Origin of the sequence: Nostoc sp. JL34 (genome assembly GCF_017114945.1) — a bacterium.
Lineage (GTDB): Bacteria > Cyanobacteriota > Cyanobacteriia > Cyanobacteriales > Nostocaceae > Nostoc.
In genome coordinates this window covers 1-115,343 of record NZ_JABXKQ010000056.1, presented here as the reverse complement: position 1 = coordinate 115,343, position 115,343 = coordinate 1, and the positions used below count along the sequence as shown (strand labels likewise).

90 protein-coding genes, 1 tRNA gene, 2 pseudogenes and 1 other annotated feature (1 of these 94 running past the window's edge) are annotated in these 115,343 nt (G+C 42.7%); of the genes and pseudogenes, 43 read left to right on the top strand and 50 right to left on the bottom strand.

What is annotated here, in order from left to right:
• Nucleotides 1-900 carry the 3' portion of an aminotransferase class I/II-fold pyridoxal phosphate-dependent enzyme gene (locus HWQ44_RS11715; protein WP_292718622.1) on the top strand. 288 nt of this gene lie to the left of the window's left edge, so the window shows 900 of its 1,188 coding nt (coding positions 289-1,188); its start codon lies beyond the left edge, outside the window; the stop codon is at nucleotides 898-900.
• A gap of 80 nt (nucleotides 901-980) precedes the next feature.
• The gene (locus HWQ44_RS11710) at nucleotides 981-3,170 is read left to right on the top strand and encodes a polysaccharide biosynthesis tyrosine autokinase (protein WP_292718620.1); all 2,190 of its coding nucleotides are present in this window, start codon (nucleotides 981-983) and stop codon (nucleotides 3,168-3,170) included.
• 124 nt (nucleotides 3,171-3,294) lie between these two features.
• Here HWQ44_RS11710 and HWQ44_RS11705 read toward each other — a convergent pair.
• From HWQ44_RS11705 to rplS, 9 genes and pseudogenes are all read right to left on the bottom strand, one after another.
• A pseudogene (locus HWQ44_RS11705) lies at nucleotides 3,295-4,770 on the bottom strand (IS5 family transposase).
• A 420-nt stretch (nucleotides 4,771-5,190) separates the two neighbouring features.
• Nucleotides 5,191-5,580 carry a 50S ribosomal protein L7/L12 gene (rplL, locus tag HWQ44_RS11700; protein ID WP_292718618.1) on the bottom strand — a complete coding sequence of 130 codons (390 nt, stop codon included), beginning with the start codon at nucleotides 5,578-5,580 and terminating at the stop codon, nucleotides 5,191-5,193.
• A gap of 93 nt (nucleotides 5,581-5,673) precedes the next feature.
• Entirely contained in the window at nucleotides 5,674-6,288 is a 615-nt protein-coding gene (rplJ, locus tag HWQ44_RS11695; protein ID WP_292718615.1) for a 50S ribosomal protein L10, read from the bottom strand.
• A gap of 63 nt (nucleotides 6,289-6,351) precedes the next feature.
• Nucleotides 6,352-6,519 (bottom strand) — a sequence feature (ribosomal protein L10 leader region).
• 110 nt (nucleotides 6,520-6,629) lie between these two features.
• Nucleotides 6,630-7,343 (bottom strand): 50S ribosomal protein L1, encoded by a 714-nt coding sequence (gene rplA, locus HWQ44_RS11690; protein WP_292718613.1) that lies wholly within the window; start codon nucleotides 7,341-7,343, stop codon nucleotides 6,630-6,632.
• Between the two features lie 142 nt (nucleotides 7,344-7,485).
• Entirely contained in the window at nucleotides 7,486-7,911 is a 426-nt protein-coding gene (gene rplK, locus HWQ44_RS11685; RefSeq protein WP_094348918.1) for a 50S ribosomal protein L11, read from the bottom strand.
• 6 nt (nucleotides 7,912-7,917) lie between these two features.
• Nucleotides 7,918-8,568 carry a transcription termination/antitermination protein NusG gene (nusG, locus tag HWQ44_RS11680; protein WP_094348919.1) on the bottom strand — a complete coding sequence of 217 codons (651 nt, stop codon included), beginning with the start codon at nucleotides 8,566-8,568 and terminating at the stop codon, nucleotides 7,918-7,920.
• Entirely contained in the window at nucleotides 8,568-8,789 is a 222-nt protein-coding gene (secE, locus tag HWQ44_RS11675) for a preprotein translocase subunit SecE (RefSeq protein WP_099102704.1), read from the bottom strand. The genes nusG and secE overlap by 1 nt, the downstream gene beginning before the upstream one ends.
• Nucleotides 8,790-8,977: 188 nt before the next feature.
• Nucleotides 8,978-9,050: transfer RNA gene (locus tag HWQ44_RS11670), tRNA-Trp, on the bottom strand.
• Between the two features lie 152 nt (nucleotides 9,051-9,202).
• Nucleotides 9,203-9,565: a 50S ribosomal protein L19 gene (gene rplS, locus HWQ44_RS11665; protein ID WP_196527330.1), complete on the bottom strand. Its 363-nt coding sequence runs from the start codon at nucleotides 9,563-9,565 to the stop codon at nucleotides 9,203-9,205.
• A 153-nt stretch (nucleotides 9,566-9,718) separates the two neighbouring features.
• Here rplS and HWQ44_RS11660 point away from each other — a divergent pair, with 153 nt between their 5' ends.
• Nucleotides 9,719-10,663 carry a glycosyltransferase family 2 protein gene (locus HWQ44_RS11660; protein WP_292718606.1) on the top strand — a complete coding sequence of 315 codons (945 nt, stop codon included), beginning with the start codon at nucleotides 9,719-9,721 and terminating at the stop codon, nucleotides 10,661-10,663.
• Between the two features lie 111 nt (nucleotides 10,664-10,774).
• Here the strand turns inward: HWQ44_RS11660 and HWQ44_RS11655 are convergent, their stop codons facing one another.
• Entirely contained in the window at nucleotides 10,775-15,007 is a 4,233-nt protein-coding gene (locus HWQ44_RS11655; protein WP_292718604.1) for a DUF4347 domain-containing protein, read from the bottom strand.
• 618 nt (nucleotides 15,008-15,625) lie between these two features.
• On the opposite strand from HWQ44_RS11655, the gene HWQ44_RS11650 reads away from it, so the two are divergent.
• Complete coding sequence (locus HWQ44_RS11650; protein WP_292718602.1) at nucleotides 15,626-16,684, top strand: glycosyltransferase family 4 protein; 1,059 nt, start codon at nucleotides 15,626-15,628, stop codon at nucleotides 16,682-16,684.
• Nucleotides 16,685-16,893: 209 nt separating this feature from the next.
• On the opposite strand, the gene HWQ44_RS11645 is transcribed toward HWQ44_RS11650, so the two are convergent.
• Entirely contained in the window at nucleotides 16,894-17,550 is a 657-nt protein-coding gene (locus HWQ44_RS11645; RefSeq protein WP_292718600.1) for a hypothetical protein, read from the bottom strand.
• Nucleotides 17,551-18,034: 484 nt separating this feature from the next.
• Nucleotides 18,035-18,756: pseudogene (locus HWQ44_RS11640) on the bottom strand (hypothetical protein).
• A 175-nt stretch (nucleotides 18,757-18,931) separates the two neighbouring features.
• On the opposite strand from HWQ44_RS11640, the gene HWQ44_RS11635 reads away from it, so the two are divergent.
• Both HWQ44_RS11635 and HWQ44_RS11630 read left to right on the top strand, forming a co-directional pair.
• Complete coding sequence (locus HWQ44_RS11635; RefSeq protein ID WP_292718596.1) at nucleotides 18,932-19,645, top strand: rhomboid family intramembrane serine protease; 714 nt, start codon at nucleotides 18,932-18,934, stop codon at nucleotides 19,643-19,645.
• Nucleotides 19,646-19,777: 132 nt separating this feature from the next.
• Complete coding sequence (locus tag HWQ44_RS11630; RefSeq protein WP_292718594.1) at nucleotides 19,778-20,449, top strand: rhomboid family intramembrane serine protease; 672 nt, start codon at nucleotides 19,778-19,780, stop codon at nucleotides 20,447-20,449.
• A gap of 142 nt (nucleotides 20,450-20,591) precedes the next feature.
• Here HWQ44_RS11630 and HWQ44_RS11625 read toward each other — a convergent pair whose 3' ends face one another.
• From HWQ44_RS11625 to HWQ44_RS11605, 5 genes are all read right to left on the bottom strand, one after another.
• The gene (locus tag HWQ44_RS11625; RefSeq protein ID WP_292718592.1) at nucleotides 20,592-22,781 is read right to left on the bottom strand and encodes a tyrosine-protein kinase domain-containing protein; all 2,190 of its coding nucleotides are present in this window, start codon (nucleotides 22,779-22,781) and stop codon (nucleotides 20,592-20,594) included.
• A 249-nt stretch (nucleotides 22,782-23,030) separates the two neighbouring features.
• Nucleotides 23,031-24,389 carry a polysaccharide biosynthesis/export family protein gene (locus HWQ44_RS11620; RefSeq protein WP_292718590.1) on the bottom strand — a complete coding sequence of 453 codons (1,359 nt, stop codon included), beginning with the start codon at nucleotides 24,387-24,389 and terminating at the stop codon, nucleotides 23,031-23,033.
• 219 nt (nucleotides 24,390-24,608) lie between these two features.
• The gene (locus tag HWQ44_RS11615; RefSeq protein ID WP_292718588.1) at nucleotides 24,609-25,343 is read right to left on the bottom strand and encodes a cyanoexosortase B system-associated protein; all 735 of its coding nucleotides are present in this window, start codon (nucleotides 25,341-25,343) and stop codon (nucleotides 24,609-24,611) included.
• A 180-nt stretch (nucleotides 25,344-25,523) separates the two neighbouring features.
• On the bottom strand, nucleotides 25,524-26,417 hold the full coding sequence (crtB, locus tag HWQ44_RS11610; RefSeq protein ID WP_292718586.1) for a cyanoexosortase B: 894 nt from the start codon (nucleotides 26,415-26,417) through the stop codon (nucleotides 25,524-25,526).
• Nucleotides 26,418-26,552: 135 nt separating this feature from the next.
• Nucleotides 26,553-27,746 (bottom strand): DegT/DnrJ/EryC1/StrS aminotransferase family protein, encoded by a 1,194-nt coding sequence (locus tag HWQ44_RS11605; RefSeq protein WP_292718584.1) that lies wholly within the window; start codon nucleotides 27,744-27,746, stop codon nucleotides 26,553-26,555.
• Nucleotides 27,747-28,489: 743 nt separating this feature from the next.
• Between HWQ44_RS11605 and HWQ44_RS11600 the strand changes: the two genes are divergently transcribed.
• Nucleotides 28,490-30,043, top strand: coding sequence for a GAF domain-containing sensor histidine kinase (locus tag HWQ44_RS11600; RefSeq protein ID WP_292718582.1), 1,554 nt, complete (start codon nucleotides 28,490-28,492; stop codon nucleotides 30,041-30,043).
• 310 nt (nucleotides 30,044-30,353) lie between these two features.
• Entirely contained in the window at nucleotides 30,354-31,772 is a 1,419-nt protein-coding gene (locus tag HWQ44_RS11595; RefSeq protein ID WP_292718580.1) for an IctB family putative bicarbonate transporter, read from the top strand.
• Between the two features lie 76 nt (nucleotides 31,773-31,848).
• Here the strand turns inward: HWQ44_RS11595 and HWQ44_RS11590 are convergent, their stop codons facing one another.
• Nucleotides 31,849-32,127 (bottom strand): WGxxGxxG family protein, encoded by a 279-nt coding sequence (locus HWQ44_RS11590; RefSeq protein WP_292718578.1) that lies wholly within the window; start codon nucleotides 32,125-32,127, stop codon nucleotides 31,849-31,851.
• 181 nt (nucleotides 32,128-32,308) lie between these two features.
• On the bottom strand, nucleotides 32,309-32,776 hold the full coding sequence (smpB, locus tag HWQ44_RS11585) for an SsrA-binding protein SmpB (RefSeq protein WP_292718576.1): 468 nt from the start codon (nucleotides 32,774-32,776) through the stop codon (nucleotides 32,309-32,311).
• Between the two features lie 610 nt (nucleotides 32,777-33,386).
• Here smpB and HWQ44_RS11580 point away from each other — a divergent pair.
• Complete coding sequence (locus tag HWQ44_RS11580) at nucleotides 33,387-34,070, top strand: response regulator transcription factor (RefSeq protein ID WP_292718573.1); 684 nt, start codon at nucleotides 33,387-33,389, stop codon at nucleotides 34,068-34,070.
• A gap of 89 nt (nucleotides 34,071-34,159) precedes the next feature.
• Here the strand turns inward: HWQ44_RS11580 and HWQ44_RS11575 are convergent, their stop codons facing one another.
• From HWQ44_RS11575 to murC, 4 genes are all read right to left on the bottom strand, one after another.
• A complete protein-coding gene (locus HWQ44_RS11575) occupies nucleotides 34,160-34,669 on the bottom strand; it encodes a low molecular weight protein-tyrosine-phosphatase (RefSeq protein WP_292718571.1) in 510 nt (169 codons plus the stop codon).
• Nucleotides 34,670-34,731: 62 nt separating this feature from the next.
• Nucleotides 34,732-35,079, bottom strand: a complete 348-nt coding sequence (locus HWQ44_RS11570; protein ID WP_099100025.1) for a YbaB/EbfC family nucleoid-associated protein — start codon at nucleotides 35,077-35,079, stop codon at nucleotides 34,732-34,734.
• A gap of 190 nt (nucleotides 35,080-35,269) precedes the next feature.
• On the bottom strand, nucleotides 35,270-36,268 hold the full coding sequence (gene murB, locus HWQ44_RS11565; RefSeq protein ID WP_292718568.1) for a UDP-N-acetylmuramate dehydrogenase: 999 nt from the start codon (nucleotides 36,266-36,268) through the stop codon (nucleotides 35,270-35,272).
• A 122-nt stretch (nucleotides 36,269-36,390) separates the two neighbouring features.
• Nucleotides 36,391-37,854 (bottom strand): UDP-N-acetylmuramate--L-alanine ligase, encoded by a 1,464-nt coding sequence (gene murC, locus HWQ44_RS11560; RefSeq protein WP_292718566.1) that lies wholly within the window; start codon nucleotides 37,852-37,854, stop codon nucleotides 36,391-36,393.
• 403 nt (nucleotides 37,855-38,257) lie between these two features.
• Between murC and nadD the strand changes: the two genes are divergently transcribed.
• Together nadD and HWQ44_RS11550 are read left to right on the top strand one after the other, a co-directional pair.
• The gene (gene nadD, locus HWQ44_RS11555; protein WP_292718564.1) at nucleotides 38,258-38,884 is read left to right on the top strand and encodes a nicotinate (nicotinamide) nucleotide adenylyltransferase; all 627 of its coding nucleotides are present in this window, start codon (nucleotides 38,258-38,260) and stop codon (nucleotides 38,882-38,884) included.
• Nucleotides 38,885-39,000: 116 nt separating this feature from the next.
• On the top strand, nucleotides 39,001-40,014 hold the full coding sequence (locus tag HWQ44_RS11550) for a type I glyceraldehyde-3-phosphate dehydrogenase (protein ID WP_292718562.1): 1,014 nt from the start codon (nucleotides 39,001-39,003) through the stop codon (nucleotides 40,012-40,014).
• Nucleotides 40,015-40,061: 47 nt separating this feature from the next.
• On the opposite strand, the gene thiL is transcribed toward HWQ44_RS11550, so the two are convergent.
• Nucleotides 40,062-41,084 carry a thiamine-phosphate kinase gene (thiL, locus tag HWQ44_RS11545; protein WP_292718560.1) on the bottom strand — a complete coding sequence of 341 codons (1,023 nt, stop codon included), beginning with the start codon at nucleotides 41,082-41,084 and terminating at the stop codon, nucleotides 40,062-40,064.
• 90 nt (nucleotides 41,085-41,174) lie between these two features.
• Between thiL and HWQ44_RS11540 the strand changes: the two genes are divergently transcribed.
• Nucleotides 41,175-41,762, top strand: coding sequence for a Uma2 family endonuclease (locus HWQ44_RS11540; protein WP_292718558.1), 588 nt, complete (start codon nucleotides 41,175-41,177; stop codon nucleotides 41,760-41,762).
• 39 nt (nucleotides 41,763-41,801) lie between these two features.
• On the opposite strand, the gene HWQ44_RS11535 is transcribed toward HWQ44_RS11540, so the two are convergent.
• On the bottom strand, nucleotides 41,802-42,908 hold the full coding sequence (locus HWQ44_RS11535) for a peptidylprolyl isomerase (RefSeq protein WP_292718556.1): 1,107 nt from the start codon (nucleotides 42,906-42,908) through the stop codon (nucleotides 41,802-41,804).
• Nucleotides 42,909-43,095: 187 nt separating this feature from the next.
• Here HWQ44_RS11535 and efp point away from each other — a divergent pair, with 187 nt between their 5' ends.
• The 3 genes from efp (at nucleotide 43,096) to HWQ44_RS11520 (ending at nucleotide 44,733) form a co-directional block, all read left to right on the top strand.
• Nucleotides 43,096-43,653: an elongation factor P gene (efp, locus tag HWQ44_RS11530; RefSeq protein WP_292718554.1), complete on the top strand. Its 558-nt coding sequence runs from the start codon at nucleotides 43,096-43,098 to the stop codon at nucleotides 43,651-43,653.
• Between the two features lie 109 nt (nucleotides 43,654-43,762).
• Complete coding sequence (gene accB, locus HWQ44_RS11525; RefSeq protein WP_292718552.1) at nucleotides 43,763-44,323, top strand: acetyl-CoA carboxylase biotin carboxyl carrier protein; 561 nt, start codon at nucleotides 43,763-43,765, stop codon at nucleotides 44,321-44,323.
• Between the two features lie 62 nt (nucleotides 44,324-44,385).
• Nucleotides 44,386-44,733, top strand: a complete 348-nt coding sequence (locus tag HWQ44_RS11520) for a metalloregulator ArsR/SmtB family transcription factor (RefSeq protein WP_104909018.1) — start codon at nucleotides 44,386-44,388, stop codon at nucleotides 44,731-44,733.
• A gap of 78 nt (nucleotides 44,734-44,811) precedes the next feature.
• On the opposite strand, the gene HWQ44_RS11515 is transcribed toward HWQ44_RS11520, so the two are convergent.
• Together HWQ44_RS11515 and HWQ44_RS11510 are read right to left on the bottom strand one after the other, a co-directional pair.
• A complete protein-coding gene (locus HWQ44_RS11515; protein ID WP_292718548.1) occupies nucleotides 44,812-45,423 on the bottom strand; it encodes a GerMN domain-containing protein in 612 nt (203 codons plus the stop codon).
• A gap of 346 nt (nucleotides 45,424-45,769) precedes the next feature.
• On the bottom strand, nucleotides 45,770-47,803 hold the full coding sequence (locus HWQ44_RS11510; RefSeq protein WP_292718546.1) for a proline--tRNA ligase: 2,034 nt from the start codon (nucleotides 47,801-47,803) through the stop codon (nucleotides 45,770-45,772).
• A 150-nt stretch (nucleotides 47,804-47,953) separates the two neighbouring features.
• Here HWQ44_RS11510 and HWQ44_RS11505 point away from each other — a divergent pair, with 150 nt between their 5' ends.
• From HWQ44_RS11505 to HWQ44_RS11490, 4 genes are all read left to right on the top strand, one after another.
• Nucleotides 47,954-49,336, top strand: coding sequence for a 1-acyl-sn-glycerol-3-phosphate acyltransferase (locus tag HWQ44_RS11505; protein WP_292718544.1), 1,383 nt, complete (start codon nucleotides 47,954-47,956; stop codon nucleotides 49,334-49,336).
• Nucleotides 49,337-49,577: 241 nt separating this feature from the next.
• On the top strand, nucleotides 49,578-50,174 hold the full coding sequence (locus HWQ44_RS11500) for a peroxiredoxin-like family protein (RefSeq protein ID WP_292718542.1): 597 nt from the start codon (nucleotides 49,578-49,580) through the stop codon (nucleotides 50,172-50,174).
• A 381-nt stretch (nucleotides 50,175-50,555) separates the two neighbouring features.
• Nucleotides 50,556-51,356: an RMD1 family protein gene (locus tag HWQ44_RS11495; RefSeq protein WP_292718540.1), complete on the top strand. Its 801-nt coding sequence runs from the start codon at nucleotides 50,556-50,558 to the stop codon at nucleotides 51,354-51,356.
• Nucleotides 51,357-51,541: 185 nt separating this feature from the next.
• Nucleotides 51,542-51,991, top strand: coding sequence for an antibiotic biosynthesis monooxygenase (locus tag HWQ44_RS11490; RefSeq protein WP_292718538.1), 450 nt, complete (start codon nucleotides 51,542-51,544; stop codon nucleotides 51,989-51,991).
• A gap of 79 nt (nucleotides 51,992-52,070) precedes the next feature.
• On the opposite strand, the gene HWQ44_RS11485 is transcribed toward HWQ44_RS11490, so the two are convergent.
• On the bottom strand, nucleotides 52,071-52,934 hold the full coding sequence (locus HWQ44_RS11485) for a class I SAM-dependent methyltransferase (RefSeq protein ID WP_292718536.1): 864 nt from the start codon (nucleotides 52,932-52,934) through the stop codon (nucleotides 52,071-52,073).
• 135 nt (nucleotides 52,935-53,069) lie between these two features.
• Entirely contained in the window at nucleotides 53,070-53,447 is a 378-nt protein-coding gene (locus HWQ44_RS11480; RefSeq protein ID WP_292718534.1) for a hypothetical protein, read from the bottom strand.
• A 127-nt stretch (nucleotides 53,448-53,574) separates the two neighbouring features.
• Here HWQ44_RS11480 and HWQ44_RS11475 point away from each other — a divergent pair, with 127 nt between their 5' ends.
• The gene (locus HWQ44_RS11475) at nucleotides 53,575-53,763 is read left to right on the top strand and encodes a hypothetical protein (protein WP_094353117.1); all 189 of its coding nucleotides are present in this window, start codon (nucleotides 53,575-53,577) and stop codon (nucleotides 53,761-53,763) included.
• A gap of 7 nt (nucleotides 53,764-53,770) precedes the next feature.
• On the opposite strand, the gene HWQ44_RS11470 is transcribed toward HWQ44_RS11475, so the two are convergent.
• The 6 genes from HWQ44_RS11470 to HWQ44_RS11445 all read right to left on the bottom strand — a co-directional run bounded on the left by HWQ44_RS11470 (nucleotide 53,771) and on the right by HWQ44_RS11445 (nucleotide 59,924).
• On the bottom strand, nucleotides 53,771-54,313 hold the full coding sequence (locus HWQ44_RS11470) for a hypothetical protein (RefSeq protein WP_292718531.1): 543 nt from the start codon (nucleotides 54,311-54,313) through the stop codon (nucleotides 53,771-53,773).
• Between the two features lie 92 nt (nucleotides 54,314-54,405).
• On the bottom strand, nucleotides 54,406-55,041 hold the full coding sequence (gene tmk, locus HWQ44_RS11465) for a dTMP kinase (protein WP_292718529.1): 636 nt from the start codon (nucleotides 55,039-55,041) through the stop codon (nucleotides 54,406-54,408).
• A gap of 182 nt (nucleotides 55,042-55,223) precedes the next feature.
• Entirely contained in the window at nucleotides 55,224-56,507 is a 1,284-nt protein-coding gene (locus HWQ44_RS11460) for a lactate racemase domain-containing protein (protein WP_292718527.1), read from the bottom strand.
• A gap of 2 nt (nucleotides 56,508-56,509) precedes the next feature.
• Entirely contained in the window at nucleotides 56,510-57,337 is an 828-nt protein-coding gene (locus tag HWQ44_RS11455; protein ID WP_292718525.1) for an SDR family oxidoreductase, read from the bottom strand.
• 101 nt (nucleotides 57,338-57,438) lie between these two features.
• Complete coding sequence (gene uxaC, locus HWQ44_RS11450) at nucleotides 57,439-58,866, bottom strand: glucuronate isomerase (protein ID WP_292718524.1); 1,428 nt, start codon at nucleotides 58,864-58,866, stop codon at nucleotides 57,439-57,441.
• 26 nt (nucleotides 58,867-58,892) lie between these two features.
• Nucleotides 58,893-59,924, bottom strand: a complete 1,032-nt coding sequence (locus HWQ44_RS11445; RefSeq protein ID WP_292718523.1) for a LacI family DNA-binding transcriptional regulator — start codon at nucleotides 59,922-59,924, stop codon at nucleotides 58,893-58,895.
• Nucleotides 59,925-60,129: 205 nt separating this feature from the next.
• On the opposite strand from HWQ44_RS11445, the gene HWQ44_RS11440 reads away from it, so the two are divergent.
• The 10 genes from HWQ44_RS11440 (at nucleotide 60,130) to HWQ44_RS11395 (ending at nucleotide 72,806) form a co-directional block, all read left to right on the top strand.
• Nucleotides 60,130-60,615 (top strand): gluconokinase, encoded by a 486-nt coding sequence (locus HWQ44_RS11440; RefSeq protein WP_292718522.1) that lies wholly within the window; start codon nucleotides 60,130-60,132, stop codon nucleotides 60,613-60,615.
• Between the two features lie 137 nt (nucleotides 60,616-60,752).
• Nucleotides 60,753-61,076 (top strand): DUF1815 family protein, encoded by a 324-nt coding sequence (locus HWQ44_RS11435; RefSeq protein WP_292718521.1) that lies wholly within the window; start codon nucleotides 60,753-60,755, stop codon nucleotides 61,074-61,076.
• A gap of 329 nt (nucleotides 61,077-61,405) precedes the next feature.
• Nucleotides 61,406-62,302, top strand: coding sequence for an inositol oxygenase family protein (locus HWQ44_RS11430; RefSeq protein ID WP_292718520.1), 897 nt, complete (start codon nucleotides 61,406-61,408; stop codon nucleotides 62,300-62,302).
• Nucleotides 62,303-63,073: 771 nt separating this feature from the next.
• Complete coding sequence (locus HWQ44_RS11425; RefSeq protein ID WP_292718519.1) at nucleotides 63,074-64,075, top strand: substrate-binding domain-containing protein; 1,002 nt, start codon at nucleotides 63,074-63,076, stop codon at nucleotides 64,073-64,075.
• A gap of 125 nt (nucleotides 64,076-64,200) precedes the next feature.
• Nucleotides 64,201-65,229: an ABC transporter substrate-binding protein gene (locus tag HWQ44_RS11420; RefSeq protein WP_292718517.1), complete on the top strand. Its 1,029-nt coding sequence runs from the start codon at nucleotides 64,201-64,203 to the stop codon at nucleotides 65,227-65,229.
• 434 nt (nucleotides 65,230-65,663) lie between these two features.
• The gene (locus tag HWQ44_RS11415; RefSeq protein ID WP_292718516.1) at nucleotides 65,664-67,220 is read left to right on the top strand and encodes a sugar ABC transporter ATP-binding protein; all 1,557 of its coding nucleotides are present in this window, start codon (nucleotides 65,664-65,666) and stop codon (nucleotides 67,218-67,220) included.
• Complete coding sequence (locus tag HWQ44_RS11410) at nucleotides 67,217-68,215, top strand: ribose ABC transporter permease (RefSeq protein ID WP_292718514.1); 999 nt, start codon at nucleotides 67,217-67,219, stop codon at nucleotides 68,213-68,215. The genes HWQ44_RS11415 and HWQ44_RS11410 overlap by 4 nt, the downstream gene beginning before the upstream one ends.
• Before the next feature lie 205 nt (nucleotides 68,216-68,420).
• On the top strand, nucleotides 68,421-69,821 hold the full coding sequence (locus HWQ44_RS11405; protein ID WP_292718512.1) for a sugar porter family MFS transporter: 1,401 nt from the start codon (nucleotides 68,421-68,423) through the stop codon (nucleotides 69,819-69,821).
• A 183-nt stretch (nucleotides 69,822-70,004) separates the two neighbouring features.
• Nucleotides 70,005-71,051, top strand: coding sequence for a Gfo/Idh/MocA family oxidoreductase (locus tag HWQ44_RS11400; protein ID WP_292718510.1), 1,047 nt, complete (start codon nucleotides 70,005-70,007; stop codon nucleotides 71,049-71,051).
• A gap of 117 nt (nucleotides 71,052-71,168) precedes the next feature.
• Entirely contained in the window at nucleotides 71,169-72,806 is a 1,638-nt protein-coding gene (locus HWQ44_RS11395; RefSeq protein ID WP_292718508.1) for an iron uptake porin, read from the top strand.
• A gap of 429 nt (nucleotides 72,807-73,235) precedes the next feature.
• Here the strand turns inward: HWQ44_RS11395 and HWQ44_RS11390 are convergent, their stop codons facing one another.
• From HWQ44_RS11390 to HWQ44_RS11380, 4 genes are all read right to left on the bottom strand, one after another.
• Nucleotides 73,236-75,128, bottom strand: coding sequence for a pentapeptide repeat-containing protein (locus HWQ44_RS11390; protein ID WP_292718506.1), 1,893 nt, complete (start codon nucleotides 75,126-75,128; stop codon nucleotides 73,236-73,238).
• Between the two features lie 75 nt (nucleotides 75,129-75,203).
• Nucleotides 75,204-75,428, bottom strand: coding sequence for a hypothetical protein (locus HWQ44_RS11385; RefSeq protein WP_292718504.1), 225 nt, complete (start codon nucleotides 75,426-75,428; stop codon nucleotides 75,204-75,206).
• A 28-nt stretch (nucleotides 75,429-75,456) separates the two neighbouring features.
• The gene (locus HWQ44_RS33540) at nucleotides 75,457-75,615 is read right to left on the bottom strand and encodes a PIN domain-containing protein (protein ID WP_334846406.1); all 159 of its coding nucleotides are present in this window, start codon (nucleotides 75,613-75,615) and stop codon (nucleotides 75,457-75,459) included.
• 106 nt (nucleotides 75,616-75,721) lie between these two features.
• On the bottom strand, nucleotides 75,722-75,919 hold the full coding sequence (locus tag HWQ44_RS11380) for a hypothetical protein (protein WP_292718502.1): 198 nt from the start codon (nucleotides 75,917-75,919) through the stop codon (nucleotides 75,722-75,724).
• Nucleotides 75,920-75,985: 66 nt separating this feature from the next.
• On the opposite strand from HWQ44_RS11380, the gene HWQ44_RS11375 reads away from it, so the two are divergent.
• Complete coding sequence (locus HWQ44_RS11375; RefSeq protein WP_292718500.1) at nucleotides 75,986-76,261, top strand: hypothetical protein; 276 nt, start codon at nucleotides 75,986-75,988, stop codon at nucleotides 76,259-76,261.
• On the opposite strand, the gene HWQ44_RS11370 is transcribed toward HWQ44_RS11375, so the two are convergent.
• The gene (locus HWQ44_RS11370) at nucleotides 76,203-76,412 is read right to left on the bottom strand and encodes a hypothetical protein (protein WP_292718498.1); all 210 of its coding nucleotides are present in this window, start codon (nucleotides 76,410-76,412) and stop codon (nucleotides 76,203-76,205) included. The two genes, HWQ44_RS11375 and HWQ44_RS11370, sit on opposite strands and share 59 nt — an antisense overlap.
• A 139-nt stretch (nucleotides 76,413-76,551) precedes the next feature.
• Between HWQ44_RS11370 and HWQ44_RS11365 the strand changes: the two genes are divergently transcribed.
• The 5 genes from HWQ44_RS11365 to HWQ44_RS11345 all read left to right on the top strand — a co-directional run bounded on the left by HWQ44_RS11365 (nucleotide 76,552) and on the right by HWQ44_RS11345 (nucleotide 82,782).
• Nucleotides 76,552-76,737: a hypothetical protein gene (locus HWQ44_RS11365; protein ID WP_292718496.1), complete on the top strand. Its 186-nt coding sequence runs from the start codon at nucleotides 76,552-76,554 to the stop codon at nucleotides 76,735-76,737.
• A gap of 368 nt (nucleotides 76,738-77,105) precedes the next feature.
• Nucleotides 77,106-78,983 carry an NAD(P)H-quinone oxidoreductase subunit F gene (locus HWQ44_RS11360; RefSeq protein WP_292718494.1) on the top strand — a complete coding sequence of 626 codons (1,878 nt, stop codon included), beginning with the start codon at nucleotides 77,106-77,108 and terminating at the stop codon, nucleotides 78,981-78,983.
• Between the two features lie 51 nt (nucleotides 78,984-79,034).
• Nucleotides 79,035-79,748, top strand: a complete 714-nt coding sequence (locus HWQ44_RS11355; RefSeq protein ID WP_292718492.1) for a carbonic anhydrase — start codon at nucleotides 79,035-79,037, stop codon at nucleotides 79,746-79,748.
• A 95-nt stretch (nucleotides 79,749-79,843) separates the two neighbouring features.
• Nucleotides 79,844-81,340 carry an NADH-quinone oxidoreductase subunit M gene (locus tag HWQ44_RS11350; protein ID WP_292718490.1) on the top strand — a complete coding sequence of 499 codons (1,497 nt, stop codon included), beginning with the start codon at nucleotides 79,844-79,846 and terminating at the stop codon, nucleotides 81,338-81,340.
• Between the two features lie 134 nt (nucleotides 81,341-81,474).
• Nucleotides 81,475-82,782: a CO2 hydration protein gene (locus HWQ44_RS11345; RefSeq protein ID WP_292718488.1), complete on the top strand. Its 1,308-nt coding sequence runs from the start codon at nucleotides 81,475-81,477 to the stop codon at nucleotides 82,780-82,782.
• 116 nt (nucleotides 82,783-82,898) lie between these two features.
• Here HWQ44_RS11345 and HWQ44_RS11340 read toward each other — a convergent pair whose 3' ends face one another.
• Nucleotides 82,899-88,658: a PAS domain S-box protein gene (locus tag HWQ44_RS11340; protein WP_292718736.1), complete on the bottom strand. Its 5,760-nt coding sequence runs from the start codon at nucleotides 88,656-88,658 to the stop codon at nucleotides 82,899-82,901.
• A gap of 503 nt (nucleotides 88,659-89,161) precedes the next feature.
• Between HWQ44_RS11340 and HWQ44_RS11335 the strand changes: the two genes are divergently transcribed.
• Nucleotides 89,162-89,707 carry an Hsp20/alpha crystallin family protein gene (locus HWQ44_RS11335; RefSeq protein ID WP_292718487.1) on the top strand — a complete coding sequence of 182 codons (546 nt, stop codon included), beginning with the start codon at nucleotides 89,162-89,164 and terminating at the stop codon, nucleotides 89,705-89,707.
• A gap of 142 nt (nucleotides 89,708-89,849) precedes the next feature.
• Here HWQ44_RS11335 and HWQ44_RS11330 read toward each other — a convergent pair whose 3' ends face one another.
• The gene (locus tag HWQ44_RS11330; protein WP_292718485.1) at nucleotides 89,850-90,209 is read right to left on the bottom strand and encodes a Rieske (2Fe-2S) protein; all 360 of its coding nucleotides are present in this window, start codon (nucleotides 90,207-90,209) and stop codon (nucleotides 89,850-89,852) included.
• 279 nt (nucleotides 90,210-90,488) lie between these two features.
• Between HWQ44_RS11330 and HWQ44_RS11325 the strand changes: the two genes are divergently transcribed.
• From HWQ44_RS11325 to HWQ44_RS11310, 4 genes are all read left to right on the top strand, one after another.
• Complete coding sequence (locus tag HWQ44_RS11325; protein WP_292718483.1) at nucleotides 90,489-92,333, top strand: VWA domain-containing protein; 1,845 nt, start codon at nucleotides 90,489-90,491, stop codon at nucleotides 92,331-92,333.
• 240 nt (nucleotides 92,334-92,573) lie between these two features.
• Nucleotides 92,574-93,617, top strand: a complete 1,044-nt coding sequence (gap, locus tag HWQ44_RS11320) for a type I glyceraldehyde-3-phosphate dehydrogenase (protein WP_292718481.1) — start codon at nucleotides 92,574-92,576, stop codon at nucleotides 93,615-93,617.
• Nucleotides 93,618-93,891: 274 nt separating this feature from the next.
• The gene (gene pyk / locus HWQ44_RS11315; RefSeq protein WP_292718479.1) at nucleotides 93,892-95,322 is read left to right on the top strand and encodes a pyruvate kinase; all 1,431 of its coding nucleotides are present in this window, start codon (nucleotides 93,892-93,894) and stop codon (nucleotides 95,320-95,322) included.
• A 254-nt stretch (nucleotides 95,323-95,576) separates the two neighbouring features.
• A complete protein-coding gene (locus HWQ44_RS11310; RefSeq protein ID WP_292718477.1) occupies nucleotides 95,577-96,581 on the top strand; it encodes a transaldolase in 1,005 nt (334 codons plus the stop codon).
• A 71-nt stretch (nucleotides 96,582-96,652) separates the two neighbouring features.
• On the opposite strand, the gene HWQ44_RS11305 is transcribed toward HWQ44_RS11310, so the two are convergent.
• The 4 genes from HWQ44_RS11305 to HWQ44_RS11290 form a co-directional block, all read right to left on the bottom strand.
• Nucleotides 96,653-97,027 carry a hypothetical protein gene (locus HWQ44_RS11305; protein WP_292718475.1) on the bottom strand — a complete coding sequence of 125 codons (375 nt, stop codon included), beginning with the start codon at nucleotides 97,025-97,027 and terminating at the stop codon, nucleotides 96,653-96,655.
• 1,179 nt (nucleotides 97,028-98,206) lie between these two features.
• Entirely contained in the window at nucleotides 98,207-99,805 is a 1,599-nt protein-coding gene (lnt, locus tag HWQ44_RS11300) for an apolipoprotein N-acyltransferase (RefSeq protein ID WP_292718473.1), read from the bottom strand.
• The gene (gene gyrA / locus HWQ44_RS11295) at nucleotides 99,786-102,401 is read right to left on the bottom strand and encodes a DNA topoisomerase (ATP-hydrolyzing) subunit A (protein ID WP_292718471.1); all 2,616 of its coding nucleotides are present in this window, start codon (nucleotides 102,399-102,401) and stop codon (nucleotides 99,786-99,788) included. The genes lnt and gyrA overlap by 20 nt, the downstream gene beginning before the upstream one ends.
• A gap of 139 nt (nucleotides 102,402-102,540) precedes the next feature.
• Complete coding sequence (locus tag HWQ44_RS11290) at nucleotides 102,541-103,875, bottom strand: chloride channel protein (RefSeq protein WP_292718469.1); 1,335 nt, start codon at nucleotides 103,873-103,875, stop codon at nucleotides 102,541-102,543.
• 268 nt (nucleotides 103,876-104,143) lie between these two features.
• Between HWQ44_RS11290 and HWQ44_RS11285 the strand changes: the two genes are divergently transcribed.
• Nucleotides 104,144-104,341 carry a hypothetical protein gene (locus HWQ44_RS11285; RefSeq protein WP_292718467.1) on the top strand — a complete coding sequence of 66 codons (198 nt, stop codon included), beginning with the start codon at nucleotides 104,144-104,146 and terminating at the stop codon, nucleotides 104,339-104,341.
• 1,017 nt (nucleotides 104,342-105,358) lie between these two features.
• Entirely contained in the window at nucleotides 105,359-110,755 is a 5,397-nt protein-coding gene (locus tag HWQ44_RS11280) for a translocation/assembly module TamB domain-containing protein (protein WP_292718465.1), read from the top strand.
• 77 nt (nucleotides 110,756-110,832) lie between these two features.
• Here HWQ44_RS11280 and HWQ44_RS11275 read toward each other — a convergent pair whose 3' ends face one another.
• From HWQ44_RS11275 to ilvD, 4 genes are all read right to left on the bottom strand, one after another.
• Complete coding sequence (locus HWQ44_RS11275) at nucleotides 110,833-111,354, bottom strand: hypothetical protein (protein ID WP_292718463.1); 522 nt, start codon at nucleotides 111,352-111,354, stop codon at nucleotides 110,833-110,835.
• Nucleotides 111,320-112,252: a polysaccharide deacetylase family protein gene (locus HWQ44_RS11270; protein WP_292718461.1), complete on the bottom strand. Its 933-nt coding sequence runs from the start codon at nucleotides 112,250-112,252 to the stop codon at nucleotides 111,320-111,322. The genes HWQ44_RS11275 and HWQ44_RS11270 overlap by 35 nt, the downstream gene beginning before the upstream one ends.
• A gap of 238 nt (nucleotides 112,253-112,490) precedes the next feature.
• A complete protein-coding gene (locus tag HWQ44_RS11265) occupies nucleotides 112,491-112,742 on the bottom strand; it encodes a hypothetical protein (RefSeq protein ID WP_292718459.1) in 252 nt (83 codons plus the stop codon).
• 385 nt (nucleotides 112,743-113,127) lie between these two features.
• Entirely contained in the window at nucleotides 113,128-114,837 is a 1,710-nt protein-coding gene (gene ilvD / locus HWQ44_RS11260) for a dihydroxy-acid dehydratase (protein ID WP_292718457.1), read from the bottom strand.
• Nucleotides 114,838-115,343 lie beyond the last annotated feature (506 nt).

Below are 115,343 nucleotides of genomic sequence, written 5' to 3'. Positions count from 1 at the left end.
AAACCAGTATTTATTGATAGCGATCGCACTTCTTGGAACATGAATCCAGAACTATTAGCAGAAGCCCTAGATCACCGCGCCCGAAAGGGCAAACTACCCAAAGCTGTTGTAGTTGTACATTTATATGGTCAAAGTGCAGATATTGATCCAATCCTGAAAGCTTGTAATCAGTATGATATCCCCTTAATTGAAGATGCTGCTGAAGCTTTAGGAGCTACTTATAAAGGGCGTTTTTTAGGAACTTTTGGACGGATTGGCATTTACTCATTCAATGGCAATAAAATTATCACTACTTCTGGTGGTGGAATGTTAGTTTCTAATGATTTATACTTAGTAAGTAGAGCCAGTTTTCTAGCAACACAAGCACGCGATCGCGCTCCGCATTACCAACATTCAGAGATTGGTTATAACTATCGCCTAAGTAATATTTTAGCTGGTATTGGTCGCGGTCAGTTGCGTGTTTTAAGTGAGCGAGTTGCAGCTAGACGGCGCAACTTTGAAATTTACTACCAAGGCTTAAAAAATATACCAGGAATAGAATTTATGCCTGAAGCTAATTATGGATGCGCTACTCGCTGGCTCACCTGCTTAACAATAAATACTGAAGCTTTTGGTGCAAATAGAGAACAAATCCGCCTAGCACTTCTTGAACAGCAAATTGAATCTCGTCCTGTATGGAAACCTTTACATCTCCAGCCTATTTTTGCTCAGTGTGAATTTTTTGGTGGTGCAGTAGCAGAAGATTTATTTAACTACGGTCTTTGCTTGCCTTCTGGATCTAATCTCACAGACGAAGATTTAGAAATAGTAATTAATCAAATCAAAGCAGTTCATTATAAAACTCAAAAAAATCAAAATTCTATGTTCATGGTTACTGAAAAAGTTTATCTGACAACTTGATTTTAATTTTCTACACATGCATTCTGAGTAATTCGATATTTGATAATTTTAACACTAATCAAAAAGCTTGCAATCATTTTATGACAATACAAGAATCTTCTGGAACCTTTGATAAATATTTACAAGTCCTGAAGCGCCGTTGGATTCCAACTTTAGGTATTTTTGTTTGTGTATTTATAATTTTACAGGTAGCTACATTATTCAAGAAGCCTTATTACTTAGCAGAAGGAAAATTAAAATTTCAAAGAATAAATACTACTTCTTCATTAACAGGAGTAGGAACAGAAATGGGAAAACTAGAGCCATTAGTTGATGATAAAAATAATCCTCTGAATACAGAGGCAGAAGTTATCCGTTCTGTCCCAGTTGTGAAAAGTACCATAAATAAACTCAATCTCAAAGACAATAAAAGCGTAAATTTAAAAACCAAACAGTTTCTACAAATGCTAACAGTGAAGGAAATTAAGGGAGCTGACGTTCTAAGTATTTCCTATAAAGATAAAAATCCACAATTAGCCGCACAGGTTGTTAATACTCTGATAGATGTCTATTTAGAATACAATATATCTGCTCATAGAACTCAAGCAGCTACTGCTCGCAAGTTTATAGAAAAACAATTACCAAATGCGGAATTAGTTGTTCGGCAAGCAGAAGCAGAACTAGCAGGGTTTAAAGAAAAGTACAAAATTGTTTCTCTGCAAGAAGAAGCGACTAAGGCACTGGAAGTCATTACATCATTACAACAGCAAATTAGTGAAGCTCAATCTAGATTTGCTGATGCTGAAGCACAAATTCAAGGAATTCGTAAACAATTGGGTATGAACTCCCAGCAAGCAGTAGTTATGACTTCCCTTAGCCAAACTTCAGGGGTACAAGATATTCTCAAAGAAATCCAACAGCTAGAATCACAACTGGCAGCTAGGCGGACTGTTTTGCAGGACAACCATCCGCAAATTATCGATTTGCAATACAAATTACAATCTTTAAATGGGCTACTACAACAACGGATAAAAAATGTTGTCGGAACAACCTCATCACAACTAAATAATAACTTTCAATTAGGAGAGTTACAACAGCAACTTTCTGCAAGGCTTGTAGAATTAGAGTCAAACCGTCTGGGTTTAGCAAGCCAAATCACTACTTTATCTGGGTTACAAACTGCTTATAAACAACGCTTGAACAATCTACCAAGATTGGAACAACAACAGCGCCAATTTGAACGGAAAGTACAAGCTGCACAATCTACCTATTCCCTATTACTACAAAAGCTACAAGAAAGTCGAATAGCGGAAAATCAAAATTTAGGGAATGCAAGCATGATATCCGAAGCTGAAGTACCGGAAGAGTCAATTTCATCTCCGATATTTTTGTATTTGAGTACAGGTTTATTGGCTAGTTTGACAGCTTTAGCAACCGTGTATGTTTTGGAAAAAATAGATAAATCAATTAAGACTACCGAGCAGGCTAAGGAATTGTTAAAATTTACTTTGTTAGGGATTATTCCTAACTTTAATAATTCCAATAAATCTATTATTGGCAATGAAGAAATTGAGGCATATAACAAAAGGCTTGTAGTTCGAGATATGCCGCGATCGCCAATTAATGAAGCCTACCGAATGTTGCGGTCAAATCTGAAGTTTATCAGTGCTGATAAGGAGCTAAAAGTTATAGTTGTTACTAGTTCTGTTCCCAGAGAAGGTAAATCAACAGTAGCTGCTAATTTAGCTGTAACAATGGCTCAGATGGAGCGCAAAGTCTTACTAGTAGATGCAGATATGCGCCGTCCTGTTCAGCATAAAATCTGGGAAGTGATTAATAATGAAGGTCTAAGTAATCTGATTGTTGGACAAGGTGAAATTAGGACGGCTATCAAACAAGTAATGGATAATTTGTATGTCCTTACTTCTGGAGTTACACCTCCTAATCCAGGTTCTCTTCTCGACTCGAAAAAAATGGCTGTATTAATCCAAACTTTGTCTATCTATTACGACTTCGTAATTATTGATGCTCCATCATTAAACGTTGCTGCTGATGCTGTTACTCTCGGTCAAATGGCTGATGGTGTTTTATTTGTAGTTCGTCCAGGGGTAGTTGATTCTGTTAGTGCCAGTATCGCGAAGGAGCTTTTAGAAAAATCTGGTCAGAATGTCCTGGGACAGGTAGTAAATGGAGTTATTTCACAGACTGAACGCTACAATTACTACTACTCGACTGAGGAAAAAAATCTTCAAGAAACTGTTGAAATAGGGAGTAGAGAGCGCTTGGTGTAGTTTAATGAATTCAAAAAGTAGATGATGTATACATTACCTTATAATTAGGGGTTGCTGAAAAAGTCAGAAACCGGCAGGAGAAGGATTGATTAGTTACTCAATAAGGGTTAATCATAACTGTGTCCTATCTGCTTGCTATCAAATTATAAGTATCAATAATATTAGACCGTATACTAGGTCTAATATTGAAAAATGGACACAAAAAAGTACACAAAAGCTGTGACATTTGAGTAGAAAGATTCATGACTAAAAAAGTAATAGCAATTGCAGTAACAGAAGTATGATTTAGTTTCGCCATCACTCTATCCAAGCCAAATCTTCTTATAGCTTGTCCAAACTTACCCTCAATAGAATTACGAATTCCTTCGTCCTCTTTAGCTTGCTTCTTTTTTTCTTGACTCACAGTTTTTGGAGGTCTACCTAACGGAACTCCACTAATTCTAATACCTCGTTCTTTACACCAAGCTCGATTCTCTCTGGTGCGATAAATTTTATCAACATGAACGGATTCTGGATAATACCCAGTATAGTCTTTAAAAGATTCTATTTGTACTTTTAAGTCGGTTGATTCGTTAAAGTTATCCCAACTAATATGGTCTAAAAACACATAGCCATCAAAACAGCTAACCGAAAATTTTGCCCCAAATTCCACGGTTTTACCGGCTTTACCTCGGACAATTGGACGAATATGTGGTTGGCTTAAACTCACAATCCGGTCTTCAATACTCTGCTTTTTATTTTCATACATCCATAGTTGTTGACGATAAACTTCTGTTGCGACAAGCAACATCTTATATTGTCTATGACTTAAATTTACCAAACTGGACTCTAACAACACTAATTGCTCAATATGTGCTAAATTCCTTTTGATATATTGCAGTTGTTTTTTTATAGCTTTGCTTCTATCTTTTTGGGATGCTCGACGTTTTTTTGCTACTTATAGATAATCTTTGCGTGCGACTTCTCGATAGGTTCTTGGCTTTTTACTTAATTGTTCTTTCACCTGTTCATACAGGAAGTCTATAATTTTTTCTGTTTGTTTTCTGGCTTGATTTAATAGCTCTAAATCTGTCGGATAACTGATATCTCCCGGCGCACAAGTCGCATCTAATATTAATTTCCCCCGATTTTTTGGCTCACTTCCTTCTTCTTCTGGTTCTGCTGTTTTTTTGGGAGTTGATTGAGATGAGGTTTTATCTAACATCTTCCTCACCATCTCTTGATTCACTTTGTTAACTAACTCCCCACTTATTCTTTCTCTAAAATGTACTAACATTGATGGGTTAAATGGCATGTCATTACTATATAATGACATCCCCAGAAAATACTGTAGATATGGATTCTCCCTTATTTGTTCTACTGTTTCTCTATCGCTTATCCCTAGCTTTTCTTTGATTATTAATGCCCCCAATGCCATCCGAAAAGATTTTGCTGGCGCTCCCATCTCTGGAGAGAATCCCGAAGAATATTCCGACTCAAATTCTTTCCAGGGTATTAAATCAGCCATAATTACCCAACGGTTATCTGATGATAACTTTCCTTCAAATGGAAGTTCAAAATTTTCTGGTGGAATTGGCGTTGATTCTTCTTTTCGGTACATTGTGACTAATGATACTCTATGTCATTTTTGACCACTGTGATGCAAGGATTTTGCACTATTTTACCCTCAACTCTTGCACCTGAATATATTTTTAGGCTCTAATAATCTAGAGACTGCCACCTTTTCTTTCTTTTTCAGCAAGCCCTAATTAGTTCTACTTTTCCCAACTTGCCCGTTGTTAAAGAAATTCCCCAGTTTGTCGAACAGAGCCAAGCTTTAGGTAGAAGTCCAACACTTAGAGCATTTCGTCAATGGGTAAGAAAGCTAAGCAACCCAACTTAATGTAACCCTTGCCCTTTTAACAACAAATGAGCGTTGTAATACTTAATAGTATTTTTATATCCAACAGAAGACTCTATGATAAAAAAAGGAGCCTAAGTTAGGCTCCTTAATAATAAAAAACTGGTAATAGAATTGTGACTATTTGATAGTTACCTTACCGCCAGCTTCTTCAATCCGCTTCTTAGCATCTTCGGCAGCATCCTTAGCAATACCTTCTTTAACTGCCTTGGGCGCAGCTTCCACCAAGTCTTTAGCTTCTTTCAGACCCAAACCGGTCAATTCCCGGACAATCTTCAGCACGGCAATCTTCTTATCAGCTGGGACTGATTCGAGAATCACTTCAAACTCGGTTTGCTCAACAACTTCCTCAGCAGGAGCAGCACCAACGCCAGGGCCTGCAAACGCTACGCCAACAGGTGCAGCGGCACTCACACCAAAAGCTTCTTCAATTTGCTTGACTAACTCAGAAGCTTCCAGCAAAGACAGGCCTTTTAGTTGTTCTAAAATGTTATCGGTTGCAGCAGACATTGATATAACTCCTGTAATTTTGATTATTTATTTGTCATGGGTCATTGGTCTTTAACTATAGACTTTTGACTTTTGACTGATGAACCACGAAGTCTATTCAGCAGCAGTTTCAGTGCTGCCATCACCTTCAGCAGTACTTTCGGTGCTGCTATCTTGGACAGCAGCAGTTTCGGTGCTACCACCACTTTGCTCTTGGTCGGCCACAGCCTGTAAAGCACGAGCCAGTGAACCAGGAACTTCGTTGATACCCACAGCAATCTTGGTAGCCAAGGCGTTGATAGCCCCAGCAATTTGGGCGATGAGTTGTTCCTTAGATGGCAAGTCTCCTAGTACCTTGACATCAGGTTCTTTGAGTAGGCGACCTTCCAGTACACCACCACGAAGTTCTGTCTTCTTGGTGACCTTTTGGAATTCTTGGTATGCCTTAATTGCCGATGAAAAATCTTCTTTTACCAGCAAAAAGGCGGAAGCACCATTGAGCAATTCCGACAGAGGTTGCCATTTTTCATCATCTTTAATGGCAATACCCATCAGGGTGTTCTTCGTCACTTTACAAACAGTGCCACTAGGACGCAGCCGCCGCCGTAAGTCTGTGATTTCCGAAACTGTTAGCCCCTGATAGTCAATTACCAGTGCCAGAGTTGACTCACTCAAAGTTTCTTTGAGGTCAGCTACTATTTCTTTTTTATTTTCTAGTGTTCTACCCATTCCAATCTCACCTCCTTAAAACAATCGGGGAAGTGCCCTAATTATGCGTTTTTTCTCAACCTGAACCCAAACAACAAACCCCAGCTAATTTAGCCGGGGTTGAGTATTAAGACTCTTGACGCCATAGTTATCACACCTTTATGGGTGGTAATTCTGACTATTAGAGTTTTAACCTCGGCAGGATATTAAGCTATTAGCACCTGCTGTCTCCGGCTTTGCCTATTTAATTTTGTCATTAGTCATTTGTCTACCCTGCGGGAAGCCGCTGGCGCGTCTATGTCCTTTGTCCTTTGCCTTTACAAATGACTAATGACTAATGACTAATGACTAATGACTAAAAATTAACCTGCTTCGCTCAGTTTCAAATCTCGTAGGGCGCTGATATCAACTTTAATCGATGGCCCCATAGTGGCTGACACATAAAATGTGCGCCAATAACGACCTTTAGCTCCTGAAGGACGGTTACGGTCAATCGTCTCCTGCAATGCCTTCAGGTTAACTAACAAATCTTCAGGCGAGAAGGTTGTCTTACCAAACATAACATGGACAATACCAGTTCGGTCAGCCCGGAATTCTAATTTACCAGCTTTGAATTCTGCGATCGCACCAGCTAAATCAAATGTTACGGTTCCACCCTTGGGCGATGGCATCAAACCACGCGGCCCAAGCAACTTACCCAGCTTTGCCACCTGTGGCATCACATCGGGTGTGGCAATCAGCTTGTCAAAATCCATTCTACCTTTCTGGATTTCGTCAATCAGTTCTTCTGAACCGACTATATCAGCACCAGCATTGCTGGCTTCGTTTACCTTTTCACCTCTGGCTATCACCGCCACGCGGACGATTTGTCCTGTACCTTTGGGTAGTGCTACCGTTGTCCGCAACTGTTGGTCTGTATACTTGGGGTCAATTCCCAACCGGATATGGGCTTCAGCAGCTTCGGTAAATTTAGCTGTTGCTGTGTCTTTGAGAAGGGCTAAAGCCTCTAAGGGATGATAGTCTTTCTCTTCTACTTTTGCTTGCAGACCCTGCAAACGACGCGATATTTTTGGCATTTGTTCTCCTGGGGTAATTCCGAAGCCTCGCCTCTCCCCCGATAATTTTTAGTTATTTGTCCTTTGTCATACCCTGCGGGAAGCCGCTGGCGCGTCTATGTCATTTGTCCTTCGTCAGTTACCAATGACTAATGACTAATGACTAATCCGTAACTGTTACACCCATATTTTTAGCCGTTCCTGCCACAATCTTCATTGCCGCGTCGATATCGTTGGCATTGAGGTCGGGGAGTTTGGTTTGGGCTATTTCTTGCAATTGTGCTTTGGTAATTGACCCAACCTTCTTTTTGTTGGGTTCATTCGAGCCTTTTTCAACTTTCGCCGCCTTCCGAATCAGTACTGATGCGGGTGGCGTTTTGAGTACGAATGTAAAACTCCGGTCTTCAAAAACCGAAATTTCTACAGGTATCACCATTCCAGCTTGGTCTGCTGTTTTGGCGTTGTACTCTTTACAAAACATCATGATGTTGACACCATGTTGACCCAAGGCGGGCCCAACTGGCGGTGCTGGGTTGGCTTTTCCAGCATTCAGGGCCAGTTTAATGACCGCCACTACTTTCTTCGCCATTTGTATTTAACTCTGTTTCTCTACCTGATTAAATTCCAATTCTACTGGTGTATCCCTGCCAAAAATTGAGAGCAAGGCTTTAAGTTTACTCCGCTCTGGAGAGACTTCAATCACCTCGCCTTCAAAGTCTTTAAATGGACCAGAAAGCACCATTATCTTATCACCAGTAGCCATGTCAATTTTGACAACAGCTTCTTGTTCGCTGGTTTGTTTGAATATACGTTCAACTTCCGAAGAACTCAGTGGTATGGGGTTGACATGACCGCGACCCTTGCTGCTACCACGTTTTTGTTCTGAGCCGACAAAGTTAATTACATGAGAGGTGTTGCGTACCACCTGCCAAGTATCATCATCCATCATCATCCGCACCAGCACATAGCCAGGGAAAACTTTTTCTTCTGTATGCTGGCGACTGCCATCTTTGCGGATTTTCACCGCTGGCGTCTGCGGAATTTCTACCTGGATAATTTTGTCAGCTACATCAAAAGTTTGAATGCGTTGCTCTAAGTTAGTCTTTACACGCTTTTCACAGCCGGAAGCTACTTGTACTGCATACCAGCGTGCTTCTTTTGACGCTGCTTCTGCTGCTTCTGCTGCTTCTGCTGTTTCTTCTGACTGCAACATTGAGTTGCGTGGTTCATCTGTTGCAAAACTCATTAGAACACCTGTTTTGCTGCCCAAGCAAACAATCCATCGACCAAGTATATCAAAGATGCGGAGAGTGCCACCATTAACAACACAGCGGCGGATTCGCTCACTATCTGTTTCCGACTGGGCCAAACTACTTTTTCAAGTTCTTCTTTGGTTCCCTGTATGAAGTTGCCAAAGCTAAACCCATTTGTGGTTTCTGGCAATTCTGCTTCACTTTTTTTGGCCACGACCGTTTATCCCCCCGTTTCTTATACCAGATCCTGTTTAATTGTCATCTAGCTTTGCAGTTTCGACTCTATTTCACTTACTGGAAGCAAAACAACTGCAAATACAATAAGTTTACCCGAAATTATTAGCGCTAACTGCTATGTTAGCAGCTGCGTAATTATTTCGGGCTTTGTTTTTTGCTCTTGAGCGCGCCCTGGAGGACTTGAACCCCCGACATCAGGTTTTGGAGACCTGCGTTCTACCAACTGAACTAAGAGCGCACAAGCTGTTTTTGATCCAGTGATTGCGCTGAACTAAATTTCAGTTTAACGCAATATGCGATTTATATCATACCTTAGTTTTGCCCTTAAAACAAGTCAGCGGCAGATGCCGCTTGCAGCTTGAGATTTCTCCCATACTTTTAAAGGATGAATCACAAAGGGCGGTCAAACCGTTGCTTGATCCGGGTTGCCTTACCTACGCGATCGCGGAGATAATACAGTTTAGCACGGCGGACTTTACCGCGACGTAATACTTTGATGCTGTCAATTCGGGGAGAATGCAACAGAAATACCCGCTCAACGCCTACGCCTTGAAAAACCTTACGGACTGTAATAGTTTCGTTGATGCCACCATTGCGTTTGGCAATCACTACTCCCTCGTAGGGTTGTACGCGGTATTTTTCGCCTTCTTTGATTTTCACTCCTACTTTTACAGTATCGCCCACATAAATGTCAGGCAAATTCGATTTTATGTGTTCCGCTTCAATGGAGCGGATAATCTCTTGAGCGTTCATAGTCTTTCTGTCTGCTTAAAAAAAACTCACAATCATCAATGATAAATCGATAATCCTATTTCAGTCTACTTGTTAGGATTGATAATTTTACTGATACAACAGCCTAAAGATCAAAGCTATATTGCAGAATGCTGTACCACAGGGGTGAAATTTATGAAATTTAGCGTCGTCATCAGTACCTATAATCGCTTGAATTTGCTACAAAGAGCAATTGATTCGGCTCGTAACCAAACAATCGAGTGTGAGGTGGTTGTTGCCGACGATTGTTCTTCTGATGACACCCAAACATATCTCAAAAGCTTAGGGGACAAGGTTGTTTACCACCGGAATGAAGTGAACCTTGGTCATGCAGCAACGGTGAATGCTGGAGTTGCCAAAGCTAGTGGCGACTGGATTAAGTTCTTAGATGATGATGACTATTTAGCGCCTAACTGCATAGAAGAGATGGCAAAGGCGATCGCACTTTGTCCCGATGCTGTAATCTGTTCTTGTGTGGCGGCTCAGGTGGATGGTAATGAAGTTGAACTTTCTCGCACCCCCCAAGTTGGCCCTGGTTTAGCTTTTTATATCCCACAAGCTGATATTCACTACGGTATGCTTTTAGAGCTTGTACCCTTTGGCACACCTGTACAAGTAGCTTGCCGACGTGATGCTTTCCTGCAAACTGGTGGTTGGGACTCCACACTCGATGCTAACTGTGATGACATCGATTCCTGGATTCGGATTGCCCAGTTTGGCGATGCTATTTTCTTCAACCAGTGTCTTGCTTACCGGACTATCTGGCCGGGTGCGTATAATCAAAAGTTTTCTTTGTCTCGGCGGTTGGCGACAAATATTTTGATGAAGGAAAAAATTTACGCCTTGGTAAATGAGCAACATCGCTCAAAGATTCCTTTGCTTCAAGATATCAAAAATTACCTGAAACTCCATTGGAGTTTAGTAGCACTGAAGCAAAAAAATCTCAAGAGTTTTCTTTCAATGATAGATCCGTCTATACTTTCTCCTCAGTCTTGGAAGTTTTTGCTCACTGCTGCCTCATCACGCCGCTCTCAGGGAAACAATTCTCAGGTTCGCAAACTTGTGTTAATTGAGTCGTAATCTGATGTCCGGCAAAATACCCAGAATAAAAACGCCAGTCGCTAGAATTCAGAATTAAATTCTGTGCGACTGGTAGACTTCGGCGTGAGCGCTCACGTTGAAGTCTGGGCGCTAGACGAGGACGTTACTACCAAGTACCAGATTTGTCGCAGTGAAATTACTCAAAGTCGCCAAGGTGAAAAAGTAAGAACCAATACCATAAGAAGAGTAATTAACTTGGGTAGAAGTACCCGACTGCACAAACTGTAAGTAGCCATCTAAAATGGGATTGCTGCCACTGTAGCCAAGATTCTTAAACGCTTCAGTCAGGACTAACTTATCCTCGCTCTGATTAAAGTCAGTGATGGTATCATCAAGATAACTCAAGGTTTGGTAGATGAACTGGTCATGACCACTACCGCCAGTCAGAGTATCGCGATCTGCACCACCAATTAGGGTATCATCGCCAGCACCACCAATGAGAGTATCGTTATCGTAAATTTCACCACCGCGTAGTAGGTCGTTGCCACTCTTGCCATCAATGCGGTCATTACCCCCCTGACCATTAATGACATCATCTGAGTTGTCAAATCCATCGACATTGTTGTTCAGGTCATTCAGAAAGGTGACTGTGTTTTTATTGAAGATGGTGCTTTGGGTAGAGTTGGCATTAAAAACATCAAAGCTGTCACGAATGTTGCTTTGCTCATCAAACAAGATATTGCCCAGCGTTGATAGGTTGTCTAGGTTTTCCAGGGGAAAGTTTTGTAGGATAACTTTGTCATCAGCCACCCCTTGAAAGCTCAGTTCCAGATTATTAGCATTCTGGGTGATTAGCAGATTTCGGGCTGTCAATCCAGCACCTTGGAATTTTAGCGTATCCAATTCGCTAGCGATCGCTGCCGAGGGATTTGAACCTTTTCCTAACCCGCCGAAATCGGTGATGATATCAACACCATCACCTAAATTGTAAACAAATTTATCTTTGCCACCGCCACCAGTTAAGATGTCGTTGCCTTGATTACCTGTGATGGTATCATTCCCGGCTTGAGCGTTAATTATGTCACCATAATTGTTGCCCATTAGATTATCAGCGTCATTGGTTCCATTCAGCCCGTTGAACTCTAAGGCACCAATATCAACTGTACCCTTAGATATTCTGTCAAATCCAGCGCCGCGTTGGTCTGTGGTAATACCTGCTGGAAGTAGAGCATTATTGCCTGCGTTAATGGCGGGACTATTCCCAATTAAGGCATTAGTAAAGGTTGCACCGCTGTTATCTTGCAGGGGGCTAAGTTTGGGGTCAATGGAGTTGGCGCTGGTGCCGATGAGAATGCTGGTAGTAAAGCCAGTGCTACCAGTGTTATCACCAACTAGGTTGTTGCCAAGGTCGGTAAAGTTTCCTTCAACATCAGGGTTAATGATAGAGCTTCCTCCTTGAACCAAGTTGCCTGCAATGATGGTATTTCCAACGATAATAATGGCATCAGATTCATTGAAAACACCTCCATTCTCAGCTTCAATGTTGTAACTACCTCTTGCCTGGTTATTGGTAATAGTGTCGTTGGTGAGAGTAAGAGTGCCGTTGTTGTTATAAATGCCACCGCCTCTAGAAAATACATTATTGTCAGAGACTGTGCTATTAGTCAGGCTAAAAGTACCATCGTTAAAGACACCACCGCCGTCTCCTGCTCCATTACCAGAGAGAGTGCTTCCTGTTATATCGACAGTGCCAGAGTTATAAATGCCACCACCATAGGATGGGTAGATGTTAGGACTACGGTACGATACACCTTCGGCATATGCTGTATTATTAGAGACAGTGCTTCCCGTTATTTTGAGAGTGCCTGTGTTAAATATGCCGCCACCGTAGGCATTGAATAAATCGTAGAGGTATGCTCTATTCCCAGAGACAGTACTATTAGTCAGACTGAGAGTACCTGTGTTAAATACACCACCACCTAATGTTGATCCCCGATTTCCAGAGACAGTGGTGTTGGTCAAGTTGAGGTTGCCTCTGTTAAAAATGCCTCCTACTGCTCCTTGGTTGTCTGAGATCGTGCTATTAGTCAAGTTGAGGCTGGCATTGCTATCAAGGAAAATACTGCCATATATGACATCATTAGCATTGGCAATCTTCAAGCCATCAATACTGACATCTGTCCCTGTGCCCGTGATTTCCAATACACTGGAGGCATTATTGCCGCTGATGCTCAGTTGAGATGCTCCAGTTCCCACAATGGTTACATCATCAGTAATCGTCAGTTGCCCAGAAGTAAGGGTGATGATATCTGGGGTAGCATCAGTGAACACGCTGCCTGCAAAGGTAATCGTATCCGCCCCAGCAGTCGCGTTGGCATTCAGGAGCGCCTGCCGCAACGATCCTGCTCCAGAATCGTTGGTATTAGTCACTATTGTGTCAGTGTTAACAGGTAGCGGGTTGATGGGAGACTGGACTTCATAAGCACCAATATCAACTGTACCGTTGAAAATTCGGTTAAATCCAACACTTCTTTGGTCAGTAGTGACATTAGTTGCAACTAGGGAATTATTGCCTGCGTTAATGGCGGGACTCTCTGCAAGTAAGGCATGAGTTAAGGTTGCACCACCGTTATTTTGCAGCGGCTCGAGTTTTGGATTAATGGGGTTGGCGCTTGTGCCCACTAAGGTGCTAGTGGTAAAACCAGTACTACCAGTCTGATTACCAATCAGGTTATTGCCCGAATCTCTGAAACTGCTGCCGGACACGTCGGGGTTGATATCGCCAGAGCTAGATTTGTCGAAGTTGCCTGCAATAATGGTGTTGCCCACAACGGTGAGTGGGTTCTGAAGATAAAAATCAGGCTCAAGACTGAAAATACCACCACCATTACCAACACCATCGCCGTTCGAGTCAGCGGTGTTATTGGTAATCGTACTGTTGATGAGGTTAAGGTTGCTAAGATTAGAAATTCCACCCCCATCTTCTAATGCCTTATTGTCAGAGACAGTGCTATTAGTCAGGGTACTTGTACCGAAGCTAAAAAAAGAAGTTCCTCCGTTATTAATACCGGCGCCGTTGTTCGCCGTATTGTTAGAGACAGTGCTATTGGTAAGCTTGAAGTCGCCTTCGCTATAAATGCCGCCACCGCTGGAAGTTGCCGTATTGCCGAAGACGCTGCTTTCGGTTAGGTTGAGGACGCCTTCGCTATAAATGCCGCCACCGCTGGAGGTTGCAGTATTGTCAGAGACGCTGCTTTTAATTAAGTTAAGGACGCCTTGATTAGATATAGCGCCGCCGCTAGAGATTGTCGTATTGCCAGAGACATTAGTATTGGCAAGTTTAAGGGTGCCTTTGTTATTAATACCGCCGCCGCTGGAGGTTGACGTATTATCAGATACATTACTATTGCTTAGGCTAAGGAAGGTATTGGTATCAACCAAAATACCGCTATCATTGCCGTTAGCAATTTTTAAACCATCAATACTGACGTCTCTCCCGAATCCCGATATCTCAAACACCCTAGAGGCATTATTTCCGCTCACGGTGAGCTTTGATGCTCCAGTTCCAAGAATGGTGACATCATCGGTAATTGTCAGTTGCCCAGAGGTGAGAGTGATAATATCTGGCGTGGTATCGCTGAATATACCCCCAAAGGCGATCGCATCATCCCCAGTAGTCGCATTAGCTAAGTTAATTGCCTCGCGGAGTGTTGTGATACCATTGTTTGTATCACCATCATCTGCGTCTTGGGTATTATTTACTGTGAAGGTCGCCAGTACTCCCGCGTAAGCTTTCTGCGTCGTTTCTGCAAACGCTAAACTCACTTCCATATCAGTGGTGCGTACTTCCAGTTCCCAGTTACCTCCTAATGCCGCACTGCCTATGAGCTGACGCGAAGCAGCAATATTCGCTCCTGTAAGTTGATGTAATTTAGCAACAAATTCTGACCCCACATCACCTGCAGCTACATTACAACCATAGATGAGTAAGTTTGCTACAAAATCTGTAGCAAATGGAACTAATCGTTGATCTGTTTTGGACGAGGTGGAAAATATCTTCTGCCATTGTTGCAGTTGCTGGCTATGGTATTCGAGGGTATCGAGTCCCAAGTGAGTATTGCCCAGTTGTAAGCTACCAGGGACACCGTGGCAAACAATATGAATGCTGCTAAGATTCTGGTCAGCATGAGTTGCCAAAATCTCCGTAATTTGCTCAACACCGTTCTGCGTCGGCTCAATAACGAATACTTCGGTGTTGGGGATAACACCATTAATTAAACTCTGATAATCTTCAACTGCCGTGTCGATGAAGACCAGGTTATGCGTATATGAAGTGGGAATTACGGAATTTAATTGGAAGTGTGGAGTATGTAACGTTGCCATTTTATTACCTTAAACTAAGGTTATGAGTTCAACTCAAACAGACTGAAGCTTTGTCATTACAGGGTTTTCACACAATTATTAACAGTAATAATGAATTATTTGTTACTATTAATTTCCTTTGTTTATCATCAGGCAAATTGCTGTTTTTGTAAAGCAGTATTTCAGGAGTGCTGATAAATGAACTGTTGAGTGACTCTGGAAACAAACGAGGAATAGAAACTAGGACGCAATGCTTGGCTTGCTTCAATCTGGAGTAATTAGAACTCAAAAATCAAAAGACTTTTATTCTCTGTTTTGACTGCTGTGTTGAATGATATTTATATCTCTGCTTTGTTGTACTAGAGTTAGATGCCAGGTATTGGGAAATAGGAAATAAGGCTGTAGTGACTTAAAATAGCAGATTCAGTCTTGATAATTTTGAAGTTTTACCCCGATTTATCGAGCCGTTACTGAATAAGTCTTTAAGCTAAGTAACTGGTTAGAAGCGCTCTTAATCAGTAGAAAGTGGTCAATTTTACGCACTACTTACTACTTTTGAGTAGTCACTGAAGACCTCAATAATTATGTTGATTTATACTCAGTTACTTATCTTTATTTTTTATACACATCTCAAAGATTATGCGAATCATACATATTTTGAACCACGTTCAAGAAATAGGTAACGGTATTGTGAATGTGGCTGTGGATCTGGCTTGTCTACAGGCAAAATCTGGTTATGAGGTAGCGGTTGTTTCTGCTGGTGGTGAATATGAGGCTTTACTAGATATTTGTGGTGTCAAACATTACCAACTAGACCAAAGCAGGAAACCGATAAATACGATCAAAGCAGCTATGCGTTACCGAGCGATCGCAGCTGAATTTCAACCGGATATTGTTCATGCCCACATGATGACAGGCATAATATTAGCACGTATTTTTAAGGGACACAAGTATGCTTTAGTTTCTACAGTCCACAACGAATTTCAGCGTGCCAGCCTGCTAATGGGTTTAGCTGACAGGGTAATTGCTGTCAGTAAGGCTGTGCGTGATTCTATGATTAGGCGTGGTATTCCAGAAAACAAGTTGCGGGTAGTATGTAACGGAACTTTGGGCAGTCCCCGCACCCGACAGATACAAGATTATCAACCTTTACCATTACAGCATCCAGCGATCGCCACTGTAGCCGGGATGTATCAACGCAAGGGCATTGCTGAGTTAATTGCTGCCTTTGAACAAATTGCCTCAGATTTTCCCCAAGCCCATCTTTATTTGGTCGGAAATGGCCCTGATAAACAGCTATTTGAGGCACAAGCAGAAGCAACTTCGGTAAAGGAACGCATTCATTTTGAAGGCTTTCAACCAGAACCTCAACGCTATCTGATATCTTGTGACATATTTGTGCTGGCTTCCCACCGTGACCCTTGCCCTTTGGTACTTTCGGAAGCTAGAGAAACTGGAACTGCGATCGTCGGCACTCAGGTAGACGGAATTCCTGAAGCTTTAGACAATGGGCAAGCGGGTCTTTTAGTACCACCAAAAGATAGTAATGCTTTGGCTGTGGTCTTGGTACAATTACTGAGTAATGCCGAGATGCTGCACGAGTGGAAACAACGGGCAAATAAAAACCTACAGCGGCTGAATGTTGCCCGCGTCCATCAGGAAACACTGGCAGTGTATCGTGAATTAATTACAGAATAAGGGGGGCATGGGGCATTGGTGATTATCAGTTATGTTTTACTAGTCCCCAGTCCCCAGTCCCCAGTCCCCAGTCCCCAGTAATATCATGTTCGGGTAAAGCACTTATCATTTAGACCGCAGGGGTGCAGGGAGCAGGGAGAAAGAGATTTTCCTGATTTTTGCACGGATGCGGTAATCATAAGTAATTAACCGGACTTGATATAACAGAATTAACAAAGCGATCGCTTTACTTTTAAAGCTACGCCTAAAGCGCCAAAGACCAGTACACTCAAAACGTTAGTTGATTCAGGAATAGCGGTGTAATAAGCAGCCACTCTGATAGGTCCATCTTTATCCTCTACCTCTGCTGGTATTGGTGGAATAATTCCACCACCTGGCGCTAGATTAGGCAGGGTAGCGAATGGATTGTAAAATAGAGTTCCGTTTGGGATTACGCCACCACTAAAAGTGATAGTACTACCATCAACGGTAATGTCTGTAAAAATATTTTTTAGATCAGGATTAGCAGAGTAACCAATCTTTCCATCTCCATTAACATCTCCCCACTGCACTGGTTCATTATCAAATGGTGGAGTAGAATTCGGATTACTATAGGACAGCGTTTTTAAATCAAAGACCAAGCTATTTATATCGTACCCGGTGGCATTTAGAAAGTTATTAGCTACATCTGGAACACCGTATTCTATTACTTGCCCTGGTAGATAGTCTGTAAGGGTTCTTGGCTTTTTCGTGTCGAGTATGTCTTGATTTTGAGTCGTCACAATGGGTTCTACAAAGATGACGGCTCTTGCTGGTGTCCAAGACAAAAAACTAATTCCTGCTGTTCCTAGAACAGACAAGGCTATTTTTGTTGTAATTCTAGTCATATTTGTGTCCTTTTGATATTGATTAACAGAATGCTATACCGCGTGGGTTAAATCAAACAGCAAAAACCCACTTTGAAACTGCTATCTACCTGCTAGATAAATAGTGGTTAATGTGTGATTGCTAACTGAGTTTATATCTACTCATAGATTGATTTATAAAGCAATTCTTGTAATGCTTTATCACGAGAACTAGTAATTTTACGCAATCTTTATAAAAAATCTAAATTAGAACTTATTGATTGACAGATTAGACAATATGTGTTTAATTTTGGTCAAATACTTATGATTAGGGGTAACGCAAAGATATAGGGACACGGAAACAAGGATTAAAGCAACTTGCAGCAGATTACCAATCGATCGTGATTGTCTCTTTCATCCGTATAGCCGCTCTAAAGCATCAACGCTTACGAAAAGCCTCCTCGTCTAGGGAATATTTTCTACCTTTCCCTTTCCATAACGCTTAATTTATTTACTATTGAGCAAATCAAGACCATCGTCGCAGGGTTTTATGTACGTCTGCCAGATACCACATATAATCATCAATTTTGTAATTATCAGCAGCTTTCACTATATACAGCACTTCCGGCAGCTATGAGGTACATCATTAAAACTGAAAAGTATGCTAAGAAAGGGGCAAGAAAAAAAATGTGCTGCATAATAGCGGGAAGCGCTGTATTCCTGAGCTAAATCAAGATTATTTTCAGCTTCGTAATATAATCCCAAGTAAAGATGACTGTAAAAATTTCCCTTTATCCCTTCGGATTGACCAACAATTAAAACATCATCTGGTGTACAATTTCCTGCATACAAATCATATACGCGCTGCATAATCCGTCGAGGGTCATTTTTTACAGTTAGTAAAGAATTATGTGCTTCTTCAACACCTAACGAACGAGCTATGCAGAGATATCGCCATACTGTTTCTTCTACATCTTGAGCATTCACTGTCAAATCTATTTCAAATTGTTCAGTGCCCTCAGTAAATCTTTCTGCATAATAATACGACAATCCTCGTTGCCAGAGGTAGGGTTTGATACGAGCATCTAATTGCTCTGCCATATCAAAATCTTGAATAGATTCATCAATCTTGGCCAGTTGAAAGTTAACCATGCCTCGGCGAATGTAAGCATTAGGATTTTTCGGCTGATTCCGAATGGTTTCGTTCCACCGTTGGAGTTGATTTTCCAGAGAATTTGAAAAAAACATGAGTTTGTCAGTGGGTTTGGTCAGCTATTGAATTGGAATCAGATGCAGTGAATGGTTTAGGGGTTTGGCTTTCAGTTTTTAAGTCTAAAAGCGAAAGCCATCCACGAGGTAGAAGAAACTACTTACAGAATTCAGTATTGTAGAATTGCTGTCTTAAAATCAGGAAAAAACGCTCGTGGTTCCCATTAGAGATAATAATCCGACAAAAATCACGCCTTATGTAACTTATGGACTGATTGCTGCCAATGTCCTCGCTTTTCTTTATGAAGCAAGTCTTCCCCCACAAGCATTAAATGGATTTTTACACCTTGCGGCAGTAGTTCCACGAGAACTGACTTTAAGCTTTGGAGGCATCTCTGTACATCAACCAGTACCAGAGTGGGCAACTTTGATTACCTCACAATTTTTGCACGGCGGTTTCTTGCATTTAGCTGGCAATATGTTGTTTCTGTGGATTTTTGGTAACAACGTTGAAGATAAGTTAGGTCATGCCAAATATTTGCTGTTTTATTTATCTTGCGGTATTTTGGCATCCTTGACCCAGTGGTTCTTCGCTCAAGATTCTAGCATTCCTTCGTTGGGTGCAAGTGGTGCGATCGCAGGTGTTATGGGTGCATACATTCTCCGTTTTCCCAACGCCGAAGTTCTCGGCGTTGTACCTTTAGGGATTTTCTTCCCAACTTTCCGTGTCCCGGCATATTTCTTTTTAGGATTCTGGTTTCTGGAACAAGCCTTCTACGGTCTTACTAGTCTTGAAGCACGTACTAACATCGGTATGGAAAGCGGTGGTATTGCCTACTGGGCCCATGCCGGTGGGTTTATTTTTGGGGCAATTCTCGGCCCACTATTGGGTTTATTTAGCGATAAATCTCAGGAAGAATCTTGGTAGAAGTAATTCTTCATAGTATCGTCGTACCCCTCAATTATACTGTTTGATTTAATAGGTGAAATTGTCTAACCTTCGCAACTGCTAGCCTTACAAGCTATATTGCAGTTAGTCAATAATTTAGGAAAAACACCTGTGTTTCCCCTCTACGACGAAAATCCGACGCGAATCACCCCGTATTTCACCTACGGGTTAATTGGCATGAATATTTTAGTTTTTATTCACGAGGTGAGTCTGTCACATGGACAATTGAATCAGTTTTTAAGTCAGTATGCGGTAGTGCCTCAAGAGTTAACCACCAATTTGAGTGGAGAGTGGATAACGTTATTTACGTCGCAATTTTTACACGGTGGTTGGTGGCACTTAATTTCAAATATGGTGTTTCTCTGGGTTTTTGGCAACAATATTGAAGATCGATTGGGTCATGCCAAATATCTGATTTTTTATTTGGCGTGTGGTGCTTTAGCTGCCTTGTGCCAATGGTTTATTGGTATGAATTCTGCGATTCCTTCCTTGGGGGCAAGTGGTGCAATTTCTGGGGTTTTGGGTGCGTACATTATCCGCTTTCCCCACGCTAAAGTTATGACCTTAATATTTTTGGGATTTTTCATCACCACAATCAGAGTTCCAGCGCTAGTAATAATTGGACTTTTCATTGTGCAAAATGTGATATCTGGTCTTGCTACCCTGCAAACAGCCGCTAACATGACTGTGGAAACTGGTGGTGTTGCCTACTGGGCCCACATCGGTGGTTTTGTTTTTGGGGTAATTCTCGCTCCCCTATTTGGGTTGTTTAGGCGTGACTAAATACAGTATTTTCTAAACTCGGAGCAAATTCTCTGCGTACCTGTGCGCCCCTGGGCATTAAAATTTCCACCCTCAATTCCCCAAGGTTTTACCCAAAGTTATACAAGTAATTCCAACTTGGCAATTCACTATTGGGAAACTATTAGTTTTTGTTGGCACTTGCTGAAACTTCTTCAGATTCTTCTACAATTTTCGGTTCTACCTCAGATGTAAATGTTGATGATTGTGCAACTTCTTCAGGTACAGAAACGATGATATCAGCACCATTAATAATTGCTCCCAATAACCCTAGTTCAGATTCAACCAATTGATCGATAGCTTCACCTAGCATATTCTCTTGTGTATAGTGTGGCCGCGCCACTAGTACGATCCCATCGCTGTAGGGTTGGATTAACAAAGGATCATTGGATATGCTGAGAGAACTAGTATCTAAAATGACTAAATCGAAACGTTCACGAACATCCTCCATGAGCCGTCGCATTTCGCTAGATTCAAGAATAGCAGCGGATTGCCGCACAGGGCCAGGGCTAGGAACAATGTATAAATTTTCTACATCAGGAACTAAACGAATACATTCACTTAAATTAGCGTAATAACGCAGGGGTTCAATAGTGGCGTCGGGATCAGGAATTACTTTCAAAGATGTACAACGGGAAGGCGATCGCAAATCTGTTTCGATAATCAAGGTTCTTTTCCCAGCACGGGCAGAAGCAACACCCAAGTTATATGCACTTGCGGTTTTACCCTCTAGGCTACTGGTGCTAGTAATCAACACCACCTTTAAGTTTTTACCACCAATTCGGCGCAGATTACTACGGAATTTTTCATAATATTCTAAATAAGGAGAATCCTGGGAAAGTACCACCGGCACAGCTTCTTGATCCAAATCATCAACTGGCATTAAAGGCAATTCTCCCAACACTGCCACTTCTCGTTGCTTGAGACTCTGGCGGATATCCTCCCTGGTTTTGAAAGTCCCTTCCAGTGCTCCTAACAAAAATATTACCCCGCCACCAATCACCACACCTAATAAACCACCCACAGCTAGGGTAATAGGCACACTCTTGGGAGGTTTGAGATCGACAATGACTGTGGGGCGTCTGGCAATGCTGAGGCTGCTAGTAGTTTCTGCCTCTGCGGTTTTAGCATCGGTTAGCTTCACCTGCATTTGGTCATAGATGGCTTTTTTGAGGGCAACCTCCTGTTCTAAACGCGATCGCTCTAATTGCTTATTAGGTATCAGAGAATACTCTCGCCGTAGTTGCGCTTCTTGTTGGATTTCTTGAGTTAGTTGTTGTTGCAGCGTCTCCCGTTGGGTTTGCAAAGACACCATTTGGTTTGCTAATTGCTGGCGGGCTGGATCTAAGCTGCTTTGGGTGCGAATACCTGCAACACTACCCTGAAGCGGAGCCGCCGTCCCATCACCACCTAATACCTCCGCAGCCCGTTGTTGCAGCAATTCCTCAGCAGCTTGTTTCTGACGCAGCAACTGAACCATCGTTGGGTGTTCCGGTCGCAAATCTTTTCTCAGAACGGCGATTTGCGACTCACTTTGATAAATTTGCGCTCGTAAGTTACCAATAATTGGATCGGCACTCAAAGCAGAAGAAATATAAGCTTGTCCGACTGTTAAGCCTAACTTATTTTGTAAACTGCGAACTTGACCATCAACCCCAGAAATAGTTAATTGAATTTGCCGTTGGAGATTTTGGCTGGCAGTAATGGCGCTTAATAAGCTACCATTCTCTGCTGCCAATATTGCCGTTCGCTCTATGCGATCGTACTGTTCCAACTTCTTCTCAGCAATTTGCAATTCTCGTTTAACTTGTGGTGTGCGATCGTTAATTTTTTGAATAATTGCTTGTAATCGCCCAGTATTGATATCACTACTCAACTTGATCATCGCTTGCATCAATTCCGCCAAGACCTGTATAGCTCGTTTGGCGTCACTATCTACATATTTCAGTTCAAAGGTCGTAGACTCTAATTCTCCAGTCCTGGCGTTTTTTTTAGGTAGAGAAAGGACGATACTATCACCGAGCTTTTTCGGTTTGACACCGACTTTTTCTGCCACTGCCCCAATTATCTGGTTTGATAGTAAAACATCCTCATTCAGTTCCTTTCCTTGCTGTTGGATTTGACTACCAGTTGTAGAGAAAGAAACTGGTGGGCCATTATAAGTAAGTGCGGCAGATGCTATATAGCTAGTAGGTGGCTCTGGTTGCATAGCCACTACCGTTGACCCTGCTACAACTAAAACAAAACTAGCTAGTCCAATCCACTTATACTTATCAAAAGCAATAAGATAGCGCTTAACAATTGGTGGGGTCATGGTCGCTTCGCTCCAATTCAAAATTTAAAATGACGCTCGCAGACTCGCTAACGCTGCGCTAACAAAATTCAAAATTAGGAAGCACCAAACTCAAGATAGTGGCTTGGATATAAGGACGCTATCAACTTCCTACTGTATATATCGGTTGATATCTTTAAAATTTTTCCATTAATGAATTCAAACATAAGTTGGAGATGTGGCTTCCTCCACTCCCAACTATTTCCAGATTGTATCCTTCTTTTAAAGTCACTAATTTGAACCACCACCGAAGTTGTCAAAAAATCGCAGAAAGGATTGAACATTGAAGAAAGGTTGGGTAATAGTAGTCAGGAAATTAGTAATTCTACCGATGAGGTTCCGACCAACAACAAGAACATCATTATCTTGAAGTGCTACATTTTGGGACGCATCACCGCCCAGAGCTTTTTTAGCATCAAGTTTCTGGGTAACAGCTTGACCTCGTTCCGGATCAAAGCGAACCAGAGCGATGTCTCGCAGGTTAGCAGTGTCGAGATTTACTCCTCCCAAAGCATCTACAAATGTACTGCCGTTAGGCAGTGCTTGAATGGAAAGACCTCCCGCAGCATAATTTAAAACCCGGACTCTAATCTGTGGTACAGCCAAGGATGAACGTGCTACCAAATTGCGATCATAACCGTCATCAGTACCAACTTCCCGACGGGGTACGAGTATTGCATCTCCGTCTTGTAAGCGTAAATTAGGGATTGAACCACCATTTTGCAGTGCTGCATATAAATCAATAGTTTGTGAAATCACAGAACCATCAATCAACTTCCGCCGTATTTGCACCTGTCGTAGGTCTGCATTCAACGTTGAACCACCAGATATTAGCAAGGCATCAGCAACACGGGGTGTTGATGAATTAATCGGATAAATTCCTGGTCGAAATATTTCCCCGCTAATGGTAACTTGAACTGGTCGCGTCCCTGCCAAAGATACTACCACGATTGAATCTGGGAAAATGCGACTTAAACCCAAGCGAATTTTTTCTTGAGCTTCTTCCAAGGTTAAACCTTGTAATGACACCGTTCCCACTTGCGGCACTACGATGTTGCCTTCTGGACTAATTACAGCTTGAAAACCGAAGTCTTGACGCTGTGTTGCTAAGGCTAAAACTATTACTGGATTAACCACATAACGATTTAAACCCAAGCGAATTTTTTCTTTAGCTTCTTGCAAAGTTAAACCTTGTAAGAAAACTGTTCCCAGTAACGGCACCACAATATTACCTTCTGGGTTGATTAAAGCTTGAAAGCTCAAATCTGGAAAGCGTTGAACCGAAACGCTAATTCCATCTCCTATTCCTAAGCGGTATGGGCCAGGAGGACGCTGAAGTACAACGCCAATTATATCTCCTGGGCCCAAGAGGTAGCGGCTGAGTTGGGGGGAAATTTCGTCATTTGCACCTGGAGGTACAACCTCAGTACCTGGTACAGGCGAGGGGGGTTGCCTTGGTGATTGTCCTTGAGGTGGAAAAGGCTGGGCAACAACAAGTTGGATAGGTGTTGTTAAGAAAACTCCTACTTGAAGACTTACACAACACAGGGCGCTGAATCCACGCATATAATAACTGGGATCTATAAACATCGGTGTAGAAAATACTGATATAGGAATTAGTCGCGCCGAGTGGTTATTTTACTCTAAAAATGTCCTAGATATCTCTTTTATCTGCAAGTATTTACTAAGAGAAAGAGAAGAATTTTGCTAAATTTAATTTCTAGCTTCATATTGTTAACATCTTTTAGCTGAGTTTTAGAGTGAACGCAATTATAGAGATACTTTTGATAAATTTCTGCACAAAGGCATCTATAACAGACTTGACAAAGGGCCTGCCATCAATGCAGCTTGGACTGTTTCCCCAATAGACTGGGCTAAAGACCAAGATGTTTCTACCTGCCCTAAAGGTTCCATTGGAATCAGAATGCTCACGCCCACCCAAGGAGTGCGTTGCTTATGCCACTGTGCCAATTGATCCGCTAAGAACCAGTGTAAAGGTGATGTATTTCCGCCGTCTGGCATAGCGTACCATTGCAAGATAGCAAAGGTTTGCTGTGGTGTGGAGGCGCGAAAAAACCTCGCTTCTACTTTAGTTTCGATACTAGAAGCCAACTTTGCAGGCGGTTTCACAGTAAATTCCGCAGAACGAGATTGAGCAACATCCCACTTTCCCCAGCGTGACCTTCCCCAGCCGTTAACGTCTGTCCACTCTACCTCTGGTTGATCCATAGGCCCATTTTGCGGCAACAAAAGCAAGATTGCCTGGGATTGGGAACCTTCTTTTTTAATTACCTGCAAAGACCATTTGTGTTCACCAATTTGCTGTTCTGCTTGTTCAATGGTTTGCCAACCAGGAAGGGTTAACCCAGTCTTGCGGATCTGTCTTAACTCATTGAGGGTAGTAACAGGGGGCGGCTGTTTCCATTGCCAGTGTCCTGTCAGGTATCCGGGAATCCCTGCAATTGTCAGTAGCAGTAGCAATAACAAAAGCGCTGCTACCTGACTCAATTGGTTTTCCTTGAAAAACTTGGAGAAGGAAATCATCAGTAAAATTTGCAATACTTAGGCAAAATTTTACTTTATAAAATAACACTGTGGGTTCAGTAATATTGACAATCTACCTAATACTTTCCAATCAGAAAGGCCATTCATGTGTGGAAACCTTGATATATATGCATTGGGCATGGGTTATTTTCCTTGTCTCCCAACTCCCCAGTCCCCAGTTCAACTTTCTGCTTCTTGCTCAGTTTCTAGAGATGCTGAAAAATAGCTATTAATCCAATTGAGTAAGGGTACTAATGATACCAGCATACAAGCAGAGTAGAGATCACCACCCCAACCCTCATGCAGCCATTTAAAAGCCGCTTCTTGACCTGTACCGTGAAAGAAAGTCAGTAAGGTATTACGAATGATATTGGCACTAGTACTAACGATCGCAGCAAGAGATAAAAACGATATAGTTGTGCGGCGTGAAGACAAAGCGTCTGTCCAATAAAGCAGCATCAAGCCAACGTAAAGAGTAGTAAACAGCATTTTTAGCCCCGCACAATAGGGCGCAACTTCTACAATCCGTCCTCCCACATAGAGATTTATCTCATCCACGGTTACTTCCATCCCAAATTGATTCAGTATGAAGCCTGCTGTGCCAGCGATGAAGCTTTGGAGAGGCAAGCTATAGGGAGCAATAAGATAGGGTAATGCTGTTGGGGTTGCCAAAAATACTAGTAGCAGGGGAAATCCTTGCAATCGCAAACCTGATATTCCCTTAAACCACAAACATAATCCTACTAATATAACGGGCAAGGAAAGGTTAACCCATTCTGTAACACCGCTAAGATAAAAAATTGCTCCTAATAACAATAAAATAGCGCCCAAAGGATGGATGGTATCTGGCAAACGTTTCCACTTTTTCCGGTTCATCCAGCCCAGATAAGTAGCAAATGGTAAACCAATAATCCCGTGGCTGAAATATTCATGTTCTGTACTGATATTTTTGTGCAGCCAACCATCCAACCAATGTAGCAATATAGGAGCATAAAGTAGCAGCAAAACGCCTAAAATAGCTATATTTAACAAGCCTGATGCGTTGATGTTTTTAACCTGTTGCCGGAGTACCATGATTTTAAGTAATTCAAAAACTTTGGTGATTGATCATTAGTCATTAGTCATTAGTCATTAGCAAAGAAGAAAGAATAAATGACAATCTAACGAAAAAATGTCTAATTTGAGACGCACATTAGGCATGAATTAACTTTAGGCTATTACGCTACTAAGGTCAGCAGGCGAGGGTTCATCTGCCTGAGAAATTGTTGAGACTGCATGAGCGATCGCTGCTACAACTTCTTTAACTTGGCTACTACTCAAACCAGGATACATCGGTAATGATAATATTTGCTTTGACAACTTCTCTGCTTGGGGAAAATCTCCCAGTTGATAGCCTAAGTTGGTAAATGCTGGCTGGAGATGACAAGGAATTGGGTAGTGAATGCCTGTTTGAATTCCCGCCTCTGTGAGTTTTTCCTGGAGTTGCTGGCGTTCTATAGGGCAAGAATCATCAACTTTAATCACATAAAGATGATACACATGTCCTGTATCACTTTGGTTTTCCATAGGGATAATGCCAGCAGTTGCCAAGGGTGCTAGTTCGTTATCATACTGCTGGGCAATAGTCAGGCGATCGCGATTCCACTGTGGTAAATATGGTAGTTTCTGCTGCAAGACAGCTGCTTGCAAAGTATCCAAGCGGCTATTTGTACCTGCTTCAGTATGAAAATACTTTTGCGATGCACCATAATTTCGCAAGCGCACCATTTTCTGGGCTACATCTGAATCTCGTGTCAGCAGCATTCCTCCATCGCCAAATGCGCCCAAATTTTTGCTGGGATAGAAACTAAAAGCTGCTGCTACTCCTACTGAACCAGCGTGATATCCGTCTCTTTGGGCGAGGTGTGCTTGGGCTGCATCTTCAAAAATTAGTAGTCTGTAAGTATCGGCAAAGTTCACTAGATCGCGTGGAGATACCATCTGACCATAAAGATGCACTGGGATAATTGCTTTGGTCTGAGGCGTAATTGCCTTTGCTGCTTCTCTTAAGTCAATTAAAGCTGTTTGGCGATCGCAATCTACCAGAATTGGCTTGGCACCAGCGCGTAGCACACCAATCAATGTTGCGACAAAAGTGTTTGCTGGTAAAATTACTTCATCACCAGCACCAATATTACACGCTTGCAATCCGAGAGCGATCGCATCTGTTCCTGATGCCACACCAACTCCATATTCTGCCCCAGACACTGCCGCAAATGCTGCTTCAAAATCTGAGAGGGCTTGCCCTAAAATAAAATCTCCCTGTTCCAATACAGATTGGATTGCATCTTGTAATTGCGTTTGAATTGGTTCGTGTTGTAACTTTAAATCTACAAAAGGAACTCTAATAGTCATTTTATTCATTACCAGTTGTCCTCAAAAAATTTTTTCTCAGATGGAAAAAATAGAAAGCCTGCACAATTTTCGGCGTGAAATTGTAATAGCTTTAATCTATAAGATGGAGACTTGTATCAACTATCTAGTCCGCTATAGGTAATTCAAAATCACACCCTGTTCAGTTGAGCGCCCGAAGTTACCATCAGACTTCTTTGCAGCTGCCACTGCCAAGTTCTCTCAAAATTCCAAAAGCTGATCAACTAAGCTTTTCACTAATTTTGTAGCTTGCTTACCCATAGGGATATAGTTGGTCTATTTACGTCATCCTGTACTAGATTTGTCATCTCTGGGTGCTAGCTGTTACCAGTAAAAGCGTCCACAAATAATTACACTAATATAGTAGCAATTTAAGTAAATTCACTTTGAATATGCCAATAAAAGTTTTCCCTTATATACATAAAGAATGACAGCCCCTTTGCATTGTATCGTTAGGATTAGGTTACCCTGGCGGAATCAAAATCTAACGCAGTCTAATTGCAAAATCTCAAGCAATAAAGACTACACCAGTGCTAAATAAAGAACATTCAGCATCAGTAACTAGTAACTAGCGGATACCACATCATCGGCTTAATGGAAGGGATAAAAAATTTTTGCCCCAAATTTGTTTGTCAGAGGCAAAATTAGGGAATGCTTAAAAATAGCAATTGATAACCCAGAAATAGGGCTTATATCAATTACAGTATCGAGAAATTATTAAGGTAGCAGTGGCAATGATAGAGCCTGAAAACAAATTATTTGCCCTAAAGGATGGTTGGGATTCTCATGAATCAAGAGAACAACAACGCCTCAAAGCTTTGTCAGATTTAGGTTTGCGGCAACCAGAAACGATTCCGGTTTTTGAAGAAGCCACACAGACTGCTGCCCATTTTTTGGAAGCACCAATTTCTATATTGGGATTTGTGGATCAAGAACGCCACTGGTTCAAGTCGTCGGTGGGCTTATCTAGATTAGGATTAATGAATCATTTGGCACAAAGCCGCCAACTACTACGCCGGGAATCATTTTGCACTCAGGTAGTAGAGAGCCTGCAAGTCTTTGTAATTAATGATACGCACAAATTGACAGATCCAGTACTAGCTAACAGCAAGTTGGTGCAGGATTATGGTATCCGTGCTTACTTAGGAGCGCCACTGATTGATGCTGAGGGACATTGTTTGGGTGCATTGGCGGTGATGGATTTAGTCCCGCGCAATTTTACAACTCGAGACATTGAATTTTTACAAATCATCGCTCGTTGGAGCATGAGTGAATTTGAACGGAACCGACTCCTGCAAGGGAAACTCGAATCAAACACTCCCAAGAGCGCTCCTATATTTTCACTCAATGAGGAACGTAACACTGAGATTAAAATCACGGCAGCCACTAAAGATAGTGACTCTGTTTCTACCAAGCAACTGAAGCTGGAACTTTTGGGTCAGCTAACTCAGGAGTTACGCACGCCCTTAACATCTGTACTCGGTATGGCTAGTGTTTTAGGACGTGAGATTTATGGGCCTTTGACGACTAAGCAGAGAGAATATTTAGAGATTATCCAACACAGTGGTCGGTACTTACTTTCCCTAGTAAACGAAATTACCGAACTAGGAGCAATGGATGAAAACTCAACTGTGCTAAATCTAGCTCCCGTGGATATTGAAATGCTATGCCAACAAGCTATCAATACCCTAGAAGAAGTGGCTAATCGCCGCGAGCAAGATATTCGCCTGTCTATAGAACCGGGACGCAATCGCATTTGGCCTTTAGATAAAGACAAGGTGCGGCAAATCCTCTATCACCTGGTTTTCAGCGTGATTCAACTTTCGGCTACAGGTAGCATTGTTCGGATTCATGTTTCTTACAAGGAAGATACGCTCAACATTACTATTTGGGTTTCCCATCCCTGGCTGGGGGACGGTATAACTGAGGTTGATCCCTACTTCCGTCTCAATTCTTTGTCACTGCTAGAGCTAACAGGTGAGGTAGCAACTTACAATACTCGTGCAGAAAACCAAGAGCAACCAGATACTTCATCAGTAGCAGTGGACAATTCAAAAAACTTGAATGATTCCCACTCAAATTTCTTTGCTACTAGTTCAGGTATAAATTTAGCTAAATCACATGGAAGTCTTTCTCGTGAAAGCTTGGGTCTATTACTAAGTTGTCAACTGGCAGAATTGCATAGCGGACATATTTTGATTCAAGGTTCACCAGAATCAGGATATCGTTATGTGCTTTCTTTACCACTGCAACTAGCGACTCCCTCACAAACAATTAGCGATGTCTAATCTTGGAAACTGGGGATTGGGGATTGGGAAAGACGTATTTTCTATCTATAATTTCATTAATTCGTAGCGAATTCTCTACGTGCTTTTGCGCTGACCTATGCGTTTAAATTTCAACCCTCAATTCGCCACGATTTTACGTAAAGCTGTACTAAGTACATGAAGGACTATCTTAACTTTGTATTGGCTGATGGCTAGGAATAAGAGCGCGATCGCGCGATGTGCAATCTCTGTTATTACCTTTTTATAGCCATAGGCATTATGATCAATTCCAAGTTCTGCGTCGGCAGGCTAATTGATCGCAATGTTTTTTATGAATTCAGTCTGGCAACGATTTACTTTATCATCTTTACCGCTCAAAGAATATTTTGCTACCAGTTATGTACATCGTTCTCTGGTGGGATTGTTAAGTTCTTGGCGGCAAACCAGCGTCTTGCTCCAGTGGGGAGATGCGATCGCAGCTGTTTTACTCAGCTCAATATACGCCCTTGCACCTTTTGCTTCGAGTACGTTGGTGGGTTTTTTGTTGGTGGCTTGTGTCGGATTTTGGCTGTTGTTGACTTTATCTGATGAAGCAACACCAACAAATGTCTCGTCAGTCACTCCCATTCATCTGCTGGTATTGCTCTACTGGGGAGTTGCCGTAGTTGCAACAGCATTATCACCAGTGAAAAAGGCAGCACTTAACGACTTGGGAACGTTGACCTTGTATTTGCTACTATTTGCCCTTTGTGCCAGGGTATTGAGGTCGCCTCGCCTCCGGTCGTGGATTATCATTCTTTACCTGCACGTATCGTTAATTGTCAGTGTATATGGGTTGCGGCAATGGTTTTTTGGAGCCACAGCACTAGCGACTTGGGTTGATCCAGAATCTCCGATGTCTAAGACTACAAGAGTCTATAGTTATTTAGGCAATCCCAACTTATTGGCTGGATACCTCTTACCAGCAGTAATTTTTAGCTTAGTGGCAATTTTTGCATGGCAAGGCTGGCTCAAAAAAGGTCTAGCATTAACAATGCTAATTGTCAATACTTCCTGCCTAATTCTGACTTTTAGTCGTGGCGGTTGGATTGGACTAGTAGTGGCAGTTTTAGCTGTGATGGCATTGCTAGTTTATTGGAAAAGCGTGGAAATGCCTCGTTTTTGGCGTACTTGGTCGCTGCCGATTGTCTTGGGAGGTTTGATTGGCGTATTGCTTCTAGCAGTGATATTTGTAGAGCCAGTGCGCCTGCGAGTTTTCAGTATTTTTGCCGACCGTAAAGATAGCAGTAATAATTTTCGCCGAAATGTGTGGGATGCTGTCTTTGAGATGATTCGCGATCGCCCGATTTTCGGCATTGGCCCTGGTCACAACTCTTTTAATAAAGTTTATCCTCTCTACCAACACCCTCGTTACACTGCCTTGAGTGCTTATTCAATATTGTTTGAAGTGACTGTAGAAACTGGCTTTGTTGGTTTAGCCTTCTTTCTCTGGCTAATAATCGTCACATTTAATACGGCACTGCTGCAAGTGCGACGATTGCGACAAATCAGAAGTGTAGAGGGATTTTGGTTAATTGGAGCGATCGCTATTTTGTTGGGTATGCTAGCTCATGGCACCGTAGATACTGTCTGGTATCGTCCTGAAGTCAATACCCTCTGGTGGCTGATTGTTGCCTTAATTGCCAGCTACTGGACACCTTTAGCTCAAAACCAGATAAATTCATCTAACTCAGAACCAACACTAAACTAACATGAGTAGTTGTCAGTTGTTTTTTTACTAAACAACTGACAACTTTTGAATTTTGAATGAATAAATTATGAATTGTCTAGTCTCTGTAGGTGGTAGCACCTGGGGCATTAGGGTCGCGATAAGCGGTCGGTTCGTTATCACGCTTTTTGCCAGCCAAACCAGCTAAACCTAATAGACCAATTAATCCTAGCCAACCCCAATCAAAATCGTTGCGATCAGAGGTAGTCGTTCTTGGAGCCGTATTCACTCCGGGATCAGTAGTTGTCTGAGCCTGTGCAGATAGAGTTAAGGGTAAAATTCCCATACTCAAGCTGAGAACGCCAGCGCCAACAGCTGTAATGAAATTACTTTTCATAATTGTGAAAATTCCTGATGCCGTCTGAAGTTACTCACCACTGTATAGAGTTTTAACCTTAACAAAATCAATCTGCGGCTATAAACTAGGCATTTTCATAACTCACGCTGTGGATATACAATATGGTTTTCACAGCAATCCGTTTCTCACTCTGGTGTAGTAGTTTGGTTGACACTCACCCCTAATAACTTTTCATTGCCCGTTGAATGTCACGCTGGTCTTGGCGTCGTTTCAGGTCTTCTCGCTTATCGTGGAGCTTTTTACCTTTGCCAAGGGCTATACTCACTTTTACCCAGCCTCGTTTGAGATACATTTTCAAAGGTATTAAAGTTAAACCCTGCTGTTCTACTTTGCCAATTAGCTTACGGAGTTCTTGGCGATGCAGCAGCAGCTTGCGTGTACGCCGTGGTTCATGATTGAAATACTGTCCACTAGCGTTATAAGGCGAGATATGCACATTGATCAACCATGCTTCGCCATTGCGAAGTAAAGCATAGCCATCTTGGAGATTGACTTTCCCCGCACGAATCGACTTCACCTCTGTTCCTGTCAACTCAATTCCAGCTTCGTAAGTTTCGAGAATTTCATACAAATAACGGGCTTGACGGTTGTCGCAAATAACTTTGTAACCTTCGTTCTTGTCGCTCATTGATAATTTTGTGTGCTTTAAATGTACTTAAAAAATTATTTGGATTGACTTGTGAATTATGGGGCGTATCTTAGAATCGCTATAAACGCTGAACTGTATATCACTAATTTAGCTTTTCTAAGTTCACAATTAAGAGTTTTCTGGTAATTCTAATTTACTTGACGCCAATAATCATTAGTGATTGGCTAAGGATTAATGCCAAACAGAGAAGTCTGACTGGAGGAAGCCTCAGTTCAGAACTCTACTAAGAGAGACGCTGCGCTAACGGAGACAAAAAACAAAAGATATTTATACTTACTTACCTTTTGGGAAATTATTGATTAAGTTAATAATTTACACTATGATAAACATTTACTCTACCTTATTGATGAGTTGTTACAAATTACAAAGCTCTCTATTCCTCCTAAGCAGAGGGAGTCAAAGCTGAGTTTAACTTCGTTAACTCATCCTAGAGATTTAAGATTTTCTTTATAAATAAACCCTAAAGGCAGTCATTAGCTGGTAATCCTGTCATAGTATGAGACATAAGAACACTATTATTGTCTGTGTTCACTGATGGAGTACATAGAAGCAAATTTCTGAGTAATAAAATGCTAGGGGTGTATTATCCATGCCCTTGACGATCCTTGTAGTGGATGATGATTTGGGCACTCGTCTGTCTGTTAGCGACTATCTTGAACTGTCTGGCTACTCGGTGATCACGGCTAATGACGGTCAAGAGGCTTTGTTTATGGTGGATGAGTATCATCCTGATTTGATTGTCACGGATATCGTTATGCCACGGATGAATGGCTATGAACTGGTGCGTCGGGTGCGTCAACAACCAGTGTTTCGTTTATTGCCTGTAATTTTATTAACGGCACGCACTAAGACGCAGGAAAGAATTATGGGCTACCAGTCAGGATGCGATTTATATTTACCTAAGCCTTTTGAACTAGAAGAGTTAGCAGCAGCAATCCGTAATCTTTTGGAGCGATCGCAAATTATTCAATCAGAGTATCGCTTCTCTCATAAAGAGAGTTTGAGCATTCCCCCCTCGACAAAAGCGGCGGACGCGCATAATTCTCTGTCCACTCAAATTCACAAATCCCATGTACACTCATCCCTAACTCATCGAGAACAGGAAGTCTTAGAGTTATTAACTCATGGTCTTTCTAATGCTGAAATGGGTCATCAGCTACACCTGAGTCCTCGAACAGTCGAAAAGTATGTTAGCAGTTTATTGAGAAAAACCTCAACCAGCAACCGAGCGGAATTAGTGCGTTTTGCGATGAAGCATGGTTTAGTTGAATAAAAAAATGAGGAGTGAAGAGTGAGGAGTTAATAAGAGAACAGGTAACTCCCAACTCCCAACTCCTAACTCCTAACTCCTAACTCCTAACTTTAAATTATTGCTTGTTGACTGTTAACGTATATAAGCAGACCTTCACAAGCATCGATCAGTAAATCAATAACCTGATTAAATCCCTCTTGACCACCGTAATAGGGATCTGGAACTTCCTTTAGAGTATGTCGAGAGCAAAACTCGCACATCAAACGTACTTTATGTTGATATTGCTTAGTTTGATCAAGAGTGAGGATATTCTCATAATTTTCTTGATCCATCGCCAAAATCAAATCAAAGTCTTGAAAGTCTGACTTTTGAAACTGGCGGGCTCGACCACGCAGTTTAATTCCTAACTTTGTAACAGCCGCAGCACTCATACGTCTGTCAGGTGGGCTACCAATGTGATAACTAGATGTACCAGCAGAGTCACATAAGATGCGATCGCCTTTGGCATCGGCGGAGCCATCGCTCAAGCTAGCCTGCTCAATTAGATGATTCATGATATTTTCTGCCGATGGCGATCGGCAGATGTTACCTAAGCAGACAAACAGCAATTTATAAGCCATACATGTTATTCGTCCTTTGTCAATAGTCATTTGTCCAGTGACTAATGACCAATGACCAATGACTAAAATCCAGGTAACTCCAACCCACTGGTTAATTCTTCCATACGTTCCCGCATAGTTGCTGTGGACTTGTTGTAGGCTTCTTTCATTGCCACTGTCACGAGATCGGAAAGTACTTCTGCACCTTCTGCTAAAGCATCTGGAGAAATTTCTACCCGCTTGGGTTCTTGGTTCCCACTGACAATCACCTTCACCAGACCACCGCCAGATTCTCCTTGAATCTCCATTTGCTCCAATTCTTCTTGGAGTCGCTTTGCGCCTTCTTGAACTTGCTGCGCTTTTTTAAAAGCTTCAGCCAATTCTTTCATTTTTCCTAAGCCAAAGCCGAATCCCTGTCCTTTTCCTGTCATAATTATTTGTACGCGTGTGCGTTGAATAACAAATCAAATTCAATTATAGATGCGGTAAGTAATTTGACTCTTTTTTTACCAATAATTAATGCATCTTAGAATAGGGAGTAGGAAGTAGGGTATCAGTTATTTCTCCCCCTGCCTTCCCTGCTCCCTCATCCCCCACTCCCCATACTCTGAATTGAAAGTTTCAACAAGCACCTTGAAACTCTCCGAGCATTTTGACTTCTGGCTCTAAATTAATAGACCAACGTTCTTGTACTTGATGTTGAATATGGCGAATGAGACAGAAAATGTCACTAGCTTTTGCTCCACCACGGTTAACGATAAAATTAGCATGGAGTAGTGCTACTTGTGCTCCACCAATTTGGTAGCCTTTCAGACCAGTTTGTTCAATTAACCAGCCAGCACTGTAAGGTTTGGGATTGCGGAACACACTGCCACAGCTGGGGAAGTTGTATGGTTGGGTGCTTAACCGATGCTTTTTGTGTTCTTTGGTGATTGCCACAACTTTTGTTGGGTCGGCACCTGGCGCGAGTTGTAAGGTGGCTTGAGTGACTATGCGATCGCCACCTTGCAATAATGAAGTCCGGTAGCTATAACCTAACTGATCGGGGGTAAGAGTTTCCAGCGTACCATCCGGTGAAAGTACCTGGGCACTAACTAACATATCTGCGATACAGCTATTATGTGCCCCTGCATTCATCACCACGGCCCCTCCTGCTGTTCCAGGGATGCCAACAGCCCACTCCAATCCTTGCCACCCTAATTCTGCTGCTGCCCATGCCAAGCTAGGAATTGATTCTCCGGCAGCAACGGTTAATTGACCTTTATCTGGGTCAAAGTGGCTGAAGCGGAGATGACGAGTAGCAATGACTAAGCCTGATATACCACCATCGCTTACCAGCAAGTTAGAACCTGCTCCCAGTGTTGTCACTTTTAAATCACGTTCTTTTGCGTATTTCAGACTTGCTTGCAGTGCTTCTAAGTTTCGGGGAGCAACATACAAATCAGCGGCTCCGCCAACTCTATAGGAAGTAAACGCCGACAAAGAAGCCTGGGACTTAATCGCACAATCAGTACTGGGTAAGTAAATTACTTCACTGTCCACCGAATTAGCTGTTTGGTGTTTCTTTGTATTCAAAGCAGAAACTGTGCAGACGTTTCCAGCTGCCTGGGAAATGGTCATTTTTACTTTGTATTGGTAAAATTTTTACATTTATTTACCGCAAAGATACGGTAATAGTTAACCTATGAAACCATTGCTAGAGGGGCGCTTTGCTCAGAAATAAAACTTCGCAAAGTCTCCACTTAGGATGTGGCTTTAGCAGGCTCACAAAGTGTCGTAATTACTTCAGGAATCACCTGATTCAAGTTTCCAGCCCCCAAAAACAGCGCCAAATCTCCTGGGCGTAGTGTTTGTAGCAAGTACTCACACACTGAGGCTAAAGTTGGTTGATAAACGACAGGAGAATGCTGTTTAGCAATTTCTGCCGCTAGATGTTCACCACTAATTTGTCCTAAATTAGGTTCGCCTGCACTGTAAATATCAGTCAGCACAACCAAATCAGCATGAGTAAAGGATTCGGCAAATTCTTCTAAAAAGGTCAGTGTACGGCTATAGCGATGGGGTTGGAAGATGGCAACCACTCTTTGCCCTGGTCTTGCCTGTAAACGCGCTGCGGCGAGAGTAGCGCGAATCTCGCTGGGATGATGAGCATAGTCATCGATGAATGTAATGCCATTGACTTCACCTCGGAACTCAAAGCGGCGTCTTGCTCCTTCAAAGGTGGCGATGCCTTTAGCAATTGCTCCGAATTCTAAGCCCAAGGCGCGACCAACAGCCACTGCTGCTAAGGCATTGCTGAGATTGTGCCGACTGAGCAGCCGCAACTTCAACACGCCCAAAGCTTTGCCTTTTTCCCAAACTAAAGCTGTGGTGCCATCAGCACGATAATCAATATTGGTGACGGTGTAATCAGCGGCGGTATCTGAGTGTAAGCTGTAGCTGATTGTGGGTTGCAAGCGATCGCGCACTGTAGCACAGTCAATACTACCTATTAACGTTTTACAACCCTTAGCAAATGTCTGGAAGATGTCAATGACTTCTTCTAATGTATCGTAGTGGTCAGGATGATCGAGTTCAATATTGGTAATGATGCCAATCTCTGGAGCGTGTTTTACCAAGGAACCATCAGATTCATCTGCTTCGGCTACTAAATATTGGCTTTGTCCCAGTCGAGCATTCCCTTCCCAAGCATTAACTTCGCCACCTACTAAAATCGTTGGGTCGAGACCTGCTTCCAAAAGCATATAGCCAATCATGCTACTGGTTGTAGTTTTGCCGTGTGTTCCTGCTACAGCAATACTATAGTACTCGGTTATTAAGGCGGCTAGTACATCTGATCGATGTAAAACGGGACAACCTAATTCCAGCGCTGCTTTATATTCTAAATTATTTGTGTTAATTGCTGTTGAACAAATGACTTGAGGCAGTTTGGACTTAGTATCAGCAGGTAATTGTTCTTGTGAATTTAATACTACTGCATTAGCCAATACTTGAGGTTGAAAGAATTCAAGATTGCTTGCCTCTTGTTTACCAAAAATATGAGCACCGATAGATTCCAACTTGTGCGTAATGTGGTTAGGACGAAGATCCGAACCAGATACTGGAAATTGACGCTTTGCGAGAACGTATGCCAAAGCAGACATACCTATGCCACCGATGCCAATAAAATGAAATGGTCTACCACTAAAATCTACAGAATTAGTCATTTATTGCTCCTCTTACACCACACCACACCATAATCACAAATGACACGCGTATCATAACAGGAATTTGATTTTTACCGTAACTACTCCTATATCATGTTCATCTTTGATGCCCAAAAGATGTTTCTGCTCTGGTTTTTCTGGTTCAGAATGATTTTACCTTGGTTGGAGGTTTTTGCTATTCCTGAACTGTTCTTAAGATTATTCTGAAAAATTTGGCCGCATCGGGAAAGAAATTCTTGTAATGTCAAATACATAATTTTGTCTACCTTACTGGAATTGGCTACATAATACATTGTTTAGTGAAACTGATTTGAAATTGCATCAAGTCTAAGCGTGAATTGAGTACAATAGTACATTGGTAATGAAACTATTTTTCAATTGCATAAAACCCAGGCTTAACTGGATGCAGCAACTAGCAATTTTTGGTGGCACATTTGATCCAATTCATTGGGGACACCTGCTCGTAGCCGAGACAGCTTTGCATCAAGTATCCCTTGAAAAGGTAATTTGGGTGCCATCCCTAAATCCTCCTCACAAAGAAGCAGCTTTGTTTGAGCATCGTGTGCAAATGCTGCAATTAGCTACAAAAGATAACCCAGCGTTTACTGTCTCACTAGTGGAGACAAATCGCTCTGGGACTTCTTATGCCATTAATACCCTGATTGACTTATCTGCTTGTTACCCAAATACTCACTGGTACTGGATTGTGGGCTTGGATACTTTCAAAACCTTACCCGGTTGGTACCGTGGACACGAACTAGCACAAATGTGTGATTGGTTAATCGCACCCCGACTGCTAGGTGGTGAGACTATAACTCAAAGCAAATTAATCTGCAAGCAAGTGGAGGAACAACTTCGGGAGCAGTCACAAACCATTCACTGGCAACTCTTGAATATACCTTTAGTAGGAGTTTCGTCAAGTCTAATTCGCAAATTTTGCCGCGAACGCCAGTCAATTCGTTATTTAGTCCCGGAATCGGTCAGATCATATATCACTAACAACAATCTCTACTCTCACAAATCTGAATAAATTATGTGTTTTTTTATTGATCTAACACTTTATGGTTATAAGTGCCCCCCCCCTTTGCGATATGATTGGGGTCAACGATATCAACATATAAGCATAAATACAGAGGGCAAGACACTGTGATTAGAGTTGCAATCAACGGTTTCGGGCGGATTGGACGTAACTTTGCGCGTTGCTGGGTGGGTAGAGAGAATAGTAGGATCGATCTTGTCGCTATTAATGACACATCAGACCCTAGAACCAATGCTCACCTGCTGAAGTACGACTCAATGCTAGGGAAGATCAAGGGTGCTGAGATTAGTGCCGATGATAACTCTATCATCGTTAACGGTAAGACCATTAAGTGCGTATCCGATCGCAACCCAGAAAACTTGCCCTGGAAAGATTGGGGAATTGACCTAATTATCGAAGCAACCGGGGTATTTACTAGCAAAGAAGGAGCGCTCAAGCATGTAAATGCTGGAGCCAAAAAAGTTCTGATTACCGCTCCTGGTAAAAACGAGGATGGCACTTTTGTGGTTGGCGTGAATCATCATGACTATGACCACAACAAACACCACATTATCAGTAACGCTAGCTGTACTACCAACTGCTTGGCACCAATCGCCAAGGTGTTGAATGATAAGTTCGGCATCATCAAAGGCACGATGACCACTACCCACAGCTATACAGGCGATCAGCGCTTGTTAGACGCTTCTCACCGGGATTTGCGACGGGCGAGGGCAGCAGCGATAAACATTGTACCCACCTCCACTGGTGCAGCAAAAGCAGTGGCACTGGTTATCCCAGACCTCAAAGGCAAGCTAAATGGCGTTGCCTTGCGCGTACCAACCCCGAACGTCTCAATGGTAGATTTCGTAGTTCAGGTTGAGAAGCGTACTATTACTGAAGAAGTTAACCAAGCTCTCAAGGATGCTGCCGAAGGCCCACTTAAAGGCATTTTGGACTACAGTGAATTAGAACTGGTATCGTCTGATTATCAAGGTAGTGATGCTTCTTCAATTGTCGATGCCAACTTGACTTTGGTGTTGGGTAATGACTTAGTAAAAGTTATGGCGTGGTATGACAACGAGTGGGGTTACAGCCAACGAGTCTTGGATTTGGCAGAATTGGTAGCTGAGAAGTGGCAATAATTTGTCATTGATCATTAGTCATTGGTCATTAGAAAAATCACAAAAGACTATTGATTAAAATGTTGAAATCCCTGGCTAAGACTCAAAACTTGGTCGGGGAATTTTTTTTGTTCGTCGTGCAATAGTACTGTTGATCCAGATGTAATCTTGCCTACGATCGCAGCACCTTCTCCAAGATGTTGCACTAAGGTTGATGCTAACTTTTGTGGTAAACACAGCACTAATTCAAAGTCTTCGCCACCGTATAGGGCATAAGCTAGCGCTTGTTCTTGTGGTAACCAATGGTTAAAAGTTTTTGGTACGGGAATTTGTCTGCGTTCTAAGATAGCGCCAACGCCACTAGCGCGGCAAATTTGGATAATCGCATCTGCCAAACCATCACTGCTATCCATACCAGCAATGGGTATAGGGCATGAGGATGCAAAGATTTTCTGGAGGATTGGTAAGACATCTAATCGTGGCTGTGGGCGTTGGTGTGCGCGGGTTAGAGCCGTGCGTTCTGCATCTTTGAGGTTTTGTCCTAATTCGGGATGTAAGAGCAGTTCTAAGCCAGCGTGGGAGGCTCCATGAACCCCTGTAACGACGATCGCATCTCCCACAACAGCAGCAGAACGGCGGATAATTTGACTAGGGTTAACTTGGCCAAAAGCGGTAATTGCCAGAGTAGTTACAGGCGATCGCACGACATCACCCCCAACAATTAAAGTATTGTATTTTTGCAGGCATTCTGTCATTCCCTGGTATAGTCGCTCAACCCAACTCACCCTAAGTTCACCAGGTAGTCCCAACCCGACAGTGATTCCCAATGGGGAAGCGCCCATTGCTGCTAAATCTGATAAATTGGCAGCCGCCGCTCGCCAACCAGCATCTTCTGGGGAAGTGGTGAGGTTGCTAAAATGCACGCCATCAACCAGTACATCTGTAGTCACTACCAAAGATTGCCCTGGTAGAGTCTCTAGGACTGCGGCATCATCGCCGATAATTTCTGGTGGGCAGAAGCGCTGTAATCTTTCTAAAAGACCTTGTTCGCCAATGTCTTTTACTTGTTGAGAAGATAACTCACTGTTCACAATCGGTTTTCCGTGTTGCAAAATTACGAAGAAAACTGATGATTTCTTTTACTGTTTTAAGATAAAGGTATCGTCTAGGAGTCAGTTGGAATGGTAACAACACCAGTAACCAGCATCACATTTGAGGAGTACTTAACCTATGATGATGGTAGCGATTTCCATTATGAACTGGTGGATGGGAAGCTAGAGTTAATGAATCCACCTACTATAGAACATTTCTTGATTGCCAAATTTCTTGAGCAATTACTAGATGCAGAAATCAAACGTTGTAACTCTACTTGGCTGTGTTTTCGGGAAAGTGGGGTGAGAACGGGTAGAAATAAATCTAGGTTGACTGATTTGTGTGTAGTAACACTGGAGCAAGCTAGAGAATTGTTGAATGCTTCAGCAGTATTTGAGTCACCACCGTTACTAATTGTCGAGGTGGTCAGTCCAGAGTCGGTAAAACGGGACTATCGTTATAAACGCTCGGAATATGCGGCCTTAGAGGTTCCTGAATATTGGATTGTAGACCCACTGGAAACAAAAATTTCAGTGTTACTACTAGAAGATGGATTTTACGAAGAAACAGTTTTTACACTTAATCAGCAAATTGGATCACGGACTTTTCCAGAATTAGCGATCGTAGTTGATCAAATATTCACCGCCGGGAATCTGAATCAGGGGAGACGCGATTAATCGCGTCTCTACAGGAATTATTCTCCCCCTGCTCTCTTCTTATGCAGCTTGCGGCTGAACCAAATTTTCTATGCCCTGAACCACTTTTGCCGATTCAATTTTGTCACCAGCCTTCAGTTTATCTAAAATTTCTCTGCCTTCGGTGAGATAGCCAAAAACGGCATAGCGACCATCTAATAGATTGCGTCCGGCAGGGGTGAGTTCTGGTTCAAACAAAAAGAAGAAAAATTGTGATGAACCACCATTTACTTCACTTTCAGGACGAGCCATCACTACTGCACCAAATGCAGAAAAAGGTAAAACTGGCATATCAACGTAACGACCAGCTTCTTCTAGAGTAACGCCATAAGTAGGAGCTTTATCGCCTTGGACTAAGACTTCTAAGGGAATGGCGCGATATTTCCCCGTTTTTGGGTCAATAAAACCCACATCTTTCCCAGCCGGATCTCCAGTTTGGAGAAAGTAAGATTCTTCAGAACGGGTAAATTCTAAGCCATTATAAAAACCCCTCTGTACCAAATCTACAAAATTACCAGCAGTGACCGGGGCGCTGTAACCATCTACGACAAGGGTCAAATCACCTTTGTTGGTTTTGATTTCTACAGTAGCATGACCTTTAAGTTGCGGTAGGTTACTGTACTCAGCAGGTACTTCAAAGGGAAATTGTTTCACCATTGACTCTTCTAGCTGAGTAACAAGATTTAGCAGTTTGCCTCTCTCTTGCAGAATTTGTTCTTTATCTTTGCTGTTCGCCAATTCTTGCAATTTACCCACCCCAGATTTTAACTCGGTAATCCAAGCTTCGGCTTGGGGTTGGCGTTCTGCGGGAACGCTTGTTAAGATTTGGGAAGGTTTATCGAGAATGCGGGATGCTTGGCTGATGTCTTTGGAAATAGCACCCCAACGCCGATTTGCCCGCAGTTGGGCAGAAATGTCCTCTAAACTGCCTTGTAGTTGTCGTACAGGTTTGTTATCTATCGGGAGTGCATACCGCAACAAAGCCTTACCGTCGGTAATTGCATTGCCGGCTGGCAGTGCGGCGCTACTGGAGGGAGTCCACCCAGCTGTAGTTATGCCTAAAAATATTGTTACCAGCAGTATTGCCATTAGGCTGTTCTTCAGCCAGGATTTTAATAAGTTAAGCATGGGATAACTCAAATGCAGCATTAAATTGTTGACTGGACGTAACCCATAAATAATCTTCCCACGTTAAGGGCGGAGGATAAATGACAAATGACTAATGACAAATGACAACTAACTAATGACAAATGCCCAATGACGACCCTAGAAGGGTACAATAAATGCCGATTGTCTTCCAAAATTTGAAAGTTTCATGATCTCCAGTAACGACTTTCGACCCGGTGTTTCAATTGTATTAGATGGGTCTGTATGGCGAGTGCTTGAATTCCTACACGTCAAGCCAGGTAAAGGTTCCGCCTTTGTCCGAACTAAGTTAAAAAATGTCCAGAGTGGGAGCGTAATGGAAAAAACGTTCCGAGCAGGGGAAACAGTGCCGCAAGCCACTCTAGAAAAAAGTACGATGCAGCATACCTATAAAGAGGGCGATGAGTTCGTCTTTATGGATATGGAAACCTACGAAGAAGGCAGATTGACCCGCGCACAGATTGGCGATCGCGTCAAATACCTCAAGGAAGGTATGGAAGCCGAGGTGATCCGGTGGGGCGAACAGGTGCTAGGAGTAGAATTGCCTAAGTCTGTGGTTCTGGAAATTGTACAAACAGATCCCGGTTTAAAAGGTGACACTGCCACAGGTGGCTCAAAACCAGCAACTCTGGAAACTGGTGCAGTTGTGATGGTTCCTTTATTTATTTCCCAAGGAGAACGTATCAAAGTTGATACTCAGGAAGATAAATATATCAGCAGGGAATAACTTTCATCTCCACGGAGATGCTTGCTCCCGATTGAAATCCCTACATAGGGATTAATTCCCTGCCACACTTAAGATGCTCATTTACGGATAGGTCGAGGTAATAAAAACTGTGCCATTGGACTTTAACGAAATCCGCCAACTTCTGGCAACTATCGCACAAACAGATATTGCAGAAGTCACGCTCAAAAGCGATGACTTTGAGCTAACAGTCCGTAAGGCTGTGGGCATCAGCAATCAGGTGCTGTGGGGAGGTCAAGGGACTTTAGGAGGCGGTGTGGCAGGTTCGGGCTTGACATCGAGTTCGTCTGGGGGAAACCAGGTGAGCGGAAGTCAGGTAACCGAGGTGTCCACATCTCGTGTATTTGAGAATACTGGAACTAGCACACAAATGCAGTTGTCAGTAAATCCTCCCTCAACTATTGATCAAAGATTAGTAGAAGTGCCTTCCCCAATGGTAGGAACGTTTTATCGCGCTCCTGCGCCTGGGGAAGCAGCATTTGTGGAAGTGGGCGATCGCGTCCGCAAAGGTCAAACAGTCTGTATCATTGAAGCCATGAAGCTGATGAATGAAATCGAAGCCGAAGTCTCTGGCCAGGTGATGGAAATTCTCCTTCAAAATGGCGATGCTGTAGAATATGGTCAACCTTTGATGCGAATTAACCCTGATTAAGTATTAATGTATATATCAAGTGAGTAATTGTTAAAACTTTCAGTCTTTGCGGGTTAACCCTGATGAAACAAACGTTGCCTTTACCACCAGAAGTGGTGCAACAAGTAGCTGAATACTTCAGCCTGTTAAGTGAGCCAATGCGCCTGCGGCTGCTGCACTTATTACGGGATGAAGAAAAATGCGTGCAAGAGTTGGTAGAGGCAACACAGACTTCTCAGGCAAATGTGTCAAAACACCTGAAGGTAATGTGGCAAGCAGGTATTCTTAGCCGCCGCAGTGAAGGAACTTGCGCCTATTACCGGGTGGAAGATCAAATGATTTTTGATTTGTGTAATCGGGTTTGCGATCGCCTCGCTACAAGGTTAGAGCAGCAAGCCCGTAATTTTCGTGTGTTAAATAGCAAACGTTAGGTCAGTTGTCCTTTGTCATTTGTCCTTTGTCATTTGTGAAAAACTAATGACTAATGACTAATGACCAATGACTAATGACTAAAGCGGATAATTTTTCTGAAAGCTTTCACGAGTTAGCGGTTGTTGTAACTCTACACCCTCACCGCCTAAAACATCCAACGGTTTGCCGTTTACGTCAATGTACACCTTAGCTTTTGGATTTAAAGTTGTTGCAGTGTAAACAACTTGTCCTACGCGGCCCATCATTGAGGTGCTACCACCACCACTGGTAAAATCTTCAGATAAATTAACGTGAACCTCGTCATTTTCTGATTTCAGCCCCAACAGCTTGGTTCCTTTAGGGATGGTTGTAGAATCTGTCCCTTCTGTTGGGCCTGCTAATAAACTTTGGAAAGCTGCTTCTAAAGCCTGGTTAGGCAGTACAGAAGCTACTTTAACAGGCTGGGGAACCAAAGCAACATTTTTGTCCTTTGGTCTTAGCCAATAAACATTAGGGGTTTGCTCATTAGCTGGCTGCCTAGTTGATGGCTGTGCTGGTTGAGCGATTTGCCCAGAGGGGTTTGACGGTATGGGAGTATTGCTAGATTGTGAAGTAAACCAAGCTACGCCGCCACCCACCGCTACAACCGCTGCTGAGACGGCTGCAATTACGCCTGAAGAAATACGATTAGATCCTTGTTGGTCTTTCATGTTCAAAACCTTCCTGACTGAGGGCTGATATGGTAGTTATGTGAGGAGCAGCCTGGTTAAAGACGATACTTACAAGTGGAGAGTTTCCCACAACCTGGAGGAGACTTTTTCCCTTTTAATTCTGCAAGTCCCTAATTCAATCTTAGAATTTTTATTTCTAATTCGTCACCTACCAAATTATGTAAATTTTGGGGAGTGGGGAATGAGGAGATGAGGGGGATAAGGGAGAAAGAACTAATGCTCTCATGAGTACTGAGTACTGAGTGCTGTTAGCGGATAGCTAGGGTTTAGCCCGTACCTAGTCGGACATTTTACTTATTTACTCAGGACTCGGAACTGTTTTGCCCTATGCTCTATACCCTATTGCTTCGCTAATCCACTGTTTAAGTGTAGTTGTAACTTCATCAATGACTATTTCTTGAGATTTACGGGTGGCTCTTTCTACAACTTCAACTTTGCCATTAGCGATCGCCCGCCCGGTGACAATTCTATAAGGTATGCCAATCAAGTCAGCATCTTTAAATTTCACTCCAGCACGTTCATCGCGGTCATCTAGTAGGGTTTCAATTCCCGCTTGATTGAGTTCTGTGTAAAGTTTTTGAGCGATTTCGATTTGTTGAGCATCCTTAATGTTAGGAATTGTGACAATCGCGTGATAGGGTGCGATCGCAACTGGCCAAATAATCCCATCTTTATCGTAAGATTGCTCTACGGCAGCTTGTGCTAACCGCGACACGCCTACACCAAAACAACCCATAAATAACGGCTTTTCTTCACCCTGTTCATTGGTATAAGTTGCACCCATCGCTTGGGAATATTTAGTGCCTAATTGGAAAATGTGACCTGCTTCAATTCCACGGGCGCTTGCAAGAGTTTGTTCTGGGTTGTGAATGGCGCGATCGCCTGGTCTTGCCTTCCGCACATCTACTTCATAAAAGTCACTGAGCCTAAATTCCTCACCCCAATTAGCACCGACTACGTGATAACCAGATTCATTTGCACCGGTGACAAAGTTCTTTAAGTCAACTACGGTTTTATCAATATACCGCAGAAATTTAGGAATGGGATACTGTAATTGCAATTTTCTTGTTTTTTCAAGTGCCTTCAACAGGATATTAATTTGAGGAGAATGAGACTTAGGATTAGACTGATTAAATTTTTTCTCAACTGCTTGTCTTACATCCGGCAAACTATACGATGGAGATAATGGTAAATCTTGGAGAATCTCATTAAGTTCATCCAGGTTTAATTCCAGTTTCTCTTGGAGTTCTTGCCTTGTAAATGTCCGAGTAGCAATATAATCATTAGGTAAATCAGGAGCAATATAGCCAATAGGTAAAGGTTTTGTTGCCCAGATATTCTGATCGCTTGTGTCAGAAATAGTTAAAGATAAAACTGTTGAAGTACCAGCATACTGATCTTGTACTTTTGCTAATTCGTTCAGAAGTTTAACTTCATTTATTTCTTGATCGCCACGAATACTCACTAGAACGAGTAAAGCATTATCGTTAGCATAAACGGCCTTATACAGAACGTTTTTGACCAATTGAGTGGGAGAACAGTTGAGGAGTTGACAGACTTTTTCAATCGTTTCTGTTCCAGGTGTATCGCGTTTCTCATAGCTTGTAAACCGTGAAGGTTCGCTGTCAATTGGTAAAGAAACAGCCTTTTCTACGTTAGCAGCGTATTTCCCATCATCAGTGTAGAGAACTTCGTCTTCACCAGCTTCCGCCAAAATCATAAATTCTGTGGAACCAGAACCACCAATTGCACCAGAATCAGCCTCTACTGCCCGAAAAGCTAAACCAGAACGCCGCAGGATATTGCTGTACGCTTTATACATATCCTGGTAAGTTTCTTTGAGGCTGGCTTCATCGGCATGGAAAGAGTAGCCGTCCTTCATGATAAACTCTCGTCCGCGCATTAAACCAAAGCGGGGACGAATTTCATCGCGGAATTTGGTTTGAATTTGGTAGAGGTGTAGGGGTAGCTGGCGATAAGAGCGAATCATATCACGAGCGATCGCTGTGATTACTTCCTCATGAGTTGGCCCTAATCCTAATTGTTGCTCACGGCGGTCAATCAGGGAAAACATGATCCCCTCAGCTTTCGTGTAAGTGTCCCAGCGTCCCGATTCCTTCCATAAATCAGCAGGTTGTAATTGTGGCAAAAGACATTCTTGTGCGCCTGTAGCGTTCATTTCTTCTCGCACAATCTGGGAAGCTTTTTGCAGTACCCGCCACATTAAAGGCAAATAAGCATAAAGACCACTACCGATACGACGAATGTAACCTGCACGGAGTAATAACTTATGGCTGGGAATCTCAGCATCAGCTGGATCGTCTCGGAGTGTAACGAATAACATTTGTGACAGTCGCATCGTTTATAGCCTTTCTTTGATCGCTAATTTCTATGTCAACTAAAGTATGAAGTATTAAGGATGAAGTACAAAGTACACAGCGTTATTTCTTTTTCACTTTTACTTACAACTTTCCGCCTTTTTTTATCGCAACTTTAGGAGAAAACTACCTTGGCAGATGTAATTTATCAAGCACAAGCACCCTTAGAATTTATTCCTCCGGCGTTTAACCCCTTATTTCTACGATTCGTCCATCTGTTGCTACCCAGTTGGATAAACTGGCAAACAGCTATTACCCAAATTGAAGCAGACAACGTAGAGGTTTTAGTGGATCTCTATCGCCAGTTTCAGGAGGGTAAGATCCGTTTTATGCTGGCATTTCGCCATCCGAAAACAGACGATCCACTTTGTTTAGGTTACTTGCTGTCTCAACTCGTACCAAAGGTAGCACGATCGCAAGGTACAACACTACAGCATCCCATTCACGCTCATTTTATCTACGATCGCGGCATTCCTCTCTGGGCAGGTTCCCACGTTGGCTGGATTGCTTCTCATTTAGGTGGTACTCCGATTCAGCGAGGTAAGGCTGACTGGACGGGGTTACGTTCGGCGCGTGACTTGTTCGCCAATGGAAAATTCCCGATGGCGGCTGCGCCTGAAGGTGCTACCAATGGTTTATCAGAGAATATTAGCCCCCTAGAACCTGGTATCGCCCAATTAGGCTTTTGGTGTGCTGAAGATTTGCACAAAGCTGGACGTGACCAACAGGTTCTAATTGTACCAGTTGGGATTAAATATAGTTACACTGATGCTCCTTGGGATGCGATCGCTAATCTTTTAAGTGAATTAGAGGCGGCTAGTGGTTTACCTGCAAATCCACCAGAACATGCATCTGTGGAGTCGCTTTATCCCCGCTTGTTGACTTTGGCAGAACATTTACTTTTACTAATGGAAGAATTTTACACCCGGTTTTATCATCAAAAACTAGCAGATCCCAAGATTGTCGATGGGCAAATTCCTGATAGGAATGAAGCCTTAGCAGTTCGTTTGCAAGCTTTGTTGAATGCAGCGCTGTTAATATCAGAACAATATTTTAATTTACAGTCTAAAGGTAGTTTGAGTGACCGTTGTCGGCGAGTAGAACAAGCAGGTTGGAATTATATATTTAGAGAAGAATTTAAGGATGTCAAAGGAGTATCTGCTGTCGAAAAAGCTTTAGGCGATCGCGTTGCAGAAGAAGCGAATGCACGGATGTGGCACATGCGTTTAGTAGAAAGTTTTGTGGCAGTTTCTGGTAATTATATTCGTGAAAATCCAACTGTAGAAAGGTTTGCTGAAACGACTTTAATTTTATGGCAGATGATAGCTAAAATCAAAGGCAATAAAGTTGTACAGCGTCCACAATTGGGTAAGCAAAAAGTCAAAATTACCATCGGTGAACCCATATCTGTTTCTGAGCGTTACCCCGCGTATCAAGGGAATCGTTTGGCTGCTAGGCAGGCTGTTGCTGATGTAACGAATGATTTACAAAATGCGTTGGAAGGCTTAATTTAATTAGGGGGATTGCAAGCATCTCAATTAATGCAGAAATACATCTCTTCTCTAGTAACAGGAGTAGTAGATGATAATCATCCCTTGGAACTCAAAGCGATTATCCCAGCAATGCAAATCCAAGGGTCTACTTTTATTAAAAAATTGATTTTATTACTTTTCAGTAAATTCACTGCAACAGTATTTCTCTATAAAGCACTAAAAAGGTACATAAAAGTATAGATGAACTTTCAGGGAAATTACGATGAATTTTACAGAGTCTCTCAAAAATGAACTAATTTCTTCAGGAATGATTGACCAAAGTTTAAAGGTAGGAGATATTACTCCGAATTTAATTTTACCTAATGCTTTCGGTCAACTAGTAGAATTACAAAAACTCCTAGTTACTGGCCCTGTAGTTATTTCCTTTTTTCGAGGTTCTTGGTGTCCTTTCTGTAATTTAGAACTAGCAGGACTCCAGCAAGCATTACCTGCAATTAAAACATTAGGTGCATCACTAATTGCTATTTCACCTCAAAATAATCATCATACTATATCAACTGTAGAAAAACATGAATTAACGTATGAAGTTTTGAGCGATCGTAGCAATATAATTGCTCGTCAATTTGGGATTGTGTTTCAAATCCCAGAGCATCTAAGACCTATGTTGCACGAGAAAGGTCATGTGTTACCTAGATACAATGGGGATGAGTCTTTTGAACTACCCATCCCAGCTACATTTGTAGTTTCTCAAGATGGAAAAGTTGTTTATGCTTTTGTTGACGCAGATTATACTAATCGGTTAGACCCAATTGAAATTGTGAGTATTCTACGAAATATTTCTATAGTTAGTAAAAGCTAGAACGTTAATTTTATATTTCCACTATCTTTTTTAATTATTAGAGATTGCTTAGAAGACTCATTTCAAGATATCTATGATTATAAAATACGCTTACAGGGTATCATATATCCAGCCATAATTTGACAATCCCAATGTACTTTGACAGATTGAAATTTTGTTACCAAGATTATGGGTTTTGTCAAATTTATATGAGTGCTTTAGATATGCCGACACTGCCTATTGATACCATAGCAATTGGATATTTTTTGATTTGGAAGTTCCTGGTAGTAGTACTGGATAAATTTATTGGTAAGCTGGGATTGTAGTTATTTCTGACAACAGGCATAAATTACTATCGCTACCAGAGCAGTAAAGCAGGCAGAATATAGCTTCCGGGCAACAATGCAAAAACTCCTTTTTAATGACAAAGATAGATTTAGAGCGCAGGCCCTATTTCTTGGTAAAGGTATTAACTTACAGACGCTGGATAATTACGTTTGCTTGGCGAGTATGCCAGTAATGGTTAAAGCCGGTGAAGAAGGGTACGCAGTACTCTTGGGCTATGGTGCAGTTGTCCTGTTTAATCTTGAGCCTGTAGAAAAGATAGCCTTTTTGACCAAACTATCTTCTCAAATTAGCGGCCCTTTTGGCGACCCGGAAACAGAAGAGGTGGAAGTTCATCTCAATATTATGGAAAGTGAACGAGCTAAAGAAGGAAAAATTTTACTGCATGAATTGAGTATAGAACGCTTGCAGATAGTGGCTGATATTCTCGCTAAGAGTGTTGTGCTGTCTCACTATGAAACCAGCCTAGCAACTGTATTCGATCAAATTGAACCGTTTGCAGCTAGTCTCCAGCGTGAAAACAGGAGTAGACAACAAAGCCGGGAATTACTACGTCAACTTGGGACTACCCTATTAGTTCAACATAAAATTGTGGGTCAAGTAGAGATTATCGATAAGCCGGAGTTACTTTGGGAATCTCCACAGCTAGAAAACTTATATCTGCGCTTGGAAGATGAATATGAAATCCGTGAGCGTCACCATGCCCTGGAACGTAAACTAGAGCTAATTTCCCAAACCGCCCAAACGGTGCTGGAGTTCATGCAGCATAGCAGTAGTCAGCGAGTAGAGTGGTATGTGGTGATCTTGATTGTGGTTGAGGTTTTACTGTCACTGTACGATATCATTTTCAAAGGCTAAAGCTAAATTTGGGGTTGTGATCTGGCGAGGGAGCGATCGCACATAAGGTGGCAAAGCAAATATTCTTACTCGCTCAAATCTACTTTGCCACCATAACCAATATCTTGTATTCTATTTTGTGAGCTTGACAATGTTCTAAAAAAATATCATCGCTAAAATCTGCTAACCCTAGCACAAGATTCGCAATGAGAAGAGAAAAATTTTTCGGCATACTTCTTGGAGCCACACTATTAGTTGGTTCTTTACCTTTTTTAGCAGTTGCACAGACTGAGCCTAACGCTGTTCCATCTAAAATTAATGGCAGCACTACCCAAGCCAAAACAGTAGTTGCACGTATTTGGCATGGTCAAACACTCACGAATAAAGCAGATGAATATTATAAATATTTAACTGAAGCTGGAGTCAAGAAAATTCAATCGATTCCTGGGAATTTAGGAGTGCAAGTATTTCGTCGTACTAATGGCACAACTACAGAGTTTACTGTCATCTCTTATTGGAATTCCAGGGATGCTATTCGTGCCTTTGCTGGCAATGATATAGAAAAAGTACACCCTTTGCCCAAAGATAACCAGTATCTAATTGAACCCGAAACTAAGGTTAAACATTTTGATGTCTTGCTAGATCAGCGTCAATAATTCTCACGCGATCGCTTGAAAGCTGCCATTTGTGCGATTATCAGAAGGCAAGTTGTCTTCCCATTCAATCATCTCCCTGTTACAAGGCTTTGGGTTTGATAAACTTGAGGGTCATGCGATCGCTCTCTCCAATAGTGAGGAAGCGTTCCCTATCTTTTTCACCTTGGCTCAAGGTTGGTGGTAGTGTCCAAACTCCGCCCGGATAGTCTTTGGTATCTTTTGCGTTGGCATTAATCTCTGATTTACCTACTAATTTGAAGCCAGCCTTCTCCACAGCAGCAATTACCCCATCTTCAGACATATAGCCCGTTTTGATACTCTCTTGTAAAGAAGTCCCCCCAAGGGCGCGGTGTTCTTCCACTCCTAAAATGCCCCCTGGCTTCAATGCTTTGTAAGCCGCTGCGTAAACCTGCTCTGCATAGCCAGCTTTCACCCAGTTGTGAATATTGCGGAAGGTAACAACTATGTCCACAGAGTTTTCTGGGGCTAGAGTAAGTTCATTTGGGGGATTGATTTGGGCTACTTTGACTTTACCAAAAATCTCTGGATTCGCTGCCAGTTTCTCTTGCAAAGCCAAAGCGGGTTTACTTGTGCTTGGAGCAAAGTTAGTAACTATCAGTTGTCCCTTGGGCGCTAGAAAGGGGGCTAATATCTCAGTATACCAGCCGCTTCCTGGCCACAATTCAACTACCGTCATATTTGGGCGCAGACCGAAGAATTCGAGAGTCTGGGCTGGGTGGCGGTACTTGTCTCGAAGGCGATTCTGCTCTGAACGATGACTGCTGGTGAGTATAGTTTGGAGTGTGGTTGTGCCGTTGAATGTCGCTTTTTCGCTTTCGTTGGCTAAAACATTGGGGGATATCACAGCTGCCAATACAAGGAAAGCTAGAGTCAGGGCTTTCAGTAAACTTTGACGGAGGATGAGATTTTGTAAAAATTTCATAGCTGTTGTTTGTTTTTATTTTCCCTTTCAGCATAAGGGTTAATAGCGACAGCAAACCCTTTGGGTATATAGGATATAGAAAAGTCCCCAGCTTTAGGTTGCTAGGGACTAACTACTTTCGGCTTGTAAACTGATTTACTGATTTAGCAGTCCGATAGCCATCTCAAGGTGCATTTTAGCTTTATGCAAGTTCAGTAAACTCTCTTGGTCGTATCGGTCAGGGTAGCTCATAGCCTTGCGCTCTAAAGTTATCCGAATTAATGCCGCTTGTTCATCAGTGGGGGAGTTCATCTCATCTACGACCCCTTCGAGGAATTGAATAACACTAAAGCCTGGTGATTTTAAACCTTTTCCTTGCCTTAATTGAGAGAGTGCTATCTGTGGGAATGCCATCAAGGTGACAATCCAACTAGTCTTGTACCCTCCATTCCCGGTAGGCTTTAATCCGTAACGCCTACATAAGTCTCTCAACTCAGCAGTGGTTTTGATTTCGAGTTCTGACCTTGTGAACATAAAATAGAATTACCCATTTGTAAAAGTGGTATCGGTGGTGAACTGTTTTGACAGACGCGAACACCACCGATTAAAACTTTATCTATATGTTCACGTATCGTTCAAGCTATATTTACATCTCTCAACAATGCCTAACCCTAAAGGTAATCCAGAAAATTTAAAACCACTTAAGTCTGATAGAGAAGAACCGCTAACACAAAATCTTAATTTTCGTGTCACCGAAAAAATGAAGGAAGAGGTAAAGGCACAAGACGACCCTCCTGAATTCTGTAGAGAAGCTATTCAGAAAGCACTGGATGAGAAAAAAGGGAAGTAGTGTCGCATTATTGGACTTTAGTGCAACACAAATTCAATTCTTTTTTTAAGTGTTCTCTTAATTCATGGACATCATTCCAGTGAGCTTTCAGTGTTTTACTTTCCAACGATATAGCGTAAGTGTTACGACGACTCCACTTGACTTTAATTACATCTAACTCAACAGGAATTTTGCGGCAGTTATTGAAATCAGTAATCCAATGAACCTTAACTAATCGAAAAATCCCCCACGGATCTTCTCCCCATTTAAGCTGCTGTTCATCGTAATTTCCATCATTCAGCAGTTCAACTACGTGTGTCAGGTATCTCTTTTTGCACTCATCTGGTATTTTCTTTTTCTCTCCTGTGAGATTGTCTTTGCACTCATGCGGTATTTGAGAAAGGATGATAAGAGATCCTTTTGGTAATTTACGGGCGTGAGATTCTACTCCTTTACCTCTTTTAAAGTTCAACTTAAATTCAGATCCGATAGATTCATCAGAATACGCCCACTCTCTCTCATTACCTTTATCAGTGACACTTTTGATATAATCCAGATGATTACAATCCATTATTTCTTACTACTTGCCTTGTATTGACTAGATTTTTCTCCATATCTAGTTTGCCCAAACTCTCATAAAAAACTTTGAGGTTTATTTTCGCCTTACCTCGCCAAGTGCAGATGTACGCGCAAAATTCCTTGAATTACCTCTTGCACAGCTTCCTTACTCAAGCTGCCATCTACCCGCACAATTCTTGAGGGATAGGATGCTGCTAACTCTGCGTATCCTTGCTGAACGCGGCGATGAAAAGCGATCGCTTCTTGTTCAATGCGGTCTAATCCTACTCCATCTCCCCGTTTGCGGGACAGTCCCACTTCGACATCGACATCTAGCCAAATAGTTAAGTCGCTTTCTAAACCACCAGTAGCAATATTGTTCAGCTGATTGATTAAACTCATATTCAGACCGCGACCATATCCTTGGTAGGCAATGGTAGAGTCAGTGTAGCGATCGCATAAAATATATTTCCCAGCTGCGAGATTTGGTTTAAGCTCTTGTGCAACGTGTTGCGATCGGTCAGCAGCATACAATAAAAGTTCTGTCACTTCTGCAACTGGTTTATCTTCTGACTTTTCTAGTAGCAAGCGCCGAAGATGTAAACCTAACTCTGTTCCCCCTGGTTCGCGAGTTAACACCACAGAAACACCGAGACTTTCCAACCACTCAGAACAAAGCTGCATTTGGCTGGTTTTGCCACAGCCTTCCACCCCTTCAAATACAATTAATTTCCCACCCATGCTTTTTTGTTCGCTGCAATAAACTGATTCGTTGACATTTGATCAAGAATAGCGCGAAGTGGAAAATCATAAACTGCGATCGCGTAGGCGTAGCCCATCGTAGATATCGCAGTTTATGATTCAATACAGTTCAGATAAGACCAAAACACTTGTAGAGACGGCGATTTATCGCGTCTCGAAAACTACGATTTAGTTACCTGAAAATTACTGTCACTCAGACGGTATAGTATCTCGCCAGCCTTTGGCACAAGCAATATACCTTCATTCTCTTGATTCGCCCATTCAGTGGGTTGAATAGTCGCCGGATCGCGATAGTTTAAGTTATGAGCAGCACACCGTTCAGCAGAAATGCCAGTCGCTAAAGTCACGCGAATTCGCGCTTGTTCTCCTTTTATGGGATCAAAAGTACCCATCCCTTTTAAGTGAGTACTATGGGCTAGCACTCCAGCAGGATACTCTTGAAATTTATCCCACTGTTTGAGAAAGTAATCCCGCACATGATAGCCAACTTCGGATAAAATTTCGCCGTGTGTATAGCTAAACTCGGTAATGTGAGGAGCATATATAATTACCTCGCCTCCATCGGCCACTACTGGCTCTAGCTTATACATTCCTTTCGCCGCAGTCCAAATGTCATCATACATTTGAGGCATGACTGAAAGCACTTTTTTAAAAGGCCGATCTACATATTTAATATGCAGTTTAGCTGATAATTTTGCAGCGTCTTCCCAGGCTGATTCTGGTCGATCTATATAAAGTCCAGCTAGCTGATTTGTTTTCGGTGCAACCACCATCGCCAAACAAAGTTTTGGGGTCGAAATCAGGTTAGCGGCTCGGTTAATCAAACGCCGGACTGGTGTGATTCCTAGCGTACCAATAATTTCGTAACAAGTAATTAAAGCACCTAACCAGTGGGACAGATTAATTACTTCTTGACCACCAATACCAGGGAAAAAATATTTATTTCCACCAGAGAAACCGACAACTTCGTGGGGAAAAACTGGCCCACAAATCACGATTAAATCATATTCTGTTACCAGCTTATTAATACGCACATCAACTGACTGATGTAGCATTCCATTACTAATCTCTGCTATCTCTTCTGCCGAAATTACTCCACAAGAAATAAAAGTATCTGGCTCATTCCAAAGATGGTTAAATATGCGAATTTTTTTAAAAGTTGTTTCTCGCTCCTCTGATGTCACTCCTACTAAGTGATTGATTTGTTCTTCACTCATCGGATTATGTGTACCCAGAGCAATTAAAAAATCCAGAGCCGCTACTCTTTGACTCAACTCCTGATGAAGCAATCGAAACATTTGAGGGATGGGAGCAGTGCGGGTACTATCTGGAATTAACACCAAGATGCGCTGTCCATCTAACTTAGGGTCTGCGAAAGCTTGATGAATTAACCCGGAAACTTGCTCATCTGAAAGTGTACCGTTATTTACGGCTAGTGAATACATTATTAGACTCCACTGTAGATACTAAATCCACCATCTACCGGCACAACTACCCCATTAACAAAACTAGAACCAGCACTACATAACCAGATCAAAGTGCTGAGTAATTCATCTGGTTTTCCGAAACGTCCGGCGGGGGTATGGTCAATAATTTTTTGTCCGCGAACGGTTAAACTGCCATCAGAATTTAGGAGTAAATCTCGATTTTGTTCCCCAATAAAAAAACCTGGTGCGATCGCATTTACTCGCATTCCATCACCATACTTTTGGGCGAGTTCTACAGCTAGCCAGCGAGTAAAGTTATCTATCCCTGCTTTTGCAGCTGAGTAGCCAACCACACGGCTAATCGCTCGAATGGCAGACATAGAAGAAATATTCACAATGCAACCGTGAGGCTGACTTCTTTCCACCATTGCTTGACCAAAAACCTGACAAGGTAGTAGAGTGCCAACTAAATTGAGGTTAACTACTTCCTCAAAAGCAACGCGAGGCATATTAAAAATAGTCGCATCAGGAGTAATTGTAGCAGCAGCAATATTACCGCCAGCCATATTTACCAGGATATCTATCTCACCCCAACGCTGTATAATAACATCCCTAGCGATTTCTAATTGGGAGCGATCGCTAACATCTGCCACCACAGCCATACTTTCTCCACCACCAGCAGTAATCTCAGCCACCACCGCCCCCGCCCTAACTCCATTGCGACCCAAAACGACAACTCGCGCTCCAGCCAAAGCCAAACCCCTTGCCATAGCCCCACCAAGCACACCAGAACCACCCGTAACTACCGCAACCCGCTCCTTCAAACTAAAAAGTTTACTTAAAATCAAAATGATTCCCCCACTTAGTAAAATTCTCTGCGTACCTCTGCGCTTCCCTCCGCGCCCCTACCCTACGGGAAGGCGAAGCGCCTATGCGTTTAAATTCCCCCTCAATTCCCCTCAAACTTATAAGCAACCTTAGCGAGGTCATAAGCCAAAGCACGAGCCATCTCATACCCTTCCTCCTCCTCAACCAACCCCCGCGCGACCAATCCAGCCAACCAATTACAAGCTACCCGCCGCCAGACATTATGACGAGCCGGAATCGAAACAAAAGCCCGCGTATCGTCATTAAATCCAGCAGTATTATAAATTCCCGCAGTTTCCATAACCTGATTGAAATAACGCTCCATGCCATTTACGCTGTCATGAAACCACCAAGGCGGCCCCAGCAATACACTGGGATAATGACCAGCTAACGGAGCCATCTCGCGGCTACAAGTGCTTTCATCCATGCCAAAAATGATTAAGCAGAAGCGGCGATCGTTACCGTAAGCTGACAACAACGGGTGCAGATTTTCAGTCCACTCTATTTTTATGGGAATATCAGCACCTTTATCAGCTCCAAATTTCTCAAATAAAGCTGGATTATGATTACGCATCACACCACAATGCATTTGCATCACCAACCCATCTTCCACACTCATCCGCGCCATTTCCATGAAGATATGACCGGTAAAATTTTCGACATCACCTGGATTCAGCTTGCCGATTAATGCTCTTGCAAAGATAGCTTCGGCTTCTTGGTCAGAAAGGCGTGTGGTATAAGGTGTAGCTGCACCTTGATCGGTAGCTGTCGCACCCATTTTTTTAAAGAAAGCTCGACGTTCTTCTAAAGCTTGCACAAAATTGGCGTAAGTGCTAATTTCTCTACCGATAGTGCTTTCCAACTTGCTAAGATTTTCGCGCCAACCAGGAGCATCCAGATTAACCACTGCATCAGGACGAAAAGTTGGTCTAATTTCAGTAAAACCTTCTTCATGGAGCGATCGCTGATTCTCTAGGTTATCACTGGCGGCATCGGTAGTACAAAGCACTTCGATATTAAAGCGTTTGAATAAAGCACGAGGAGAAAACTCCGCTGAGGCTAACAAACCTTCTAGATAATCATAGATACGTCCGGCATTGCGAGAGTTTAAAGGTTCATCCACCCCAAAGACGTTAGTTAGTTCTTCTTTCAACCACAACCCAGACGGAGTACCTTGGAATAGATAAAAATGGTCAGCGAACAATTGCCAGATTTTACGATGGTCGGTTTCTCCTGGCGAACCATCATTGCTTGGTATGCCCAAAGCTTGCAGAGATACGCCCCGACTATAGAGCATCCGCAAAAGGTAGTGGTCAGGGATAATCAGTAATTCCGTCGGCGAACCAAAACGGGCTGCGGGATTAGCTAACAAAGCTGGATCTACGTGTCCGTGTGGGCAGACTAGAGGTAACGCAGATATGCTATCAAAAAATTGATGTGCCAGTCGTCTTTGAACTGGTTCTGGAGAAAAGCAGCGATCAGGAGATAAACTCGGTTTTTTAGTTAACATAATTTTTGTATAAATTGTTTTGAATTTTAAATTGTTAATAATGCTGCACTGCTACCACGCTTTAATAGAAAAGGAGATAAAACGCGGTTTTCCACAGTTTTTTCTTCTATTAAATCGAGTAACATTTGCATAGCATAGCCACCAATTTCCAACATTGGCTGGCTAATTGTGGTCAGTGCAGGCGTAACGTAACCGCCTAAAGCAATACCATCAAATCCGACGATACTTAAATTTCGCGGTACTAAAATACCTAATTCTTGACAAGCTAACAGAGCGCCAATTGCTACCATATCGTTGTAACAAAATATGCCTGTAACTTCCGCAGCCAATAGTTTAGATAGCATATTTTGTCCAGTGTTCACATCGCTGGTTCTGATATCATATTCATCACTAATTGAAACCCAATCAGTATTTTGTGGAATCCCAGCTTCCGCAAGGGCCATTTGATATCCTTCTAGGCGCTGCTTATTTGACCTGCTGCGATCGCCTACACCCAGATAACCAATGGCAGTGTGTCCTAAACTAATTAGATGCTCTGTTGCTAATTTAGCACCCAAGCGATCGTCTATTGCAACTGAGTGAAAAATTTCTGATTGGTCTTCAGTCTGACTATTAATCAGAACTGTTGGCACAGCAATTTGTGTAAGTTGTTTAGTATGCTGTTTACTAATTCGCGAGTCGGCTATTAAGATACCGTCCACCCTACGGCGATGAAAAGTATCAATAGCTGCCATTTCCTGCTCAAAATCTCGGTGTGAAGCACTCAACAAAACACTCAAACCCGCTGGTTTGGCTATCTTCTCGATTCCCTCTACCACCTCAGCGTAAAAGGGATCTGAAATTGAAGTTACTACTACACCAATAGTATTAGTACGTTTATTTTGCAAGCTTTGAGCAATAGCATTTGGCACATAACTCATCTCCTCTGCCAGTCGCTTAATTTCTTCTCGCACTTTCGGGCTAATGAGAGCATTATCTCGCAAAGCGCGTGAAACTGTAGAATGAGAAACGCCTGCTCTGCGGGCAATATCTTCAATTGAAATTCTTCGTTTATTCATTATTTTATCTTAGCTTTTAAATATTGCACACGTGTGCATTTGTATGTATTATAGAAAATAATCATGATTTGTCAAGAGATTTTAATACAACTCACATTTCGCATGGAAAGGAGTTAATAGTCTTAATTTTTACCTCCGTCCATGATTACAACTACAAGTTATGAATTACAAATTCCGAATTAGTTGAACTTTTATTAAGAGAAAAATGATTATTATCGTCATGGGTGTATCAGGTTCTGGGAAAACCACCATCGGAAAACTGCTAGCAGACTCCTTAGAGTGGGAATTTAGCGACGCAGATACTTTCCACTCGCCAGAGAATGTTGAGAAAATGCGGTGCGGTATCCCTCTGAGTGAAGCTGACAGGATGCCTTGGTTACAAGATTTGCAAACAGCTATTAAACACTGGCTACAAGAAAATAAAAATGTGGTGCTGGCGTGTTCGGCTTTAAAAGATAGCTATCGGCAATTTTTGGTAGTGGATAGCGATAGCACCAAACTAGTTTACCTCAAAGGGTCTTATGAGTTGATTCAAATGCGCTTACAAGAGCGTAGCAATCATTACATGAGCGAGAAACTACTCGACAGCCAGTTTTATACCCTTGAAGAACCAGTAGATACTCTATGTATGGATGTTGCACAGCCGCCCCAGATAATTGTCCAAAACATTAGAACTGCTCTCGAAATTTAGCTTATTGGTGACAACCGTAATATTAAGATTAATCACGTATCTAGGAAAACACGAACTTTTGGCAACTAAATCGCATCACATGTAAGTCTAAATAAATATCAAAGCAAGCAGATAACTGTAATGGTAGGAGAAAACTAGTGTTTCTAAGATTAGCGCAACAGCATCAGCAATTCGTTCAAGACTTGGTAATGAACCTGCAAGCCTTGACAATTATACTTGAGCGGCGTGGCTATACTGCGTCTTGTTATACATGCGGCGATCAAATGAAGAGTGCTTCATTTATGGTTAGCCTGAAAGAAAAGCACCTGATTCGGTTTTTAGTGTCTGATTATGGAATTACTTGGATGGAATTGTGGGACGATCGCGAATTAATGAAGTTGGAAGGTGCAGAAGCGATAAACCAACTACAAGAGTTGGCTAATATTGTTAAGTATTCCACTGCTGTACAATTGACAAATTGATACTAGGCTGGTTGAGTCAGACATAATATTTCATAAGTATAGCCTTTGCACACGTGTATAAGCTAAAAGATTATCTTATGTTTAGTAAATTTATGTACGGATGTGCAAAAAACAAAAGCACTATTTTTAATCTGAACCAAACAGATCGGATCGGACACTTATGGAAGTAGGTTGTGCATAAGTATCCAAAGACGAAATGAAACTTAACACATATTTTTGCACACGTGTGCAAAAATTATAAATAAGTCCAAGAAGAGTTTATGCACACCTGTGCATAAAAGAGCGCGAAAGTACCATGTAACAAATACAATATCGACAAGTAGGAAGATATGTCTCAAACTTTAAATAATGCCATTCTTCAGCTTCAAAACAATCCCTTACATTCACTAGAAGAATGGGAAGAAGACTTACTTAATCGTTATCCCGATCCAGACAGCATAGTTAAAGAAGGTAAAACCACCGAAGAGTACAGGAATTACGAAACGACTATTAGGGATACGGTGAAAGAGTTTTATCGGTTAAATCATATTAATCAAACATATAATTTTGTACTTCAAAAAGAAAAAGAATTTTTGAAGTTTGATAAAAAAGAAATGTCTGTTTGGGATGCGGTCGAATTTTTGAATCAATTAGTCGATGATTCCGATCCTGATACAGACATGGATCAGTTACAGCATCTATTGCAAACATCAGAAGCCATTCGCGCCGACAATCATCCTGACTGGATGGTACTTACTGGCTTCTTTCACGATATGGGGAAAGTGCTTTGTCTGTTTGGTGAACCTCAATGGGCTACGGTAGGCGATACTTATCCTGTAGGTTGTGCATTTTCTGATAAGATTGTTTTCTCAGAATTCTTCAAAGAAAACCCTGATTATCATAACCCCGATTACAACACTAAATATGGCATTTATGAACCTAACTGTGGATTGAGTAATGTACACATGTCATGGGGGCATGATGAATATTTTTATCAGATGATGAAAAACTATTTGCCCGAACCTGCATTATATATGCTTCGCTATCATTCATTTTATCCTCAACATCGTGACAATGCGTATGAACATTTGATGGATAAACACGATCGAGAAATGTTTAAATGGGTACGTTTGTTCAATCCCTACGATTTGTATTCAAAAAACCCTATTCCTCCTGATTGGCAGAAATTAAAACCATACTATGAAGATTTGGTGGCTAAATATTTACCCACAACATTAAAGTTTTAAACTGCTTGAAGAAGAATTCAGAATCTTCTATTTCTCAGGGTATAACGTAAGAACAAGATATTGATATGCAAATGTTCTTTATCCCTAATCAGCCTTAAAAATATTATCTTGTTTACTCCTCTATTGCCTGTAAATGATGGAGGAGGAATAATAAATAAATACGCTTGCCAAGCTGATTAGAGTTCATTTATAAAATATAACCAAAGGATGTTTACATTTTCAAAATCTAGCCTTCACAATCAAAAAGCTCTCTAGTCTAATAGTATCTTTTCTGAGAAATATTGGTTGACAAATGTTAACTTATTTAACATTTACCCTAATATTGAATAGGCTAATTTATGCGAATGCCTTGAAAAGGAGACATGGGATTATATTGCGAGATTCAAAACCTTTTACATTTGTAAAGTTCGATAAACAAAATTAATTTTTGCACAGGAGCGGGATAAAATGAAAAAAGTCAAAATAAGATTGACAACTTTAATAAGACTATTTTTTTAAAGTTTCACTTAAAAGCTATTTTCAGGCTATGAACTACGAAGTAATTTCACCAAAAGAATGTGATTATTTGAAGTAGTATAATATTCATGATTCTGCTTTAAGAATAAACCATTTTTTTCGTGACAGTAATAGCAATAATTCCAATTGCGTCACATCAAAAGACCTTTGGATTTGAAATTACAAAACTATTAGTGTCACTAGGTTAGGTCTAAGATTTTCAGACCTATTTACATTGACATGACCTTTCTCAAATTTAAATCCGTTGTTATAAATATGAAAAGAATTTCACTCATAGTGGGCATATTAGGTTTCGCGGTTGTTGGTTGTACAAATGGCGTTCAAAATGATAACACTGCAACTAATACTAATAACAAAGCTACTAACATAAGTGCAGAGAGTCTTACTAATCAAAATAAAAAATTGCAAACAATCGGCGTAGCTTTGGGTGACTTAGGCAATCCTTTCTATAATGCAGTGCAGAAGGGGGCTGAGACAGAAGCTCAAAAAATCGGGGGTAATATCAGAGTTAATGCGGTTTCTAGTGCCTTTGATTTGAACCAACAAACCAACCAAATCGAAAATTTTACGGCTGCGAATACTGACCTAATTATCCTCAGCGCTGTTGATAAAAAAGGAGTTAAACCAGTTATCGATCAAGCAAGGCTTGCAGGTAGGGTTGTGATTGCATTAGATTCAGCTGTTGATGCAGATGTAGATGCGATGATTAGTTCCAACAATACCCAAGCTGGTGAGGTTGCTTGCCAATATATTGCCGATCGCCTCAAAGGTCAAGGTAGTGTAGTCATTCTCAACGGTACTCCGATGGACTCAATCAATCAGCGAGTGAGTGGCTGTGAGAAATCATTGTCTAAATATCCGAATATTAAACTCATCTCTAAAGAGCAAAACGCTGAAGGGACAAGGGATGGAGGACTGAGAGTCATGAGCGATTTGCTGACAACCTTTCCCAAAATTGATGCTGTTTTTGCCACTAACGACCAAAGCGGTGTCGGCGCAGATTTAGCAGCTAAACAAGCAAGACGTAAAGAATTTTTTATTGTTGGGGTTGACGGATCGCCAGATGCAACCAAAGCAATGGAAGATAAGGATGGTGTATTTGCTGCAACTGCTGCTCAAAATCCCGCAGGGATGGCTGAAAAAGCGGTTCAGATTGGCAACGATATCATCCAGGGTAAAAAACCTGAGTCACCAAATATTCTGATTCCAGTCAACTTGGTTACTAGAGAGAATCTTAGCAGCTACAAAGGCTGGTAATTTGTAATTCGTAATTACAAGATACGGAAAAACACTTGATACAGGAAGATTACAGTATTTGACCCTGTTTTTTTAATACATCGTTTTCAAATTTGGTGTAAGTAAAAATGACTTCTAGGAAATATATGAATGTGAAAAAGATTGCGATCGCAGCTAGCCTAATAGGTATCATCAGTGGTAGTCTTGTCGGCTGTACGAATGGTTCTCCCGATGGCAACACAGCTACTAACACTGATACTAAACCTGCTACCAATACCAGCGCAGAGACTCAAACTGCCACTGGCAATGGAAAATTAAAATCAGTTGCCTTTACCGTTGGTGATTTAAGTAATCCCTTCTTCGTTCTCATGGGACAAGCAACTGAAGCAGAAGCGAAGAAAATCGGCGGTAAGGATGTCAATGTTACCGTAGTTTCCAGTGCCTATGACCTCAACCAACAAGCTAATCAAATTGAAAATTTCACGGCTTCCAATACTGACATCATTATCGTCAATGCTGCTGATAAAAGTGGTATTAAGCCAGCAATTGAAAAAGCGAAGCAAGCAGGTAGAATTGTCATTGCGGTAGATACAGGTGCGGAAGGAGGTGTAGATGCCACCATTACAACTAATAATGTCCAAGCTGGAGAAGTTAGTTGTAAGTATATTGCTGACCGCCTCAAAGGTAAAGGCAATGTTGTCATAGTTAACGGGCCGCCAGTGGATTCGGTGATTCAACGAGTTACTGGCTGCGAGAACGTATTGTCTAAATATCCCGACATCAAAATACTCTCCAAAAACCAAAATGCCGAGGGTAGTCGGGATGGAGGACTCAGAGTGATGACTGATTTGCTGACAACCTTTCCCAAGATAGATGCGGTTTTTGCCATCAACGATCCCAGTGGAGTCGGTGCAGAACTAGCAGCGAACCAAGCACAACGTAAAGATTTCTTTATTGTCGGGGTTGATGGTGCGCCAGAAGCAATAACTGCGATCGCAGCTAAAGATGGTATATATGCAGCAACTGCTACTCAAAATCCGCGAGGAATGGCCGAAAAAGCAGTTCAAGTTGGCAACGACATTTTAAATGGGAAAAAACCTAGCAGTTCTACCATTTTGATTCCAGTTAAGTTGATTACAAAAGATAACGTCAGCACAGAAAAAGGCTGGAAGTAATAGAAATTGTGAATTTGTAATTGAAAAATATGTCTTTTGATATCAATCTTTTGGTGCATTTGTAAAGTTTTTGCACATACCTAGAATGTCTGGCGGTTTTCACTTAAATTAATACCAAACCTCATCTTTGTTCCTATCTTTTCTTTAATAGAAAGATGGGTTTATCAAGAGGTTAAAACTCTGCTGCACCCAATTGAGAACCGCTATGTATGTGCATCAGGGGAAAGTTTGCGTGTCTTTTTATAGCACTCAGACTTTCCCAACAACTTCTTTAAGTAACGTTAACAATAAAGTATGAAAATATCTCTTCCCCATTTCCTATTTTCAAACTAGTAGTCAGCTTTTAAAACATGATTTTGCGATCGATCAAATATGAATTTATTAATTTCTAATTCAGGTTCGCAAATTTTAAATAGTTTTTACAGGTTTTGCTCATGACAACCAATATTGAAACCTCACGTTCTGATACACCAACTAGCACCCCAGTGTTAGAAATGCAAGGAATTACAAAACGATTTCATGGTGTCTCTGCGCTCCAAAATGTTAATCTCACCATTTACCCAGGAGAAGTTCACGCCCTGATGGGTGAAAACGGCGCAGGCAAAAGCACATTGATGAAAATCCTGGCAGGGGCTTATATTGCCGACGAAGGAGAAATTCGCATCAATGGTCAAACCTTGAAAATTACCGATCCGGCGACAGCACGCAAATCGGGTATTAATCTCATTTATCAAGAACTGAATGTTGCACCGAATTTAACCGTTACCGAAAATATGTTTATGGGTAGCGAGTTGCGGCGAGGTCAGCTTTTAGACCGCAAAGCGATGCAACTGGAAGCGGAAGAAGTGCTGGAAAGCCTGGGAGCTAATTTTACCGCCCAAACTATAGTTGGTACTTTGTCCATCGCCGAACAGCAGCAAGTGGAAATTGCCAGGGCGCTGAAGGATAAAAGCCGCGTTTTGGTGATGGATGAACCAACAGCAGCCCTATCTGACCGCGAGAGCGACCATTTATTTGAGGTCATTCGCAAACTGCGGCGTGATGGCATTGCGATTATTTACATCAGCCATCGCATGGAAGAAATCTATGCCCTAGCTGACCGGATTAGCGTGTTACGTGATGGTCAATATATTGGCAGTCTCACACGCAGTGAAATTTCTCCCCAGCGATTGGTGCAGATGATGGTCGGTCGCTCCATGCTAGACTTTTACGAACATCAACGGCAAATGAATCCTGGCCCAGTGGTGCTGTCAGTTAGAAATATGAGCGACGCCCGCAAGAAGATTGAGCCGGCTAGTTTTGAACTTCATGCTGGAGAAATTCTCGGTTTAGCTGGGTTGGTTGGTGCCGGACGCACAGAACTATCCCGGCTGATTTTTGGTGCAGACCGCAAAGCTAGTGGTGAAGTATTCTTGAATGGCAAAAAACTGGAAATTAATACCCCCAGTGATGCCATTGAAGCGGGAATTGGCTACGTTCCAGAAGACCGCAAAGACCAAGGTTTATTTCTGGAGATGAGCGCCCGCAAGAATATTGCTATCAATACACTCAAGCAGGATGCAAGGGGTGGAATTGTTAACTGGCCGTCAGTGAATCGGCTGTCAACAGACGCGGTGGAAAACTTTAATATCCGCCTAGCCAATTTGGAAATTAGAGCATTGGATCTTTCTGGTGGTAATCAACAGAAGCTACTGCTAGCGCGTTGGTTAGCCATTAAACCGAGAGTGTTGATGTTAGATGAGCCGACACGCGGCGTAGATATCGGTGCTAAAAGTGAAATTTACCGAATTATGAGCGAATTAGCAGCACAAGGTGTTGCTATTTTAATGGTTTCCAGCGAACTATCAGAGATTGTCGGTATGAGCGATCGCGTCTTGGTGATGCGAGAAGGGCAACTGGTAGGCGAACTGGATGGCAGTCTTGGCAAAGAAATCACCCAAGAAAAGATTATGCACTATGCAACTGGAGCATCGGAGGTATTAGCATCATGAGTCAGACAGTCAGACCGCCTATCAATAAATCAGCCAACAATTCCGCAGCTCGCAACCGGAAATCAATCAGCACTCTGTTGGAAGTTGCGGGTATTTTGCCAATCTTAGTAATTATCTGCATCTTATTTGCATTCCTTTCTCCCAACTTCCTCACCGGCGGTAACATCGTCAATATCTTGCGTCAGGCATCAATCAATATTGTGCTGGCGACAGGAATGACCTTTGTAATTCTCACCGGCGGTATTGACCTTTCAGTTGGGTCAATATTGGCTGTTTCTGCGGTAGTTGCATTGCTGGTATCGCTACTGCCGGCTTTAAGTTGGGCGGCTGTACCTGCTGCCTTGCTAGCAGGATTGCTGTTAGGCTTACTCAACGGTGCGCTTATTACCTTCTTGGATGTGCCACCTTTTATTGTCACGCTGGGTTCACTTACAGCCTTGCGGGGTGTTGCCTTCTTAATTGCCAAAGGTACAACCCTGATTAACCGGGACATAAATTTTGCTTGGGTGGGTAATACATACGTCGGCCCTTTTCCTTGGCTAGTGATAATTGCGCTACTGACTGTGATAGCTAGCTGGTTTGTGTTGCGGCAAACTGTTTTAGGAGTGCAGATATATGCCGTTGGTGGTAACGAGCGGGCAGCCAGATTAACAGGGATTAAAGTTAATCGAGTGTTGCTATTTGTCTATGGTATTAGCGGATTGCTGGCAGGCTTAGGAGGAATCATGAGCGCCAGCCGTCTTTATAGTGCCAGTGGTGTATTGGGTCAGGGTTATGAATTAGATGCGATCGCAGCTGTTATTCTAGGTGGAACCAGCTTTACAGGTGGTATTGGTACCATTGGCGGTACTCTTCTAGGTGCATTGATTATTGCGATTCTCAACAACGGTTTAACCTTGTTGAACCTATCTTACTTCTGGCAACTAGTCGTCAAAGGACTAGTAATTATTTTGGCAGTAATGATCGATCGGTTACGCAGACGTTCTAGACGGTAAAAAAGAGGCAGGGGAGCTGGGGAGCAGAGGAGCTGGGGAGCTGGGGAGCAGAGGAGAAGTTGCAGTAAGTCTTTCCCCTCTGCCCCTCTGCCCCTCTGCCCCTCTGCCCCTCTGCTCCTCCGCCCCTCCGCCCCTCTGCCCCTCTGCCCCTCTGCCCCTCCGCCCCTCCGCCTCCTATACCCAATTCCCAATAATATATAAACTTATGTCTACCACTACTATTCGTCGTAAAGCCAACACGTTTTATGTAATTTTGATTGCTGGTGCTGCGGCACTCGGCGGGTTTTTATTCGGTTTTGACACTGCTGTAATCAACGGTGCGGTTTTATCTCTAGCAAAAGCTTTTAACACCAGTAGTTGGATAACAGGGCTAGCAGTGTCCCTAGCATTACTGGGTTCTGCCGTAGGAGCCTTCTTTGCTGGACAGATTGCAGACCGTTATGGTCGAGTCAATGCAATGGTGGTCGCTTCGGCGTTGTTTACTATCAGTGCCATTGGCTCTGGGTTTGCCTTCACTATCTGGGATTTTATCTTTTGGCGAGTATTGGGTGGGATTGGCATCGGCGTTGCTAGCGTCATCGCCCCAGCTTACATTGCCGAATGTTCTCCCACGCATTTGCGGGGAAGGTTAGGATCTCTGCAACAATTAGCGATCGTAGTGGGAATTTTTGTCGCCTTATTGAGCGACTACTTTATCGCTACGTCAGCAGGTTCAGCAGACTCGCCGTTTTTGTTTGGGGTTGCAGCTTGGCGCTGGATGTTTTGGACAGCAGTGCCGCCAGCAGTATTCTACGGGATGGTAGCTTTAACAATTCCTGAATCTCCCCGTTATTTGGTTGCCAAAGGACGAGAATCAGAAGCTGCTAACGTTCTGACCAAGATTTTAGGGGGTGACGTACTGCCAAAAATCGAAGAAATTCGGCAGACAGTGCTTCGAGAACGCCAACCCAGCTTTTCTGACCTCTTAAGCAGAAGTGGCGGACTCCTGCCTATTGTTTGGATAGGAATAGGCTTATCTGTATTACAGCAATTTGTTGGGATTAATGTAATCTTCTACTACAGCAGCGTTTTGTGGCGGGCTGTCGGCTTTTCCGAAAAAGATTCCCTCTCAATCACGGTGATTACAGGAGCCGTCAACATTATTACAACACTGATTGCGATCGCCTTCGTGGATCGATTTGGTCGCAAGCCCTTACTTATAGTAGGGTCGATTGGCATGACTTTGACTTTGGGGACGATGGCTTATCTTTTTGGCAATGCTCCCCTCGATGCTGCTGGAAACCCCAATCTCACTGGAAGTGCTGGGACTCTGGCTCTCATTGCAGCCAACCTCTATGTATTTTGCTTCGGCTTCTCTTGGGGGCCAGTAGTTTGGGTGCTGTTGGGAGAAATGTTTAATAACAAAATTCGAGCCGCCGCGCTTTCGATTGCAGCTGCCATACAATGGGTGGCGAATTTCGTTATCTCCACAACATTTCCTCCTATACTGCAATATTTCGGTCTAGGTTCTGCCTATGGACTCTATACAATTGCAGCAGCTACCTCATTCTTTTTCATTCTCTTTTTTATTAAAGAAACCAAAGGGATTGAGTTAGAGGATATGTAATTCGTAATTCGTAATTCGTAATGGGCTGCACTCTAAGCAAAGCTATGCCGCAGGCTTTACGTAATTTGTAGAGGAGGAGAGGTATTTTCTCTCCCCTTGCTCTCTTCTGCGATCCTACATCCAGGAAACAAATATCAGACAACAACTAAATACAAACTCTCGCTTCAGTCAATCACTAAAAAGATGGAAACTATCAATACGGCTCTTTGTTCTTCTGGTTTATCCGGCATGGTATTTCATGCGCCGTTTATTGATTTGCATCCCGGATTTAAATTAGCAGGTTCTTGGGAAAGAAGCAAAAAGCTGATACAAGAACATTATCCTGATGTCAAAAGCTATCCTTCTTTGGAAGCATTGCTAGCAAACGAGCAAGTAATTTTGGTGGTAGTAAATACACCCACTTATACCCATTACGATTATGCTAAACAGGCATTGCTAGCAGATAAACATGTAGTGGTAGAAAAAGCATTCACCACAACGGTAGCAGAAGCCCAAAACCTGAAAGAATTGGCACACAAACAGGGAAAAAAATTATCTGTATATCAAAATCGGAGGTGGGATAGTGATTTTCAAACAGTCAAAAAAATTGTTCAAGAAGGCTTATTAGGTGATATTGTTGAAGCAGAATTTCAATTTCAAAAATATAAGCCAACCCTCAGTCATAAACAACACGTAGAAGCTCCAAGTCCAGGGGCAGGAACATTAAATAATTTAGGGCCGCACTTAATAGACCAAGCCTTGCATCTATTTGGGATGCCTGATGCTATTTTTGCAGACATCCGTATAACTAGGCTGCGATCGCAGGTAGATGATTATTTTGAATTGATACTATACTACGACAAACTGCGCGTCAAATTAAAAGCAAGCTTCCTTGTGCGTGAACCTGCGCCAGCCTATATCATACATGGCACTAAGGGTTCTTTTCTTAAAAGCAGAGCCGATAAGCAAGAAGAGTATTTAGTGGCAGGGATGAAGCCCAACACACTTGATTGGTATACAGAGCCGGAAAGTGAATATGGCTTGCTGCATACAGAAAAAGACACAAAAGTAATTCGAGAAAAAGTCACAAGTTCACAGGGGAGCTATTTAGGCTATTACGATGCCGTGTATAAATCTATTGTTAATAATCAGCCAATTGCTGTTACCGCCGAAGACGGAATTAATGTAATGCGAATTATAGAAGCGGCTATTAAAAGCAGCGGTGAGCAAAAAGTCATAGCGTTACTTTAAGTGACCTAAAAGCTCATCTCAAAATATGTAGATTAGCTCATAAGCTATAAGCTTTGCTTTGAGTGTAATCTCTTTCGTCACAAAGTCAAAATTCAACCATCTTCAAATAACAAGTCAATGATCAAAACTCTTTTTTATAGTTTTTTTCTTCTATTTTTGGCAATTCCAGCAGTTTGGGCAGCACCTCCAGAAGACGATCCGAATGCAGTAGATACTAATAGGACTTTACAGGGACAAGTCTCTTCTGTTTCCCAGTTTTCTGATGTCCAACCAACCGATTGGGCGTTTGGTGCATTGCAATCGCTGGTGGAACGCTATGGCTGTATTGCAGGTTATCCCAATTCCACCTATCGCGGGAACCGTGCCTTAACCCGTTATGAGTTTGCCGCAGGTTTAAATGCTTGTTTGGATCGGATTAATGAGTTAATTTCTACAGCTACTAGCGATTTAGTTAATAAGCAAGATTTGGCAGTGATGCAAAAGTTGCAGCAAGACTTTGCCACAGAACTGACAACTCTGCGCGGACGAGTAGATACCGTAGAGGCACATACAGCAACATTGGAGGCGCAGCAGTTTTCCACTACTACTAGGTTGAATGCTCAAATTATTACCGCCATTAGTGATACCTTTGGTAATCGAGTAGGTGGTGATGCCTCCGGCAACCCGCAGCGGGAACGCGATGAATCCAATCTCTTCTTTGCAACCCGGGGCCGTCTCAACTTGGAGAGCAGTTTCACCGGCAAAGATTTGTTGCGAGTTCGCCTGGAGTTTGGTAACTTTGCGAATCCCGATGGTTCAAGCCAAATTGCCGCAGCCACAGGCACTGGAATGACCCGCCTGAACTTCGACAATGACAACAACAATACACTAATAATTCCCCACATCCGTTATTATTTCCCGGTTAGCGATTCTCTTTCCTTCGTCGTTGGCCCCGCAGGTATTGGCTACAACGACATCACAGATAACGTGACTCCTGCCACAATTGGCGATGATGGTAACGGGATTCCCTCACAATTTGGCAAAAACAGTCTCCTCTTCGAGCGAGGTGGCGGTGGTGCAGCCGCTAACTGGAAAATCACCAAAGACTTGCTTCTCACCTTGGGCTATTTATCAAATATTCCCAATGTTCCATCAGCGCAAAACGGGTTATTTGATGGCGGCTATAACGCTCTGGCACACCTGGTATATTACGGCAAGCAAGGAGCTATTGGTGTCGCCTACTCTCATGGCTATAATCCTGCGGGCACTGTTAATATTACTGCTGGTAGGGGCAGCACCCTGTCAAGCGCTCCTTTTGGAAACACCATTACTACTTCCAATAGTATTGTTGGTGTACAGGGATATTATCGTTTTTCTCCAAATTTCCAGATTCACTCTTGGGGTGGATATATTTGGGTAAATGCCAAGAGTTCTGGTTTGAGTGATATTTCCAATGGTAGGGGTGGAACAGATTCTCTGTTTGTGAACAATGGTGACAATGCCAATGCTTGGTTTGGGGCGATTGGTATGTCGTTTCCCGATGTCGGGGGTAAGGGTAACTTGCCGGGAATTCTCTTTGGGATACCACCGCGTGTCTCTAGCAGTGATGTCCGTCAAGAGCGAGACAACGCTTACCATATCGAAGCATTTTATCGCTACCGCCTGAATGACAACATCTCAGTGACTCCTGGTTTTTGGGTGATTCTCAACCCGGAAAATGACAACAGAAATGATACGCAGTATGTGGGTGTGCTTCGCACAACCTTCGATTTTTAACTGAATGTGAATGGTTTGCTTGACCAACAGAGTGCTGAGCAGAATGGCACTAAGAAAAGGGAAAATCATTGAGGCAGCAGGGGTGCAGGGGTGCAGAGGAGCAGGGGAGAAAGAAAAGGTATACGAATGGATATTTAAAAATTCCCCTCTGCACCCCTGCACCCCTGCACCTCTGCAATCCTTACGCTGCCAACCCTTCAGCTTAACTTAGTGCCATTCAGTGCTGAGCATGAATTCTTATTGGATTTTCCACTCTCTCTTGCACTCTCAAATCTCTTCCCCTAGTAGTTTACTTCGACTTGTGTGTACACCATAGCCTTGGAAAGGGGGGACTAAGGGGGGTAATTAAAAACACCGTAGCCGAGTCGGAGAGGGAGAGAATTGAGCTTTAATTTAAGGCTGCGAGAGGTTTGTCTAACTTGCGTTAAATTATCCCAAACCGAATAATTTAGAAATGGCAGGCAATAATTTATTAGTCGCTTCAACTAGAGAAGCAACAGCAGGTAAGCCTGTAAATATCCCTTTCAACATGGTGATTGCAGTTTTTGCCGTCTTTTGCTTAGTGGATTCTTGAGGATTTTTACCCGCTTCTGCCAAAGTGTTCACCTGTTCTAGCGCTTCGGCTTTGTCTTCTTCTGACAAATATGTGGATTGGACGATCGCATCTTGCAACTGCGACAATAATTCTTTAATTCCTGGTTTCTCGGCATCGGTTGCATCAGGTAACTCATTGAGGGCAATACTCACGTTACCGCTGATGGTTCCTAGATTAGCAATAGAACTATTGCCAGCGATACCGCTAACATTACTGCTACCTTCAATATTGATGCCGCTGATATCTGACATATTTGTATCTCCTTGTGTATAAAATTTCGGCTGCTTGAGAGCAGTATCTACCATATTTTCTAAACTAATAATGCGCTTATCTTTTTCTACCAGCAATAATTGCTGACTCTGCGATAAAGCTTTGAGTTGATTATAATCATCAAAATATTCTGCACTCAGTTGAGATTTATCGCTACCTGCGGCGGTTTTGGCTCTGAGCAAGATTTTATCATCGCCGCGTTTCTGCATTGCCACGATTTCTAACTCGGCTTCGGGATGGTTTTCGGCAAGGTTTTTGACAGCTATGGCAACGGCGCGGGGGTCAACGCCTTGATTGTGGTAAAGGTCGAGGGTGTCAAAAATTGGCTTGATAAAGTTGGCAAAATCACCGTCTGCAAATACCTCTTGTTTATTATCAGGTTTGCGGAGGGGGTCGGGGTCTTCTTTTGTGGGTAAGCGCATAAAGACATATTCACACCTCACCCCATGCAATTTAGTTGTATTTGTAATGCCCCAATCTTCAATGTATGCGCCTGTGAGGGTTGCACCTGTTAAATCTGTGCCGTCTAGTTGCGTTTGCTTCAGCTTTGCTCTTGACAAATCGGCATCTTGCAAGTTTGCTTCACTGAGGTCAGCGCCTATAAAGCTGGCATCTGCTAGGTTAGCTTTTTGTAAGTTCACACCTCGCAGGTTTTGACGGTGAAAGTTTTTGTTCTGTCCTTGTCCTGTAATTACTAGCTTGCGTATTTGTGGTTTTTCAAGATAAGTTGCACTAACACGAGCATGATCAAGCTTTTTAGCTTGAAACCAGCAAGCATTAGTTACATTAGCATATCCAAAATTAGTGTTTTTCAGCGTCGCCGCCGTAAAATTAGCATTTGTTAGATTAGCTTTGCCAAAACTTGTACCACCCGTGTTAGTAATAGCAGTTTTTAAACACTCGTCAGCTATTGCTATGAAAAAAGGCACAATACCTGCTTCAACGATAGCTCTAGCTGTAGATATAATTGCGCCTCTAGAGCCAACTATAGCTAAGTATATAAACCCCAAAAACGCTAAAACAACTGGCACAGCACCAGCAAAAACAACATCAAATATAGATATAGAGCCAGTTACAATTGCTGAGATAATCAAAGCTAAAACGAAAGCTATAGAACCAGTTATAGTTAAAACCAGATTAGCAGTCAGAGCAACAGCCCAGTTATATCTAGAAGCAACCATAGCTACGCTGATAACTACCAATGAAGCTATTAGTAAAGCTACAATTACAGATTTTGATAGTGCGGATAAAACTAATAAGGCTGTGACTAATACTGCACCAATTGCCCAACGTCGTTGCAATCCAGCTTTGGCATGGCTGAAGTTTGCACCTGTTAAATTAGCGTTGGTGAAGTTTGCCCCTCGGATGTCGGCATAGCTAAAGTTTGCACCCGCAAGGTCTTGTCTTCCTTTGAAGTTGCGTCCTCGGAGATTTTGACCGGAGAAGTCTAAAGCCATGTTCCACTTTAGAGAGGTGAGCAAATTTTACTACACGCTCACCCCTGTAAATTAAAGAATGGTTAGATATATTTGTTAGTTGAGGCTCAAAGGTGCAACTTTGAGCATAAAAGGTGCAACTTCGAGGCTCAGAAGGTCAACTTCGAGGATAAAAGGCGCAACTTCGAGGCTCAAAGGTGCAACTTCGAGGGTTAAAGGCGCAACTTCGAGGCTCAGAAGGTCATCATTGAGCCTCAGAAGGTCAACTTCAAGGATAAAAGGCGCAACTTCGAGCATTAAAGGCTCAACGTTGAGGTTCAAAGGGTCATTGTCGAGCTACAGCCACAGATTACCAATGTTCCACTATGAGATTATCTACATAATTAAAATGCTCATCATTTGTAGCTAATGTCCAGCCACGTTCCAGACATTGGGCTGCAATCCAAATATCATTTTCTGGGATTGGTCTACCTTTGCGCTTTAAGGTAAGGCGTGTTTGATAGCTTATCTGTTGGCTTCCATGCCCGCCCGGAAATAAATTTTCGGGCTAATAGCTTAAGTCTACTGAAGTAGACTGGAGATTTTTGGCGATATTTAGTCATCTTCAGATGACTTTAGCTATGAGACGGGAATTTCAATTCCCGGTGGACGAGCGGTTTCACGTTAACTTGACACTGATGGCAAGATGCCCATCCCACAAAACTAGCAAAATCATCCCGCAAATATGCAACGCCAAAATTAATTGCTATTCTTACAGGTGCAATTTTGGTGATTTTAGCGATCGCCAATTCTAGGGCGATATCTGACGACAAGCTGCCCTTAACATATATAAGGAGGGAGTAAATCGACGGTAAAAAACATTAGCTATAGAAATAACTATGGAATCAAAACAAGATGACATTACTATTCTTGAGGAAGTTGAGAAGCGTTTACCACGACTGTCTCCAGAAAGACTGCGGTTAGTGAGTGATTTTCTGGCCGATTTAGAAGAAAGAGAAGAAAATGAGGCGACAACGGAACTTTTGAATGTCCCTGGTTTTAAGCAAGCTTTGCGTGAAGCTATGCAGGAAGCTGACGCTGGGGAAGTGGTGCCATTTAAGAGTATTCGTCGTCTAAGTTGGCAGCTAGAGAACCGTGAGATACTGCGCCGATGAAATTTGCAAGGGGATCGCTGCTTTGGGTGTATGGGTTAGATGCAGGTGATTTTTGGGTACGTGCAAGTTGTTGAACATACTGCAACACGTCTTTTAAGTGTTGCTCTGGCAGTTGTTCAATAGCGTCAAAGATAGCTTGTTTCGTTGTCATGGCGATCGCTCAATGTCGCTTTCAGGTTGTTAATATTTTATCTGCTAAAGTGCGTTCGCTCACGCCCAGAAACAATAGCCAAGTCTATTATGTGGATATAGACACTGCATAATAATAACCTGCATTACAGGAAATACTCATGGAACGCTCGAAAATAATTGCTATTCTTACAGGCGCGATTTCGATCATTTTAGCGATCGCTTACCTCATCGTAGTCCAACTCCTAGACTACCGGGACATGAAACCCGCCCCCATCAGCCAAGTTGAATCACCACCTGCTATTACTATCTCTCGCTGGCAGGTTGACAAAATTACCCAAATATAGATTATCTTTAGTCGATTTGTAGAGACGCAATCAATCGCGTCTCTTGTCATTTATATGAATTGATAAAACTAATGATAACTATTGATTCATCCCTGATTCGATGCATAGATAAGAATAAATACCTATTATTTGTTGCTTAAATAGTTGATTATATAAGAAATAATTAGAGTTATTATCTTAAATTTATTTAATTAACTAATTCCATTTTGACAGATATAACGGTAAGCTGTTTCTAACAAAATTAAATAAACATAAATTTGTATGTTCTGCGTAGGCGTCGTCCGTCGTAGATCGTCGCTGGGTTAACAGGGATCAACGCTAGTTGACTCAAAACCCCAAATTTTTGATCCAAATTTAGAGGTAAGTTAATGGCTCAGTTTCTACTAGAGACTGTTTGGCTAGTTCCGTGCTATGCCTTAATAGGTGGCTTGTTAGCCGTGCCTTGGTCGCCAGGGATCATTCGGAAAACGGGGCCAAGACCGGCGGGTTATCTAAACTTGGTGATGACATTTTTGGCGTTTGTACATAGTGCGATCGCTTTACAAGCAACTTGGAATTATCCAGCCCAAGAAGTATTTATTCCGTGGTTATCTACGGCTGGTTTAGACTTAACCATTGCTTTGGATATATCCTCAGTCAGTGTCGGCGCTTTAGTTGTGATTACTGGCTTGAATATGCTGGCGCAGATTTATGCGATCGGCTACATGGAAATGGATTGGGGTTGGGGACGCTTCTATTCTTTATTGGGATTATTTGAAGCGGGATTATGTGCCCTTGCTTTGTGTAATAACTTGTTCTTCAGCTATGTAATTTTGGAAGTCCTGACGCTGGGAACCTATCTACTTGTCGGCTTATGGTTTAGTCAGCCGTTGGTAGTTTCAGGTGCGAGAGATGCGTTTTTAACCAAGCGAGTGGGAGACTTATTCTTGCTGATGGGCGTGTTGGCATTATGGCCTTTAGCTGGAACTTGGAATTATCCAGAATTAGCTGAATGGGCGGCTACTGCTAACGTCAACCCGACAACTATGGCATTGGTAAGTTTAGCTTTAATTGCTGGGCCAATGGGTAAATGTGCCCAATTTCCCCTGCATTTATGGCTAGATGAAGCGATGGAAGGCCCTGTTCCCAGTACGATTTTGCGGAACTCGGTAGTAGTAGCTAGTGGTGCATGGGTGCTGATTAAATTGCAACCTGTGTTAACTATCTCGCCCATAGCTTCTTCAGCGATGGTTGCAATTGGTGCGGTGACAGCCGTGGGTGCTTCTTTAATTGCGATCGCTCAAATCGATCTTAAACGCTGCCAATCCTATTCTGTCAGCGCATACATGGGTTTAGTATTCATCGCGGTGGGAGTGCAACAATACGAAGCGGCGCTATTGTTAGTACTCACTCACGCCATATCCGCAGCCCTGTTGGTGATGAGTACTGGGGGAATTATTTGGAATAGCATCACCCAAGATGTTACCCAATTAGGCGGATTGTGGACACGTCGCCCGATTTCTGCGATCGCTTTTATCGTCGGGACATTGGGATTAATTGGTTTTCCACCACTGGGTAGCTTTTGGGCGCTGGTGAAATTAACAGATGGGTTGTGGGAAACCCAACCTTGGTTAGTGGGAGTAGTTATCGCGGTAAATACTTTAACAGCCGTGAGTTTAACCAGAGAATTCGGTTTAATTTTCGGCGGTAAACCTACACAAATGAGTCAGCGATCACCTGAAGCTCACTGGCCGATGATTTTGCCAACCATGATTTTACTTGGTGTCAGTCTACATCTTCCTTTAGTGTTGCAAAGCTTATCACTTTTACCAGATTGGGTAAGCCTAAATAAAGATGTTGCACTGCTGTTAATTTGGTCAAGTATTTTCGGTTGTAGCATCACTGGCGTGATTTATTTAAGCAACATTCCTAAACCGATTCGCCTCCCTTGGCAAGGTTTGCAGGACTTGTTTGCATACGACTTTTACACCCCAAAACTCTATAAAATGACCATAATTTTTGGAGTTGCAAAAATTTCCCAACTTGCCGATATGATTGACCGCTTTGTAGTCGATGGCATCGTTAATTTTGTTGGTTTATTTTCGCTATTAGGTGGCGAAGGTCTTAAATACAGCAACTCTGGGCAAACCCAGTTTTATGCACTCACTGTTCTTTTAGGAGTGAGCTTTTTAGGAATGTGGGTAACTTGGCCATTTTGGGGAATGCAATTTTTAAATATGGTTTTTCAAATCTCGACAATTGGATAGCAGTAACTATCCTACAAAAAGTTAACAGTTTAATATTGTGAGGAGAATTTCATGAGCATACAACATCCCCAAATCAATCTTTCCAGAAGAGGTTTATTGAAGTTTGGTGCAGGTGCGATCGGTACAGGTGTATTGACAGCCGGACTTGGTTCAAACTTGCTTGCAGCCGAAAAAAAACCAGTAGAAGAAGAGATTACACCCGATAAGGCACTGCAAGAGCTATTAGATGGAAATGAAAGGTTTGCTAAAAGAAAACGTCGTAATCCTGACCAAACATATTCACGTTTAGTCGAAGTTGCTAAAGGTCAAAAACCCTTCGCTTCTATTCTCGGTTGTGCAGATTCACGAGTCCCTTCAGAGATTGTTTTTGATCAAGGACTTGGAGATTTATTTGTCTGCCGGATAGCTGGTAATATTGCCACGACACAGCAAATTGGTAGCTTAGAATTTGGGAGCTTAGTATTAGGTTCCAAAGTCATCATGGTAGTGGGGCATGAAAGATGTGGTGCGGTAGAGGCCGCGATTAAAGGTGCTGAAGTGCCAGGGCGAATTGGAAGTTTACTTGAAGCAATTAAACCAAGTGTAGAAAGCTCCAAAGCAAAATCAGGAGATAAGTTAGAAAATGCTTGTAAAGCAAATGTTTTAGCGCAAGTTGAAAAATTGAAATCATCGACAGTTTTATCTGAGTTAATCAAGGCAGAAAAACTGAAAATAGTCGGTGGTTATTACGATTTAGATACTGGAGAAATTAGTATAGTAAGTTAGATTTTTTGTCCTTTGTCATTAGTCATTGGCTAAGAGTAAGTCATACAGGACAAAAGACAAAGGACAAATGACCAAGAACAAAGGACAAAATTACCATGTTAAGTGTCTTGATTTGGCTGCCGATATTCGCTGCTCTTTTCATAGCAATATTACCTGTAAGCATACCTAAGCATCGCATTCGTTTAATAGCATTAATTTTTTCGGGAATAGTTCTCTTCTGGAACCTGTTTATCCTGTTAAAATTTGATATCAACAATCCAGGAATGCAATTTAAAGAGTATTTACCCTGGAATGAAACCCTTGGCTTGAGCTATCAAATAGGTGTTGATGGGCTTTCCATCTTGATGTTGGTGTTAAATAGTCTGCTTACCTGGATTGCTATTTACAGCAGTAGTCAAGAAACTGAACGCCCTCGGCTGTTCTACTCCATGATTTTATTAGTTAGTGGAGGAGTCGCAGGTGCTTTTCTAGCAGAGAATTTGCTGCTATTCTTCCTATTTTACGAACTAGAATTAATCCCCTTCTATTTGCTAATTTCCATTTGGGGAGGGGCAAAACGGGGTTATGCTGGGATGAAATTCCTGATTTATACTGCTGTTTCGGGAGCCTTAATTCTGGCGACATTCTTGGGTATGGTGTGGCTGAGTGGTTCTACCAATTTTGCTTTTGATGCAGTCTCTACAGAAAACCTCTCAACAACAAAGCAAATCCTTTTACTAGCAGGAATAGTATTAGGTTTTGGCATTAAAATTCCCTTAATTCCCTTCCATACTTGGCTACCCGATGCTTATGTTGAGGCTTCAGCACCAATCGCCATTCTTCTCGGTGGCGTGTTAGCAAAGCTAGGAACCTATGGATTGCTGCGATTTGGGTTGGGTATGTTTCCCCACGCTTGGAGCATTATTGCACCGACTTTAGCAATTTGGGGAGCCATCAGCGCCATCTATGGGGCAGTAGTTGCGATCGCTCAAAAAGATATCAAGCGCATGGTAGCATACAGTTCCGTCGGTCACATGGGCTATATTTTATTAGCTGGTGCTGCTAGTACTCCCTTAGCACTCGTTGGTGCAGTCGCCCAAATGTTCAGCCACGGTATCATCTTGGCGATTCTCTTCCACTTGGTGGGAGTCGTAGAAGCCAAAGTCGGTACACGCGAGTTAGATAAACTCAATGGTTTAATGAGTCCTATACGCGGTATACCCTTAATTAGCGCTTTATTAGTTTTAAGTGGAATGGCTAGCGCAGGTATTCCCGGTTTAACAGGATTTATTGCCGAATTTCTCGTCTTTCAAGGTAGTTTCTCTGCTTTTCCCATCCCGACTATTTTGTGTGTAGTCGCTAGTGGATTAACCGCAGTTTATTTTGTCATCCTCCTCAACCGCACCTGTTTTGGCAAACTCGATAACTTCGCCTACTATCCTAAAGTTCTTTGGTCTGAGAAAATCCCAGCTTTAATCTTGGCAGCTTTCATCATCTTTTTAGGAGTACAACCCACTTGGTTAGTGCGTTGGAGTGAATCCACAACTACAACAATGGTGGCTGCAATTACCCCCTTAGAAAAAACCGTAATCTCTGAAGTAGCGCTGAAATAGAAAATACATCAAAACACTTGTAGAGACGGCGATTTATCGCGTCTCAAAATCTATCCCCCTACACGCGAGAAATTGCGTCTCAAAACCTATCCCCCAGACGCGATAAATCGCGTCTCTACCAATTTACGATTACCATGACAGCAATTAAAACAGCAATTAAATTACCTCCTTCCAAACACGAATTTGCCGAAGTAATCCACCGCTTAGAAGCAGGCGGTGCAATGTTACCCGATACTCCAGAAAATTTGATGCAAATCATCGGTTTATACAAAGCTTATGCTGTACCGATGGATTTCTACTGGCGTGACTTACTTTATATTGCCGAACGCGAATTTTTAAACCCGTTACCCTTCTTTAAATACTTCTTGCCCAAAGAGTATTTAGAACTGCATAATCATTACGCTGGTGATGATGCCGATTTACGAATTTGGCGCGGCGAAGCTACTGCACATCCAGAACTTTTGGCATTTATCGAGAAAGGTGAAACTTTCAAAATGCCAAAGTTACTGCATCACTTGTTCCACGATCGCATTAACATGGAATTTGCGGAAGCTTGTATGCGGGCGATGTTATGGCACAGGGGCATGGGTGGACAATTTGATCCTTACCTAGATTCTGAAGAATACAAAGCCAACGCCGACCGAGCAATTAAAGCTTACTTCCAAGGAAACCCAGTCATGCTGGGACTTTACAACCTGTTCCCCGATATGTTTTTGGAACAGTGCCGCCAGATGTCATACTACGCTAACCTGGGCTTATTCTGGGAAATCATGGCCCCAGTATTCTTTGAAATGTCAGACCGCTATGACGAAGGTACTATTACCAGCGTCCCAGAGGCGATGAGCTTCATAGTTAATGGTATATTTGCGATCGCAGGTCGTCCTATTTACCATCACGTTTATATTCGTGGTGAATGCTACGAAATTGTCCCCAAATCCAAGGGTTTCATGTGGCTATACGAAGCTGCATTACCTTATGTAGAAGCTGTTTTCTACCGCACTGCACCCTTCCGAGGAACAAAATCTTATAATGCTCAAGCGCGTCAAGTGCCAGAAGACCAGAAAGACTTTCACTATGGCATTCTTTACGCTGATGTATTTCCAGTGGGTACTGCTGGCATTCCCCCCACATTATTAATGCAAGATATGCTGCATTTTTTACCACCATATCTTGTTAATTATTACAGCCAACATTGCCGGGGTGAAGAAGATATGTTGATTCAGTTGGGAGTGAGTTTTCAACGGTCAATGTACTGTGTCACTTCTGCGGTAATTCAAGCTTTGCGAACTGCACTTTTATATCCATTAGATGACCAAAATCCCAAGCATTTACAAGCTAATCGAGATTTTTTTGAAATGCAGCTAAATCGCTTTACTCGATCCGAATATAATATTCGGGATGCTGCACGTTTGGGAAGTATTCAAAAGCAAGATTATAGATAAGATATCTCCCCACTTTCCCCCTTTTTTTAAGGGGGCTGATTTTTTTGAAAATACTTGCTCTAATTCCCTATTTTTTTGAGGATTAAGCCTTATTCAAACCCAATCTACAATTATGACTAACTGAATAATCCTCCAGCAATACTCGTCAACTCCATAATTTTCTCAAACTGAAAATTATGAGCTAAATTCTGAATAAAATTTTGCAGTACCGCCTTTTCTGAAGGGATTTGCTCAATCAATTCTAAAATCAGGTCATCACTGCATTGGGCTGCGGCAGTGTAGACCTGTTTCACCCATTCCGGCGACATTTTAGATAATAGAGTCGCTAAATCCGTAAGCGTCAACACTGATTCTATTTCCTGTTGCCTTACATTTGCGACCTGATAACTTTCTTCTTGATAAATATATTGAACTCCTAAATATTCGCTCAATTTCTCTAGTAATTGTTCCTCACGGAAGGGCTTGTTAATATAATCATCACAACCTGCTTTGATCATTGCCTCTCGTTGTTCCTCAAAGGCATTAGCAGTTAAGGCGATAATAATGGTTTTGTAATTTTGAATTGAGGTTTCTTCTCTAGCTTTAATAATTTTTGTGGCTTCATAGCCGTCCATAATTGGCATCCGCATATCCATTAAGATTAGGTGTGGTTGCCATGTCTGCCAAAGTGCGATCGCTTCAGTACCATTTGCAGCTTCCTGGACTACAAAACCGATGGATGTCAGAATTTTCATTAGCACTAAACGGCTGTCTGTAGAGTCATCAACCACCAAGATGCGGTATTCACTTTGAGCGGACGCTAAACTAATAACTTCGCGTCTAGTTTTTTTGATCTGGATTTCGCTGGCTGTGGCTAGACCAATTTGAATATCAAAAGCAAATTTACTTCCCTCACCAATGGTGCTGGTGACGCTAATATCTCCCCCCATTAATTGCACATATTTGCGGCTAATTGCTAAACCTAGTCCTGTTCCCTGTTGCGATTTCCTTCCGGTTTCAGTTTGCCCAAAAGCTTCAAACAGCAAGTTAATTTCTTGTGGGGCAATACCGCAACCAGTGTCTTGTACCTCGAAGATTAGGCATTGAGTATTGGGCATTGGGCATTGGGAAGGCAGTGCGGTCTTCTCCCAAGGGGAGACGCTAAAAGCGATGGGGTCTCCCCAAGTGGAGCAACTGCCGTCATTGGGCATTGAGAATTGAAGATTAATTATTCTCCTCTGCTCCCCTGCTCCCCCTGCTCCCCAGTCCCCAGTCCCCAATCCCCAGTCCCCAGTCCCCATCCCCACCCGCAATGTCACCCTCCCAGTATCGGTAAATTTGATTGCATTTCCCAGGAGGTTAAGCAAGACTTGACGCAGTTTACTTTCGTCAACTTGGATGTACTGGGGGAGGTGAGATGTATATTCAAAGACTAATTCTAATCCTTTAGAGGTGGCGCGAAAGCGCAACATCTCTTCGAGGTTTTCCAAGAGGCGAATTAAATCAAAACTGTTGAGATTTAATGTGATTCTGCCGGCTTCAATTTTAGACATTTCCAAAATGTCGTTGATTAAGTTGAGGAGATGTTCGCCAGCCCGATTGATGATTGCTAGATTTTGCTGATGTTCACTGGATAAATCACGATCGTGGCTCATGACTTGGGTAAAACCGAGGATGGCGTTAAGTGGGGTACGCAGCTCGTGGCTCATGTTGGCAAGGAATTCGCTTTTGGCGCGATTGGCAGCATCAGCAACGATCACAGCTTCTTGCAATGCTTGTGACTGCCTTTGAGTTTGCGCCAGCAATTGTGCCTGCTGTAAAGCAACACCCAACTGATTGCCAATTTGAACTACGATGTTGATTTCTTCTGGTTTCCATTGGCGGGGATCGGAATTTTGATAACTCGCTAGTAATCCCCAAAGCTGACTACCATATAAAATGGGGACAATAATGTAGGCTTTAGCCTGAAAGCGCTCTAAGAGGTTGATATAAGCAGGATGAAACTCAGCGTTGTAAATGTCTGGGACACAGCGGAAACTTGTACCTTGGATTACTTGCAGTTGAGGATCTTCTACCTGATTATCCGTGCTATCCAAAATTTTCGCTAGGCAACGTTCATCTTGAAAGACATCTTCTGTGAGATGAGGATCATTATTGTGTTCTTCTATTAGAGAAACCCAACCGTTACCCACCGACTCGGAGACAAATTCCCCATTCCAGTGGGGATTGAAACGATAAACAACAACCCGATCGCAGTTGAGTACTTGCCGTAATTCTTCGGTCGTAGCCGCAAATATCGTTTCTAAATCGAGTGTTTGGCGCATCCTTTGAATTACTTGGGCGATCGCTCTTTCGCGTTCTGCACTCTCACGCAAGGCTTCTTCTGCCAATTTTCTCTCGGTAATATCTGTAATTGTACCGATATAACCTTTAATTTCTCCATCATCTCCAAATTCTGGCAAAGCCTGACAAATTACCCAGACGACTGTACTATCATCACGCAAAAAGCGATGTTCATACTTATACGTTGACTTAGCAGATGTTGCTTGATTCCATACCAACAATAGCTGCTCGCGGTCGTCTGGATGTACGGCATTTGCCCAACCTGTTCCCAGAGACTCTTCTAAACTGCATCCAGTAATCTCACTCCAGCGTTGATTAAAATATAAGACATTGCCATTCACATCAGTGTGAAATATACAAGCTGGTGAGGCTTCGGCTAGAAGTTGATATCGCTGTTGACCTTTATGCAAAGCCAGTTCTGCTAACTTGCGATCGTTAATGTCTGCCCAATAACCAACCCATTCTATGGGGTAGTCAACTTCGTCACGAATTAATCTCATCTTTTCGTAGAACCAGTGATAAGTTCCATCAGCATGTAACCAGCGGTATTCGTAGGAAATGTACTCCTGCTCAACAAGGTGGAAAAATTTTTTCGAGATCAGTTCAATATCTTGTGGGTGGACGTGATGGAGCCAGAAATTGGAATTATCAATAAATTCCCGCGCTTCGTAGCCCACCATTTCTTTAACGTTCTCACTGATAAAGGTCGTGCTAAAATCCTCTGATGTTTTGCTGCTATAAATCACTACAGGGCTAGAGGTGAGCAGATATTTTAGGCGTTCGTTGGCTAAACGCAGTTCTTGTTCGACCTGTTTGCGATAGCTAATTTCTACTAAAACTGTGCCGACACCAGAGGGGCGATCGTCCTCACCAGGAATCGGAAAATAAGAAGCTAAGAAGTGGCGGATAATATCTGGTTGTTTAATTGATGCGCTGCTTAATTCTTGATTGAGAATGGGTTGACCAGTCAACAGCACTTGTTGATAAATTGGTTCCACTAGGGGAACGCTGTGGGGTAAGACTTGATGGATGGTCTGGCCAATATGATCTTGCTGGGGTAGTCCATTAATCTCCGCCAGCAGTTGGTTGATTTGCACAAACCGCAGCTGGTTATCTACAATATTCATGCCGACGGGAGCACTGCTAAAAAAGGCATTGAGGCGAGCTTCTCTGAGTGCTAATTCTTGTTCTAGGGTTTTGCGTTCAATCAACCCACCCAACTGAGCAGCCACAGCACTGACGAGCAAGAGCAAACGTCTATCTACCAAGACTGAGCTACGTTTAAAAAACACTAAAACGGCTAATACTTGGTTCCCAGCCAGTATGGGAACACCAAAACCAGCTTTTAATCCCACCTTTGCTGCTTGTCGCGATCGCAGAAAAATTTGTTGTGTAACTTTAGAAACATCTTCTATCCATTCTGGCTTCTGGCTTTGCCAAACTCTTCCTGGTAATCCCACTCCCTGAGGGAATTTCACGGTTTGGCTTTGGCGAGAGAATTCTGCTAAACTACTCTCCTCACCGTACCAGCCTAGACTATGTTCTAAAACAGTCCCATCTTCATTAGGTATCCATGCTTCACCAAAATCCCAGTTAATGGTGTGACAAATTAAGCGCAAGACTACTGCTAAGGCGCTGTTGACATTACTAGCGCGAGTGATGGCTTGGGTTGTCAACAGTAATAAACGGCTTTCATTTTCTGCCTGCTTGCGTTCAGTAATATCTTTGGCAGTACCCAGTACGTACCATTGCCCATTAATCTTGATCATTTCTGCACTCAACAGGGTTGTCCTGATTTCTCCTGTTGCTGTGCAGACATCAATCTCATAGTTGCGGATAGCTTTTGTTTGTTGCAGGATGTGGGTAAGAAAATTATATTCTTCTGGATTCACCCAAATATTCAATTCTTCATCGGTGCGATCAATCACCTGAGACCGAGAATAACCAAAAAACCGACAAAAGCTGTCGTTAACTTCGACATAGTGTTTGTTGGGAACCGTAATTAAGGCAATTGGGTCGGGAGATGACCGAAAAGCCGATGCTAACTTTTCTTCAGAAGCCCGTCGCGCTGCTTCTGCGCGTTGGCGTTCTATTGCCTCCAACACCAAGGATGTTAAATTGCCCAGAGAACGAGCGAAATTTTGATCTTCCAGCGTCCAATGATGAGCAACCCCCACTGCCTCCATACATAAAACTCCTACGGTCTTGCCCTCCAGCCTTATGGGTGTATCGAGTACAGAGGTAACGTTTAATTTTGAGTAACATGCAAAAAATTCTCTAGTTCTGGGATCGTTATAGGCATCATCTGTGGCGATTGGTTGGTCTTGTTGCAAAGCTGCAAAATAAGCTGGATAGTCTGCTGCTGATAAGGAAAGTCCTTCGCTATGTTGATTGCGACTGCCCTCATATAAATCAAAACACTGGATTTTCGTGCCTGTTTCGTCATACAACCAAACACTGGCTCGTTCCATTCCAATATTTTTGACAGCTGTTTCTGTAATTTTACTCAAAGCTGCTTTCAAGTCACCCTGATAAAGGGTCTGATTTTGTGCCAGTTGGGTTAGCACTAGGTTATGATTGCGGAGCTTAATCGCGCTTTCTTGGAGTAGTTTTTCTATACCTCGGCGCTGTGTAATATTACTAGCAGTGCCTGTCATCCCTATAACTAAACCCTCTTCATTGCGTAATGCGATCGCATTAAACATTAGATAAAGTAAGGTACCATCTTTAGCTACACAGCTAGTTTCATGTTGGAAAATAGGCTTTTCCTGAAGAACACGCTCAAAGGCTACTTTATCTTGAGCAACTTGTGTAGGCGAGATGAAATCAGTCAAGGCACGCCCGATCATTTCCTGCGGTTCGTAGCCATAAATCTGTTTGACTGCCGGGTTGACAAAGGTAATTAGTCCATCAATGTTCACCGACCAGATCATATCCTGGGATGTCTCCACTAGGTGGCGATACTGACTTTCACTCTTCTCCAGGGCGGCTTCGACTAACAGACGTTCACTTTGGTAAACTTCTCTACAAAAGGTTTTGCTAATGCTAAAGGGAATTTGTTTTAAAATATCTTCTATTTGTCTGTTGCGAATATTTAACTCTCCTGCAACCCGTTGCCGCTCTTTTCTCTCCCGTTGCAGTTGAGCCTTTTGTTCTTTTAACTGTTTTTTCAGCCTTTGGATAGTGAGTTGATTTTGTACGCGCAATAATACTTCTTTAGTTTGGAATGGTTGAGTAATATAGTCAATATTGCCTAAATCTAATCCGTTTACTTCTTCAGATAATTCATCTAAAGCACCGAAAACAATTATCGGCATCTCTTGAGTTTTATAGTTAGCTTTCAACTGTTGACAAACTTCATAAATATCCATCTCTAACATGCAAACATTTAGCAAGAGCAAATCAGGGGGAGAAGCAAGCACCGTATTGATTGCCAATTGTCCAGAAATCACACTTTGCACTTGATAACCTTTATTTTTAAGGATGTCTGATAAAAAATGTAAATTCTCTAAGTTGTCATCAACTAATAAAATTTTTATTTTTTTAGCATCCATATCAGTTACTAAGTTAATTTCTATCAAGAGTAATTTGTTAAATCAAACAGAACATGAAATCAGAAAGCAAAACTCTGTTACCAGATTGTAAATAAAATCATCGTCGCTTACCACCATACTTCACGTCAAGAGAAGAATCAGCGACCCTAGTCCTTAGAATGGGCTGGAGCCTTTGACTACAAGCGAATTTAGTTAAATTTACATTATGTAATATAGTTTAATTTCTTATTGCCTACTTACTTTGACATCAACGATTCTCAAGCTTTTCACCCTTTTTTTGTTTGATACGGTAAATTCGACCTGTGTCTGTACGGTTTACCCAACTATTTTGAGATTTTTATTTTATTAAATTACTTACTAGAGAGAAGAAATAAAGCAAATAAAGCTCCTCTCTAAAAAACTAGAGGTTCGGTAATTGCTTAAATATCTGCAACCTCTAAATACCTCTAAAACTTAGTTTGATTACCCAAAATTGAATTGGAAAGTTAAGGAGATATTGAGATATGGCACTGATTCGTTGGGAACCATTCCGTGAAATGGAGATTCTGCGTCGTCAAATGGATCAACTCTTCTCTGAGCTTACAGTAGCCGAGCGCGGCAACTCCGAGATTTCTCCATCACCAAGAACAGCGTGGGTTCCTGCTGTGGAATTATCTGACAATGGTTCCGAATTGCTATTAAGAGTTGAGATTCCAGGCGTGGAACGTCAAGACATGGATGTTCAAGTTACTCAAGATGCAGTTTCGATTGCTGGTGAGCATCGTTACAAAAAACATTCCGAATCTAACGCTAAAGTTCATTCGGAATTCCGGTATGGCAAGTTCACTAGAATAATTCCTCTGCCAACCAAAGTTCAGAATCAACAAGTTAAGGCAGACCTAAAAGATGGGATTTTAATCTTGACTTTACCCAAACTGGAGCAAGAGCAGACCAAGGTATTCAAAGTGAATTTAGGCCAATCTGAAAGTTCTACAACAGCTTCTATAGAAGCTGGCAATGGGAACACACAACCCAACATTAGATCGCAAGAAAGCGTTCAAACTGCTTGAGAAGATGTTCTATTCTCTCATTCAAAAGTTCCTATATCTCTGAAGTAGGTAAATTTTGATAAAAACCCCAGCTAAACTCATTGGCTGGGGTTTTTATTGCTTTTTTTATTCAGTACTGTTTTGGTAAATTCAGAAAGAGGTGTTATTCCTCTTGCACATCAACCCAGATACTGCCTTCTTCCACACGAACCGGAAACACTGGTAGTGTCTTTGGTTGTGAAACTAACGAGAGTACCTTACCTACCCCAGGTGGCCAGGAACACCAATCTTTTACCTCACCAGTCCGCAGGTCAAAAGCACTGTGATGGAAGGAACAAACAATTGCCCCACTTTCAGTTATTTTCCCACTTTTCAGCGGTAATTTTAAGTGGGGACAGGTGTTATCTACAGCATAAAGCTGATTTTCGTGATTCAAAACCAGAATTTTCCGGTTGCCAACTTTCACCACTTGTCGCGTACCAGGGGAAAGTGCTTCAACTGCAAGAACTTTAGTCCAGCTCATTAGGTTCTCCTCTCCTAATATATCTGCTTTCAGTTTCCCGCAATAGTGACCAGTGCGATCGCCTTTCAGTACTGGAGAGTCGGGAAGGATAAAGTCAGCAGCTAGCAAACTTTTCCCGAAAGAGCGATCGCTAGTGAGATACCAAAACTATAAAATCTTACATTAAATCCAACTTCTACACTGAATAAAAATATTTTTGGGTAAACTAAATAAAGCCCTGACTGTCCCTGCATGATAGGGATTGTAGCTGATAACAGACAATTTTGAGGGATATAAAAAATGATTAAGACAAGTTACGAATTTGACCAGTCTATCCTCCCCGCAGGATCTTCATTAAAGACTAATATTCTGCTACGTTTTCGTGCTGACATAGCTGAATCTCCCCGACGTAACCTTAACCTTTCTCTTGTAATTGACCGTTCTGGCTCTATGGCAGGCGCTCCCTTGCATCACGCACTCAAAGCCGCTGAGTCTGTAGTAGATCAGCTTGAGCCAGATGACATTCTTTCAGTAGTTGTTTACGACGATGAAGTGGACAGCGTTGTGCCACCCCAAGCTGTGACTAACAAGAGCGCACTGAAAAATTATATCCGCAAGGTGAGAGCAGGCGGTATTACCAACTTATCGGGGGGATGGCTCAAAGGCTGTGAACACGTGAAGACGCGACTTGATCCGCAAAAAATCAACCGTGTTCTCCTGCTTACCGATGGTCACGCTAATATGGGTATTCAAGACCCCAAAGTACTGACAGCGACATCGGGGCAAAAAGCTGAGGAAGGCATTACCACAACTACGTTAGGTTTTGCTCAGGGTTTCAATGAAGACCTGCTAATTGGTATGGCAAGGGCCGCCACGGGCAACTTCTACTTCATTCAGAGCATTGATGAAGCAACTGAAGTGTTTAGTATTGAGTTAGACAGTCTCAGAGCAGTAGTGGGACAGAATCTCAAGGTGACACTGGAGTTGGCTGATGGTGTCAGCCTTGTTGATACCTTAAGTCTTGCTAAAGTTAGCCAGAATGACGCTGGTCAAGCTGTCCTCACCTTGGGAGAGCTTTACGAGGGCGAAGACAAACTTCTCGGTTTGAGTTTGCTAATCTCAAGCGCTCAAGTTGGTGATTTACCTGTGATGAAGTTGCATTACAGCGCTGATGTTGTACAAAATGACCTGATTCAAAGTGTCTCAGGCATAGTAGATGTTGTCGCTAAAGTTGGCACTGTCGAAGAAGCAGCTTTTGCCTCTACGAGCCATATCATCCTGGAACTGAGTCGCCTCACCATCGCTAAAGCCAAAGAGACTGGCCTCAATCTAGCTGAACATGGCAAGCATCAGGAAGCGGAACAAATCCTCCGGGCGCTTGTGAAAGATTTGCGAGATAAAGGGTTGAACGAAAATTTTGAAATTGCTGAAGAGATCGATCAACTTGAGTATTTCGCAGGTCGGATCGCCCAAAAAGCTCTAGGCAATGCTGGACGGAAAGAGATGCGCGATCAAACTTACCAGACGATGACGCGCAATCGCAGCGATCTGGTGGGTCGAGGTGTCACTACTGGCGATGAAGTGTACGCGATGCCGATTGTGAATCAAGTCGGTTCAGGTGTTGAATTGTACTGCGTTCGTGAAGGGGGTAAACTGCGGGTCAAAGTCGTGTCCGAAAGTTACGATTCAACCAAGAACGTCCAGTTTCCCCGGGCCATTCGTGCCGAGGGGGCACGCTATGTTGTTGAAGGACTGGAACTCTCAAGTGATGCCACTTTCTACCGTGTCCGTGGTAATATCACCCGTTTTGCTCAACCCGGTGAAGCAGATATTTTCGTTGCCCCTAAACAATCGAATTTCACTAACACAGGTAAAGCTTCCAAAGGCCCCGCCAGTGCTGCTGATCTTCCCACAGCTGACAGTGTAGGGGACAGCATTTTAGTTCAGTGTGTCAAAGATGGCAGCAAACTCCGTGCTAGAGTAGTTTCCGACGGATATGAACCGGATTGGAACATGCGTTTTCCGCGATCGGTTCGGGAAGAAGGAATGCTTTACGTCGTTGATGAAGTCAAAACCGCACCTGATGGCAAATCTTATATTGCCTGTGGTGAAATTAAGCGATTTGTCCAACCTACTACTAATTGAGTTGAATTGGGGACTGGCGAAGAAGCAAGGGAGCAGAGGAGAAGTTGCAGTAAGTTTATTCCCCTCTGCCCCTCCGCACCTCTGCCCCTCTGCCTCTTGTCCCCAATCCTTAAAAGATGCCAAGTAAATATGCCTTAGCCGACTGAGACTGTCAGGATCAAAGAGTAAAGAGTAAAAGGCAATCTATTTTGACTTTTAACTTTCTCCTTTTGTTCAACTTCCACAACGGGAGGTTTAATCTTGACTAAATTGAAAGTCGGTATCAATGGCTTCGGTCGAATCGGACGACTTGTGCTTCGCGCTGGCATCGATAATCCCAACATTGAGTTTGTGGGCATTAACGACTTAGTACCACCAGATAACCTTGCTTATTTATTAAAGTACGACTCAACCCACGGCCAATTAAAGCAAAAGGTTGAAGCCAAGGAAGACGGCATCCTGATTGACGGACATTTCATTCCTTGTGTGTCAGTTAGGAATCCAGCAGAGTTACCTTGGGGAAAATTAGGTGCAGATTATGTCGTGGAAGCGACCGGACTCTTCACTGACTACGAAGGAGCTGCAAACCACCTGAAGGCAGGTGCAAAGCGAGTGGTAATTTCCGCTCCCACCAAAGATCCAGATAGAGTTACTACCCTGTTAATCGGTGTCAATCATCACCTATTTGATCCTAGCAAGGATATCATTGTTTCCAATGCTAGCTGCACTACAAATTGTCTAGCTCCCATAGCTAAGGTGATTAATGACAACTTTGGGTTGACTGAAGGGTTGATGACTACAGTCCATGCCATGACTGCCACTCAGCCAACTGTAGACGGCCCCAGCAAGAAAGACTGGCGGGGTGGTCGAGGTGCATCCCAAAATATTATTCCCTCTTCCACAGGCGCAGCGAAAGCCGTAGCACTGGTTTTACCAGAATTGAAGGGCAGGTTAACTGGGATGGCATTACGAGTTCCGACTCCCGATGTCTCTGTAGTTGATTTAACTTTCAAAACAGCCAAAGCCACTAGTTATAAGGAAATCTGTGCTGCCATGAAGGAAGCTGCCGCAGGTTCACTAAAGGGTATTTTGGGTTACACAGACGAAGAAGTAGTTTCCACAGATTTTCAAGGCGATACCCATTCCAGCATCTTCGACGCAGGTGCTGGGATTGAGTTGAATTCCAACTTCTTCAAGGTAATTGCCTGGTATGACAACGAGTGGGGCTACTCAAATCGCGTGATTGACCTGATGTTGTCTATGTCACAGAAGGAAAAACTCGCCACGACAGCGGCTATGGTTTGATTAGGAATTGGGAATTGGGCATGGGGCATGGGGCATGGGGCATTAGTAATTAAGTTTCTTCCCCAATCCCTAATCCCCAGTACCCAGTACCCAATTTGGGATTTGGGTGAAATGGTAAATACTCCGAAAATAAAACGCAATCTAGTATTTTTATTTAGCAAACCAGTGATATGAAGCACCTGTAAATTTGGATGTTTTGTGCGATGTCTACGACAGGCTACGCCTACGCTCAAAGCATCCAAATTTGCAGGTTACTCCTCAACCCCCAATCCCTATGCGTCGAACCAAAATCATTTGTACTGTTGGCCCGGCTACATCTGCACTTGAAAAGCTGCAAGCCTTAGTAGAAGCTGGAATGAATGTAGCACGGCTGAATTTTTCCCACGGGGCTTATGAATTCCACGCCCAAACGGCTCAGTATCTTAGACAGATTAGTACTGAGCAACAAAAGCCGATCGCAATTATGCAAGACCTGTGTGGCCCCAAAATTCGTTTGGGAACTTTACCACCGGAAGGGTTAAATCTGGAAGCTGGTAGTGAAGTCACCTTTGTTTTGCAAGAAAAAGGTGACAGTATCGACGAACTACCCCTACCATTGCCGACTTTATTCGCAATGGTGCGACCAGGCGAACCGATTTTGATTAATGATGGTCGCGTCAAGTTGATAGTCACTGATCGCGATGCCGATCGCATTCGGGCCCAAGTAAAAATTGGCGGGTTAATTTCTACGCACAAGGGAGTGAACCTGCCCCAAACTCCTTTACCTGTTAGTTCGATCACCGAAAAAGACTTGCTGGATCTGCGCTTTGGGATTCAGTTGGGTGTAGACTGGGTAGCGGTGTCCTTCGTGCGATCGCCACAAGACTTAGAACCTGCCAGACGAATGATTGAAGCAGCTGGTGCTTCCATCCGCTTAATTGCCAAAATCGAAAGAGCAGAAGCAGTAGAGAATTTTGATTCCATTCTGAAGGTTGCCGATGCGATTATGATTGCCCGTGGCGATTTAGGGGTGGAAGTGCCAATTCATGAAGTACCCCTAATTCAAAAAGATATTATTCGTCGTTGCAATCGGGCTGGCAAGCCGGTGATTACAGCCACCCAAATGCTAGAGTCGATGATTAGCGCTCCTGATCCCACCCGCGCTGAAGCAACCGATGTTGCCAACTCCATCTTAGATGGTACGGATGCAGTAATGCTTTCTGGTGAAACCGCTGTCGGACAATATCCCATCGCCGCCGTCCAGATGATGCACAACATCGCCGTGCGGACAGAACAGGCTCTAGATGAGGGTAGCAAACATGCTTGGTGTCATGAAGCAGGCAGTCTCAGCGTTACTGAATCTGTGGCAGAATCTGTGTGTCGCATCGCTTATGAAACAGGCTCACGGGCAATTCTCTGTAACACTTCATCAGGAAGTACGGCGAGAATGGTATCTAAATACCGCCCTACTTCTCCCATTATTGCCCTCACTTCTGACATCACCGCTTATCGCCAACTAGCACTTTCTTGGGGTGTGGAAGCTTTGCTGATCCCACCAGTCCACAATGCCGAAGAGATGTTTACCAATGTGGTGAACACAGTTGTAGACATGGGTCTAGCGAATAAGGGCGATAAGGTAGTAATTACCTCTGGTGTTCCAATTGGTAAATCGGGCACAACTAGTTTAATCAAAGTGCATTCCATTGGACAGCCAATTTCGGCATAAGGCACTTAGAATAGGGCTGTGGCTATGAATAGTAAGCAAACTTAGGCAATGATTCTGAAAAATTGCCAGAATCAAAATTGAAGGAACTAAGGACTGGGGACTGGTGATTGGGGACTAAGGACTGGGGAGACAAGGAGGAGAATAATAACTCTTGTACAGATGCGATTAATCGTGTCTCTACTCCTAACTCAGCACTCAGCACTCAGCACTCAGCACTCGCTAGTAAATCCTAAACAAACATCACGGAGTATTTTATGTCTAAGAATTTACTGGAACAATTGCGAGAAGTGACTGTTGTGGTCTCAGATACAGGGGATATTCAGGCAATTGAAAAGTTCAAACCCCAAGACGCCACCACCAATCCTTCTCTGATTACTGCTGCGGCGCAGATGCCGGAATATCAGGGAATTGTCGATCAAACTTTACTTCAGGCAAAGAAAGATGCCGGAGCCGGAGCTACCCAAGCACAGATCGTTTCTCTTGCTTTTGACCGTTTGGCAGTTGCTTTTGGATTAAAGATTTTACAAATCATTCCCGGCCGCGTGTCTACAGAAGTAGATGCTCGCTTGTCCTACGATACTGAAGCTACCCTGACTAAGGCACGAGAATTAATTGCTCAGTATAAAGCCGCCGGGATTGGCCGCGATCGCGTTTTAATTAAAATTGCCACCACCTGGGAAGGCATTCGCGCTGCGGAAATTCTCGAAAAAGAAGGTATTCACTGTAACCTTACCTTGTTGTTTGGTCTTCACCAAGCGATCGCCTGTGCAGAAGCTGGTGTCACCTTAATTTCTCCCTTTGTTGGCCGGATTCTCGACTGGTACAAAAAAGATACTGGACGGGACAGCTACCCAGCAGCCGAAGATCCAGGAGTTTTGTCTGTTACCAAAATCTACAACTACTACAAGAAATTCGGCTATAAAACCGAAGTTATGGGAGCTAGCTTCCGTAACATTGGTGAAATTACTGAACTTGCAGGTAGTGATTTGCTGACCATTTCGCCCTCACTTTTGGCTGAATTACAAACAACCATTGGAGAACTGCCACGCAAACTTGACCCTGCCAAGGTAGCAAATTTAGAAATTGAAAAGATATCTATTGACAAAGCTACCTATGACAAGATGCACGCAGCTGACCAGATGGCTACTGACAAACTAGACGAGGGCATCAAAGGTTTCACCAAGGCACTAGAAGACCTGGAAAAACTTTTGGCAGACCGACTAGTTCGCCTTGAAGGAGAAGTAGTAGCAAGTCATTAGAAGATCACAATAATTAGTGGTTGGTGGTTAACTACTAACCACTAACCATTCGTTAGCTGTATCAGCCGTCATCAATAACGACCTCGGATATATTGGTTTCGCCCGTAGGGCTGCTGGCGGCGAATAAACTGCCGTTCTCTGATCTGCTGCCGTCGGCGAATAACCCGCCGTTCTCGGATATTTTGGTATCGTTCGGGCTGCCGTCGGCGAAGAAACTGCCGTTCTCTGAACTGCTGCCGTCGGCGAATAATTTGGTATCGTCCTGGCCGCCGTTGAGCAATTAAAAGCTCTCCGGTTTTATCTCCAATTAGATTAGCCTCTGGCGCTGCGCTCTGTTCATTGCGAACATTACTTAGAGAAATATCCTTCGCTTCAGCTAATGAGGGCGGATACACAAAAGCACATAGCAACATTGCTATTGAGGATAACTTCCTGAAACCTTTCATGTTTTTGCTTCTCTAAACTTTAGGTAATAATTTTATTAAAACACTTTAAAGTCCGCGAATTATCGCTTGCACACTTTTTTTTAAACTTAATTTGGTATGAAATTATGTATTGCAATTTCACCCTTATGGATAATTGCAATTTTTTTTAAATTGTGTATTTAAATAGTCAGCATATAGCAAAATGTAATTTTTTCCACATCGACAAAATATAGCGGTTATTAATTGAATACGCTAGATTTTCTTCTTGTGGAATGGACTGAAAAGCCTTACCTAATATAGGCAAGATGCACCCATATTTTGATTTAAGGAGGGAGCATCTCAATGAGTGTAAAAATACCCCTAGCCCTGGCGAATGGAATTCGCGGCTATACAGACAAAACCCACCTTCGTGGGTTTAAAATTCCTTGAGTCCGCCTACGCAGACTTCTCTGCGAGACGCACTTGCGTTCGTTTGTGTAGCCGCGATTTTTAATCGCCAGGTATATTTGCAAAGGTGAGATGCTCCCATTTAAGGAAGCCTGAAATCAGATTTCTGTCCATCTCAGAAGATGTATCGAAACTGTATTGAATGTAAAAGATAACTGCTAAATATTCTTCGAGTTAACTGTAAATAATAAGCTGTTACCAAATTTCTCTCTCCAGCCAAACTGACTCAAATAAACCCTAAATATTTCGAGATGCGATATCCGAGCCAAATACCCACAAGACCTCCGATAACACTCCATAGAATCGAGGTAATCGAGAACAAACTTCCACCCCATAATATCGGCATATAGCTGCCAATAGTAGATCCCAAAAACATTCCAATCCCGATAAGTAATTTATTCATTTGGGGAAAGCCTCAAAAGTGGTTTAAATGAGTTGCGATAAATGTCCAGAATTTAGCTTTCAAAGGGAAATTCCGTACAGTCGCCACAGCGCACTTCTACCTTGCTCAACTCTTGAGTTACTGACAAGGGTAAATTTAAGTAGTTAAGCGATCGCTACTTGTTAAAGTCTGGACAAAATAACTCCAAAGACTAAATACGCTAGGGATTTGTAAAATTAGTGAATTTATCGAAAGCGACGGGAAACTCTATCCCCAGGTGTCTGTAGAGGGATAGTCGCCCCGTCACTTGGGGCATTGGTAACTTCTTCCCCATGCCCAAAAACTCCATTCCACAAGTGCCGTGGAGTTTTTCATTTATTCATACCGCGAATTATCAGCCAAGCTCCTCCAGAGGAGATCAACAACAATGGTGTCAACCAATCATTCCAACGCACATATAAAGTCTGTGTCTGTCGCCGATAAATTGTTTCAGCATGAGTTTCGTAGGTATTATATCCAGACATCCACAAGGTTTTGCCGTGAGGATCTACAAAGGCGGAATATCCGGTATTAGTTGCCCGTGCTGACCATCGATCAGTTTCAATTGCCCGCATGATATCCTGTGCATGGTGCTGGAATGGCATGGATGCAGTGTAATGGGCATCGTTAGAAGAACTGAGGATAAATTGCCCACCCATAGCAGCTTGACGGCGAAATTGTTCAGGAAAAGCAGATTCGTAACATATACTAGCGATCGCCCGACCAAAAGGAGTGTCAAATAACTGATTTGCTGAACCAGGAACTTGGTGTGCATCTAAAGGCGACAAGCGCTGAACTAGCCCGCCTAAAATTCCTTCAAAGGGAATATACTCTCCCAGAGGTACTAGTTTGGCTTTGTCGTAGCGGCTGACAATTTCACCCTTACTGTTGAAAGTAAACAAACTAATTGTATAACTGTCTCCCCGTTCGCCAAAAGCCCCAATCCAAGCAACTACGCCTTTTTCTTTCACAGCTGCGACTAAGGCAGTTCCCAGCAAGTTACGCTGGAAAATAGGTAAGGCTCCTTCTGGGGTGAGGACTGCATCTACACCTTGATTTGCTAAAGTTATATACCCACTGGTGTAATTTTCTTGGGCGCGACGAAACCCTTCGGAACTTCGTAAAAGTCGGTTCGGGATATTACCCTGAACAATCCCCACTTTTAAGGCTGCTTCTGGTAGTTGGGCGATGGGGCGACTGTATAAGATAAAACCTATCAGGTGTAAGCTAATTAATAGTCCTGTGGCGATCGCTAAGTATTTATTAACGAACCGCAGAGGCGCAGAGAACACGGAGGAAATTTTCTCTGTGCCCTCTGTGCCTCTGCGGTTTATCCATCCTTCAGCAATTAAGCCATTAACAGCAACTATTGCCGCTGTCACAGTATTAGGCCCAGAGAGTTGACCCAGATGTACAATTACGAGATTGTGCGGGCTTTGAGTGTAAGCAAGTGAACTCCACCACAGAGGGCCAGCACTCCATAGACTCTCTAAGCCGCACCAGATGGCTGTACCAATTAATATACGTAGCCACGGTTTTTGTCCAGCTAGCCGAACCATTACAGCTGCCCAAATAGCAACAAATATCCCTCCCAAGACACTGATGAATCCCCAACAAAAAAGAGTGATTGCCAAACTTGGCAACCACGGAACGCCCAACCAAGTCATGGGATGAATTCCCGTAATCCAAGATAGGGCGACACCGTGATAACCGATACCCCAGAGAAAAGGCGGGAGGAATTGGTTTTTACCTTTAGTTGAAGTGACAGTGACAACTAGTACCCATAAGGGAACTAGAGCAATCCAAGCCAAGAACCATGCACCTACAGGGGCAACGGTTAGCCCCATTAAAATGCCGCTAGCTAAGGCAATTAAGTAAGGGAGTAAGGCGGTTAACCTCTCCCTCTGCTTTTTATTCTGCTTCTTCTGCATCGACAGCATCAGGTGGAACTATTGCAACTCCGGTAATAGCGTCGTCTTCATCTAAACGCTGCACTCTTACCCCAGTTGCCGATCGCGATTGGATAGAAATCGCATTCACTGCTTGCCGGATGATAATACCGCGATTTGTTACCATCATGATTTCATCATCATCGTTGTTGACAATGCGTAGGGTTGCCAGCTTGTCTTTGTTTTTGCGGTTTTTGAACTTAGTTGCCATTAAACCCTGACCAGCACGGTTTTGCAGGCGGAATTGGGCAACTGGTACGCGCTTACCATATCCTCCCATTGTAATTACCAACACCCAAGGGCCAACTACGGCACTGCTAGGCACTTCTGCGGATTCTTCATTAATTTCGATATCTTCTGTTTCGATTGTTTCGATTGTTTCGATATCTTCTGTTTCGGCTATTTCGGCTTCTATAACTGTATCCAAAGTTTCAAGAATTGCTGCGGGGAGAATATCCATACCCACGAGTTCATCTTTATTTTTGAGTTTCATGGCTTTCACCCCACGAGTCGCCCTGCTTAAAGGACGCAGTTGTTCGTGGTTGCACCGGAAGTTAATCGCCATCCCGTTACGAGAACCAATAATTACACTGTCCTCTACTCTAGCGCGTCGCACCCAGCGCAGTTGGTCGCCTTCTTCTAAGGAAATGGCAATCAAGCCATTGGCGCGAATATGACTAAAGGCTGCTAATTCGGTTTTCTTGATATTCCCGCCCTTAGTGAGCATGACCAGATATTCTTCGCTGCTAAACTCATCAACCGGTACAATTGAGGTGATTTTTTCCTCTTTGGGAATCGGTAACATTTGCACAATTGGTGTCCCGCGACTGGTACGCGAACTCGCTGGAATTTGATAAGCTCTCAGGCAATAAACAACACCACGCTCACTAAAGAATAAAATACTGTCGTGATCGCAGCAAGTTAAGAAATGCTCAATGGTATCATCATCTTTCACCTTAGCTGCGGCTTTACCTCTGGTAGCACGGCTTTGCGCTTCAAAGGTGTTGACTGGCATCCGTTTGATGTAGCCTTGCTCTGTAACTAGAATTATTGCTTTTTCATTGGCAATTAGGTCACGGTCATCTAATTCCCCTTCCCCTGGTAAAATCACCGTGCGGCGGGGTGTGGCAAAGCTAGTTTTGAGTTGCCCGACTTCAGTTTCAATGATTTCTAGCACTCTCTCTCGGCGGGCCAAAATATCCTGCAAGTCGGTAATCTTCGCTTGTAATTCATCGTGTTCCAGACGAATTTTGTCTGCTTCTAAAGCAGTCAAGCGCCGCAATTGCATCTGCAAAATCGCATCTGCTTGCACTTCTGAGAGTCCGTAAGTTGTGATTAATTCGCCTTTAGCTGTGGGCGCATCGGGAGCATGACGAATCAAGACAATAATCGGATCTAACTGAGACAGGGCAATTAATAACCCTTGCAGGAGATGGTCGCGTTCCTCGGCTTTCCGCAGTTCGTAGCGGGTGCGTCTGGCAATAGATTCGATGCGAAAATCCAAGAAGACGGTTAAGAACTGCTTGAGGGTGAGTACTTGGGGTTCGCTATTCACCAACGCCAGCATATTCGCGCCGAAGTTGGCTTGCAGTGGCGTTTGCTTGTAAAGGTTGTTCAGAACGACGCGCGGATAAGCATCACGCTTGAGTTCGATGACAACTCGCATCCCGTCGCGATCGCTTTCATCCCGGATATCTGCGATCCCTTCTAGACGCTTCTCGTTCACCATTTCGGCGATTTTTTCAATCAGCGCCGCTTTGTTGGTTTGATAGGGCAATTCGGTGATGATAATTGCTTCTCTATCTGGGCGTCCCCGTTGTTCAACGGTTTCAATGTTAGCTACACCACGCATGGTAATGGAACCACGCCCGGTAGTGTAAGCTTCTCGAATGGCAGATGTTCCTAAAATTTGCGCCCCAGTCGGAAAGTCTGGGCCGTGGACATACTGCATTAATTCGAGATCGGTGATTTCTGGATTGTGGATTACAGCCACCAAAGCATCGATCAATTCGCCCAAGTTGTGGGGGGGAATGTTGGTAGCCATGCCCACGGCAATCCCAGAAGAACCGTTAAGCAATAACTGCGGAATCCGTGCCGGTAAGACTGTGGGTTCTTGCTGGGAACCATCGAAGTTATCGGCAAAGTCTACAGTTTCTAATTCGATGTCGTGGAGTAGACCAGCACTAGTTAAAGCTTGCAAGCGGCATTCGGTGTACCGCATGGCGGCTGGCGGATCGTTGTCTACCGAACCAAAGTTACCATGCCCGTTAACTAGGGGCGATCGCATGGAAAAATCCTGTGCCATTCGCACCAGGGCATCATATACTGCCGTGTCGCCGTGGGGGTGATATTTACCTAATACTTCCCCCACCACACGGGCGCATTTCTTAAATGGGCGATCATGGAGCAGACCTAGCTCGTGCATTGCGTAGAGAATGCGACGATGCACAGGTTTTAGACCATCCCTGGCATCTGGCAACGCCCGACCCACTATCACGCTCATGGCGTATTCCAGATAAGACTGCGACATTTCGGTTCGCAAGTCTATCGGGATAATCCTCTCCTGTGAGGTTGTCATAACCTAAAAATCTCCAAAAATCGTAGATTTTAGCTTTTTTACTCAACAAAGCGCAAAATTATTCTAAATTGCTCTTGAATAATTGCTATAATTTGATACAATCTTAGCATATATTGCTTTTTATTGCCTGGGCAGCAACTCAGGCAATTGTCCGATCCGTAGCTTCTCTCTGAGATTTGAGTTGAGATGCGATCAGAGGAACTTTAGGGGCAAGAAAAAACCCAACCAAACTGGCAAAAAGGATTGGCGTAAAGGGACTCAAGTTAGTCAGTTTTGATAGTAGCAAAGTCGTACTTATCGGTGTGCGGGTTACGGCTGCGTTGACAGCCGCCATTGTACAAATCATGGCAAGGGCAGGATCGAGTCCCGGAATTAAGACTGCTACTGCTTTACCAATGCAAGCACCAGTGAAAAATAGGGGAATGATGAATCCACCGCGCCAGCCACCTGTTACCGTAATGCTAATGGCAGCCATTTTCCCAAGAGCTAGAGTTAAGAGAAAAACAGCACCAAAATTAGTAGTGAGGACAGAATCTAACTCTTCATGTCCAAAATAACGGGTGAGGGGTAATAAAACTGCTAAAATGCCAAGTCCCACTCCTGCTAGTGTTGTGCGTACATAAATGGGAACAGGAGTTGGTGCAAAGATGCCCAGACGTGAAACTGCTTGCCAAAAGGCATCGCAGCCGCGAAAAATGCCCATAAAAATCCATCCCGCCACCGCTCCGATAATTCCAAACGCGATCGCGATCGCAAAATCATCAATCTTTTCTAGGTGATACTGAGGAAAATGCCAAGTGGGCGCAATTCCCAAGTGGGTAATTGCGGCAAACACCAGATAGCTAGCGCAACTCGAAACAATGGCCGGCATCAAAGCTTCGTAATATTCCACAATATGCTCATGGTGTAAAATCTCCAAGGCGAACATTGCACCGCCAAGAGGTGCGCCAAACAAGGCAGTGAAGCCAGCCGCCATCGCTGCTAAACTCATGGTTCTGAGGTCTTCACCTTGGAGTTTTAAGCGATCGGCAACCCAAGTACCAAAAGAACCTGTTACCTGTACGAGTGGTGCTTCTGGGCCAGCACTACCGCCTGCCGAGATGCTGATTAGAGAAGCAAGAATCATTGAGGGATTTTTGCGAACATCTAGGCGTCCGCCACGAAAATGAATATTGTCAACAATCACGGCAATTTCACCGGGATTTCCCAAAAAATGAATCACTAGACCGATAACTAAACCGCTAAGTGGCATCACTATCAGCAGGCTAAAACCCTCAAATCGCTGGAGTCTGTGAGTTAAAAACTCTAGAATATTCCAGTACAACGCCGCAAATAGACCACCAGCAGTCCCCACAACTATCCAGCGGATCACCCACTGCGAAATCATCAAGGGATTACGCTTTACCAGTCCAAAAAGTTGAGCAAATGTCCAGCGTTGAGTTTGATTGGTAACGGGGGGCTTGTTTGGTAACACTACTTATTTCCTCTTTATGAAACAGAGAGTACTGAATATTTACGCTTTTTATGGTAGTGGCTATTTAGTTTAGTGAATCATCTTTGGTCTACAAAGAGAGATGTCTCCGACGACCTGTGACGCTCGATAGCGCAGCATTAGCGACACAGGAGCGTCTGACTCGCTAACGCCTTTTCTTCCCCATTGCTATGTGAAATTAAGTCCCAAGATAGTGTGTACCTCACCATAGAAGAACTTAAGCTTGGCGTATAAGTTTCGGGAAATAGTGATGAATAAGGAAACAGTTCCTAGTCAAGCTGAAAAATCTAATCCAGAAGGTGATGCATCGCAATTAAGTCCAGAGGTACTGGACAAAATCAAACACCCTGCGAGAATAGACGATGTTATTCGGGAGCAATCACCAGAAGAACGTAAAACTAACCCAGCTTTAGTACCAGAAATGATTGATGATCCAACTGATGATTGATTGGGTTTGCGAAAGAAGAATCGAAATGCTCAGATTTCCGATTTCTCTAAGAAGTCGGAAATCTTGTTAGTAATCTGTTGCTATAAAATATCTGGTAAATCTCTAATTTTCTGGGTTGTTCGACTGCTGAAAATGCTAATACTTCAAAGTTTGGGGGAATTATGTTGCAACCCTGTGAGCAGAGAAGTTGTTTTACCAACATTGGCATGAAGATTAATTACAGCTAAACTGCCAATAGGACAATCTTTTTGTTTTTTTGCTGTTGTGTGAAACTAACACTACTACAGGGTTAAAACCGACACTTAATCACTATTCTAGTTGAGAAGTTAATAATGTTTTCCCTTATCCCAAGGGAGTGAAGTTTTGCAAGTACCCATGCGAGTAGATTTACCCGCTGCGAAAATAATAGCAAAGTTGCTACCCACTCCCCGACTTATTGAAGAAGTTGGGGAGCTAAATTTAGGTTCATAAATTGATATTCTACTCTAAATTACTCCCAAATCTCAGATTATTTGCAATTGTCATCTATACTAAGTTAGATTCTAGAGAAATTCAATTTTCTAACTAGGGTTGTATATACAGAAGTTATCACAAAGTTATTTAATGAAAAGCATCTTACTTAATTTTTTAATAATGTTTGTTAAGTAAATAAATAAGATCCATCTAAAAATATTATTAAACAATTATAAAAGACTATTTCTTAAATAAGTTGATAAATGAATACTTCTAATTTAAACAATATTTTCAAACATAATATTAAAAGCAACAAAATTAATCTCTGCTAACAAAGGATTACTCTAAATAGATTCAGGAACTATGCAAAATTATGAAATAACATAAACGCCTTTGTGGAGCGTCTCGTGACGCAGCCTCTCCTAGAGAATAGAAGCAGATTGCTGCAAAGTTCTTGCGTAAGTCCTGATATTGTGAAACCATAGCTTGTAACTTGCTTATACAACTGCAACTAGCCTGTCTCTAGGCTCACTCCAGAAAAAAGTACTGGTACTGATAACGCTCATGACGCCATCTCCAAACTCAGGAAACAATCAGGAACCATCTAATCGTCGTCTGTGGCTCCTGCTTTTAGGACGTACCAGTTTGGCTCTGGGTGGGGTTTTGCTAGTTGGAATTATAGTTGGTGCTTGGTGGGCTAGAAGCTATGTATATAAAGATTTAGCGCCGTTAGTACAGCAAAATCTTGAGCAATTACTAGGGCGTCCAGTCAAAGTTGGGAACGTTGAACGTTTTTCGCTTTCTAGTCTGAGATTTAGCTCTCTATCGATACCAGCAACTTCCAGCGATGCAGATCGGGTGGTAGCAAAAGCTTTAGAGGTGCAGTTCTCGCCGTTACAACTTATTCTTAGCCGAAAACTGGAATTAAATGTCACCTTAGTTCAGCCCAATGTCTACATTCAACAGGATAAAGATGGGCGTTGGGTGACAGCCCAAGTTAAGGCTGGGGAGGGACAAGGCTTTATTCAAACTGAGTTGCAGTCACTTCAAATTCAAGATGGCAATATAGAGTTGATGCCATTCACTGCACCGACTAAACCCAAAGGCTCAGTAATATTAGATCGAGTTGGTGGTATTGCCCGATTTTCCGATCAAAATCAAAGGATCGGTTATGACTTCAATACTCAACTCACTAGGGGAGGCGCTGTCAAAATTGTTGGCGAAACTCAACTAAAAGCTCAACAAACTAACCTCCAGCTTTCAACACAAAATTTACAAGCATCTGATATCACTAGATTAATTCAGTTACCGATCGCTCTGCAAGCAGGATATTTAAATGCTGATTTAGGGGTTCAGATTCCACCCAAACTTTCAGACATCGCAATTACGGGAACAGCTACAGCTAATCAAATCACCGCTAAAATTCAAAATATTCCTCAGCCAATTTCTAATTTTAATGGGAAATTTCTATTTCAGGGTCAGACAGTTACTTTAGATAATCTAAGTACGAACTTTGGCAAAGTTCCCATTCTCGCGAATGGAACAATTAATACTCAAACAGGTTTTAATGTTTCTGCTCAGATCAAACCTGTTACTGCGAAAAATATCTTAGATACCCTAAAAGTAAATTCGTCAGTCCCAGCTAGTGGCGAAATTCAAGCAAATATTAAAATACTAGGCGCACTTCAACAACCAGTCGTCAGCGGTACAGTAAGTAATACAAAACCGATTCAAGTCGATCGCGTTCAATTTAAAACTATCAATACTGATTTCCGCTTGAATGCATCTCAAACTGCATCTCAACTTACTGTCTCCAATCTGAAAATAGTCCCCGCAGCTGGTGGTCAAATTATCGGCGGTGGTCAAGCTAATCTGGGAACCAAAGATGGAGTAATATTTAATGCTCAAGCTGATGGGATATCAGGGGATATACTAGCACGAAGTTATGGCGTTACTCTACCGATCGCAGTTGGAAATGTTTCAGCAAAAGCTCAAATTTCTGGCTCACTTCGCAAACAGCCCTTGAAATTTGATGTTTCTAATGTTCAGGTAACGCCGCCAGCCGGGGGGAAAATCACAGCTAATGGTCAAATTCAACTCGCTCCCCAAGGTCAGGTAGGTGTAGATATTCAAGCTCAAGGTATTCCAGGAAATGCGATCGCTCAAGGTTACGGTATTTCAACTCCCATTAATGTTGGTGGTATATCTGCGAACGCTAACATTAGTGGTTCTCTGGGTACACCATTAAACGTCAATATTTCTCGCGTTCAAGCAAATCCAGATGTGGGAGGGCAAGTAACAGCTAGCGGACGAGTTCAGCTTGCACCTCAAGGTAGGGTGGCGTTGAATGTGCAAGCAAAAAATATACCAGGGGATGCGATCGCTAAAGCTTACAATTCTTCACCCTCCATCACCATTGGGAATGTCTCGGCAAATGCTGATATTTCCGGCACTCTGAGCAATCTGCAAACAGTAGCGCGGGTACAAGCGCCTAGTGCCACCTATCCCACTACCGGGCGAGTTGTTGTTACCAAACAGGGAGAGAATATCGTCTTTCCCGATGCAGTTTTGAACGTCGCAGGGGGGACAATCAGGGCTAAAGGTGAAGTTGCACAAGAACGTTGGCAAGGGGGTATCAAAACTTCTCAAATTCAACTCAACCGTTTCTCACCACAACTGCGAGGACGGCTGAATAGCAATATTCAGTTAGCTGGCACAACAAAATCTTTCCAGCTTGCGGATATTCGCGCCGCCGGACAAATCAGCCTTCCCCAAGGAGTAGCGCAGCTGGCAAAACCGCTGACTGCAAGATTTCAGTGGAATGGACAGCAGATTATCGTTGAAAACGCAAGTACCGCAGGATTTAGTGCTAATGGTGCGATCGCTATTCAGTCTCCCCCAACTGGCGCACCCCAAATTGCCGGATTTGATTTAAATGTACTGGCGCAGAATTTCAACTTACAAAATACTGGCTTTAAAGTTCCTGGGGACGTAGCAATAGCAGGGTTACTTGATTTTAATGGGAAAGTTACAGGTACTCCAGATGTACCGCAAGCTAATGGCAATATCCGGTTGCGGAATTTCAATGTGAGTAACTTAGCGTTTGACCCACTTTTAACCGGAAATGTGAATTTTCAAGGGGGACAAGGAGGAAGTCTGCGACTAGCTGGGAAACAAGATCGGATTGCCCTTAATTTAGGTGCAGATTATCGTCCAACTTCATTTTTAGTTAAACGCGATGAGGCTGTCACCACAGGTAGAACTGAGGGAGATAACTTGATAATCAACGCCCAACAGTTTCCCATCGCTCTTGTTGGCGGCTTTTTACCTAACAATCAATTGAAACCTTTGGGGGGGCAATTATCGGGTAATTTAGTTGTCAATCTGAATAATTATGCCATTGCAGGAGATGTGGCGATCGCAGGGCCTCGTGTTGCCAGAGTTGCAGCCGATGAATTTCGCGGCAGCATCAATTATGCCGATGGTACTGCTAGCTTGGCTAATGGTCTATTGCGGATTGGCGATAGCAACATCGCTCTCAGTGGCAATGTGCAAGCAGGGAATGACCCGCAATTTCAATTCCAAGCTAATTTTGCCCAAGCTAATATCCAGAGACTTTTACAAGCGTTTAATATCTTCGACTTTCAAGACCTTAGTACCGGGTTGCAGCCTCCGACTTTAGCTGGGGCCGAAGCACTTGAAACTGAGTCTATCAGCTTGCCGAATACAGATTTGAAAACACAGTTAGCATATTTCTCGAATATTACAGCAGCAATAGCAAAACAACAGCAAGCTCAAACCAAACAAACCCCATCTTTACCCAGCCTTGCAGAATTAACAGGTGCTTTAAACGGAGCAATTACAGCCAATGGCTCGTTAAAATCTGGGTTGAATGTTGGCTTTAATTTTCAAGGTGCTAATTGGCAATGGGGTAATTATTCCATCAATCAAGTTGTTGCTCAAGGCACTTTTGCCGATGGTATCGTCACACTTTCGCCGTTGAGTGTGGGGATAAATCAAGGACTAGTGGCGTTTTCGGGACAGTTAGGAACTGAGCAACTATCTGGAAAATTGAATGTAGCCAGTCTACCTCTATCACTTTTAGAGCCTTTTATCGAAAAATACCCCATAGATATCACCGGGAAAGTGAATGCTGATGCCACCTTAGCAGGTAGTTTGCAAGACCCTAGTGCGAAAGGGAAAGTGGCGCTAGCTGATGCGACTCTTAACAAACAACCTGTGCAAACAGGAGAAGTGAACTTTGATTACAACAAAGCTCGCTTGAATTTTGATAGTACCTTACTGGTGACAGGAACGCAGCCAGTTGCCATTACAGGTAGCGTACCTGCTCCGTTGCCTTTTGCCAAAGTGCAACCTGATAGCAATCAAATCAACATCGACGCCAATGTGCAAAATGAAGGATTGGCACTGTTAAATCTGCTTACCAATAATCAAGTCGCTTGGGTAGATGGTCAAGGAAAAGTAGATTTAAATGTTCGAGGTACTTTAAACGAACCAATTATCAACGGCAACGCCACACTTAATAATGCAACTTTCCGTGCTGAAGCCTTATCTGATCCCCTAACGAATGTCACAGGAACAGCGCAATTTAATGGTAGTACGGTAAGCGTTGAAAATATCCAAGGTAATTACAATCAAGGGCAAGTAACTGCATCAGGCATCTTGCCAATTTTTGATGCTCAACAAGCCGCAGCCAATCCCCTGACAGTATCAATAGCAGACAAACTCAATTTTAAGCTTGCAGGATTGTATGAAGGTGGTGTCGGTGGCGATGTCGTGATTCGCGGCACAGCCTTAAAACCTGTAATTGGTGGAGAGATTAAACTGAGTGATGGTCAGGTAATTATTGGCAACTCTACTACTACTGCTAAAAAATCAGCAGCTACAACTGAGGCTAATACTAAAGTCATAAATCTAGATAGACAAGAGGTTAACCCTAATGTCACACCGACAGCAGAGAATAGCGCTAACCCAGTAGCTACAGTAGACGGAAGCGCTAAGCCAGTGGCGACAGCAGATGCAAGCACTAGCGCCCCAACTCCACCCAATTTACCTGTAGAGTTTGCAGATTTAAAGTTGATTTTAGATAAAGATATTCGGGTTACAACTCAGTCCCTACTCAGCTTTGTACCAGGAGGAGCAGCATTAAGTCAGCCTTTATTGAGCTTTGACGCTAAAGGTGACTTGACCATTAATGGTACATTAGCCAAACCACTTCCTGAAGGAGTCATTCGTTTGACAGGAGGACGACTGAGCTTATTTTCTACTGAGTTCACCTTAGCGCGCGGCTATGAACAAACTGCGCGGTTTACTCCAAGTCAAGGACTTGACCCGACTTTGGATGTCCGACTGACGGCAATTGTACCGGAAGCATCAGCAAGGAACACTCAAACTTTGGAATCACCTTTGTCTTCTGAAGTTAGTGATGTTTCTGTCAATAACTTTGGGACTTTACGTAGCGTTACCGTTCAAGCTAGGGTGAACGGGCCAGCTAGTAAATTGGGTGACAATCTAGAACTGACGAGCGAACCTAGCCGTAGCAAGGGAGAAATAGTTGCGCTACTGGGTGGCTCAATTCTGGGTTCTTTCGGTCAAGCAGATGCAGGCCAAGGGCTGACTAATTTCGCTAGTTCTACCATTTTAGGTAGTTTACAAGGAACTATCACTGCGATCGGACAGGCTGTTGGTTTCAGTGAGTTTCGGATATTTCCCACGCCATCTACCAATGAAGCATCGAGAGCTTCAATTCTGAATTTATCAGCAGAAGGTGTGTTTGACATCAATAAAAATTTCTCTGCCTCTTTATCACGCGCTCTTTCTAGCAATGACTCTTTCCGTTACAATGTCCTCTATCGAGTCAATGACGAAATTCTGATGCGAGGCTCAACTGATTTGGGGGATGAAAATCAACTCCAAGTTGAGTATGAAACCCGATTTTAGATTCATACAGTTCAATTAAGCATTTCTTCCTTCTCTACAAGACGCTACGCGTTGCTTCTCCGTAGGAGTATGCATTCTTAGCGGTAGCCTCCGGCAAGGCGCTCCGCGTCTAGGTTAAAAAATTTACTTTGACAAAGAGTTAAGACTTGACTGAACCGGATTGAATTATAGATTACTACATTGGCATTGTTAGTTGATACAATCGCATTGTTAGTCGATACAATCGCATTGTCAGTCGATACAATCGCATTGTCAGTCGATACAATCGCATTGTCAGTCGAGACAATCGCATTGTTAGTCGAGACAATCGCATTGTTAGTCGAGACAATCGCATTGTAGGTCGATGCATTGGCTGTTGATTGGCTCATCAAAGCGATCGCTATTCCTGATATTAGTGCTATGAATAATCCTAAGTAAATATTACCTGTAATTGAAGCAGCAACAAAACTAGCTACAGCCCCAACCAGCATCATTCCCTCAATGCCCAGGTTTAACACCCCCGATTTTTCAGTCACTAATTCATCTAGTGCCGCCAAAATTAGAGGTGTAGCTACCCGTAGCGGCTCACTGATGATTAAGCTGATTGCTTGGATGTTCATCCTTTGTAACTGTAGGTGAAGCTACCTCCGCCAGATGTTCTTCTTGAGCTTGTATTTCCAATAGTTGGGGAATTGTCACAAATCGATAGCCTTGGGCCTTCAAACCTGCAATCATTTCTGGTAAAGCCTTGACAGATTTGGAACGATTGCCGCCCCCATCGTGCATCAGTACAATTGCACCTGGCTTTGCATATTTCAGCACATTTTTGACCAGCCCTGGCGCTTGAGGCGAACGACGTTGAGCATCTCCAGACTCTTCTGACCACATCATGACAGCGTACTTCTCGTTTTTGGCATATTCGGCTAGTCCATTATTCAAAAAGCCGCCAGGGGGACGAAACAGAGTAGTTTTCTCTCCAGTAGTCTTGTAAATAATCTCTGCTGTGCGATCAATTTCACTAGCAGCAGTAGCTAAGTCCATGTGGCGATACCAATGATGCCATGTATGATTACCAATTACGTGACCATCAGCAGCCACTTGCTTGGCAACTTGGGGAAAATATTTCACCATTTCTCCAATCATGAAGAATGTTGCCTTGATCTCATTTTTCTTCAAAATTTCTAAAATCTGTGCCGTATTTTTGGGGCCAGGGCCATCATCGAAAGTTAGGGCGATGACTTTATCGTTTGCTTTCAGTTTTGCTTGATAAACGATTGTTCCCTGAAAAGGCTTTGGCACTTCATTCATCTGATTTGTAGTTGGGCTGATATTCTGTGCAGATGCACTCATCAGCTTGTTCTGACTAGCTTTAGCACTCTCGCTTTTTGGCTTTATAATTCCCAACAGATGCTCAAATCCGCTTGTAGTTAAAAGCAAACTGATACCTAAACTACTAGCACCAGTGACCAATGTAACGAATATTAGTTTCAGTAACAAAGATAATTTCCGACTGGACACATCAAATCTCCTCAAATATTTAGTCATTAGGTATTGGGTACTGGGTATTGGGAAATTGGAAAACTCTTTCCTAGTCCCCAGTCCCTATTTCCTCATTCTTAGTCGGTTGTCAATTAATGTACCTGCTGCCAAAAGGAAAAAGAATAAAATACTTTGAAACATTCCAGCTAAAGCTAAAGGAAGTCCCAATCTAATCTGCACTAATTCGCCGTCTACGGACAAAAGTGCTATAAGCAGACTATAAAATAATACCCAGTGGATTTAACCGACCAATAAAAGCAGCAATGATGGCAGTATAACCGTAACCAGGAGAAATGCTAGGGTGTAATTGACCAATAAAGCCGAGGACTTGGCACACCCCAGCTAAACCTGCTAATCCACCGCTAATTAACAGAGTTCGCCAAATTATGTGTAGGCATAGCCCGTCGTAGACATCGCTCCTAATCCCAGCATACACCGCAGCCTTGGGACTAGAACCAACAACCCGCACTCTGAAAGCAACGTAGTACTCCTTTGTCCTGAATTGGTGATTTAATTGGGTTCTCAGAGCGATCGCTTAAATCCTCAACTCCATGAACAAACAATGCCTTTTTATACTTACCGCAAAGATTTCGTACTTTCCTACAAGATGAAAATAAAAACACCTATTGTGTTCTCGAAATACTATCGAGAACACAATATCATTTAATATATTTAGGACTTACGCACTGTACAAATTAATCATGATATGCATTTACCATCCAGAGGTGGTTTTAGGCTTTTATTAATTCATTCTTTGATCGTAGATAGACCCGCGCTGTAAGGGCACAGCAATGCTGTGCCCTTACGACAGATGTGGTTTTTCCCATCAACTTGCGAGACTCTACCCTTACTCCCTACTCATCAAATAAATCCAAGTCTGTGACAGCACCAACACTGCTAGAGGAAACTAACTTAGCATATTTTGCTAAGATGCCTTTTGTATAACGGGGTGGACGGGGTTGCCATTTAGCGCGGCGACTAGTTAATTCTGCATCGGAAATGTTGATTTGTAATAAGCGAGAATTAGGATCAATAGTGATGCTATCACCTTCTTCGACCAGAGCGATCGCACCACCAACGGCAGCTTCGGGAGCAACGTGTCCGACTACCATCCCATAAGTACCGCCTGAAAAACGTCCATCAGTAATTAACCCGACTGTATCACCTAAACCTGCACCAATAATTGCTGAGGTGGGTGCTAGCATTTCCCGCATACCAGGGCCGCCAACAGGGCCTTCGTAGCGGACGATAATTACATCACCAGCTTTAATCTGACCTGCAAGGATGGCATCTAAGCATTCTTCTTCGGAATCAAATACTCGTGCAGAACCAGTAATGCCGGGATTTTTTACCCCGGTAATTTTTGCTACTGCTCCCTCTGTAGCAAGATTCCCTTTCAAGATGGCTAAGTGACCTTGGGTATACATCGGTTTATTCCAAGGACGAATCACATCTTGATTGGTGGGTGGTTCATCGGGGACATCTGCTAAAACTTCGGCAATGGTTTTACCTGCGATCGTGATACAGTCACCGTGAAGTAATCCATGTACCAATAGCATTTTCATCACTTGGGGAATACCACCAGCTTGATGTAAGTCTGTGGCGACATATCTACCACTGGGTTTTAAATTGCATAAAACCGGGACACGACCACGGATAGTTTCAAAATCATCTAGATTAAGTTCTACACCAGCCGCACGAGCGATCGCCAGAAAATGTAACACGGCGTTAGTTGAACCACCCACAGCCATAATTACAGAAATAGCATTTTCTATAGATTTGCGCGTGATAATGTGCCGGGGTAACAGTTGATTGCGAATTGCTTCTACTAATACCTTGGCTGATTCTTCGGTGCTATCGGCTTTTTCATCGTCTTCCGCCGCCATTGTGGAAGAATAGGGTAAACTCATACCCATCGCTTCAAAAGCCGAGGACATAGTATTGGCTGTGAACATCCCACCGCAAGAACCAGCACCAGGACAAGCGCGGCGTTCTACTTCCATTAGTTCCGTGTCGTCAATTTTCCCCGCACTGTATTCACCCACAGCCTCAAAGGAACTCACAACAGTCAAGTCACGGCTGTTGTAGTGTCCGGGCTTAATTGTCCCACCGTAAACAAAGATAGCCGGGATATTCATCCGTGCCATTGCAATCATTGCTCCGGGCATATTTTTATCACAGCCACCGATGGCAATCACGCCATCCATACTTTGACCATTACAAACGGTTTCAATAGAGTCAGCAATCACTTCTCGTGACACTAGGGAATATTTCATCCCCTCAGTTCCCATAGAAATCCCATCACTAATAGTAATTGTGCCGAACATTTGCGGCATTGCCCCGGCTAGTTTAATTCCAGCTTCAGCTATGAGTGCTAGTTGATTAATCCCCATATTACAGGGAGTGATGGTGCTGTAGGCATTAGCCACACCGACAATTGCTTTCTTAAAGTCTTCATCCTGAAAACCTACTGCACGCAGCATAGCGCGATTTGGCGATCGCTGTACCCCTTGGGTGACAACTTTACTTCTGAAATTCTCTGACGAAATTGTTTTTTCACCCATTGCTCTGACCTCGCTCAAATCTTTGTACGAGTATCATAGGTAGACTTTTTTGAGATGTCCAATATATATTTATTTAAAATTGATACTTATAAAATATCAAAAATATAACACTACGACACCTGCGCTACTTTATTGCTGTAGCTTTTGCTGTCACAGCACAGATGACTTGCCTTTTCAACAGAAACAACCGAACATTGATAACAAAGTTTGGTTACTCTGAGCTATTTCTTCTAAAGATTCAGGCATTGCTGATAAAGTATTGCTAAAACACCTCTTTGCGGCAACTTCAGGATTTTTTTCAAAGGAAATAGATGATCTTAGCCATAATGTTAGAAAATAAAGCTCCAAACAAACCCAGTTTTTGTCTCTTGTTTAAAAGTTGGCTGAGATTTTTCTTTAACCAGAGTAATGGAAAAGCGATAGTAAAAATAAAACATTATTTATAAAAATTGGGACTGAGAAATAAATCTCAGTCCCGATAAAAAAGCGGGCTAACCGCTATTTAT

Coding starts and splice junctions, on each gene's coding strand:
- HWQ44_RS11540 (WP_292718558.1), top strand. CDS start 41,175: ATGGTAACAACACCAGTAACCAGCATCACATTTGAGGAGTACTTAACC.
- HWQ44_RS11305 (WP_292718475.1), bottom strand. CDS start 97,027: ATGAAAGGTTTCAGGAAGTTATCCTCAATAGCAATGTTGCTATGTGCT.
- murC (WP_292718566.1), bottom strand. CDS start 37,854: ATGACTAATTCTGTAGATTTTAGTGGTAGACCATTTCATTTTATTGGC.
- nadD (WP_292718564.1), top strand. CDS start 38,258: ATGCAGCAACTAGCAATTTTTGGTGGCACATTTGATCCAATTCATTGG.
- HWQ44_RS11360 (WP_292718494.1), top strand. CDS start 77,106: ATGGCTCAGTTTCTACTAGAGACTGTTTGGCTAGTTCCGTGCTATGCC.
- rplK (WP_094348918.1), bottom strand. CDS start 7,911: ATGGCGAAGAAAGTAGTGGCGGTCATTAAACTGGCCCTGAATGCTGGA.
- HWQ44_RS11310 (WP_292718477.1), top strand. CDS start 95,577: ATGTCTAAGAATTTACTGGAACAATTGCGAGAAGTGACTGTTGTGGTC.
- ilvD (WP_292718457.1), bottom strand. CDS start 114,837: ATGGGTGAAAAAACAATTTCGTCAGAGAATTTCAGAAGTAAAGTTGTC.
- HWQ44_RS11410 (WP_292718514.1), top strand. CDS start 67,217: ATGAGTCAGACAGTCAGACCGCCTATCAATAAATCAGCCAACAATTCC.
- HWQ44_RS11460 (WP_292718527.1), bottom strand. CDS start 56,507: ATGTATTCACTAGCCGTAAATAACGGTACACTTTCAGATGAGCAAGTT.
- HWQ44_RS11495 (WP_292718540.1), top strand. CDS start 50,556: ATGCAAAAACTCCTTTTTAATGACAAAGATAGATTTAGAGCGCAGGCC.
- HWQ44_RS11485 (WP_292718536.1), bottom strand. CDS start 52,934: ATGAAATTTTTACAAAATCTCATCCTCCGTCAAAGTTTACTGAAAGCC.
- HWQ44_RS11275 (WP_292718463.1), bottom strand. CDS start 111,354: ATGAACATCCAAGCAATCAGCTTAATCATCAGTGAGCCGCTACGGGTA.
- HWQ44_RS11475 (WP_094353117.1), top strand. CDS start 53,575: ATGCCTAACCCTAAAGGTAATCCAGAAAATTTAAAACCACTTAAGTCT.
- HWQ44_RS11520 (WP_104909018.1), top strand. CDS start 44,386: ATGAAACAAACGTTGCCTTTACCACCAGAAGTGGTGCAACAAGTAGCT.
- HWQ44_RS11280 (WP_292718465.1), top strand. CDS start 105,359: ATGACGCCATCTCCAAACTCAGGAAACAATCAGGAACCATCTAATCGT.
- HWQ44_RS11430 (WP_292718520.1), top strand. CDS start 61,406: ATGTCTCAAACTTTAAATAATGCCATTCTTCAGCTTCAAAACAATCCC.
- HWQ44_RS11400 (WP_292718510.1), top strand. CDS start 70,005: ATGGAAACTATCAATACGGCTCTTTGTTCTTCTGGTTTATCCGGCATG.
- rplS (WP_196527330.1), bottom strand. CDS start 9,565: ATGAACGCTCAAGAGATTATCCGCTCCATTGAAGCGGAACACATAAAA.
- HWQ44_RS11340 (WP_292718736.1), bottom strand. CDS start 88,658: ATGGATGCTAAAAAAATAAAAATTTTATTAGTTGATGACAACTTAGAG.
- HWQ44_RS11335 (WP_292718487.1), top strand. CDS start 89,162: ATGGCACTGATTCGTTGGGAACCATTCCGTGAAATGGAGATTCTGCGT.
- HWQ44_RS11440 (WP_292718522.1), top strand. CDS start 60,130: ATGATTATTATCGTCATGGGTGTATCAGGTTCTGGGAAAACCACCATC.
- rplL (WP_292718618.1), bottom strand. CDS start 5,580: ATGTCTGCTGCAACCGATAACATTTTAGAACAACTAAAAGGCCTGTCT.
- HWQ44_RS11575 (WP_292718571.1), bottom strand. CDS start 34,669: ATGGCTTATAAATTGCTGTTTGTCTGCTTAGGTAACATCTGCCGATCG.
- HWQ44_RS11480 (WP_292718534.1), bottom strand. CDS start 53,447: ATGTTCACAAGGTCAGAACTCGAAATCAAAACCACTGCTGAGTTGAGA.
- HWQ44_RS11615 (WP_292718588.1), bottom strand. CDS start 25,343: ATGATTTCCTTCTCCAAGTTTTTCAAGGAAAACCAATTGAGTCAGGTA.
- HWQ44_RS11390 (WP_292718506.1), bottom strand. CDS start 75,128: ATGGCTTTAGACTTCTCCGGTCAAAATCTCCGAGGACGCAACTTCAAA.
- HWQ44_RS11625 (WP_292718592.1), bottom strand. CDS start 22,781: ATGACCCCACCAATTGTTAAGCGCTATCTTATTGCTTTTGATAAGTAT.
- HWQ44_RS11510 (WP_292718546.1), bottom strand. CDS start 47,803: ATGCGACTGTCACAAATGTTATTCGTTACACTCCGAGACGATCCAGCT.
- HWQ44_RS11405 (WP_292718512.1), top strand. CDS start 68,421: ATGTCTACCACTACTATTCGTCGTAAAGCCAACACGTTTTATGTAATT.
- HWQ44_RS11445 (WP_292718523.1), bottom strand. CDS start 59,924: ATGAATAAACGAAGAATTTCAATTGAAGATATTGCCCGCAGAGCAGGC.
- HWQ44_RS11650 (WP_292718602.1), top strand. CDS start 15,626: ATGCGAATCATACATATTTTGAACCACGTTCAAGAAATAGGTAACGGT.
- gyrA (WP_292718471.1), bottom strand. CDS start 102,401: ATGACAACCTCACAGGAGAGGATTATCCCGATAGACTTGCGAACCGAA.
- pyk (WP_292718479.1), top strand. CDS start 93,892: ATGCGTCGAACCAAAATCATTTGTACTGTTGGCCCGGCTACATCTGCA.
- HWQ44_RS11350 (WP_292718490.1), top strand. CDS start 79,844: ATGTTAAGTGTCTTGATTTGGCTGCCGATATTCGCTGCTCTTTTCATA.
- rplJ (WP_292718615.1), bottom strand. CDS start 6,288: ATGGGTAGAACACTAGAAAATAAAAAAGAAATAGTAGCTGACCTCAAA.
- HWQ44_RS11490 (WP_292718538.1), top strand. CDS start 51,542: ATGAGAAGAGAAAAATTTTTCGGCATACTTCTTGGAGCCACACTATTA.
- HWQ44_RS11600 (WP_292718582.1), top strand. CDS start 28,490: ATGATAGAGCCTGAAAACAAATTATTTGCCCTAAAGGATGGTTGGGAT.
- HWQ44_RS11330 (WP_292718485.1), bottom strand. CDS start 90,209: ATGAGCTGGACTAAAGTTCTTGCAGTTGAAGCACTTTCCCCTGGTACG.
- HWQ44_RS11660 (WP_292718606.1), top strand. CDS start 9,719: ATGAAATTTAGCGTCGTCATCAGTACCTATAATCGCTTGAATTTGCTA.
- nusG (WP_094348919.1), bottom strand. CDS start 8,568: ATGAGTTTTGCAACAGATGAACCACGCAACTCAATGTTGCAGTCAGAA.
- HWQ44_RS11420 (WP_292718517.1), top strand. CDS start 64,201: ATGAATGTGAAAAAGATTGCGATCGCAGCTAGCCTAATAGGTATCATC.
- uxaC (WP_292718524.1), bottom strand. CDS start 58,866: ATGTTAACTAAAAAACCGAGTTTATCTCCTGATCGCTGCTTTTCTCCA.
- HWQ44_RS11375 (WP_292718500.1), top strand. CDS start 75,986: ATGGAATCAAAACAAGATGACATTACTATTCTTGAGGAAGTTGAGAAG.
- tmk (WP_292718529.1), bottom strand. CDS start 55,041: ATGGGTGGGAAATTAATTGTATTTGAAGGGGTGGAAGGCTGTGGCAAA.
- HWQ44_RS11470 (WP_292718531.1), bottom strand. CDS start 54,313: ATGGATTGTAATCATCTGGATTATATCAAAAGTGTCACTGATAAAGGT.
- HWQ44_RS11535 (WP_292718556.1), bottom strand. CDS start 42,908: ATGCTTAACTTATTAAAATCCTGGCTGAAGAACAGCCTAATGGCAATA.
- HWQ44_RS11425 (WP_292718519.1), top strand. CDS start 63,074: ATGAAAAGAATTTCACTCATAGTGGGCATATTAGGTTTCGCGGTTGTT.
- HWQ44_RS11580 (WP_292718573.1), top strand. CDS start 33,387: ATGCCCTTGACGATCCTTGTAGTGGATGATGATTTGGGCACTCGTCTG.
- HWQ44_RS11655 (WP_292718604.1), bottom strand. CDS start 15,007: ATGGCAACGTTACATACTCCACACTTCCAATTAAATTCCGTAATTCCC.
- HWQ44_RS11645 (WP_292718600.1), bottom strand. CDS start 17,550: ATGACTAGAATTACAACAAAAATAGCCTTGTCTGTTCTAGGAACAGCA.
- efp (WP_292718554.1), top strand. CDS start 43,096: ATGATCTCCAGTAACGACTTTCGACCCGGTGTTTCAATTGTATTAGAT.
- HWQ44_RS11500 (WP_292718542.1), top strand. CDS start 49,578: ATGAATTTTACAGAGTCTCTCAAAAATGAACTAATTTCTTCAGGAATG.
- HWQ44_RS11395 (WP_292718508.1), top strand. CDS start 71,169: ATGATCAAAACTCTTTTTTATAGTTTTTTTCTTCTATTTTTGGCAATT.
- HWQ44_RS11620 (WP_292718590.1), bottom strand. CDS start 24,389: ATGTTTATAGATCCCAGTTATTATATGCGTGGATTCAGCGCCCTGTGT.
- HWQ44_RS11595 (WP_292718580.1), top strand. CDS start 30,354: ATGAATTCAGTCTGGCAACGATTTACTTTATCATCTTTACCGCTCAAA.
- HWQ44_RS11365 (WP_292718496.1), top strand. CDS start 76,552: ATGGAACGCTCGAAAATAATTGCTATTCTTACAGGCGCGATTTCGATC.
- HWQ44_RS11415 (WP_292718516.1), top strand. CDS start 65,664: ATGACAACCAATATTGAAACCTCACGTTCTGATACACCAACTAGCACC.
- lnt (WP_292718473.1), bottom strand. CDS start 99,805: ATGCAGAAGAAGCAGAATAAAAAGCAGAGGGAGAGGTTAACCGCCTTA.
- HWQ44_RS11355 (WP_292718492.1), top strand. CDS start 79,035: ATGAGCATACAACATCCCCAAATCAATCTTTCCAGAAGAGGTTTATTG.
- HWQ44_RS11590 (WP_292718578.1), bottom strand. CDS start 32,127: ATGAAAAGTAATTTCATTACAGCTGTTGGCGCTGGCGTTCTCAGCTTG.
- crtB (WP_292718586.1), bottom strand. CDS start 26,417: ATGGTACTCCGGCAACAGGTTAAAAACATCAACGCATCAGGCTTGTTA.
- murB (WP_292718568.1), bottom strand. CDS start 36,268: ATGACCATTTCCCAGGCAGCTGGAAACGTCTGCACAGTTTCTGCTTTG.
- HWQ44_RS11710 (WP_292718620.1), top strand. CDS start 981: ATGACAATACAAGAATCTTCTGGAACCTTTGATAAATATTTACAAGTC.
- HWQ44_RS11515 (WP_292718548.1), bottom strand. CDS start 45,423: ATGAAAGACCAACAAGGATCTAATCGTATTTCTTCAGGCGTAATTGCA.
- HWQ44_RS11605 (WP_292718584.1), bottom strand. CDS start 27,746: ATGAATAAAATGACTATTAGAGTTCCTTTTGTAGATTTAAAGTTACAA.
- HWQ44_RS11325 (WP_292718483.1), top strand. CDS start 90,489: ATGATTAAGACAAGTTACGAATTTGACCAGTCTATCCTCCCCGCAGGA.
- rplA (WP_292718613.1), bottom strand. CDS start 7,343: ATGCCAAAAATATCGCGTCGTTTGCAGGGTCTGCAAGCAAAAGTAGAA.
- HWQ44_RS11370 (WP_292718498.1), bottom strand. CDS start 76,412: ATGACAACGAAACAAGCTATCTTTGACGCTATTGAACAACTGCCAGAG.
- HWQ44_RS11285 (WP_292718467.1), top strand. CDS start 104,144: ATGAATAAGGAAACAGTTCCTAGTCAAGCTGAAAAATCTAATCCAGAA.
- HWQ44_RS11570 (WP_099100025.1), bottom strand. CDS start 35,079: ATGACAGGAAAAGGACAGGGATTCGGCTTTGGCTTAGGAAAAATGAAA.
- HWQ44_RS11345 (WP_292718488.1), top strand. CDS start 81,475: ATGACAGCAATTAAAACAGCAATTAAATTACCTCCTTCCAAACACGAA.
- smpB (WP_292718576.1), bottom strand. CDS start 32,776: ATGAGCGACAAGAACGAAGGTTACAAAGTTATTTGCGACAACCGTCAA.